The organism is Paraburkholderia steynii, from assembly GCF_900100565.1.
GTDB lineage: Bacteria > Pseudomonadota > Gammaproteobacteria > Burkholderiales > Burkholderiaceae > Paraburkholderia > Paraburkholderia terrae.
Genome location: NZ_FNDI01000026.1, coordinates 1 through 111,808, shown reverse-complemented (window position 1 = coordinate 111,808; position 111,808 = coordinate 1). Strand labels below are relative to the sequence as shown.

At 62.9% G+C, this 111,808-nt stretch carries 112 protein-coding genes, 1 tRNA gene and 1 riboswitch; of the genes, 66 read left to right on the top strand and 47 right to left on the bottom strand.

The genetic code is table 11. The features are described from left to right. The first annotated feature begins 4 nt into the window (after positions 1-4). Positions 5-1,201 (top strand): deoxyguanosinetriphosphate triphosphohydrolase, encoded by a 1,197-nt coding sequence (locus BLT65_RS34935; RefSeq protein WP_244186852.1) that lies wholly within the window; start codon positions 5-7, stop codon positions 1,199-1,201. Positions 1,202-1,426: 225 nt separating this feature from the next. Here the strand turns inward: BLT65_RS34935 and BLT65_RS34930 are convergent, their stop codons facing one another. Together BLT65_RS34930 and BLT65_RS34925 are read right to left on the bottom strand one after the other, a co-directional pair. After that, positions 1,427-1,810 carry an ElaB/YgaM/YqjD family protein gene (locus BLT65_RS34930; protein WP_042314549.1) on the bottom strand — a complete coding sequence of 128 codons (384 nt, stop codon included), beginning with the start codon at positions 1,808-1,810 and terminating at the stop codon, positions 1,427-1,429. Positions 1,811-2,140: 330 nt separating this feature from the next. Continuing rightward, positions 2,141-2,863, bottom strand: a complete 723-nt coding sequence (locus BLT65_RS34925; protein ID WP_042314548.1) for an OmpW/AlkL family protein — start codon at positions 2,861-2,863, stop codon at positions 2,141-2,143. A gap of 187 nt (positions 2,864-3,050) precedes the next feature. Between BLT65_RS34925 and BLT65_RS34920 the strand changes: the two genes are divergently transcribed. The 4 genes from BLT65_RS34920 (at position 3,051) to thpR (ending at position 11,964) form a co-directional block, all read left to right on the top strand. Then, positions 3,051-3,758, top strand: coding sequence for a transposase (locus BLT65_RS34920; RefSeq protein ID WP_007585301.1), 708 nt, complete (start codon positions 3,051-3,053; stop codon positions 3,756-3,758). A 310-nt stretch (positions 3,759-4,068) separates the two neighbouring features. Continuing rightward, positions 4,069-8,772 (top strand): glutamate synthase-related protein, encoded by a 4,704-nt coding sequence (locus BLT65_RS34915; protein WP_042314547.1) that lies wholly within the window; start codon positions 4,069-4,071, stop codon positions 8,770-8,772. Positions 8,773-8,882: 110 nt separating this feature from the next. Beyond that, entirely contained in the window at positions 8,883-10,349 is a 1,467-nt protein-coding gene (locus BLT65_RS34910) for a glutamate synthase subunit beta (protein WP_091786875.1), read from the top strand. A gap of 1,000 nt (positions 10,350-11,349) precedes the next feature. After that, positions 11,350-11,964, top strand: a complete 615-nt coding sequence (thpR, locus tag BLT65_RS34905) for an RNA 2',3'-cyclic phosphodiesterase (protein ID WP_091786872.1) — start codon at positions 11,350-11,352, stop codon at positions 11,962-11,964. Between the two features lie 14 nt (positions 11,965-11,978). On the opposite strand, the gene BLT65_RS34900 is transcribed toward thpR, so the two are convergent. Both BLT65_RS34900 and BLT65_RS34895 read right to left on the bottom strand, forming a co-directional pair. Beyond that, positions 11,979-13,247 carry a D-amino acid dehydrogenase gene (locus BLT65_RS34900; RefSeq protein WP_091786868.1) on the bottom strand — a complete coding sequence of 423 codons (1,269 nt, stop codon included), beginning with the start codon at positions 13,245-13,247 and terminating at the stop codon, positions 11,979-11,981. A gap of 8 nt (positions 13,248-13,255) precedes the next feature. Next, positions 13,256-14,527 carry an MFS transporter gene (locus tag BLT65_RS34895; protein ID WP_091786866.1) on the bottom strand — a complete coding sequence of 424 codons (1,272 nt, stop codon included), beginning with the start codon at positions 14,525-14,527 and terminating at the stop codon, positions 13,256-13,258. Between the two features lie 372 nt (positions 14,528-14,899). Here BLT65_RS34895 and BLT65_RS34890 point away from each other — a divergent pair, with 372 nt between their 5' ends. After that, positions 14,900-15,859 (top strand): tyrosine-protein phosphatase, encoded by a 960-nt coding sequence (locus tag BLT65_RS34890; protein WP_244186850.1) that lies wholly within the window; start codon positions 14,900-14,902, stop codon positions 15,857-15,859. 209 nt (positions 15,860-16,068) lie between these two features. Here BLT65_RS34890 and BLT65_RS34885 read toward each other — a convergent pair whose 3' ends face one another. Both BLT65_RS34885 and BLT65_RS34880 read right to left on the bottom strand, forming a co-directional pair. Next, positions 16,069-17,373 (bottom strand): ATP-binding protein, encoded by a 1,305-nt coding sequence (locus tag BLT65_RS34885; RefSeq protein WP_208545855.1) that lies wholly within the window; start codon positions 17,371-17,373, stop codon positions 16,069-16,071. Positions 17,374-17,389: 16 nt separating this feature from the next. Then, positions 17,390-18,127 carry a response regulator gene (locus BLT65_RS34880; protein ID WP_007739205.1) on the bottom strand — a complete coding sequence of 246 codons (738 nt, stop codon included), beginning with the start codon at positions 18,125-18,127 and terminating at the stop codon, positions 17,390-17,392. Positions 18,128-18,535: 408 nt separating this feature from the next. Between BLT65_RS34880 and BLT65_RS34875 the strand changes: the two genes are divergently transcribed. From BLT65_RS34875 to BLT65_RS34860, 4 genes are read left to right on the top strand one after another with little or no spacing between them, the layout of a single operon-like run. Next, on the top strand, positions 18,536-18,727 hold the full coding sequence (locus tag BLT65_RS34875) for a hypothetical protein (RefSeq protein ID WP_091786862.1): 192 nt from the start codon (positions 18,536-18,538) through the stop codon (positions 18,725-18,727). A 16-nt stretch (positions 18,728-18,743) separates the two neighbouring features. After that, positions 18,744-18,953: a DUF6726 family protein gene (locus BLT65_RS34870; RefSeq protein ID WP_091786916.1), complete on the top strand. Its 210-nt coding sequence runs from the start codon at positions 18,744-18,746 to the stop codon at positions 18,951-18,953. A 30-nt stretch (positions 18,954-18,983) separates the two neighbouring features. Next, a complete protein-coding gene (locus BLT65_RS34865; RefSeq protein WP_042314539.1) occupies positions 18,984-19,709 on the top strand; it encodes a hypothetical protein in 726 nt (241 codons plus the stop codon). Positions 19,710-19,763: 54 nt separating this feature from the next. After that, entirely contained in the window at positions 19,764-20,450 is a 687-nt protein-coding gene (locus BLT65_RS34860; protein WP_007739199.1) for a flagellar basal body L-ring protein FlgH, read from the top strand. A gap of 124 nt (positions 20,451-20,574) precedes the next feature. Here BLT65_RS34860 and BLT65_RS34855 read toward each other — a convergent pair whose 3' ends face one another. From BLT65_RS34855 to BLT65_RS34835, 5 genes are all read right to left on the bottom strand, one after another. Further along, positions 20,575-21,321: a response regulator gene (locus tag BLT65_RS34855; protein WP_009771308.1), complete on the bottom strand. Its 747-nt coding sequence runs from the start codon at positions 21,319-21,321 to the stop codon at positions 20,575-20,577. Positions 21,322-22,239: 918 nt separating this feature from the next. Beyond that, positions 22,240-22,767, bottom strand: coding sequence for a hypothetical protein (locus tag BLT65_RS34850; protein ID WP_229512145.1), 528 nt, complete (start codon positions 22,765-22,767; stop codon positions 22,240-22,242). Positions 22,768-22,877: 110 nt separating this feature from the next. Then, the gene (locus tag BLT65_RS34845) at positions 22,878-23,375 is read right to left on the bottom strand and encodes a hypothetical protein (protein ID WP_091786860.1); all 498 of its coding nucleotides are present in this window, start codon (positions 23,373-23,375) and stop codon (positions 22,878-22,880) included. Positions 23,376-23,571: 196 nt separating this feature from the next. Further along, positions 23,572-24,345 carry an SDR family NAD(P)-dependent oxidoreductase gene (locus BLT65_RS34840; protein WP_091786858.1) on the bottom strand — a complete coding sequence of 258 codons (774 nt, stop codon included), beginning with the start codon at positions 24,343-24,345 and terminating at the stop codon, positions 23,572-23,574. Beyond that, positions 24,342-26,075: an ABC transporter ATP-binding protein/permease gene (locus tag BLT65_RS34835; protein WP_091786855.1), complete on the bottom strand. Its 1,734-nt coding sequence runs from the start codon at positions 26,073-26,075 to the stop codon at positions 24,342-24,344. The genes BLT65_RS34840 and BLT65_RS34835 overlap by 4 nt, the downstream gene beginning before the upstream one ends. A gap of 41 nt (positions 26,076-26,116) precedes the next feature. On the opposite strand from BLT65_RS34835, the gene BLT65_RS46725 reads away from it, so the two are divergent. The 30 genes from BLT65_RS46725 (at position 26,117) to tatC (ending at position 48,902) form a co-directional block, all read left to right on the top strand. Further along, the gene (locus BLT65_RS46725) at positions 26,117-26,344 is read left to right on the top strand and encodes a hypothetical protein (RefSeq protein ID WP_143036611.1); all 228 of its coding nucleotides are present in this window, start codon (positions 26,117-26,119) and stop codon (positions 26,342-26,344) included. 47 nt (positions 26,345-26,391) lie between these two features. Beyond that, a riboswitch (TPP riboswitch) is annotated at positions 26,392-26,502 on the top strand. Between the two features lie 230 nt (positions 26,503-26,732). Next, positions 26,733-27,872, top strand: a complete 1,140-nt coding sequence (locus BLT65_RS34830) for an FAD-dependent oxidoreductase (protein WP_091786853.1) — start codon at positions 26,733-26,735, stop codon at positions 27,870-27,872. 10 nt (positions 27,873-27,882) lie between these two features. Next, a complete protein-coding gene (thiS, locus tag BLT65_RS34825; protein ID WP_091786850.1) occupies positions 27,883-28,080 on the top strand; it encodes a sulfur carrier protein ThiS in 198 nt (65 codons plus the stop codon). A 42-nt stretch (positions 28,081-28,122) separates the two neighbouring features. Next, positions 28,123-28,947, top strand: coding sequence for a thiazole synthase (locus BLT65_RS34820; RefSeq protein ID WP_035988932.1), 825 nt, complete (start codon positions 28,123-28,125; stop codon positions 28,945-28,947). Continuing rightward, positions 28,944-30,065 carry a thiamine phosphate synthase gene (gene thiE / locus BLT65_RS34815; RefSeq protein WP_091786849.1) on the top strand — a complete coding sequence of 374 codons (1,122 nt, stop codon included), beginning with the start codon at positions 28,944-28,946 and terminating at the stop codon, positions 30,063-30,065. Before BLT65_RS34820 ends, thiE begins: the two co-directional genes overlap by 4 nt. 86 nt (positions 30,066-30,151) lie before the next feature. Next, positions 30,152-30,973: an ABC transporter ATP-binding protein gene (locus tag BLT65_RS34810; protein WP_042313870.1), complete on the top strand. Its 822-nt coding sequence runs from the start codon at positions 30,152-30,154 to the stop codon at positions 30,971-30,973. After that, positions 30,970-31,737 carry a lipid asymmetry maintenance ABC transporter permease subunit MlaE gene (gene mlaE, locus BLT65_RS34805; RefSeq protein ID WP_042313867.1) on the top strand — a complete coding sequence of 256 codons (768 nt, stop codon included), beginning with the start codon at positions 30,970-30,972 and terminating at the stop codon, positions 31,735-31,737. The genes BLT65_RS34810 and mlaE overlap by 4 nt, the downstream gene beginning before the upstream one ends. Before the next feature lie 78 nt (positions 31,738-31,815). Then, the gene (gene mlaD, locus BLT65_RS34800) at positions 31,816-32,370 is read left to right on the top strand and encodes an outer membrane lipid asymmetry maintenance protein MlaD (RefSeq protein ID WP_091786914.1); all 555 of its coding nucleotides are present in this window, start codon (positions 31,816-31,818) and stop codon (positions 32,368-32,370) included. Between the two features lie 11 nt (positions 32,371-32,381). Then, the gene (locus BLT65_RS34795; RefSeq protein WP_091786847.1) at positions 32,382-33,314 is read left to right on the top strand and encodes an MlaA family lipoprotein; all 933 of its coding nucleotides are present in this window, start codon (positions 32,382-32,384) and stop codon (positions 33,312-33,314) included. 136 nt (positions 33,315-33,450) lie between these two features. Then, positions 33,451-34,083, top strand: coding sequence for an MlaC/ttg2D family ABC transporter substrate-binding protein (locus BLT65_RS34790; RefSeq protein WP_091786844.1), 633 nt, complete (start codon positions 33,451-33,453; stop codon positions 34,081-34,083). A 38-nt stretch (positions 34,084-34,121) separates the two neighbouring features. Then, positions 34,122-34,385 carry an STAS domain-containing protein gene (locus BLT65_RS34785; RefSeq protein WP_208545854.1) on the top strand — a complete coding sequence of 88 codons (264 nt, stop codon included), beginning with the start codon at positions 34,122-34,124 and terminating at the stop codon, positions 34,383-34,385. 269 nt (positions 34,386-34,654) lie between these two features. After that, positions 34,655-35,581 carry an ABC transporter ATP-binding protein gene (locus tag BLT65_RS34780; RefSeq protein WP_007731850.1) on the top strand — a complete coding sequence of 309 codons (927 nt, stop codon included), beginning with the start codon at positions 34,655-34,657 and terminating at the stop codon, positions 35,579-35,581. Next, the gene (locus BLT65_RS34775; protein WP_042313856.1) at positions 35,578-36,333 is read left to right on the top strand and encodes an ABC transporter permease; all 756 of its coding nucleotides are present in this window, start codon (positions 35,578-35,580) and stop codon (positions 36,331-36,333) included. The genes BLT65_RS34780 and BLT65_RS34775 overlap by 4 nt, the downstream gene beginning before the upstream one ends. A 23-nt stretch (positions 36,334-36,356) precedes the next feature. Further along, on the top strand, positions 36,357-36,596 hold the full coding sequence (locus tag BLT65_RS34770) for a BolA family protein (protein WP_007731848.1): 240 nt from the start codon (positions 36,357-36,359) through the stop codon (positions 36,594-36,596). Between the two features lie 233 nt (positions 36,597-36,829). Then, complete coding sequence (murA, locus tag BLT65_RS34765; protein ID WP_007731847.1) at positions 36,830-38,092, top strand: UDP-N-acetylglucosamine 1-carboxyvinyltransferase; 1,263 nt, start codon at positions 36,830-36,832, stop codon at positions 38,090-38,092. After that, complete coding sequence (gene hisG / locus BLT65_RS34760) at positions 38,089-38,787, top strand: ATP phosphoribosyltransferase (protein ID WP_042313851.1); 699 nt, start codon at positions 38,089-38,091, stop codon at positions 38,785-38,787. The genes murA and hisG overlap by 4 nt, the downstream gene beginning before the upstream one ends. Positions 38,788-38,841: 54 nt before the next feature. Further along, positions 38,842-40,164 carry a histidinol dehydrogenase gene (gene hisD, locus BLT65_RS34755; protein WP_091786835.1) on the top strand — a complete coding sequence of 441 codons (1,323 nt, stop codon included), beginning with the start codon at positions 38,842-38,844 and terminating at the stop codon, positions 40,162-40,164. A 150-nt stretch (positions 40,165-40,314) separates the two neighbouring features. After that, positions 40,315-41,385, top strand: coding sequence for a histidinol-phosphate transaminase (gene hisC / locus BLT65_RS34750; RefSeq protein ID WP_091786832.1), 1,071 nt, complete (start codon positions 40,315-40,317; stop codon positions 41,383-41,385). 53 nt (positions 41,386-41,438) lie between these two features. Beyond that, positions 41,439-42,026, top strand: a complete 588-nt coding sequence (hisB, locus tag BLT65_RS34745; protein WP_007731843.1) for an imidazoleglycerol-phosphate dehydratase HisB — start codon at positions 41,439-41,441, stop codon at positions 42,024-42,026. A gap of 60 nt (positions 42,027-42,086) precedes the next feature. Continuing rightward, the gene (locus BLT65_RS34740; protein ID WP_042313843.1) at positions 42,087-42,707 is read left to right on the top strand and encodes a MarC family protein; all 621 of its coding nucleotides are present in this window, start codon (positions 42,087-42,089) and stop codon (positions 42,705-42,707) included. After that, the gene (gene hisH, locus BLT65_RS34735; RefSeq protein ID WP_091786828.1) at positions 42,704-43,345 is read left to right on the top strand and encodes an imidazole glycerol phosphate synthase subunit HisH; all 642 of its coding nucleotides are present in this window, start codon (positions 42,704-42,706) and stop codon (positions 43,343-43,345) included. The genes BLT65_RS34740 and hisH overlap by 4 nt, the downstream gene beginning before the upstream one ends. Before the next feature lie 198 nt (positions 43,346-43,543). Beyond that, the gene (gene hisA, locus BLT65_RS34730; RefSeq protein WP_007731840.1) at positions 43,544-44,296 is read left to right on the top strand and encodes a 1-(5-phosphoribosyl)-5-[(5-phosphoribosylamino)methylideneamino]imidazole-4-carboxamide isomerase; all 753 of its coding nucleotides are present in this window, start codon (positions 43,544-43,546) and stop codon (positions 44,294-44,296) included. A gap of 144 nt (positions 44,297-44,440) precedes the next feature. Further along, the gene (gene hisF, locus BLT65_RS34725) at positions 44,441-45,214 is read left to right on the top strand and encodes an imidazole glycerol phosphate synthase subunit HisF (RefSeq protein WP_091786824.1); all 774 of its coding nucleotides are present in this window, start codon (positions 44,441-44,443) and stop codon (positions 45,212-45,214) included. Position 45,215: 1 nt separating this feature from the next. Beyond that, entirely contained in the window at positions 45,216-45,623 is a 408-nt protein-coding gene (gene hisI / locus BLT65_RS34720; RefSeq protein ID WP_009771325.1) for a phosphoribosyl-AMP cyclohydrolase, read from the top strand. Further along, entirely contained in the window at positions 45,620-45,994 is a 375-nt protein-coding gene (locus tag BLT65_RS34715) for a phosphoribosyl-ATP diphosphatase (RefSeq protein ID WP_007731837.1), read from the top strand. The genes hisI and BLT65_RS34715 overlap by 4 nt, the downstream gene beginning before the upstream one ends. A 115-nt stretch (positions 45,995-46,109) precedes the next feature. Next, positions 46,110-46,505, top strand: a complete 396-nt coding sequence (locus tag BLT65_RS34710) for a DUF4870 family protein (RefSeq protein ID WP_007731836.1) — start codon at positions 46,110-46,112, stop codon at positions 46,503-46,505. Between the two features lie 43 nt (positions 46,506-46,548). Next, complete coding sequence (locus BLT65_RS34705; protein ID WP_007731835.1) at positions 46,549-46,914, top strand: histidine triad nucleotide-binding protein; 366 nt, start codon at positions 46,549-46,551, stop codon at positions 46,912-46,914. A gap of 325 nt (positions 46,915-47,239) precedes the next feature. Further along, complete coding sequence (gene tatA / locus BLT65_RS34700) at positions 47,240-47,476, top strand: Sec-independent protein translocase subunit TatA (protein WP_007731834.1); 237 nt, start codon at positions 47,240-47,242, stop codon at positions 47,474-47,476. A 55-nt stretch (positions 47,477-47,531) separates the two neighbouring features. Further along, positions 47,532-48,080: a Sec-independent protein translocase protein TatB gene (gene tatB / locus BLT65_RS34695; protein WP_091786821.1), complete on the top strand. Its 549-nt coding sequence runs from the start codon at positions 47,532-47,534 to the stop codon at positions 48,078-48,080. A 42-nt stretch (positions 48,081-48,122) separates the two neighbouring features. Then, the gene (tatC, locus tag BLT65_RS34690; protein WP_035988995.1) at positions 48,123-48,902 is read left to right on the top strand and encodes a twin-arginine translocase subunit TatC; all 780 of its coding nucleotides are present in this window, start codon (positions 48,123-48,125) and stop codon (positions 48,900-48,902) included. A 102-nt stretch (positions 48,903-49,004) separates the two neighbouring features. Here tatC and BLT65_RS34685 read toward each other — a convergent pair whose 3' ends face one another. Continuing rightward, complete coding sequence (locus BLT65_RS34685; RefSeq protein ID WP_042313829.1) at positions 49,005-50,213, bottom strand: Do family serine endopeptidase; 1,209 nt, start codon at positions 50,211-50,213, stop codon at positions 49,005-49,007. A 19-nt stretch (positions 50,214-50,232) separates the two neighbouring features. Here BLT65_RS34685 and BLT65_RS34680 point away from each other — a divergent pair, with 19 nt between their 5' ends. From BLT65_RS34680 to BLT65_RS34645, 8 genes are all read left to right on the top strand, one after another. Further along, positions 50,233-50,979 (top strand): Nif3-like dinuclear metal center hexameric protein, encoded by a 747-nt coding sequence (locus BLT65_RS34680; RefSeq protein ID WP_042313827.1) that lies wholly within the window; start codon positions 50,233-50,235, stop codon positions 50,977-50,979. Positions 50,980-51,198: 219 nt separating this feature from the next. Continuing rightward, entirely contained in the window at positions 51,199-51,816 is a 618-nt protein-coding gene (gene petA / locus BLT65_RS34675) for a ubiquinol-cytochrome c reductase iron-sulfur subunit (protein WP_009771328.1), read from the top strand. Continuing rightward, a complete protein-coding gene (locus tag BLT65_RS34670) occupies positions 51,816-53,198 on the top strand; it encodes a cytochrome b (RefSeq protein ID WP_042313826.1) in 1,383 nt (460 codons plus the stop codon). The genes petA and BLT65_RS34670 overlap by 1 nt, the downstream gene beginning before the upstream one ends. Positions 53,199-53,221: 23 nt before the next feature. Then, complete coding sequence (locus BLT65_RS34665) at positions 53,222-53,977, top strand: cytochrome c1 (protein WP_091786818.1); 756 nt, start codon at positions 53,222-53,224, stop codon at positions 53,975-53,977. Between the two features lie 96 nt (positions 53,978-54,073). Next, the gene (locus BLT65_RS34660; RefSeq protein ID WP_006052302.1) at positions 54,074-54,685 is read left to right on the top strand and encodes a glutathione S-transferase N-terminal domain-containing protein; all 612 of its coding nucleotides are present in this window, start codon (positions 54,074-54,076) and stop codon (positions 54,683-54,685) included. A 69-nt stretch (positions 54,686-54,754) separates the two neighbouring features. After that, positions 54,755-55,237, top strand: coding sequence for a ClpXP protease specificity-enhancing factor (locus tag BLT65_RS34655; protein ID WP_091786815.1), 483 nt, complete (start codon positions 54,755-54,757; stop codon positions 55,235-55,237). Positions 55,238-55,263: 26 nt separating this feature from the next. Then, positions 55,264-55,339: transfer RNA gene (locus BLT65_RS34650), tRNA-Thr, on the top strand. Between the two features lie 150 nt (positions 55,340-55,489). Continuing rightward, the gene (locus tag BLT65_RS34645) at positions 55,490-56,635 is read left to right on the top strand and encodes a methyltransferase (protein WP_091786812.1); all 1,146 of its coding nucleotides are present in this window, start codon (positions 55,490-55,492) and stop codon (positions 56,633-56,635) included. A gap of 9 nt (positions 56,636-56,644) precedes the next feature. Here the strand turns inward: BLT65_RS34645 and BLT65_RS34640 are convergent, their stop codons facing one another. Continuing rightward, positions 56,645-57,913: a TIGR03862 family flavoprotein gene (locus BLT65_RS34640; protein WP_091786808.1), complete on the bottom strand. Its 1,269-nt coding sequence runs from the start codon at positions 57,911-57,913 to the stop codon at positions 56,645-56,647. A 269-nt stretch (positions 57,914-58,182) separates the two neighbouring features. On the opposite strand from BLT65_RS34640, the gene BLT65_RS34635 reads away from it, so the two are divergent. Continuing rightward, positions 58,183-58,395: a DUF1059 domain-containing protein gene (locus tag BLT65_RS34635; RefSeq protein WP_035989024.1), complete on the top strand. Its 213-nt coding sequence runs from the start codon at positions 58,183-58,185 to the stop codon at positions 58,393-58,395. A 22-nt stretch (positions 58,396-58,417) separates the two neighbouring features. Here BLT65_RS34635 and BLT65_RS34630 read toward each other — a convergent pair whose 3' ends face one another. Continuing rightward, the gene (locus tag BLT65_RS34630; RefSeq protein ID WP_091786805.1) at positions 58,418-59,962 is read right to left on the bottom strand and encodes a UxaA family hydrolase; all 1,545 of its coding nucleotides are present in this window, start codon (positions 59,960-59,962) and stop codon (positions 58,418-58,420) included. Here BLT65_RS34630 and BLT65_RS34625 point away from each other — a divergent pair. Further along, positions 59,949-60,128: a hypothetical protein gene (locus tag BLT65_RS34625; protein WP_091786802.1), complete on the top strand. Its 180-nt coding sequence runs from the start codon at positions 59,949-59,951 to the stop codon at positions 60,126-60,128. The genes BLT65_RS34630 and BLT65_RS34625 overlap by 14 nt on opposite strands. A 262-nt stretch (positions 60,129-60,390) precedes the next feature. On the opposite strand, the gene BLT65_RS34620 is transcribed toward BLT65_RS34625, so the two are convergent. Continuing rightward, a complete protein-coding gene (locus tag BLT65_RS34620) occupies positions 60,391-60,711 on the bottom strand; it encodes a type II toxin-antitoxin system HicA family toxin (protein ID WP_007731784.1) in 321 nt (106 codons plus the stop codon). Positions 60,712-61,103: 392 nt separating this feature from the next. On the opposite strand from BLT65_RS34620, the gene BLT65_RS34615 reads away from it, so the two are divergent. Further along, positions 61,104-61,934 carry a class I SAM-dependent methyltransferase gene (locus tag BLT65_RS34615; RefSeq protein ID WP_007731782.1) on the top strand — a complete coding sequence of 277 codons (831 nt, stop codon included), beginning with the start codon at positions 61,104-61,106 and terminating at the stop codon, positions 61,932-61,934. Between the two features lie 21 nt (positions 61,935-61,955). Here BLT65_RS34615 and BLT65_RS34610 read toward each other — a convergent pair whose 3' ends face one another. Both BLT65_RS34610 and BLT65_RS34605 read right to left on the bottom strand, forming a co-directional pair. Further along, the gene (locus BLT65_RS34610) at positions 61,956-62,525 is read right to left on the bottom strand and encodes a DUF1415 domain-containing protein (RefSeq protein ID WP_091786799.1); all 570 of its coding nucleotides are present in this window, start codon (positions 62,523-62,525) and stop codon (positions 61,956-61,958) included. Positions 62,526-62,553: 28 nt separating this feature from the next. Further along, on the bottom strand, positions 62,554-63,186 hold the full coding sequence (locus BLT65_RS34605; protein WP_091786796.1) for a TetR/AcrR family transcriptional regulator: 633 nt from the start codon (positions 63,184-63,186) through the stop codon (positions 62,554-62,556). Positions 63,187-63,355: 169 nt separating this feature from the next. Between BLT65_RS34605 and BLT65_RS34600 the strand changes: the two genes are divergently transcribed. Both BLT65_RS34600 and BLT65_RS34595 read left to right on the top strand, forming a co-directional pair. Next, the gene (locus BLT65_RS34600) at positions 63,356-64,639 is read left to right on the top strand and encodes an MFS transporter (RefSeq protein WP_091786793.1); all 1,284 of its coding nucleotides are present in this window, start codon (positions 63,356-63,358) and stop codon (positions 64,637-64,639) included. Positions 64,640-64,824: 185 nt separating this feature from the next. After that, positions 64,825-65,418, top strand: a complete 594-nt coding sequence (locus tag BLT65_RS34595) for a nitroreductase family protein (protein WP_091786912.1) — start codon at positions 64,825-64,827, stop codon at positions 65,416-65,418. Positions 65,419-65,507: 89 nt separating this feature from the next. On the opposite strand, the gene BLT65_RS34590 is transcribed toward BLT65_RS34595, so the two are convergent. Further along, positions 65,508-66,977: an MFS transporter gene (locus BLT65_RS34590; RefSeq protein WP_091786790.1), complete on the bottom strand. Its 1,470-nt coding sequence runs from the start codon at positions 66,975-66,977 to the stop codon at positions 65,508-65,510. Positions 66,978-67,215: 238 nt separating this feature from the next. Between BLT65_RS34590 and BLT65_RS34585 the strand changes: the two genes are divergently transcribed. Beyond that, a complete protein-coding gene (locus tag BLT65_RS34585) occupies positions 67,216-68,484 on the top strand; it encodes an Hsp70 family protein (protein WP_042313799.1) in 1,269 nt (422 codons plus the stop codon). A 94-nt stretch (positions 68,485-68,578) separates the two neighbouring features. Here BLT65_RS34585 and BLT65_RS34580 read toward each other — a convergent pair whose 3' ends face one another. Next, positions 68,579-68,782: a cold-shock protein gene (locus tag BLT65_RS34580; protein WP_007731769.1), complete on the bottom strand. Its 204-nt coding sequence runs from the start codon at positions 68,780-68,782 to the stop codon at positions 68,579-68,581. A 454-nt stretch (positions 68,783-69,236) separates the two neighbouring features. Here BLT65_RS34580 and BLT65_RS34575 point away from each other — a divergent pair, with 454 nt between their 5' ends. Beyond that, positions 69,237-70,841, top strand: a complete 1,605-nt coding sequence (locus tag BLT65_RS34575) for an APC family permease (RefSeq protein ID WP_091786786.1) — start codon at positions 69,237-69,239, stop codon at positions 70,839-70,841. A 78-nt stretch (positions 70,842-70,919) separates the two neighbouring features. Here the strand turns inward: BLT65_RS34575 and BLT65_RS34570 are convergent, their stop codons facing one another. From BLT65_RS34570 to BLT65_RS34540, 7 genes are all read right to left on the bottom strand, one after another. Beyond that, positions 70,920-71,705: a DODA-type extradiol aromatic ring-opening family dioxygenase gene (locus BLT65_RS34570; RefSeq protein ID WP_042313793.1), complete on the bottom strand. Its 786-nt coding sequence runs from the start codon at positions 71,703-71,705 to the stop codon at positions 70,920-70,922. Positions 71,706-71,841: 136 nt separating this feature from the next. Beyond that, a complete protein-coding gene (locus BLT65_RS34565) occupies positions 71,842-72,441 on the bottom strand; it encodes a UbiX family flavin prenyltransferase (RefSeq protein WP_091786783.1) in 600 nt (199 codons plus the stop codon). Positions 72,442-72,466: 25 nt separating this feature from the next. Further along, positions 72,467-72,778 (bottom strand): Grx4 family monothiol glutaredoxin, encoded by a 312-nt coding sequence (gene grxD, locus BLT65_RS34560; RefSeq protein WP_035989050.1) that lies wholly within the window; start codon positions 72,776-72,778, stop codon positions 72,467-72,469. 124 nt (positions 72,779-72,902) lie between these two features. Next, complete coding sequence (gene prmC, locus BLT65_RS34555; RefSeq protein WP_091786780.1) at positions 72,903-73,751, bottom strand: peptide chain release factor N(5)-glutamine methyltransferase; 849 nt, start codon at positions 73,749-73,751, stop codon at positions 72,903-72,905. A 9-nt stretch (positions 73,752-73,760) separates the two neighbouring features. Continuing rightward, on the bottom strand, positions 73,761-74,843 hold the full coding sequence (gene prfA, locus BLT65_RS34550; RefSeq protein ID WP_091786777.1) for a peptide chain release factor 1: 1,083 nt from the start codon (positions 74,841-74,843) through the stop codon (positions 73,761-73,763). Positions 74,844-74,986: 143 nt separating this feature from the next. Further along, positions 74,987-76,276, bottom strand: coding sequence for a glutamyl-tRNA reductase (gene hemA, locus BLT65_RS34545; RefSeq protein ID WP_091786774.1), 1,290 nt, complete (start codon positions 76,274-76,276; stop codon positions 74,987-74,989). A gap of 53 nt (positions 76,277-76,329) precedes the next feature. After that, entirely contained in the window at positions 76,330-77,076 is a 747-nt protein-coding gene (locus tag BLT65_RS34540; protein WP_091786771.1) for a response regulator transcription factor, read from the bottom strand. A gap of 187 nt (positions 77,077-77,263) precedes the next feature. On the opposite strand from BLT65_RS34540, the gene BLT65_RS34535 reads away from it, so the two are divergent. From BLT65_RS34535 to BLT65_RS34520, 4 genes are all read left to right on the top strand, one after another. Further along, positions 77,264-77,518 (top strand): hypothetical protein, encoded by a 255-nt coding sequence (locus BLT65_RS34535; RefSeq protein ID WP_035989060.1) that lies wholly within the window; start codon positions 77,264-77,266, stop codon positions 77,516-77,518. Positions 77,519-77,537: 19 nt separating this feature from the next. Next, positions 77,538-79,352, top strand: a complete 1,815-nt coding sequence (locus BLT65_RS34530) for an aminopeptidase P family protein (RefSeq protein WP_091786768.1) — start codon at positions 77,538-77,540, stop codon at positions 79,350-79,352. Positions 79,353-79,529: 177 nt separating this feature from the next. After that, entirely contained in the window at positions 79,530-80,081 is a 552-nt protein-coding gene (locus tag BLT65_RS34525) for a cysteine hydrolase family protein (protein ID WP_091786765.1), read from the top strand. Further along, positions 80,078-80,701 carry an HAD family hydrolase gene (locus BLT65_RS34520; RefSeq protein WP_091786762.1) on the top strand — a complete coding sequence of 208 codons (624 nt, stop codon included), beginning with the start codon at positions 80,078-80,080 and terminating at the stop codon, positions 80,699-80,701. The genes BLT65_RS34525 and BLT65_RS34520 overlap by 4 nt, the downstream gene beginning before the upstream one ends. Positions 80,702-80,721: 20 nt before the next feature. Here BLT65_RS34520 and BLT65_RS34515 read toward each other — a convergent pair whose 3' ends face one another. The 7 genes from BLT65_RS34515 to ychF all read right to left on the bottom strand — a co-directional run bounded on the left by BLT65_RS34515 (position 80,722) and on the right by ychF (position 90,311). After that, the gene (locus tag BLT65_RS34515) at positions 80,722-81,861 is read right to left on the bottom strand and encodes a DUF748 domain-containing protein (RefSeq protein ID WP_091786760.1); all 1,140 of its coding nucleotides are present in this window, start codon (positions 81,859-81,861) and stop codon (positions 80,722-80,724) included. A gap of 214 nt (positions 81,862-82,075) precedes the next feature. Next, complete coding sequence (gene ettA / locus BLT65_RS34510) at positions 82,076-83,743, bottom strand: energy-dependent translational throttle protein EttA (RefSeq protein WP_042313766.1); 1,668 nt, start codon at positions 83,741-83,743, stop codon at positions 82,076-82,078. 972 nt (positions 83,744-84,715) lie between these two features. After that, positions 84,716-85,804 carry a sn-glycerol-3-phosphate import ATP-binding protein UgpC gene (locus BLT65_RS34505; protein WP_091786757.1) on the bottom strand — a complete coding sequence of 363 codons (1,089 nt, stop codon included), beginning with the start codon at positions 85,802-85,804 and terminating at the stop codon, positions 84,716-84,718. Between the two features lie 12 nt (positions 85,805-85,816). Continuing rightward, positions 85,817-86,662, bottom strand: a complete 846-nt coding sequence (gene ugpE, locus BLT65_RS34500) for a sn-glycerol-3-phosphate ABC transporter permease UgpE (protein WP_042315876.1) — start codon at positions 86,660-86,662, stop codon at positions 85,817-85,819. Further along, positions 86,659-87,543 carry a sn-glycerol-3-phosphate ABC transporter permease UgpA gene (ugpA, locus tag BLT65_RS34495; RefSeq protein ID WP_091786754.1) on the bottom strand — a complete coding sequence of 295 codons (885 nt, stop codon included), beginning with the start codon at positions 87,541-87,543 and terminating at the stop codon, positions 86,659-86,661. Before ugpA ends, ugpE begins: the two co-directional genes overlap by 4 nt. Positions 87,544-87,617: 74 nt before the next feature. Beyond that, complete coding sequence (gene ugpB / locus BLT65_RS34490; protein ID WP_042315879.1) at positions 87,618-88,943, bottom strand: sn-glycerol-3-phosphate ABC transporter substrate-binding protein UgpB; 1,326 nt, start codon at positions 88,941-88,943, stop codon at positions 87,618-87,620. A 273-nt stretch (positions 88,944-89,216) separates the two neighbouring features. Beyond that, entirely contained in the window at positions 89,217-90,311 is a 1,095-nt protein-coding gene (gene ychF, locus BLT65_RS34485; protein ID WP_042315881.1) for a redox-regulated ATPase YchF, read from the bottom strand. Between the two features lie 421 nt (positions 90,312-90,732). Between ychF and BLT65_RS34480 the strand changes: the two genes are divergently transcribed. From BLT65_RS34480 to BLT65_RS34465, 4 genes are all read left to right on the top strand, one after another. Continuing rightward, the gene (locus BLT65_RS34480) at positions 90,733-91,905 is read left to right on the top strand and encodes a UbiH/UbiF family hydroxylase (protein ID WP_091786751.1); all 1,173 of its coding nucleotides are present in this window, start codon (positions 90,733-90,735) and stop codon (positions 91,903-91,905) included. A gap of 229 nt (positions 91,906-92,134) precedes the next feature. Beyond that, positions 92,135-92,860, top strand: a complete 726-nt coding sequence (locus tag BLT65_RS34475; protein ID WP_007745655.1) for a DsbC family protein — start codon at positions 92,135-92,137, stop codon at positions 92,858-92,860. A gap of 86 nt (positions 92,861-92,946) precedes the next feature. After that, positions 92,947-94,740 carry a M61 family metallopeptidase gene (locus BLT65_RS34470; RefSeq protein WP_091786748.1) on the top strand — a complete coding sequence of 598 codons (1,794 nt, stop codon included), beginning with the start codon at positions 92,947-92,949 and terminating at the stop codon, positions 94,738-94,740. A gap of 154 nt (positions 94,741-94,894) precedes the next feature. Next, complete coding sequence (locus BLT65_RS34465; protein WP_042315888.1) at positions 94,895-95,491, top strand: FMN-dependent NADH-azoreductase; 597 nt, start codon at positions 94,895-94,897, stop codon at positions 95,489-95,491. A 151-nt stretch (positions 95,492-95,642) separates the two neighbouring features. Here the strand turns inward: BLT65_RS34465 and BLT65_RS34460 are convergent, their stop codons facing one another. The 8 genes from BLT65_RS34460 to rpe all read right to left on the bottom strand — a co-directional run bounded on the left by BLT65_RS34460 (position 95,643) and on the right by rpe (position 102,954). After that, the gene (locus tag BLT65_RS34460) at positions 95,643-96,458 is read right to left on the bottom strand and encodes a uracil-DNA glycosylase (protein WP_091786745.1); all 816 of its coding nucleotides are present in this window, start codon (positions 96,456-96,458) and stop codon (positions 95,643-95,645) included. Between the two features lie 77 nt (positions 96,459-96,535). Next, positions 96,536-97,171: a CYTH domain-containing protein gene (locus BLT65_RS34455; protein WP_091786741.1), complete on the bottom strand. Its 636-nt coding sequence runs from the start codon at positions 97,169-97,171 to the stop codon at positions 96,536-96,538. A 30-nt stretch (positions 97,172-97,201) separates the two neighbouring features. Further along, on the bottom strand, positions 97,202-97,987 hold the full coding sequence (gene trpC, locus BLT65_RS34450; protein ID WP_091786738.1) for an indole-3-glycerol phosphate synthase TrpC: 786 nt from the start codon (positions 97,985-97,987) through the stop codon (positions 97,202-97,204). A gap of 11 nt (positions 97,988-97,998) precedes the next feature. Next, positions 97,999-99,027 (bottom strand): anthranilate phosphoribosyltransferase, encoded by a 1,029-nt coding sequence (gene trpD / locus BLT65_RS34445; RefSeq protein ID WP_091786735.1) that lies wholly within the window; start codon positions 99,025-99,027, stop codon positions 97,999-98,001. A gap of 15 nt (positions 99,028-99,042) precedes the next feature. Then, complete coding sequence (locus BLT65_RS34440) at positions 99,043-99,630, bottom strand: aminodeoxychorismate/anthranilate synthase component II (RefSeq protein WP_035989103.1); 588 nt, start codon at positions 99,628-99,630, stop codon at positions 99,043-99,045. 13 nt (positions 99,631-99,643) lie between these two features. Further along, positions 99,644-101,137, bottom strand: a complete 1,494-nt coding sequence (trpE, locus tag BLT65_RS34435) for an anthranilate synthase component I (protein WP_091786732.1) — start codon at positions 101,135-101,137, stop codon at positions 99,644-99,646. A 409-nt stretch (positions 101,138-101,546) separates the two neighbouring features. Further along, complete coding sequence (locus BLT65_RS34430) at positions 101,547-102,269, bottom strand: phosphoglycolate phosphatase (RefSeq protein ID WP_042315899.1); 723 nt, start codon at positions 102,267-102,269, stop codon at positions 101,547-101,549. Position 102,270: 1 nt separating this feature from the next. Beyond that, entirely contained in the window at positions 102,271-102,954 is a 684-nt protein-coding gene (gene rpe, locus BLT65_RS34425) for a ribulose-phosphate 3-epimerase (protein WP_091786729.1), read from the bottom strand. Positions 102,955-103,209: 255 nt separating this feature from the next. Between rpe and apaG the strand changes: the two genes are divergently transcribed. Continuing rightward, positions 103,210-103,584, top strand: a complete 375-nt coding sequence (gene apaG, locus BLT65_RS34420; RefSeq protein ID WP_007580651.1) for a Co2+/Mg2+ efflux protein ApaG — start codon at positions 103,210-103,212, stop codon at positions 103,582-103,584. A 35-nt stretch (positions 103,585-103,619) separates the two neighbouring features. Here apaG and BLT65_RS47400 read toward each other — a convergent pair whose 3' ends face one another. Then, positions 103,620-103,793, bottom strand: coding sequence for a hypothetical protein (locus tag BLT65_RS47400; RefSeq protein ID WP_007580649.1), 174 nt, complete (start codon positions 103,791-103,793; stop codon positions 103,620-103,622). Here BLT65_RS47400 and mltA point away from each other — a divergent pair. Further along, entirely contained in the window at positions 103,714-104,946 is a 1,233-nt protein-coding gene (mltA, locus tag BLT65_RS34415) for a murein transglycosylase A (RefSeq protein WP_091786726.1), read from the top strand. The two genes, BLT65_RS47400 and mltA, sit on opposite strands and share 80 nt — an antisense overlap. 132 nt (positions 104,947-105,078) lie before the next feature. On the opposite strand, the gene paaK is transcribed toward mltA, so the two are convergent. From paaK to paaN, 5 genes are all read right to left on the bottom strand, one after another. Next, the gene (gene paaK / locus BLT65_RS34410; protein WP_091786722.1) at positions 105,079-106,383 is read right to left on the bottom strand and encodes a phenylacetate--CoA ligase PaaK; all 1,305 of its coding nucleotides are present in this window, start codon (positions 106,381-106,383) and stop codon (positions 105,079-105,081) included. Positions 106,384-106,458: 75 nt separating this feature from the next. Then, positions 106,459-106,920: a hydroxyphenylacetyl-CoA thioesterase PaaI gene (paaI, locus tag BLT65_RS34405; RefSeq protein WP_167306597.1), complete on the bottom strand. Its 462-nt coding sequence runs from the start codon at positions 106,918-106,920 to the stop codon at positions 106,459-106,461. A 1-nt stretch (position 106,921) separates the two neighbouring features. Next, entirely contained in the window at positions 106,922-107,713 is a 792-nt protein-coding gene (gene paaG, locus BLT65_RS34400) for a 2-(1,2-epoxy-1,2-dihydrophenyl)acetyl-CoA isomerase PaaG (RefSeq protein ID WP_091786719.1), read from the bottom strand. Positions 107,714-107,756: 43 nt separating this feature from the next. After that, the gene (gene pcaF / locus BLT65_RS34395; RefSeq protein ID WP_091786715.1) at positions 107,757-108,959 is read right to left on the bottom strand and encodes a 3-oxoadipyl-CoA thiolase; all 1,203 of its coding nucleotides are present in this window, start codon (positions 108,957-108,959) and stop codon (positions 107,757-107,759) included. Between the two features lie 140 nt (positions 108,960-109,099). Then, a complete protein-coding gene (paaN, locus tag BLT65_RS34390) occupies positions 109,100-110,791 on the bottom strand; it encodes a phenylacetic acid degradation protein PaaN (RefSeq protein WP_091786711.1) in 1,692 nt (563 codons plus the stop codon). Between the two features lie 136 nt (positions 110,792-110,927). Between paaN and BLT65_RS34385 the strand changes: the two genes are divergently transcribed. After that, positions 110,928-111,704, top strand: coding sequence for an enoyl-CoA hydratase (locus BLT65_RS34385; protein WP_042315913.1), 777 nt, complete (start codon positions 110,928-110,930; stop codon positions 111,702-111,704). Positions 111,705-111,808 lie beyond the last annotated feature (104 nt).

Here is a 111,808-nt window from a genome sequence, read left to right as displayed (position 1 = left end):
CCATCTGAGCGAATCACTCGACGCCGCTTCTGCGACGCCCACTACGGGCGTCGTATCGCTGCCCACCATCGCCGCGCTCGAAGCACACCTCGCGCCGTACGCCGCGCATTCTTCGCAATCGCGCGGCCGGCGCCATCACGAAGCGCCGCCGAGCGCGCGCACCGAATTTCAGCGCGATCGCGACCGCATCGTCCATTCGACCGCTTTCCGAAGGCTCGAGTACAAGACGCAGGTCTTCGTGAATCACGAGGGCGATCTGTTCCGCACACGGCTTACGCACAGTCTCGAAGTCGCGCAGATCGCGCGTTCTGTCGCGCGCAATCTGCGCGTGAACGAAGATCTCGTCGAAGCGATTTCGCTGGCACACGATCTCGGGCACACGCCGTTCGGCCATGCAGGGCAGGACGCGCTCAATGAATGCATGCGCGACTACGGCGGCTTCGAGCACAACCTGCAAAGTCTCGCCGTCGTCGACGATCTCGAAGAGCATTACGGCGCTTTCGACGGCCTGAATCTGTGCTTCGAAACCCGCGAAGGCATCCTCAAGCATTGCTCGCGCGAAAACGCGCGGCGTCTCGGCGAACTGGGCGAGCGCTTTTTGCAAGGGCGGCAACCGTCGATCGAAGCACAGATCGCCAATCTCGCCGACGAAATCGCATACAACAATCACGACGTGGACGACGGCCTGCGCTCGGGATTGCTCACGATCGATCAGCTCGCCGAAGTCGAGCTATGGCACACGCACTACGACGCGGCGCGACGCGATTATCCGCAGATCGAGGGACGCCGGCTGATTCACGAGACCGTGCGGCGAATCATCAACACGCTGATCGTGGATCTGATCGACACGACCACGCGCAATATTGCGCGGCATGCGCCCGCTTCGCTGGACGACGTGCGCCGCGCGCCGCCGCTTGTCGCGCACAGCGAGGCTGTCGCTGCGCAGGCGACGGAACTCAAGCGGTTTCTGTTCAAGAACCTGTACCGCCACTATCGCGTGATGCGCATGGCGAACAAGGCCCAGCGCGTGATCGCCGGGTTGTTCGACGCGTTCATCGACGATCCTCGCCTTCTGCCGCCCGCCTATCAGACGCCGGACGCAGCGAAGCAGCCACGCCTCATCGCGCATTACATCGCGGGCATGACGGACCGGTACGCGTCGAAGGAATACCAGCGGCTGTTTATCGTCGATGGCGATTGATGCGGTGATGCGCGGTACATCCCGCGTCTAAACCGAGTTCACCGAACCGCGCGAACCGCGACGTCAACAGTCTGCGCAACGGCGCAACCGCGCGCGAACTGTCCGACGCTCGCCTCGACACAACAAAGGAAGCGGCGCGCAAACACGCGCCTCGCCCGTCCTACGCAGTGATCCGGGGTCCAGCCGTCGCCGGCTGGCCGCTCGCCCAGCCCGACGCCGAGTGCGTCAGCGTGAACCGCCGCGCGCGATCAAGGCGCCTGCGATCAGCGCAACGCCACCAACAATGGCGAGCGTCCGCCACGGATTTTCGTGGATGTAATCGTCGGCACTGTGCATAGCCGCTTCGGCGCGCTCGCGCATCGCATCGCGTGTGTCGTTCAGACGTGTGCGCGCTTCGTCGAGACGCTTGCGCATCTGCGTGCGCAGCACCGTGGCGTCGGCTTGCGTGCCGTCTCCGAGCGTGTTCTCGAGTTCGGTCATCAATGTGCGCAGTTCGCTTGCAATATCTTCAGCCGCGTGTCGACTGTGGCGCGCAATGCGCCGCGCACGACGGCCAGCCGTGGTCCAGGATTCGCCCAGGGCATCTCGCGTGTTAGGAAGTGCAGTCATGGTCGCTCCGTCGATGAGGGTTTTGAATATCCCCGCAACACAGCGCGGGAAGTTTCCTCTGACGCAACTTCGATGCCCGCCCGGCGACATGATTCGCACAGACGTTCCCACTGGGGCGATGCATGCCGCATGCGGCAGAAATTGCACCGCTGGCGTGCCCGTTTCAGTCAAATTTACAACGGCCGGGTGGCGTGTATGGCAGGAATGATGTCGCGATACGTCGGAGACGAAGGCGTGTACATACAGGTATCGTGAACGCATGGAACAACGCCGACGCGCTTTTGCACATCGGCGTTGTTCAAGCCCGAAAAACTCGTCTACCCTGTTGTGTTAGAACCGGTAACCGAGGTTCACGTACGTGACGATCGGGTTCAGACGAATCTTCGTTTCCGATTGCACGTTGACGGTACCGATCGGCGTCTGCGCCTGGGTGTTCAGCTTGGCGGTCGTCGAGAGCGGCAGATACGAGATCGAGAAGCCCGCGAACCAGTGGTCGGTGAACGCGTACGTGAAGCCGGCATTAAACACAGGCTCCCACGAACTATCCGTCGTGACTGTGGTCGGACCATGAAGTACGTTGGCTTCGAAAGCACCGTTCGTGATGTGCTCGTCGGTAAACGAAACGCGGCTCACGCCCAAGCCCAGATACGGACGAAACTTCGCTTGCGGCTGGTTGAAGTAGTACTTGAACAGCAGCGTCGGGCTCCACTGTTTCGCTGAGCCGAGCTTGCCATATTGCTGGAATGAGCCCGTGCCCTTCAGGTCGAATTGCGGTGGCACGCCGATCACGAATTCCGTGGCGATATGGTCGGTGACGAAATAGCCGCCGGTGAAACCGATGGTGTCGCCGCTGCCGAGTTCGGCGCCCGTGTTGGGCACGGTGATGTTGACGGGCGTACCGTTGACGTTTGTCTCTCTCAACGGGTCACTACTGGACTGAGGCGCGAGATGGAACCACCCTGTTGTAACGAAGAAACTGCCGGCCGATTGCGCGTGCGCTGTGGTTGTTATGCAAGCGAGTGCCGCGACCCCCAAGGCCTGTTTTAATTTCATTTGTGCTCCTCCAAAAAAGGCCCGCCAATTATGACCACAACGTTTCAAACAAACCATACGCGCCGGCTAGAGCGTTCTGCCTAGGCTTTATGCCGTTTTCCGGCAGACCCGCTTGGCGCGTGAGGCCGCGCCGACGCAGTTTTTCGGACCTTCGGGTATGTACCAACGCGACTTTGGATAATCCAGCATGGCACGGCTTGCACGTCTTTATGTCCCCGACCAGCCGCAACACGTGATCCTGCGCGGACTCGACCAGCAGCCCGCATTCGTCGACGACCAGGATTACGAACTGTTCATCGATTGCCTGAAGGCGGCTTCGCGCGATCACCATTTATCCGTTCACGCATACGCGCTGATGCCTGGCGCGGTGCAACTGCTCGTCACGCCCACCGACGAATCGAGCCTGCCCAAGGCGATGCAGGCCGTCGGCCGGCGTTACGTCGCGCACTTCAATCGCCGATATTCGCGGCGCGGCACGTTGTGGGAAGGCCGCTATCGCGCGACGGTGATCGAAGGCGAGAAGTACTTCCTGCTCGCGAGCCGCGTCGTCGAAATGTCGCCGGTGCGCAACCAGCTGGCGAGCGCACCGGAAGACTACCGATGGTCCAGTTATCGGCATCACATCGGCCTGACCTTAGACAGTTTGATCACCGATCATCGTTTGTACTGGTCACTCGGCAATACGCCGTTCGAACGGCAGCGCGCGTACCGCGAATTGTGCGAGCAGCCGCTCGACGAACGCGAAGCCAGCCAGCTTCAGCAGGCCACGTTGAAGGGCTGGGTGCTCGGTAGCGACTCGTACCGGGAATGGGCGGCGCGGGCCGCGAACCGGCGGGTGTCGCCCTTGCCAAGGGGCCGGCCGCGCAAGGTCCGGGAAACGCCGCAAACCCAATAAAGCCTTTGTGCTCAAAGGTTTGCTGGCGAAAGTGGAAAGCGAACGGCATCCCTGCATGCCGTTTTCTTTTGCCCCTTTTTGATATGGCACCAATTTAAAGGTGAAAAAATGCACCACATTGATAATAGGGGCCCGACCATCAAATTTTGTTTGCTATTCCGTTGATTCGTCGCGTATATTCCGATTTCCGGCGTCCCGATGTGCAACTGCAATATCGCGCGTCCGCGGCCGCCCGCGCGGTCGAAGTCCGCACCGCGGGCAAAAACAAAATGGTTCAACGGCCCCACGGCCCCTGACAGACGGTGTCCCCATGAACGACCATCAGCAGCCGCTTTCCACGGTTCCCGCCGCGCAAGGTCTCTACGACCCCGCAAACGAGCACGACGCATGCGGCGTCGGCTTCGTCGCGCATATCAAGGGCAAGAAAAGCCACGAAATCATCCAGCAGGGCCTGAAGATCCTCGAAAACCTCGATCACCGGGGCGCCGTCGGCGCCGATCCGCTGATGGGCGACGGCGCGGGCATCCTGATCCAGATTCCGGACGCGTTCTACCGCGAGGAAATGGCCAAGCAGGGCGTGACGCTGCCGCCCGAGGGCGAATACGGCGTCGGCATGATCTTCCTGCCGAAGGAACACGCGTCGCGTCTCGCTTGCGAACAGGAACTGGAGCGCACGGTGAAGGCGGAAGGCCAGGTCGTGCTCGGCTGGCGCGACGTGCCCGCCGACCACACCATGCCGATCTCGCCGACCGTGAAGGCGAGCGAGCCGCTGATCCGCCAGATCTTCATCGGACGCGGCAAGGACATCATGGTGACAGACGCGCTGGAGCGGAAGCTGTACGTGATCCGCAAGACGGCGAGCCACCGCATCCAGGCGCTCAAGCTGAAGCACGGCAAGGAATACTTCGTGCCGTCGATGTCGGCGCGCACGGTCGTCTACAAGGGTCTGCTGCTGGCGGGCCAGGTCGGCGTGTACTACCGCGACCTGCAGGACGAGCGCGTCGTGTCGGCACTCGCGCTCGTACACCAGCGCTTCTCGACCAACACGTTCCCGGCGTGGGAACTGGCTCACCCGTACCGCATGATCGCCCACAACGGCGAAATCAACACGGTGAAGGGCAACGTCAACTGGCTGAACGCGCGTACGGGCGCGATCGCCTCGCACGTGCTCGGCGACGACCTGCCGAAGCTGTGGCCGCTGATCTATCCGGGCCAATCGGACACGGCATCGTTCGACAACTGTCTCGAACTGCTCGTGATGGCCGGCTACCCGCTCGTCCACGCGGTGATGATGATGATTCCCGAAGCATGGGAACAGCACACGCTGATGGACGACAACCGCCGCGCGTTCTATGAATACCACGCCGCGATGATGGAGCCGTGGGACGGCCCCGCTGCGATCGCGTTCACCGACGGCCGCCAGATCGGCGCGACGCTGGACCGTAACGGTCTGCGTCCGGCGCGCTACATCGTCACGGACGACGACCTCGTCATCATGGCGTCGGAAGCGGGCACGCTGCCCATTCCCGAATCGAAGATCGTCAAGAAGTGGCGTCTGCAGCCGGGCAAGATGTTCCTGATCGACATGGAGCATGGCCGCATCATCGACGACAAGGAACTGAAGGACAACCTCGCGAACGCCAAGCCGTACAAGAGCTGGATCGACGCCGTGCGCATCAAGCTCGACGAAATCGAGCCGAACGCGGAAGACGTCGTCACGGAGCGCCGCGAAGCGGCTGCGCTGCTGGACCGCCAGCAGGCGTTCGGCTACACGCAGGAAGACCTCAAGTTCCTGATGGCGCCGATGGCACAGGCAGGCGAAGAAGCCGTTGGCTCGATGGGCAACGACTCGCCGCTGGCCGTCATGTCCAACAAGAACAAGACGCTGTATCACTACTTCAAGCAGCTGTTCGCGCAGGTCACGAACCCGCCCATCGACCCGATCCGTGAAAACATGGTGATGTCGCTGGTGTCGTTCGTCGGGCCGAAGCCGAACCTGCTCGACACGAACAACATCAACCCGCCGATGCGTCTCGAAGTGTCGCAGCCGGTGCTCGACTTCAAGGACATCGCGAAGATCCGCGCGATCGATCAGTACACGGGCGGCAAGTTCAGCTCGTACGAACTGAACATCTGCTACCCGGTCGCATGGGGCAAGGAAGGCATCGAAGCGCGCCTGGCGTCGCTGTGCGCGGAAGCCGTTGACGCCGTGAAGTCCGGCTACAACATGCTGATCGTGTCGGACCGCAAGACCGACCGCGACAACGTTGCGATTCCGGCGCTGCTGGCCACGTCGGCGATCCACTCGCACCTCGTGCAGCAAGGTCTGCGCACGAGCACGGGCCTCGTCGTCGAAACGGGCTCGGCGCGTGAGACGCACCACTTCGCGCTGCTCGCGGGCTTCGGCGCGGAAGCCGTTCACCCGTACCTCGCGATGGAAACGCTCGCGCAGATGGCAGTGGGCATGAAGGGCGACCTGTCGGCAGAAAAGGCCGTCTACAACTTCACGAAGGCAGTCGGCAAGGGCCTGTACAAGGTCATGTCGAAGATGGGCATTTCGACGTACATGTCGTACACGGGCGCGCAGATTTTCGAGGCAGTCGGTCTCGCTGAAGATCTCGTGAGCAAGTACTTCAAGGGTACGGCGTCGAAGGTCGGCGGCATTGGCCTGTTCGAAGTGGCGGAAGAAGCGATCCGTCTGCACCGCGACGCGTTCGGCGACAACCCGGTTCTCGCCAACATGCTCGACGCGGGCGGCGAGTACGCGTACCGCGTGCGCGGCGAAGACCACATGTGGACGCCGGATGCGATCGCCAAGCTGCAACACTCGGCGCGCAGCAACTCGTATCAGACGTACAAGGAATACGCGCATCTGATCAACGATCAGACCAAGCGTCACATGACGTTCCGCGGCCTGTTCGAATTCAAGGTCGATCCGTCGAAGGCGATTCCGCTCGACGAAGTCGAATCGGCGAAGGACATCGTCAAGCGCTTTGCAACGGGCGCGATGTCGCTCGGCTCGATCTCGACGGAAGCGCACGCTACGCTGGCTGTGGCGATGAACCGTATCGGCGGCAAGTCGAACACGGGTGAAGGCGGCGAAGACGAGAACCGCTATCGCAACGAGCTGCGCGGCATCCCCATCAAGAATGGCGACACGATGAAGTCCATCCTCGGCGATGAAGTCGTAACCGACATCCCGCTGAAGGAAGGCGATTCGCTGCGCTCGAAGATCAAGCAGGTCGCGTCGGGCCGGTTCGGCGTGACGGCGGAGTATCTTGCTTCCGCGGACCAGATCCAGATCAAGATGGCGCAAGGCGCGAAGCCGGGCGAAGGCGGACAGTTGCCGGGTCACAAAGTGTCCGAGTACATCGGCAAGCTGCGTTATTCGGTGCCGGGCGTCGGCCTGATTTCGCCGCCGCCGCACCATGACATCTATTCGATCGAAGACCTGGCGCAGCTGATTCACGATCTGAAGAACGCGAATTCGGCGGCGAGCATCTCGGTGAAGCTGGTGTCGGAAGTGGGCGTCGGTACGGTCGCTGCGGGTGTCGCGAAGGCAAAGGCGGATCACGTCGTGATCGCCGGCCACGATGGCGGCACGGGCGCATCTCCGCTGTCGTCGGTGAAGCACGCCGGCACGCCGTGGGAACTGGGCCTTGCGGAAACGCAGCAGACGCTGGTGCTGAACCAGTTGCGCGGCCGTATCCGCGTGCAGGCCGACGGCCAGATGAAGACGGGCCGCGACGTCGTGATCGGCGCGCTGCTCGGCGCGGACGAATTCGGTTTCGCGACGGCGCCGCTCGTCGTCGAAGGCTGCATCATGATGCGCAAGTGCCACCTGAACACGTGCCCGGTCGGCGTCGCGACGCAAGACCCCGTGCTGCGCGCGAAATTCCAGGGCCAGCCGGAACACGTCGTGAACTTCTTCTTCTTCATCGCTGAAGAAGTGCGCGAAATCATGGCGCAACTGGGCGTGCGCAAGTTCGACGACCTGATCGGCCACAGCGAATTCCTCGATATGAAGAAGGGCATCGAGCACTGGAAGGCAAAGGGTCTCGACTTCTCGCGCGTGTTCTATCAGCCGAGCGTCCCCGCGAGCGTCGCGCGCATGCACGTCGATTCGCAGGATCACGGCCTTGACCGCGCGCTCGATCACGTGCTGATCGAGAAGGCGAAGGCGGCCATCGAGAAGGGCGAGCACGTGTCGTTCATCCAGCCGGTGCGCAACGTGAACCGTACGGTCGGCGCGATGCTGTCCGGCACGATCGCGAAGAAGTACGGCCACGACGGTCTGCCCGACGACGCGATCCACATCCAGTTGAAGGGTACGGCGGGCCAGAGCTTCGGCGCGTTCCTCGCGAAGGGCATCACGCTGGATCTGGTCGGCGACGGCAACGACTACGTCGGCAAGGGTCTGTCGGGCGGCCGCATCATCATCCGCCCCACGAACGATTTCCGCGGCAAGTCCGAAGAAAACATCATCTGCGGCAACACGGTGATGTACGGCGCGATCGAAGGCGAGTCGTTCTTCCGCGGCGTCGCGGGCGAGCGCTTCTGCGTGCGTAACTCGGGCGCGACGGCGGTTGTCGAAGGCACGGGCGACCACGGTTGCGAATACATGACGGGCGGCACGGTCGTCGTGCTCGGCGAGACGGGCCGTAACTTTGCAGCGGGCATGTCGGGCGGTCTCGCCTACGTGTACGACGCGGACGGTTCGTTCGCGGCGAAGTGCAACAAGTCGATGGTCGCGCTCGAGCCGGTGCTGCAACAGGCCGAACAGGAACGCACGGTCGACAAGGCGCTGTGGCACATCGGCCAGACCGACGAAGCGCTGCTCAAGGGGCTCATCGAACGTCACTTCCAGTTCACGGGTTCGCCGCGTGCAAAGGCGCTGCTCGAAAACTGGGATGCGTCGCGCCGTCAGTTCGTGAAGGTATTCCCGACCGAATACAAGCGCGCGCTGGGCGAAATGGGCGCGAAGAAGGCTGCCAAGGAAGTGCTCGCGGCCTGATCGTTTCCCGACCCAACCAGACGACATAACGAAGCGCACCTGCCGCTTGCGAAAGCGCAAAGCGGCGGGCGCCGATCCCCTCACCGATTTAGATAGACATAGAGAACCACATGGGCAAGGCAACCGGTTTTCTCGAGTTCGAGCGCCGCCACGAGGCGTACGAAGCACCCCTCACGCGTGTGAAGCACTACAAGGAATTCGTCGCGGCATTGACCGACGACGAAGCCAAGATTCAGGGCGCGCGTTGCATGGACTGCGGCATCCCGTTCTGCAACAACGGCTGCCCGGTGAACAACATCATCCCGGACTTCAACGACCTGGTGTTCCGTCAGGACTGGAAGAACGCGATCGAAGTTTTGCATTCGACGAACAACTTCCCCGAGTTCACGGGCCGCATTTGCCCGGCGCCGTGCGAAGCGGCGTGTACGCTCGGCATCAACGACGACCCGGTCGGCATCAAGTCGATCGAGCACGCGATCATCGACAAGGCGTGGACGGAAGGCTGGGTCGCGCCGCAGCCGCCGAAACACAAGACGGGCAAGAAGATTGCCGTCGTCGGTTCGGGCCCGGCGGGTATGGCGGCTGCGCAGCAACTCGCGCGCGTCGGTCATGACGTGACGGTGTTCGAGAAGAACGACCGCGTTGGCGGCTTGCTGCGTTACGGCATCCCCGACTTCAAGCTGGAGAAGTGGCTGATCGACCGCCGCATGCGCCAGATGGAAGCGGAAGGCGTGACGTTCCGTGCGAATGTGTTCGTCGGCAAGGACCCGCTTCCGGCGCACATCGGCAACACCGCGAAGGAAACCATCACGCCTGAAGAACTGAAGGATCAGTTCGATGCCGTGATTCTGACGGGCGGCTCCGAGACGCCGCGTGATTTGCCTGTGCCGGGACGCGAGCTTGCGGGCATTCATTACGCGATGGAGTTTTTGCCGCAGCAGAACAAGGTCAATGCGGGCGACAAGGTTGCGGATCAGTTGCTCGCGAAGGGCAAGCATGTTGTCGTGATCGGCGGTGGCGATACGGGTTCGGATTGCGTGGGCACGTCGAACCGTCATGGCGCGAAGGGTGTTACGCAGTTCGAGTTGCTGCCGCAGCCGCCGGAAGAGGAAAACAAGCCGCTCGTGTGGCCGTACTGGCCAGTCAAGCTGCGCACGTCGTCGTCGCATGAGGAAGGTTGCGAGCGCGATTGGGCGGTTGCTACGAAGCGCTTCGAAGGCAAGAACGGCAAGGTCGAGAAGCTGATCGCGGCGCGTGTCGAATGGAAGGACGGCAAGATGGTCGAAGTGCCCGATTCCGAATTCGAAATGAAGGCCGATCTCGTGTTGCTGGCGATGGGCTTTACGCAGCCGGTTTCGCCTGTGCTTGAGGCCTTCGGCGTTGATAAGGATGCGCGTGGGAATGTGCGTGCTTCCACCGAAGGTGATAAGGCTTATTACACGTCGGTCGAGAAGGTGTTCACCGCGGGTGATATGCGGCGTGGACAGTCTCTCGTGGTGTGGGCTATTCGCGAAGGGCGGCAGTGTGCGCGGTCAGTTGATGCTTATCTGATGGGGCATTCTGACTTGCCGAGGTAGTTTTTTGTTTGTCTGCGACGCTGGTTGTTTGCGTATGCGAGGGCGTTTTTGGTTTGACGCCTTCGCGGCGCGGGCGGTTTGGTGTTTGCGGTTTGCTGCGCGGGCATCCGCGTGATGACTTGCCCGTTCATGCGTCGCTGCTCGGTATGGTTGACCTTGCGCTGGCATCCGCGATTTGTTAGCTCGCTTCAAGCGTCGCCCCTGTGCGGGGCGGCACCTACTTTTCTTTGCCGCCGCAAAGAAAAGTAGGCAAAAGAAAGCGGCTAACACCGCCAATTCTTCTTCCTGCCTGAGGGCCCCCCACGGCCCCGTCCTTCATGCGGCAACGCACCTGTTCGCGTGCGTTGCCAACGCTCTCTCTGTACGCCTCACCTGCTTCACGCACCCGCGTCGCAGCACGCCGTGCCAGATAGTCCACCGCCGCCCAGGTGGCAAACTGTGTGTAGGCTTTCGCGCCATACGCGTACCACTCCGGACTGGGAAGCATGGCTGGTGTTTCTGGTAAGAGCACTAACCTGTGCGGTGCGACAACCTACACACAGTTTGCCACCTGGGCGGCAGAAACGATTCGCTGCCGCCAGTCGTTGTGCGGGTGTGTGAAGCGGGTGAGGCGTCCGTTCAAAGCGTTGGCAGCTAACATCAAATCAGGGTGTTGCCGTGTGAAGCGTAGGACCCTGTGGGGGCCCTCAGGCAAACACAAGAGCTGGCGGTGTTAGCCGCTTTCTTTTGCCTACTTTTCTTTGCGGCGGCAAAGAAAAGTAGGTGCCGCCCCGCACAGGGGCGACGCTTGAAGCACGAAGGCAAATCGCGGATGCCAACGCAAGGGCAAACATACCGAGCGGCGACACATGAACGGGTAAGTCATCACGCGGATGCCCACGAAAGCGCAAACCAAATCGCAGATGCCACCGAAAGCGAAACCCAACCCGAACCACCCATCGCAGACACGATCGAACAGGCATAAAGTGTCGATGAGCGGGAACGCGCCAGGAGAGCTACGATGCAACGCACCGATCCGCAGCCAGACCAAAAAGAAAGCGCCGGGTCCGCCTCAGACCCGAATAGCGAACTGACCGATCAGCATGACTACCAGCGTTGCTTCATAGCGCTAGTCCCGGACACGGCGACCCGCGACGCGCTATCGTCCATCGACATCCCCACGACTGCGCGCCGCGTCCCCTACGAACAATTGCACCTGACGGTAACGTTCATCGGCGTACTGCCACAAGAAAAAGCCGCGCCGCTGATCGAATCACTAACGCACGAGACAGTGCCGCTCAAGCTCACGCCAATAACAAAAATCGAACATTGGCCACGCGCCTCACACCCGCGGCTCACAGTGGCCACACTCGCCATGTCCGATGAATTCATCGCGCTGGACTGGCGCGTGCGCTCGTCGATGATCGCGCTAGGCCTGCCCGTCGATGCCCGCACATTCCGGCCGCATGTAACGCTCGCGCGTTACCGCCAGGACGCGGCGGCAGTCGGCCCTGCAACCGACTTGCAACACGAACTGATCGCCCGCTTCGACTCGTTGACGCTCTATTCGAGCACGCTGGCTCGCACCGGCGCGCGATATCGATCACTGGCAAGCGTGCCCGTCGTCTACGCGTGACGCGCAAGACAAGATCACGACCCGCGATACCGCTCCAACGTCAACCCATCCAGATCGATTTCCGGCTCGCGCTGCGTAATCAGATCCGCGACCACCCGCCCCGACCCCAGCGACATCGCCCAGCCCGTCGAGCCATGTCCAAGATTGATCCACAACCCGTCAATGCCGGACGGCCCAAGCAACGGCGCGCCATCGGGCGTCATCGGACGGCGTCCAACCCAGAACTGCGCAGAAGAGGGCGCCGTCGCATGCGGGAACCAGTCGTCGAGCACTTTCATCAGCGTTTGCAGCGCCTGCTCGCGCAAGGTCGTCTGCCGGTTGCCGAGTTCGGCCGTACCCGCGACGCGCAGATTCGGCCCGAACCGCGTGATCGCCGTCTTCAACGATTCGTCCATCAACGCGGCGCGCGGCGACTTTTCATCGTCGACGATCTGCAGCGTCGCCGAGTAGCCCTTCACGGGATACAGCGGCACTTTCACGCCAAGCGGCGCAAGCAGATCCGCGCTATCGACGCCCGCCGCCACGACGATGGCATTCGCCACCAGCGTCTCGCTGCCCGCCGCGCTCTCGACATGCACGCCATGCACCGCGCGGCCACGCACGTCGAGCGCCGTCACGCGCGTATCGAAGCGAAAGCGCACGCCGTTCGCCTCGCAGATCGCGCGCAATTCGCGCGTGAAGCGCGCGCAGTCACCCGCTTCGTCGTCGGGGAGATAGAGACCGCTCAACGGCGCCTGACGCGCCCAGCGCAGTCCCGGTTCGATCTCGGCGCATTCGGCCGCGCTCACTTCGCGATGCTTGACGCCCGCGTCGCGCAGCACGGCAAGCGCGGGCTGCGCGAGTTCGACGTCGAACGCCGTGCGAAAGAGTTGCAGATAGCCCTGGCTACGTCCGTATTCGAACGGATGATGCCCGCGAAACTCGCGCAGGCATTCGCGGCTGTAATACGCGATGCGCTGCATCCGCTGCTTGTTGACGCGAAAGCGCGCGAGATCGCATTCGCGCAGCCAGCGCGCGATCCAGCGCCATTGCGCGAGATCGAAGGTCGGCCGGAAGATCAGTGGCGACGCGGGCTTGAACAGATACTTCAGGATCTTGAACGGCATGCCGGGCGCGGCCCACGGCGTCACGTAGCCGGGCGCGATCACGCCCGCGTTGCCGAAGCTCGTCGCTAGCGCGACGTCAGATTCGCGCTCGATCACGGTGACGTCGCAGCCGCGCTCGCGCAGGTAGAAAGCGGTGGCGACACCGATGATGCCGCCGCCGAGAACGATCGTTTGCATGGGTGGTATTACACGTGTTCCGCCGATTCCGCGCTTTCGGCCGCAAGCGACTTGCCCTTCGTTTCGGGCAGCGCCAGCGCCGCCACGACGACGAGCAGATAGCCCGAGCCCGCGACGATGCCGATCGCCTTCACGAGCGTCATCGTCTGCGACAGCGTGCCGACCAGAATCGGAAAGAACGAGCCGACACCGCGCCCGAGGTTATAGCAGAAACCCTGTCCCGAGCCGCGAATCGCATTCGGATACAACTCAGATAGATACGCACCAACGCCCGCGAATATTCCCTGCACGACGATGCCGAGCGGAAAACCGAGCAGCAGCATCGCGCCATCGGTGATGGGCAGCATCGTGTAGATCATGCCCAGCAGAAACGAGCCGATCGCGAACAGGATGAACGACGCGCGCCGTCCGATCCGGTCCGAAAGAATCGCGCCGACGATATACCCGATGAACGAACCCACGATCAGCACGACCAGATAGCCGCTCGTGTTGAACACTGACAGATGGCGCACGGTCTTCAGGTAAGTGGGCAGCCAGGTCGTGATTGCGTAGTAGCCGCCCAGCATTCCGCTGCACAGCGCGCTGCCGAGGATCGTCGTTTTCAGGTGTGCGGCGGAGAAAATCTGCAGGAAGTGGGAGGTGTCGAAGCCACTGTCGCGCGCGCGGCGCGTCGCGATGTAGATGTCGGGATCGCTGACGTTGCGGCGGATATAGATGATCCATAGCGCAGGCAATATGCCGATCCAGAAGCACGCGCGCCACGCATATTCTTCGGGCAGCAATGCGAAGAACGCCCAGTACAGAATCGCCGCCGCGCCCCAGCCGAACGACCAGCTGCTCTGCACGGTGCCGACGGCTTTCGCGCGATGCTGCGGCGAGCGGATGGTCTCCGCCATCATGATCGTCACCACCGACCATTCGCCGCCGAAGCCGATGCCTTGCAGCGTGCGCGTCGTCAGCAGTTGCCAGAAGTTGTGCGTGAAGCCGGACAGGCAGGTGAACAGCGCGAAGGTCGCGATCGTCCATTGCAGCACGCGGATGCGGCCGTAGCGGTCGGCGAGTACGCCCGCCATCCAGCCGCCTATCGCCGACGAGATCAGCGAACTCGTCGCGATCATCCCCGCTTCGCTTTTCGACATGCCCCACGTCGCGATCAGCGTCGGAATCAGGAACGAGTAGATCATGAAGTCGAACGCATCGACGGCATAGCCGCCGAAGCCCGCGTAGAGCGTGCGCTTTTCGCGCGTCGACAACTCGGTAAACCACTGAAATGACGCCATCCCCTCTCCTGTGATCCCGTGTACGTGGGTTGCTGTTGTGATTCTGATGTTCGTCCGGCGTGCCGCAGGTGGCTTGTATTCTACGGTCCGCCTCGATTGCGGCCAATGCGCGGCAAAAAAAGCGCGCCCGGATTTCAGCCCGCGTCTCACATGGCAGGAACGGTGGGCGAGGCGCCCACATTGCGATTCCTTACTGATTGCTACTGTGTAACCCTCGAGCTGTTTTCGTCCATTACACTGCACGTCGACGCCGTAAGTGATCGACCCATGCGGTTAATTACACTGTCGATCGGTTCGTCAAACCTGCACGTGACCCGCGTGCGTCTTTCGCATTTGCGCGCGGCACTCGCGCCGCACCTTGTAGACACAACGATGACTTCCTCTGCGAAAGCGGACATTTCGCTCGCCGCTGCGCACGATCTCTACGCCTTGCCGACTGTGCTGGCGCCATCGCACGCGCGAGTGCCGCTCGCGTCGCGCCGCCGCTTCCTGAAGAGCACGGCGGGTGCGCTGCTGCTCTCCGGCATGAGTAGCACGCTGCTGACGGCGTGCGGCGGCAACAACGCGGGCTCGGATCAGGCGCCGACGCCGCGTCTCGCGTCGCTTGAAAACTTTCGTGATGTGGGTGGGACGGCGGCCGGTTATCCGACCGTCGATGGCCGCGTCGTGCGGCGCAATGCGTTCTTCCGCTCGAATGCGCTGACGCAAAACGCCGCCGATGCAGCCGTGCTCGATGCGCTCGGCATCGCGGCCGTCTACGATCTGCGCACGCCCGGTGAGATCGAGCGCGTATCCGACGCGCTGCCCGCCAACGCTGCATACGTGAAGATCAACGTCACAGGACGCGAGGACGTCATCACACCGATGCTGGATAGCGAGGGGAGCGCGGTGTCGTCGATGGAACGCGCACAGCGGCTCTACGTGACGGATGCCGTGCAGCGCGCGGCATTCGGCTCGCTGCTTTCGCAACTCGCCAGCACGGCGGGCCCACAGCTGATCCATTCGAGCGCGGGCAAGGATCGCGCGGGTTGGGCCGCGGCGCTCTTGCTAAGCATCGCCAACGTGCCGTTCGACATCATCATGCAGGACTATCTGCTGTCGAACACGTATATGGCGAATTCGATTTCGGCGCGCGTCGAGGCACGTCGCCAGCAGAGCGGCGATCTGGCCGCGAATGCGGAAAAGCCGCTTGCGAGCGTGCAGAGCAGCTATTTGCAGGCGTCCTTCGATCAGGTGCAATCCAGCTACGGCACGATGTCGGGCTATCTCACGCGCGGGCTTGGCCTCGCGACATCGACGGTCGATACGTTGCGTGACCGCCTTCTTCTCTGACTTTTCCGTCGCGCAAAGAAAAAACGGCCCGTCCCAGGTGGCAGCGGGACGGACCGAACAGGGAGGCGCCGAGGACGCCGGATTGCACTATAGGTCCGCAACGCGGTGAAATGGCGCAACCGTAAGGCAAGGTAAGCGCAAATGGCGGGTCCGTAACGTGAGTAACGTGTCCAACGTGCGTTAGCCGCTATTCACGGGCTGGAATCGCCTCACGCTTCCGGCACGACGACAGGCAGCGCGACGCGCACATGGAGTCCGCCTTCCGGGTGATTCTCCACCGTACACTTGCCGCCGCGATGATGCGCAAGACGCACGACGATCGCGAGGCCGAGCCCGCAATGCCCTTCGCCGCCGCGCGCCGCATCGAGCCGCACGAACGGCTTCATCGCGGCCGCGATGCGGTCTTCGGGAATGCCCGGTCCATGATCGCGGACGTCGATGAACCATTGCAGCTCGTCGCGCGACGTCGCGATTTCGACGGGCGGCGCACCATGTTCGAACGCGTTGTCGACGAGATTGGTGACGAGCCGGTCGAGCAGCGTGCGCGGCAGCGTGAAGCGCGAACCGGCCTGCAGATCGAGCCTGAAAAGCGGTGCTTCGCCGTTGTCGCCATCGTCGGCTTCATCGCCTTCACTGCCGTCCGTGGAAGAAAACTGCTCGCGCAGGAAACCGTCCACTTCCGTCATCGGTCCCGATTCCGCCGACTGTCCCGCGAACTCCAGGAACTGTTGCACGATATTCGTCAGCGAATCGACGTCGCGGATCAGGCCCGCGCGTTCGTTCTCGTCGGCGAGCACGCTTGCGCGCAGCTTCAGACGCGTGAGCGGCGCTTTCAGATCGTGCGCGACGCCAGCGAGCATCACGGCCTGATCGTCGCCCGCTTCGTTCAGGCGCCGCATCATGTCGTTGAACGAGCCGATCAGATCGCGCAGTTCTCGCGGACCCTGTTCGGAGACGGGCTCGGGCCGGCTGCCCGCGCCGAACGCGCGCGCCGCATGCGCGACGCGCGTGAGCGGCCGCTGCATCTGCCAGACGGCGAGCAGCGACAGCAGCAGCGCGGCGAGCAGCATCGACACGGATTCGATTACGAAGCGCGGGCGTGGTGGAACATCGACGGGTATCACGACCCACATCGACTTGCGCGGAAAGCGCACCCATAGACGCGGCATATGCGTGTCGTCGACGGCGATCTCGGTGCCGGGAGGCAGGCTCGCGCGCAAATGGCGCGTGAGTTCGACGAACGGCCTGCGCGTCGGCGGCTCGAGATGGACGGTGGCCGGCATGTTCCATGTCGGCACCAGATGCACGCGCAGCGCCGGCGCGACGTCGGCGCCGTTGACGGGTTCGCCGTTCGCGGCCTGCAGCGCGAGCAGAATGCCGCGCGCGTAGCCGTCCACCTCGTGATGCGGCGGCTGCATCACGACCAGCACGAACCAGCCAGCCTGAATTGCAAACAGCACCGCCGACGACAGCAACGCCATCCTGCCGAACAGCGTATTCAGCGGATTCCTGATACGGGTCACGCGAGCATCACGCGGGATCGGCGGCGAAGGGCGCGCCATTGGGGTCCGCGTCCGGGACGAACACGTAGCCCTTGCCGCGTACCGTCTGCACGTAGCACGGATTCGACGGATCGTTTTCGATCACGCGGCGCAGACGCCAGATAGGCACATCCAGACTGCGGTCGCGGAACGGCAGGTCGTCGCGATGCACGAGATCGTGAATCAGCACGCGCGACAGCACCTTGTACGGATTGTTGACGAAGATCTTCAACAGCGCGAATTCGCTGTCGCGCAGCGTGACGCGTGTTTCGTCGCGCGACAGGGTACGCGTTGCGAAGTCGAGTTCGAACGGACCGAAGCGATAACGCTTGCGCGCTTCCGGCGCGCTCGTCGTCGCCGGGCCTCGCCGGCGCAGCACCGTCTGGATACGCGCGAGCAACTCGCGTGGATCGAATGGCTTCGTCAGATAGTCGTCGGCGCCCAGCGACAGCCCGATGATGCGATCGGCCACCGTGCCGCGCGCCGTCACGAAGATCACGGGAATGTCGTCGCCGGCGGCGCGCAATGCGGTGAGCGCGCGCAGGCCGTCGGTGTTCGGCATCATGATGTCGAGCACGACGACGGAAGGCCGCTCCCGTTCGAGACGGCGTTGCAGATGCGTGCCGTCATGCAGCACGGATGCATCGTAGCCATTCGATTGCAGGAAGCGACAAAGCAGATCGCGCACGACGGGATCGTCGTCGACGATGAGGACCTGTGGATTCATACCGAAATTCTAGTCCGGCAAGGCTGCGCGGCGGTTGAAGCTTTCCTTACCAACACTTACTCAAACTCTCATGCAGCGTGCGCGCGGCGCGCGGCTTAGCGAGCCTTCCTTGCCGGGCGGGGCAGCGCGGTCCGCCGCGCGCGTTGCAGTCCGCAATATTTCTGTCACGCGCGCCTTCCGGATGTTGAGCGAAAACCGCTGCATTGTGCGGGTTTGGAAAGATTTCGCGTGCATTCGCAAGCGGTCGTAAGTACCTCAGAAATACGTGCGTTGCTTGAGCCATCGTGACAACGAGGCAGACGGGATCATTCGCTACGCCACACGCCGCCGTGTGCGCCGGACTCAGCGATGCTTTCGCGAACGGGCGCACGGCGATCCCGAAGACTCTCGCACTTCACGAGGTTTGCCATGACTGTTCAGAACAACCACTTCACCACGCAACTGCAAAGCATCGCCCGACCCTCCGCTGCCGAAAAGCCGTCCGCGCGCGGCACGTCCACGACGGCCACCGCGACGGCGACGGGCGACAAGGCGGGCGCCACGCAAACGCCCGCGTCGCCCGTCGGCATGGTCGGCAATCACGTCAACACGACGGCCTGACGTGCCGGAGTTCGTCGTGCCGAAATCACGCATTTACACGCGCGTAAGACGCGCTGCTGGGCGCCTCGCGATGTGGTCGGCCGTGGGCGCGGCGGTGCTGCCGCTCGACGGTTGCGCCGTCGCGGCGCTGCCGTGCCGGCTGACCTCGGCGACGCTGAAGATTCTGCCCGTCGTCGGCCATGTGGCTGCGACGCCGTTCGACGCCTGTGCCGCAGCCATCGACTGAGCTGCTGCCATCAGTTACGCGAGGCGAGCCATGCAACTCACTTCGATCGGGCGCGTGCTGACCGCATGCGCCGTGGCCGTGTCCTGTGCGCTGATGCCGTTCGTGGCGAGCGCGCAGAACATGTTGCCGCCGCAACAGGCGGCCGCGCTGCGCATGTCGGCGATCGGCGCGAAAAAGCGCACCGTCGACAAGCCGTTCGCGTTTCGCGGCATTCCGCTCGGCATCACGCTCGACGAATTTCGGGCCGTCTCGCGGGTGCGAGCGACGCCGCTCGGCAGCGTGCCTGTCTGCGAGACGGACAACGTCGCGGGCTCGCTCGGCATGCGGTTGAAGACCTCGCAAAGCCTGACGATCGCGTGCCAATGGGCGCATCGCGCGGCGGACGGGTGGGAAGTATCGCGTGCCGTCGTGGATGGCACGCCTGCTGACGAGCATGTGCTGCGCTTCGTGCGCGTCGATGGGCAGAGTGGCTTCCGTCTGTACGAGATTTCGTTCGTGATCGACGAGATCACGGCCGACGATCTGCGCGACGCGTTCGAGGACCGCTACGGCGCGCCGCGCACGGCGACACAGGTCAGCTCGCCGACGGCGGGCCAGCTGCCTGTCTACATCTGGGAAAACGACGTGAGTTCGATCACGTTGTGCCTGTTGCCCGCGACGCACAACGCGACGCTCATCTACCTGTTGAAGGACCCCGACGCGTATATGAAGTCGGTCGTGCGGCAATGGCAGGCGAGCAGTCCCGATGCAGGTTGACGGGAGATTTCGATTGGCTTCATTGCTTAATCACACGCAGACGCACGACACACCATGAACGCCATGCACATGCCACGCGCCGCCGCCGTGCTGACGAGCGCCGCCGTCTTCTACGCGCTCGCCGGTTGCGGTGCCACGAAAGATTCGATCGTCGACACGCCGATGCTGCCGCCGCTGTCGACCGCGCCGCTCAACGTGAACACGCAGGGCGCGATCTTTCAGGCGGGCACGGGGATTCTGCTTTACGAGACGCCGCGTGCGCAGCATATCGGCGACGTGCTGACGATCCGTCTGTCCGAGTCGTACACCGGCTCGAACAGCACGAATGCGCAGGCGAGCCGCGCGAGCGACATCACGGCCGAAGCCGCCGACAAATCGACGGGTACGGCGGCGCGTCTGGCGCGCCTGTTCAACATCGGCTCGGCGAGCACGACGTTCAAGGGGCAGGGATCGATTGCCGACACGAGCGGCATGACGGGCACGCTCGCCGTCACGGTGATCGGCACGATGCCGACGGGCAACCTGGTGGTGTCGGGCGAGAAGCTGATTTCGATGGGCGGCAACCGTGACCGGCTGCGTCTGTCGGGCATCGTGAACCCGAAGGATATCGAGTCGGGGAACTACGTCGCGTCGAGCAAGGTGGCGAACGCGCGCATCGAGCAGGCGGGGCAAGGCATGCTTGCTGATTCGACGACGCTTGGCTGGCTGCAGCGCATGTTCATGAGCGTGTTGACGTTCTGATGCCTGGCGCGGGCGATGCGGCTTGCGCGTTGGTTGTCGCGTTCATTCGCGCGTTCTTTCCTGCGTTGCTGCGCAGCCTGTCGGCGCTTGCCGATGCGTTCGTGAAGCGCGGCGTTGCAGCGTGTCAGAGATTCGCGACGGGCGCGTCGTAACGCTCCGCTGCGCCGATCTCGCCATCCGGCACGAACACATAGCCTTTGCCCCACACGGTCTGCACGTAGCGCGGCTCGGACGGATCGACTTCGATCAGCCGGCGCAAGCGCCAGATCGACACATCGAGGCTGCGATTGCGGTGCGTATCGGTGCCGCCGTGCAGTTTTTCGAGCAGTTGCGCGCGCGTGAGCACGGTCATCGCGTGCGAGACGAACACTTTGAGCATCGCGAATTCGCTGGACCGCAGGGCAATGCGTTCGCCGTCGCGGCGCAGTTCGCGCGCGGGGAAATTCACTTCGAAGCGACCGAAGCGATATGGCGCGCGATTTTCGGGCGCGCTTGGCGCTGCGCTTTCACGCCGGCGCAGCACGCTGCGGATGCGCGCGACGAGTTCGCTCGGATCGAATGGTTTGCCGAGATAGTCGTCCGCACCCAGTTCGAGACCGATCACGCGATCGATCACATCCGCGCGCGCGGTCAGCAGGATCACGGGGATGTTGTCCCCTGCGAGACGTAGCGCGCGTAATGCGCTGATACCGTCCAGCTCGGGCATCATGATGTCGAGCACGACGAGCGCGGGACGTTCGTGCTGCAGCGCCTGTTGCAGCGCCATGCCATTCTCGAGCACGGACACCGTGAAGCCACGGCCTTGCAGATAGTCGCGAACGATGTCTCGGACGACGGGGTCGTCGTCGACGACCATAATGGATGAGTTCATCCTGGCGATAGTAGTTGGGGTGCGCTTCGCGCGGAAGCTGGGGGTGCTTTCGAAATCTTTCATGCGTAAGAGGTTTTGGTTTTTTTGTCTGCGACGCTGGGTGGGGTTTTGCCGTTGTGCGGGTGTCCGGGTTTTGCTTTTTGTGTGCTGGCGGGGGCCGGTCGGTGTGTCTGCCTTTGCGCTGGCATCCGCGATTTGTTAGCGTGCTTCAAGCGTCGCCCCTGTGCGGGGCGGCACCTACTTTTCTTTGCCGCCGCAAAGAAAAGTAGGCAAAAGAAAGCGGCTCACACCGCCAGTTCTAGTTCTTGCCTGAGGGCCCCCAACGGGTCTTATGCTTCGTACGGCAGTGTCCTTGCTCGCGTGCGTTGCCAACGCGTTCAATGAGTGCCTCACCCGCTTCGCATTCCCATGCACGGGCTAGTGGCAGCGAATGGTTTGCGCCGCCCAGGTGGCAAACTGTGTGTAGGTTGTCGCGTCGTATAGCCTGGCGCTCTTACAGGGTGGGACGCGTGCGCTATCGGTTCGAAGTGAAGCGTGCGGAGCACCTAGGACCGACACACAGTTTGCCACCTGGGCGGCGGTGGCATAACCGGCATGGCGTGCCGTAGTGCGGGAGCGTGAAGCGGGTGAGGCGCACCGCAAGAGCGTTGGCAACCAACGTGAACAGGAAGGTTGCCGTGTGAAGCGAGGGACCAGTTGAGGGCCCTCAGGCAGGGAGAAATGTTGGCGGTGTTAGCCGCTTTCTTTTGCCTACTTTTCTTTGCGGCGGCAAAGAAAAGTAGGTGCCGCCCCGCACAGGGGCAACGCTTGAAGCGAGCTAACGCATCGCGGATGCCAGCGCAAAGGCAGACACACCGACCGGCACCGCGCGAAGCGCAAAGGCAAACAACACCCGCCCGGCAACGCCCCTGCGGAGCACTACTTCCCGATGGCAGAAGTCTGAATAGTCTCAACCTGCAAATCAGCGATCTGATTCACGACCATCTTATCGATCAACCCATCCAGCTTCACCGAAGCACTCGAATACCGATCGACCCCAAGCCCACCCGTCTGATACCGCGCGGTAACAAGAATCCGCCCATGCTGAATCAGCGTGAGATCGATCATGGAAAGATACTGCATCGGTTCGTCACTAAACGAGCGGCGCCCATAATCGACCGAAGCGTTATACACGAGCCGCGCCTCGCACCCAGCCGGCGACGTCCCCGGGTTATACACGTCAGATCGAATCCCGCGCTTATCGAGCGCAAGCTGCAACGCAGGCACGAAGTCGCCAACCGAAACCAGCTGGTTCACCTCGATGCAAACAGTGCTGATCTTCGCGCGCCGTCCGTTGATAAAGGTCGGCGACGAATAGTTCGAAGCGATCGCATAGCCCGCCTGAATCACGGACCCTGTCGCATCGGCGGCCGTAATCAGCGTCCACGCGCAACCGCCCAGCGACATCAAACAACACGCCGCGAGCAAGAACCGCAAAACATGCGCGAATGAAGAGGCGATCACGATGCGCTCGCGAACAGGCTGATTGAGATGACGTCAGGTCGTGTCAAGAACACTCAGCGCGCAATGCGCAGACGCAGTTCGTTCTGACCTTGCACGCTCGCCGTGACGCTCACGCGGCGGTCGGCCGTCTTCACGATGAAGTGCTGGCGCGTCGGCGTGTTGATGTCATGCACGACGTTCGGGAAGCACGCGGCGATATCCGCACCGATTTCTTCGAGCGGATCGTTGACGAAGCCGTCGGCTTCCCAGTGCGCGCGCCAGCGGCAGTCGTACGAATGCGCGTTGGCACGGCAATCATCGATCGGATCGACGCCCGGCAGCGTCGCAGCAGGCTCGTCGCGCAGCTTCTTGAAGTCGGCGGACGACACGATGTGCGACAGCGCGGGGCAGACGTCGGCGGGTTCGGCCTGCTTCACGGGCGCGGTCTGCGCGGCATTCGCTGCCGTCGCGAACAGCAGCACGGCCGTGGCCGTCAGCGCGGCGTCGCGGCCGGACTGCGTGATACGAAGAGACAAACGGGAAAGCGAGGGGAGGCGGCGGTCGAATGACATGGCAGGTATTTCCAGTGACGTTGAGTTTGCGTCGCGGGCTGCGCCAGGGGAGCGTTTGGCCCACGATGCAATCGTCGCTGGAAATGCCCGCGCGCAAAGCACGGAACAGCGCATGCGCTTCGGAAGTGCTTTCGAACTGTTCGAGAGTCTTTCAGGATGTTGCGCTGACTGTGAGCGCGTAAGGCTCGCGCGACGCTCAGCCGAGCGTCAGCCCGCCGTCGACGTGAATCACCTGACCGGTGATGTGACGTGCAGAGTCGGAAAGCAGAAAGGCGATCAGCGCGGCAATGTCGTCGGGTTCGGCGACCTGCCCGAGCGGTGTCGCCTCCGCCGCACGCGTCCACGCGGGCGCATTCTCCGCACTCGGCCCGCGATCCTTGCGCGTATAACCCGGCGCGACGCAATTCACCGTGACGCCGTGCGGCGCCAGTTCGGCTGCCGCCGTTTTTGCCAGCGACTCCAGCGCGGCCTTCGCGGCGGCGGTACCCGCAAACGCTGAATCCGCGCGATAGCGATGCGCGACGAACGAACTCACGGCCACGACGCGTCCGCGTTTCGATGTTTCGAGCGCAGACGCCGCCCGTTTGACGAGCGCGCCGAACGCAGCGGGCATCGCGGCGAACGACTCCGCGAGCGCATCGAAATCGAGCGTGCCGATGGTTTGACGCTGCGCGTGTCCCGCGTTGGCGACGATCTGGTCGAGCGCGCCAAAACGCGCGAGCGTCTGATGGACGGCATGTTCGGATGCGCCGCGTTCGGCGAGATCGGCAAGCACCGTTGCGCATGTCGCGCCGCTCGCCGCGCAGGTCGCCGCGACCTGATCGAGCCGCGCACGCGATGCGTCGTCCGCGCCGCGCGCGTGCAGCATCAGCGCGACACGCGGCGCCGCGATGCGCCGGGCGAGCGCGGCACCGATGCCGGAGCCCGCGCCCGTCACCAGCACGACGCGCTCGAACGGCGCGTCGCTCACGCGGCCTCGCGCTCGACCGCGCGCTCGATGAACAGCGTGTGCTCGTGGAACGCTTCGAGCGTCTTGCGATGCGCGACGCTGACGATCGCCGCGTTCGGCAGACGCTCGATCAGCGCGTTGTAGATGATGCTTTCGTTCTCGGGATCGAGCGCGCTCGTCGCTTCGTCGAGGAACAGGAAGTCGGGTTGTTGCAGCAACGCGCGTGCTGCGGCAAGACGCTGCTGCTCGCCCGGCGACAGCGAGCGTTCCCAATGCGTCGATTCGCCCAGGCGGTCCGCGAGTTCCGGCAAGCGGCACACGGTGAGCACTTCGCGGCACGCTTCATCCGAATAGGCGGAAGCCTCCGACGGATAGCAGAGTGCCGCCTTCAGCGTGCCGATGGGCAGATAGCTGCGCTGCGGGATGAACAGCAGCTTGGCATCCGTGGGCTTTTCGATCGTGCCTTCGCCGAACGGCCACAGGCCCGCTAGCGTGCGCATCAACGTGCTCTTGCCCGCGCCCGAAGGCCCGCGCACCAGCCAGCGCGTTTTCGGCGCGATGGTGAACGAGCCGACGTTCGCCATCGGCTCGCCGTTGGGACGCTGCAGACGAAGATTCGTCACTTCGATCGAATCATCATCCGTGACATGAACGTTGATGCCGCCGTGCGCGGTGCCTTCGACGACTGACTCATGCAGATGCTGCGAACGCATCACGCGATTGAATTCCCGCAGACGGTTGACGGTGGCGCGCCACTCGGCGAGCGAATCGTAATTGTTGATGAACCAGGAGAACGAATCGCTGACCGTGCCGAACGCGCCCGTCACCTGCTGGTACATGCCGAACGAGATGCTCTTCGAAAAGTACTTCGGCGCAGCCGCGATGTACGGAAAGACGATGGCCAGCTGCGAGTAACTGATGACGACGATGTTGAAGCGTCGCGTAAAGCGCATGATGAGGCGCCAGTTTTCGCGGATGTGTGAGAACACGCCCTTGAGCTGCTGCTCTTCCGAACGCTCGCCCTGATACAGCGCGATCTGATCGGCGTTCTCGCGGATGCGGATCAGCGAGAAACGGAAGTCGGCTTCCACACGCTGCTGCTGGTAGTTGATGGACACCAGCGGATGGTTGACCTTGTGCGTGACCCACGAGCCGGCAGCCGCGTAGATCAGCGCCGCCCACACCATGTAACCCGGAATCGAAAACTCCGTGCCGAACATGTGGAACGCGAACGCGCCCGACAGATTCCACAGGATCACGATGAACGAGAACAGTGTGACCGTGGTCGACAGCAGGCCGAGCGACAGATTCAGCGAGGCGCTGGCCAACCCTTGCAGGTCGGCGGAAACCCGCTGGTCGGGGTTGTCGGCGAGATTGTCGCGTTCGATCCGGTAGTACGCGCGGTCGCCCAGCCAGTCGTTCAGATAGCGGTTGGTGAGCCACTGCCGCCAGCGGAATTCGAGCATTTGCCGGAAGTACGTCCGGTACGAGCCGAGCAGGATCAGTGCGAGCGCAATGACCGTGAACTGCAGCAGCGAATATTTGAAGACGGGATAGTTGTATTGCTGGATCGCGTCGAAGAACGTGCGCTGCCAGGTGTTGAACCAGACGTTGGCCGCGACCATCGTCATATTCATCGCGATGACGAGCGCGAGCAGGCCCCGCGCTTTCCATCGATCCTCGGACACCCAGTAGGGCTTGATGAGGCCCCACGCGGTGATGTCCGACGGATTTTTCGAGTTGTCGATCATAAGCATCCTTTCATACGGTCGGCCGGGCGGCGGCGAGATGCATGCGCAGCGGCATGGTGCTGCTGTCGCATCCCGTCGAGTGGGTGGCCCGGCTGCGATTGTTCCGGCACCGACTTAATCTGAACTTAAGCGGACGTTTCACCGTGCCTCGGCGCGGCCTCGCCAACCCGACAAAGGCCTTGCAGTGGCGCGGCGTTCCGTCCGCATTGACGCGTGCCATTGTGCCAGAGCAACAGGGAACCTCGCCAAAATCAGCCGCGGCCGATTGAGGTCTGCCCGGGTTTGCGGCGCGCGCAGCTTTTATGGTCTAATGGTCCGGACGAAACAGGGGTGCTTCGTGCGCTGGCAGTCGCTGCAGCGAGGCTGAGAGAGACCCTTCGCACCCGATCCGGGTAATACCGGCGCGGGAAGTTTTCGGGAAGTATTTCCTGGAAGTTCTCCTTCCGCCGGGGCGGCGTTCCCGTTTTTTGTGAGCGCCCATGCCCGGCAGGCCTTGCCCGCCGGTTTCGTCCTTGGGTACGTGCGCACTTTGCCGTACGGAAAGGATTTGATGACCGCTCATTCTTCACCTATTCGCTTTATTGCTGCGGGTTTCGCCCGTCGTTTCGCCGTGGGCGCTCGGTTTGCGACGCGCGAGGCTTGCTTCGGAGCCACACGATGAGGACTTCTGCTCAACCGGATTTCGCCGTGATCGGCGGCGGGCTGTGCGGGCGTCTCGTCGCGTGGCAACTCGCGGGCGAGGGGCATCGCGTTGCACTTTATGAGCGCGGCGACGCGGCCGGCTCGCAGGCGGCCGCGTGGGTCGCCGCCGCGATGCTCGCGCCGCTCGCCGAGGCCGCCAGCGCCGAACTGCTGATTACGCGGCTGGGCGCGGCGTCGCTGGAAACGTGGCCGACCTTGCTCGCGCAATTGCCCGAGCCGGTGTTTTTCCAGCGCAACGGCTCGCTGATCGTCTGGCATCACAGCGATCGCGCCGAGGCGCCGCTCTTCGAGCGTCGGCTGCGCGCCAACGCGCCCGCCGAACTGCTCGATGGCGGACTCGTCGCGCTAGCGGGCGCGCAGGTCGGCGCGGCCGAGCCCGCGCTCGCCGGCCGCTTCACGCAAGGCTGGCTGCTGCCGCACGAAGGCCAGCTCGATAACCGCCAGGTGCTGTCGGCGCTGGCCGCAGGGCTGGCACAACGCGGCGTCGAGACGCACTGGAACACGTCCGTCAGCGACAGCGCGTTGCCGCCCGCGAAGGTCACGATCGATTGCCGCGGGTTGGGCGCGAAGCCCGTGATGCCGACCCTGCGCGGCATTCGCGGCGAAGTCGCGCGCGTCCACGCGCCCGGCATCGATCTGACGCGTCCGGTGCGGCTGCTGCATCCGCGCTATCCGCTCTATATCGCGCCGAAGCAGGACGATCTGTACGTGATCGGCGCGACGGAAGTGGAGGGCGAAGACATGTCGCCCGTCAGCGTGCGCTCGGCGCTCGAATTACTGAGCGCGGCGTTTTCGGTGCATCCCGGTTTCGGCGAGGCGCGCATTCTGGAACTGAACTCGCAATGCCGGCCTACTTTGCCCGACCATCGCCCCGTGCTGTTGTGGGACGGCGCGAGCACGCTGCGCGTGAACGGGCTGTACCGGCACGGCTACATGATCGTGCCCGAAGTCGCGGGCGAAGCGGTGCGCCTCGCGTCGGCGCTGCTCGATGGCCGCGTCGCCGATTCCGACGGTTTCACCGACTGGCAGCGCAACGCGCGCTGGAGCGAGCTGTTCCGGCTGGACCGCGAGGCCGCTGTCACTCTCAATGTTTGAACTCATAGACATGGACATCCAGATCAACCAGAAGCCGCTGTCGCTGCCCGAAGGCGCGACTGTCGCCGACGCGCTCAGCGTGTACGGCGCGCGGCCGCCGTTCGCCGTCGCGCTGAACGGCAATTTCGTCGCGCGTGGGCAGCATGCGGCGCGTGCGTTGCAGGCGGGCGACAAGCTCGACGTCGTGCATCCCGTCGCGGGCGGCTGAGGCCAGGCCACGCGACGCAAGCCACTGACAAGGAATCACACAATGAACTCACACGCGAACGCACCCGCCGACGCGCTCACGCTTTACGGCGAAACCTTCCAGAGCCGCGTGCTGCTGGGCACGTCGCGCTATCCGTCGCTGCAGTCGCTGTCGGATTCGATCGCGGCGTCGAAGCCGGGCATGGTGACGGTCGCGCTGCGCCGGCAGATGAGCGAGGGCGGCGCGGAAGCCGGCTTCTTCGATCTCCTCAAGCGCCACGGCGTGCCGCTGCTACCGAACACGGCCGGCTGCCAGACGGTGAGCGAGGCGGTCACGACGGCGCACATGGCGCGCGAAGTCTTCGACACCGACTGGATCAAGCTCGAACTGATCGGCGACGACTACACGCTGCAGCCTGACCCGGTTGGCCTGATCGAAGCGGCTGCGCAACTGGTGAAGGACGGCTTCAAGGTGCTGCCTTATTGCACGGAAGATCTCGTAATCGGCCGGCGTCTGCTCGATGCGGGCTGCGAAGCGCTGATGCCGTGGGGCGCGCCCATCGGCACGGGCAAGGGCGTCGTGAATCCGTATGGCTTGCGCGTGCTGCGCGAGCGTTTGCCCGACGTGCCGCTGATCGTCGACGCGGGCCTCGGCGTGCCGTCGCATGCGTGCCAGGTGATGGAGTGGGGCTTCGACGGCGTGCTGCTGAACACGGCCGTCTCGCAGGCTACGCATCCGGAGACGATGGCGCGCGCCTTTGCGATGGGCGTGGAAGCGGGCCGCGAGGCTTATCTGGCTGGCCCGATGGCCGAACGTGAAACTGCCCATGCGAGCACGCCCGTCGTCGGCATGCCGTTCTGGCATCAGGATGGGAGCGCTGCGGCATGACGGAGACTCTGAAACTCGCGGGCCGCGACCTGTTCTGGCCACCCGCCGACGAACTCACGGAAGCGGCCGAACGCATCCGCGCGCGCCTCGGCGACTGGCCGCCTACGCACGTTAACTGGCGCATCTGCCTGACAGCGCCCGACGACGCGAATGGCGGCGACCTGATCGTCTTCACCGACCTGAAGCAAAGCAGCGAACAGCACGTCGAGCAGATCGCGCGCTGGCAGACACAGGGCGCGGGCGTGATCGAGGCGGCGGCGGGCCGCGCGGTGCTGCATCTGGGCGGCGTGCGTTATCAGCTGGAAGGCCATCTCGCGGAAGACTGGATTGCCGCGCTCGCCGCGTTTCTCGATTGCGGTTTCGATCCGCACGATGCGCTGGTGCTCGCGCTCGCGTGGCGCGACGGCGACGAAACGAAATCCGACGATGCGTGGCCGTGTGACATCTCGCGTTTCCCGCGCGTCGCCGGTTTGCCGGACGCGCCTGCGCAAGCTTTTGCCGCATGCCCGGACGCACTCGGCATTTACGCGGTGCTGCCGACGGCGGAATGGGTCGAGCGCGTGGCCGGCTTCGGTGTGAAGACGTTGCAACTGCGTCGCAAGACGGCGGAGCCGGAAGAACTGAAGCGGGAAATCGCGCGTTCGGTTGCGGCGGGCCGCGAGCACGACGCGTGCGTTTTCATCAACGATCACTGGCAGGCGGCCATCGACGCGGGCGCGTACGGCGTCCACCTCGGCCAGGAAGACGTGCATACGGCGGATCTGCACGCTTTGTCGAAGGCAGGCGTGCGCCTCGGCCTGTCGACCCACGGTTACTACGAAATGCTGACCGCGCTGCACTTCCGTCCGAGCTACATCGCGCTTGGCGCCGTGTTTCCGACCACGACGAAAGTGATGCCGACCGCGCCGCAAGGTCTGGCAAGGCTCGCGCGCTACGTGAAATTGCTGGAAGGCGTCGTGCCGCTCGTCGCAATCGGCGGGATTAGCGGGGATGTGCTTCCGCAAGTGCTTGCTACCGGCGTGAAAAGCGCCGCCGTCGTGCGCGCGATCACGGAAGCCACCGATCCCGCGTCAGCCGCGGTGGCGTTACAAAAGGCGTTTTTGCAACAAAAAGTTTAGAAAAGTTAAATCGTTAGCGTCGTCAAGGCAGGGTTTGCACGAAGGCCCTATAATTCGGCCTTCCGTGTAAAAGGACTGTCAGCTACGTGCCTTCCTCTTCCGAGACCCTCCTTGAACTGCGCGACGTCGACTTCGGCTACGGCGAGCGGCTCGTCCTGTCGAACCTGAATCTGCGCTTCAAACGCGGCCAGGTGGTGGCGGTCATGGGCGGCTCGGGGTGCGGCAAAACGACCGTGCTGCGGCTGATCGGCGGCCTGGTGCGCGCGCAGCGCGGCCAGGTGCTGTTCCACGGGCAGGACATCGGCGCGCAGACGCGTGAAGGCCTGTACGAGCTGCGTCGCAAGATGGGCATGCTGTTCCAGTTCGGCGCGCTTTTCACCGACATGTCGGTGTTCGAAAACGTCGCCTTCGCCCTGCGCGAGCACACCGATCTCCCAGAAGAACTGATCCGCGACCTCGTGTTGATGAAGCTCAACGCGGTCGGGCTGCGCGGCGCACGTGATCTGGCGCCGTCGGAGATTTCGGGCGGCATGGCCCGCCGCGTGGCGCTCGCCCGCGCCATCGCGCTCGATCCCGAACTGATGATGTACGACGAGCCGTTCGCCGGTCTCGACCCCATTTCGCTCGGCATCACGGCCAACCTGATTCGCGCGCTCAACACGGCGCTCGGCGCGACCTCGATCCTCGTCACGCACGATGTGCCCGAGTCGTTCGCGATCGCCGATTACGTCTACTTCCTCGCGAACGGCGGTGTCCTCGCCGAAGGCACGCCCGCCGAGCTGCGTGCATCGACGGACCCGACCGTGCGCCAGTTCATCGACGGCACACCCGACGGTCCGTTCAAATTTCACTATCCGAGCAGCACGCCGCTCGCGGCGGATTTCGGCATTGGCGGAGGCCGCGCATGATCAGCTTCATCGGCCGTTCCGTCATCTGCGGGCTTGGACAGACGGGTTATGCGACGCGCATGTTCGTGCGCCTCGTGCTCGAATTCTTCCCGCTGCTGCGCCGTCCGCGTCTTGTCACGAAGCAGATCCACTTCGTCGGTAACTATTCGCTGGTGATCATCGCGGTGTCGGGGCTGTTCGTCGGCTTCGTGCTCGGCTTGCAGGGTTACTACACGCTCAACCGCTACGGTTCCGAACAGGCGCTCGGTCTGCTGGTCGCGCTGTCGCTGGTGCGCGAACTCGGGCCTGTCGTGACGGCGCTGCTGTTCGCCGGGCGTGCGGGCACGTCGCTCACGGCCGAAATCGGCCTGATGAAGGCGGGCGAGCAACTGACGGCAATGGAAATGATGGCCGTTGATCCTTTAAAAGTGGTCGTCGCGCCGCGCATGTGGGCGGGCATCATTTCTATGCCGATTCTCGCGGCGATTTTCAGCGCGGTGGGCGTGCTCGGCGGCTACGTGGTGGGCGTGCTGATGATCGGCGTCGACGCCGGCGCGTTCTGGTCGCAGATGCAGGGCGGTGTCGATGCGTATCGCGACGTCGGCAACGGCGTGATCAAGAGCATCGTGTTCGGCTTCGCGGTGACGTTCATCGCGCTCTATCAAGGGTACGAAGCGAAGCCCACGCCGGAAGGCGTGTCGCGCGCGACGACCAAGACAGTCGTCTACGCGTCGCTGGCCGTGCTCGGTCTCGATTTCCTGCTGACCGCGCTGATGTTCAGCTAGGCGGTGGCGAGCCCACCTTCGCGCGGTGCGCCGCGCAGCGCTTGCGCCGCAGCGGCATAGATTCTCTTTGGGATGACGATGAAAAAAACTGCTCTCGATTTCTGGGTAGGTCTGTTCGTGGTGCTCGGCTTCATCGCGTTGCTGTTCCTCGCGCTGAAGGCGGGCAACATGAGCTCGCTGTCGTTTCAGGCAACGTACCCGGTCAAGCTGAAGTTCGACAATATCGGCGGCCTCAAGGTGCGCGCGCCCGTGAAGAGCGCGGGCGTGACGGTGGGCCGCGTCGAATCGATCGGCTTCGACAGCAATTCGTATCAGGCGCTCGTGACGCTCGATATCGACAAGCAGTATCAGTTTCCGAAAGACACGTCCGCGAAGATTCTAACGTCGGGCCTGTTGGGTGAGCAGTACATCGGTCTTGAGCCGGGTGGCGACAGCGAAATGCTGAAAGCCGGCGACACGATCACGATGACCCAATCGGCTATCGTCCTGGAGAATCTGATCGGGCAGTTCCTGTATAGCAAGGCAGCGGATTCGGGCGCTGCCAAACCCGGTGCATCTGCTGCGGCGCCCGCGCCGGCAGACCCGGCTCCTGCGGCTTCGGCCGCAGCCGCTTCGGGCGCATCGGGCCAATAAGGAGAATAACAATGAACACGACACGCTTACGTGTCGCGGGGATCACGCTGGCGGTGGCAGCGCTGGCGGGTTGCGCAACCGTTCAGAACCCGACGAAGGAAGATCCGATCGAGGGCTTCAACCGTACGGTCTTCACGTTCAACGACACGCTCGACAAGTACGCGTTGAAGCCGGTCGCGAAGGGCTACGTGTTTGTCACGCCGCAACCGGTGCGTGACAGCGTCACGAACTTCTTCTCGAACATCGGCGACGTGTACATCGCGGCGAACAACCTGCTGCAGCTGAAGATCGCCGATGGCGTATCGGACATCATGCGGATCGTGATCAACACGATCTTCGGTGTCGGCGGCCTGTTTGACGTCGCCACGCTTGCGAAGCTGCCGAAGCACGACAACGACCTCGGCCTGACGCTCGGTCACTATGGCGTGCCGCCTGGTCCGTATCTGGTGCTGCCGCTGTTCGGGCCGAGCACGGTGCGCGACGGCGTGGGCATGGTGGGCAACTACTTCATCAATCCGCTCACGTACGTGCAGCCGGATAGCGTGAGCTGGGCGCTCTACGGTCTGAACGTGGTCAACACGCGCGCGAACCTGCTGAACGCAAGCGACGTGCTCGAAGGCGCGGCGCTCGACAAATACTCGTTCGTGCGTAACGCGTATCTGCAGCGCCGCCGCTATCTGCTGACGGGCGGCAATGCGTCGACGGGGCTGCCGGACTACGGCAGCGAAGCACCGCTGCCGAAATACGAAGACGTGGATGGCGGCGCGGCAACTGCGCCCGCAACCACGCCGGCTTCGGCGCCGGAGGCGGCTTCGGGTGCGTCTTCGAACGAGCCAGCGGGTGCGCCGCAGCCGGCGTCGGGCACCGATGCGCCGCCGACCGTCCCCGGTGGCCAGATCGTGCCGCCGGCGCACTTCGGCTATCCGTCGCTGAAGCTGCACTGAGGCATAACAAATGCGAGCGGCGTATCCGTCTGTCGTAACACTCGGATACGTTTCTCGCAGTTTGGGCGTGGATGACGGCTGAACTCGCGTGATATCGTCGCCTCCAACCTAAGCTAAATTTTTTGCAGGACTGGAAATGAAAAAATTCTTCTTCTTTATCCCGTTTATTGCAGCTCTCTTTGCGTTCAGTGGCGCGGCGTCCGCGCAAGCCGTCGATAGCAGCAATCCCGACGCGATGGTCAAGACTGTCACGCAGCAGGTGATCGACGCCGTGCGCGCCGACAAGACGATCCAGAGCGGCAACATCAATGCTGTCACGAAGCTCGTGAACGAGAAGATTCTTCCGTACACGGACTTCCGCCGCACGACGCAACTCGCAATGGGCCGCAACTGGCGCACGGCGACGCCGGAGCAGCAGAATGCCGTGGTCGAGCAGTTCAAGACGCTGCTGATCCGTACGTATTCGGGCGCCCTCGCTCAGGTGAAGGACCAGGAAATCCAGTACAAGCCGTTCCGCGCGAGCCCGGAAGACACCGACGTGGTGGTCCGCTCGGTCGTGATGAACAACGGCTCGCCCGTCGAACTCGACTACCGTCTGTACAAGACGCCGCAAGGCTGGCGCGTGTATGACCTGAACGTGCTCGGCGCATGGCTGATCCAGGCGTACCAGCAGCAGTTCAACGAGCAGATCCAGAAGAGCGGTGTCGACGGTCTGATCCAGTTCCTGACGGCACGCAACCAGCAACTCGCGAACGGCAAACAGTCGTGAACAACTTTGTCAGCGCGCCGGTAAGCACGGCCGTCAACATGTTCGAAACCGGCAGCACTTTGACCCACGCGAGCGCGAAGGCCGCGCTTGCGGCGGGTCTCGCGCGCATTAGCAGCGGCGCGACGGCGGTCGACTGCGCGGCGCTCACGCAATTTGATTCGTCGGCGCTGGCCGTGCTGCTCGCATGGCAACGCGCGGCGAGCGCGCGCGGCACGCCGCTCGTCGTCGTCAACCTCCCTGCGGGGCTGTCCAGTCTCGCGCAAGCATACGGTGTCGATACCCTGATCACCGTACGACATTGACGCTCTCGCGTCAGTGAGCCTTGCGCCGCGTTTCACCCTTTGCGCTGGCTCACGTTCTCCCAAGGCAAGTCGGCCGGTTCGACTTTTGCCCTATAATCAAACGTTTTTTGGCGCGTGGCCGTTTCATCCCGCATCGCGGAAACGGCCGTAGAGGTTGCAACAGCAGCGCAAGCGGTCTTTTGCACCCGGCCCCAATTTCGTTTCCCCCATGCTTTCGCGCCCTTGCCGGGCGATCTATCAGGCGCTGTCCACTTTGACGGCGCACAGTCATGTCAGCGATTGAAATTCGTAACGTCAGGAAGCGCTACAAAGATCTGCAAGCGCTCAAAGGCGTCAGCTTCACCGTCGAACAAGGCGAATTCTTCGGGCTGCTCGGTCCGAACGGCGCCGGCAAGACGACGCTCATCAGCATCCTCGCCGGCCTCGCCCGCGCCGATGAAGGCAGCATCACGGTCCACGGCCACCATGTCGTCGACGACTTCCGTCTCGCGCGCCGCGCGCTCGGCGTCGTGCCGCAGGAACTCGTGTTCGATCCGTTCTTCACCGTGCGCGAGACGCTGCGCATCCAGTCGGGCTACTTCGGCCTGCGCAAGAACGATGACTGGATCGACGAAGTGATGGCCAATCTCGATCTCACCGAAAAAGCCGACGCGAACATGCGTGCGCTGTCGGGCGGGATGAAGCGTCGCGTGCTGGTTGCGCAGGCGCTCGTCCACCGGCCGCCCGTGATCGTGCTCGACGAGCCGACGGCGGGCGTCGACGTCGAACTGCGCCAGACGCTGTGGAAATTCATCTCGCGCCTGAACCGCGAAGGGCACACGATCGTGCTGACCACGCACTATCTGGAAGAAGCCGAATCGCTGTGCGACCGCATCGCGATGCTACGGCGCGGTGAAGTCGTCGCATTGGAGCGCACCAGCACGCTGCTCGAACGTTTCGCGGGCACGCAACTGTTCATCCGTTTCGCGCAGGGCGTGCTGCCTGCCGAATTGCGGGTGCTCGAAGTCGATCCCACCAATGTCAACGGACGTCAGCATCTGCTGCGCCTGTCGAGCTACGACGACGTGGAGCGCATCCTTGCGCAATGCCGCACGGCCGGTTGCACGTTCGATGAAATCGAGGTCCGCAAGGCCGACCTCGAAGACGTGTTCATGCAGGTGATGAACGGTCCGGAAGTGGTCGAGGGGTTGGCATGAACGGCTTCCGTACTCTGTTCTACAAGGAATTGCTGCGCTTCTGGAAGGTCGCGTTCCAGACGGTACTCGCGCCGGTTATCACCGCATTGCTGTATCTGACGATCTTCGGCCACGCGCTGCGCGATCACGTGCAGGTCTATCCGGGCGTGCTGTACACGAGCTTTCTCGTGCCGGGCCTCGTGATGATGAGCGTGCTGCAGAACGCGTTCGCGAACAGTTCGTCGTCGCTGATTCAGTCGAAGATCACGGGCAATCTCGTGTTCGTGCTGCTGCCGCCGCTGTCGCACTGGGAGATGTACGGCGCGTATGTGCTCGCGGCTGTCGTGCGCGGATTGAGCGTCGGGCTGGGCGTGTTCGTCGTCACGGTCTGGTTCATCCCGATGAGCTTTAGCGCGCCGCTTTATATCATTGCGTTCGCGGTGCTCGGTTCGGCGATTCTCGGCACGCTCGGTTTGATCGCGGGCATCTGGGCGGAGAAATTCGACCAGCTCGCCGCGTTCCAGAATTTTCTGATCATGCCGCTCACGTTCCTGTCGGGCGTGTTCTACTCGACGCATACGCTGCCACCCGTGTGGCGCGAAATCTCGCGTCTGAATCCATTTTTCTACATGATCGACGGCTTTCGTTATGGCTTCTTCGGAATGTCGGATATCAATCCGATGTGGAGCCTTCTGATTGTCAGCGGTTTCTTCGTCGTGCTGGCCGTGCTGGCGATGCGCATGCTCGCGTCCGGCTTCAAGCTGCGTCACTGACTGGACCATTAACAGGAGCACTCATGCTACCCACTCCCGAACAGGTCAAGAATTACATCGCGGCGGGCCTCCCTTGCGAGCATCTCGAAGTGGAAGGCGACGGCCAGCATTTCTTCGCGACCATCGTGTCGCCGAATTTCGAAGGCAAGCGTCTGATTCAACGGCATCAACTCGTGTATGCGGCGCTCGGGGACCGCATGCGCGAAGAGATCCACGCGCTCAGCATGAAAACGCTGACGCCCACCGAATGGCAAAGCGCCTGACTCGCGTATAGACATTGCGCGGAAAAACCTGCTGTCTGTCGGAGGACGGCGCTCGATAACCTGGCTGCAAGAGCGGAAAAACAAGCTGCACAATAAGCTTTAGACGTAGCTGCAAATTAGCTGGAACATTAGTGCGACTTACACAAGAGAATCGCGACGCCGCAAACGGCGCCGCAGCAACCGCCCACAACAAGACGCCCGCAGGCGGACGGGCAGATCAGGAACAAACAGGCATGGACAAACTCGTGATTGAAGGCGGGCAAAAGCTCGCTGGTGAGATCGTTGTTTCGGGTGCGAAGAACGCGGCGCTGCCGATCCTTTGCGCAGGCTTGTTGAGCGCGGAGCCCGTTCATCTCGACAACGTGCCCGATCTGCAGGACGTGCGCACGACGCTCAAGCTGCTCGGCCAGATGGGCGTTCGCACGGAAAGCAGCGACGGCCGCGTGATGCTCGACGCGTCGAAGGTCGACAATCTGGTCGCGCCGTACGAACTCGTGAAGACGATGCGCGCGTCGATTCTGGTGCTCGGCCCGCTCGTCGCGCGCTTCGGCGAGGCGAAGGTGTCGCTGCCGGGCGGCTGCGCGATCGGCGCACGTCCCGTCGATCAGCACATCAAGGGCCTGCAGGCGATGGGCGCCGAGATCAACATCGAGCACGGCTTCATCGAAGCGCGCGCGAAGCGTCTGAAGGGCGCGCGCATCATCACCGACATGATCACCGTCACCGGCACGGAAAACCTGCTGATGGCGGCCGTGCTCGCGGAAGGCGAGACGGTCATCGAAAACGCCGCGCGCGAGCCGGAAGTCGGCGATCTGGCGAATCTGCTGGTCGCGATGGGCGCGAAGATCGACGGCATCGGTACTGACCGTCTCGTGATTCAAGGCGTCGACAAGCTGCACGGCGCCAAGCACACGGTCGTGCCGGATCGGATCGAAGCGGGCACGTTCCTGTGCGCGGTCGCGGCAGCGGGCGGCGACGTCACGTTGCGCCATGTGCGTCCGCAGATTCTCGAAGCCGTAACGGACAAGCTGCGCGAAGCAGGCGTGACGATCGAAGAGGGCGACGACTGGATGCGCGTGCGCATGAACCAGCGTCCGAAGGCCGTGTCGTTCCGCACGTCCGAATATCCGGCGTTCCCGACCGACATGCAGGCGCAGTTCATGGCGCTCAACACGCTGGCGGAAGGCACGTCGCAAGTGGTCGAAACGATCTTCGAAAACCGCTTCATGCACGTGCAGGAACTGAACCGTCTCGGCGCGAACATCACGATCGACGGCAAGACGGCGCTCGTCAACGGCGTCGAAAAGCTGTCGGGCGCCAAGGTGATGGCAACCGACCTGCGCGCGTCGGCGAGTCTCGTGATCGCGGGCCTGTGCGCGGATGGCGAAACGCTGATCGACCGCATCTATCACCTGGATCGCGGCTACGACCGGATGGAATCGAAACTCACGGCAGTCGGCGCGAAGGTGCGTCGCATCAAGGGTAATCAGGCATGAGCGAACTGCCGCAAACGTCGACGTCGCCGGCGGTGGGCAAGCCGCTGACGCTCGCACTGTCGAAGGGCCGCATCTTCGATGAAACGCTGCCGCTGCTCGCGGCAGCGGGCATCGAAGTGACGGAAGACCCGGAAACGTCGCGCAAGCTGATTCTGCCGACCACCGATCCGAACCTGCGCGTCATCATCGTGCGCGCCACCGACGTGCCGACGTACGTCGAGTACGGCGCCGCCGATTTCGGCGTCGCGGGCAAGGACGTGCTGATCGAGCACGGCGGCGGCGGTTTGTATCAGCCGATCGATCTGGATATCGCGCGCTGCCGGATGTCGGTGGCGGTCGCGGCCGGCTTCGACTACGCGAACGCGGTGCGCCAGGGCGCGCGCCTGCGCGTCGCCACGAAGTATGTGGAAGTGGCGCGCGAGCACTTCGCTGCCAAGGGCGTACACGTCGACCTGATCAAGCTGTATGGATCGATGGAACTCGCGCCGCTGGTGGGCCTGGCCGACGCGATCGTCGACCTGGTCAGCTCGGGCGGCACGCTGCGCGCCAACAATCTTGTCGAGGTCGAAGAGATCATGCAGATCTCGTCGCGCCTCGTTGTGAACCAGGCGGCGCTGAAGCTCAAGCGCGCCGCGCTGGCGCCCATTCTCAACGCGTTCGAGCGCGCGTCGCAACGCAACGGCGCAACGGCCTGACGCAACGGTCACAGCGTGGTGTTACACGCGCGCCTTACCGAAACGGATACCAGCATGTCTATCAAGATTCGCAAACTCGATTCCAGCACTGAGAATTTCCAGAAGTCGCTGCATGCGGTGCTCGCGTTCGAAGCGAGCGAAGACGAAGCGATCGAACGCTCGGTCGCGCAGATTCTGGCCGACGTGAAGGCGCGTGGCGATGCCGCCGTGCTGGACTATACGAACCGTTTCGACCGTCTGAACGCGAAGGATGTCGGCGCGCTCGAACTGCCGATGTCGGAACTGGAAGCGGCGCTCGAAGGCCTGGAGCCGAAGCGTCGCGCGGCGCTCGAAGCGGCAGCGGCGCGTGTGCGCGGCTATCACGAGAAGCAGAAGATCGAATGCGGCAGCCATAGCTGGCAGTACACGGAAGCCGATGGGACGGTGCTTGGCCAGAAGGTGACGCCGCTCGACCGCGCGGGTATCTACGTGCCGGGCGGCAAGGCGGCGTATCCGTCATCGGTGCTGATGAACGCGATTCCGGCGCGCGTGGCCGGCGTGCGCGAAATCGTCATGGTCGTGCCGACGCCGGACGGCGTGAAGAATCCGCTCGTGCTGGCGGCGGCGCTGCTGGGCGGTGTGGATCGCGTGTTCACGATTGGCGGCGCGCAGGCGGTCGGTGCGCTCGCGTACGGCACGCAGACCATTCCCGCCGTCGATAAAATTTGCGGCCCCGGCAATGCGTATGTCGCATCGGCGAAGCGCCGCGTGTTCGGCACGGTCGGCATCGACATGATCGCCGGTCCGTCCGAAATTCTTGTGCTGTGCGACGGCACGACCGACCCGCGCTGGGTCGCGATGGACCTGTTCTCGCAGGCCGAACACGACGAACTCGCGCAATCCATTCTGCTGTGCCCGGACGAAGGTTTCATCGCGCGCGTCGAAGACGCCATCAACGAGCTTCTGCCGACGATGCCCCGCCGCGACGTGATTCAGGCGTCGCTCGAAGGACGCGGCGCGCTGATCAAGGTGCGCGACATGGAGCAGGCGTGCGCGATCGCCAACGACATCGCGCCGGAACACCTCGAAATTTCCGCGCTGGAGCCGCAGCAGTGGGCTCAACAGATTCGCCATGCGGGCGCAATCTTCCTCGGCCGCTACACCAGCGAAAGCCTCGGCGACTACTGCGCGGGGCCAAATCACGTGCTGCCTACGTCTCGTACCGCACGTTTCTCGTCGCCGCTCGGCGTCTATGATTTCTTCAAGCGCTCCAGCCTGATCGAAGTGAGCGCGGACGGTGCGCAGACGCTCGGTGAAATCGCCGCTGAGCTTGCGTATGGCGAAGGCCTGCAGGCGCATGCACGCAGCGCCGAGTACCGGATGAAGAACACAGGCTGACCTTGCGGCGAGCCGCCTTTTCACGCGGGCAACACGCGCGCTGAATTTGAGACGGCTCCGTTTTCACGAAGACAGAGAACTCAACCCGGGGCGGCTGCGAGCCGCCCCTATTGCGCTGTCGCCTGCCAGAAGGCGGGCGCGCCCCACGCCATGACGACACCTCAAGACATCATCCGCCGCGACGTGCTCGCGATGACGAGCTACCCCGTTGCCGACGCGACGGGCCTCGTGAAGCTCGATGCAATGGAGAATCCGTTCCCGCTGCCGGAAGCGCTGGCCGCGAAACTCGGCGAGCATCTGGCGGCCGTCGCGCTGAACCGCTATCCGGCGCCGCGTCCGCAGGCGCTGATCGAGAAGCTCAAGCGCGTGATGAACGTGCCGGCGAACTGCGAGGTGCTGCTCGGCAACGGCTCGGACGAACTGATCAGCATCATCTCCGTGGCGTGCGCGACACCGGGCGCAAAGGTGCTGGCGCCCGTGCCGGGCTTCGTGATGTACGCGATGTCGGCGAAGCTCGCTGGCATGGAGTTCGTCGGCGTGCCGCTGAACGCCGACTTCACGCTCGACGTGGATTCGGTGCTCGCCGCTATCGCTGAACACCGGCCTGCCGTGATCTACCTCGCGTATCCGAATAACCCGACGGGCACGCTGTACGATGCCGCCGATATGGAGCGCATCGTCGCCGCGGCGAGTGGAAGCCTGGTCGTGATCGACGAAGCGTATCAACCGTTCGCTCAAGAAAGCTGGATGCCGCGCGCTGGAGACTTCGACAATGTCGTCGTGATGCGTACTGTGTCGAAGCTGGGCCTCGCGGGCATCCGCCTTGGCTACATGGCGGGCCGCACGGAATGGATCAACGAATTCGACAAGGTGCGCCCGCCGTACAACGTCAACGTGCTGACGCAGGCGACGGCCGATTTTCTGCTAGATCATATCGACGTGCTCGATGCGCAGGCCGCGCAACTGCGCGACGAACGCACGAACCTGGCTCAAGCCGTCGCCGCGCTGCCGGGCGCCGAAGTGTTCCCGAGCGCGGGCAATTTCCTGCTGGTGCGCGTGCCCGATGCATCGGCGACGTTCGAAACCCTTCTTACTTCGCGGGTTTTGATCAAAAACGTGAGTAAAATGCATCCATTGCTCGCGAATTGCGTGCGTTTGACGGTCGGTTCGCCGGAAGAAAACGCTCAAATGCTCGCCGCGCTGAAACTCGTGCTGAACTGAAGTCAGCACGTTCACAACCCCACTTTTTTCAAAGTCAGATTCGAGGAATTGCCATGCGCCTTGCGGAAGTCGTTCGCAACACCAGCGAAACGCAGATCCGTGTGAAGATCAATCTGGACGGCACCGGTCAGCAGAAGCTGGCCACGGGCGTGCCGTTCCTCGATCACATGCTCGACCAGATTGCCCGCCACGGGCTGATCGATCTGGACATCGAGTCGCATGGCGATACGCATATCGACGACCACCATACCGTCGAAGACGTCGGCATCACGCTGGGCCAGGCTGTTGCGAAGGCCGTCGGCGACAAGAAGGGCATTCGCCGCTACGGTCATTCCTACGTGCCGCTCGACGAAGCGCTGTCGCGCGTCGTGATCGATTTTTCCGGCCGGCCGGGCCTCGAATTCCACGTGCCGTTCACGCGTGCGCGCATCGGCACGTTCGACGTCGATCTCTCCATCGAATTTTTCCGCGGCTTCGTCAATCATGCCGGCGTTACGCTGCATATCGACAACCTGCGCGGCCTGAACGCGCATCATCAGATGGAAACGGTGTTCAAGGCGTTCGGTCGTGCATTGCGCATGGCCGTCGAACTGGACGAGCGCGCGGCGGGGCAGATTCCGTCGACCAAGGGCAGCCTCTGAGCGACCAATAGCCACCAAGCCACCCATAGGACCGGTTGCGCGGCGCGCGGCCGGCTTGAGATGGACACCATCAAGTCGTTTATTTCGCTGCTGGCGTTGATCAACCCGGTCGGCGCGATCCCGTTCTTTCTGAGCCTGACGTCGCAGCAATCGTCCGCCGAACAGCGCCGCACGATCCGTGTCGCATCGATTTCGGTGTTCTGCGTGATTACGGTGAGCACGTTGATCGGGCAGCAGATCATCCGCTTCTTCGGCATTTCGATCGGCGCGCTCGAAGTGGGCGGCGGCATCATCATGCTGCTGATGTCGATCAGCATGCTCAACGCGCAGGTCGGCAATGCGCGCTCGACGCCGGAAGAGCGTCACGAGGCGGAGATGAAGGACAACGTCGCCGTCGTGCCGCTGGCGATTCCGCTGCTGACGGGGCCGGGCTCTATCAGTACTGTCCTAGTCTATTCGGCCAGCTATCCTCATTGGTACGAGCGGATTACTCTGATTGGCATCGGCGCTGTGATTGCGGCGCTGTGCTTCGGATCGCTGAGTCTCGCTGAACCGATTGCCCGCTGGGTCGGTCGGACGGGAATCAACATCGGCACGCGGTTGATGGGTTTGATGTTGTCGGCGCTGGCGGTGGAGTTCATCGTCAACGGATTGAAGGCGTTGCTGCCTAACTTGAAATGAAAACTTCGATTGCGATTGTGGATTACGGAATGGGCAACCTGCGCTCGGTCGCCCAGGCGTTGAAGAAAGCCGCGCCGGAAGCGGACGTGGCGATCGTCGACAAGCCCGAAGCGATCCGCGCGGCGGACCGCGTGGTGCTGCCGGGCCAGGGCGCGATGCCCGACTGCATGCGCTCGCTCGGCGAATCCGGCTTGCAGGAAGCCGTCGTCGAAGCGTCGCGCCGCAAGCCGCTGATGGGCGTGTGCGTCGGCGAGCAGATGCTGTTCGACTGGAGCGCGGAAGGCGATACGAAGGGCCTGGGCCTGTTGCCTGGGAAGGTGGTGCGCTTCGATCTGGAAGGCCAGCTGCAGGACGACGGTTCGCGCTTCAAGGTGCCGCAGATGGGCTGGAACCGTGTCCGTCAGGCGCAGCCGCACCCGTTGTGGGACGGCGTCGCCGACAACGCGTTCTTCTATTTCGTGCATAGCTATTACGTCGTGCCGGAAAACGCCGCGCATACGTCGGGCGAAACGGTGTACGGCGTGCCCTTTACCTCGGCAGTGGCGCGGGATAACATTTTTGCGACCCAATTCCACCCGGAAAAGAGCGCCGACGCGGGCTTGCGCGTGTATCGCAACTTCGTGTACTGGAATCCCTGATCCCTGCCGTCAGCATCTTTAACCGTCCATGTTCTCCCTCCGTTCTCGCTGCTTCGCTCCGATACACACGCATCGGGCGACTGTTGGCAAGGTCGCCGAAAGACATGTACTAAACTAGCGGAACGGCCTGGCGCGGGCGGCAGCCTGATTTCCCGCCAGCCGATCTTCAACTTTTCTCCCTGACAACACCCGATTGCTATGCTGCTGATCCCCGCCATCGACCTGAAAGACGGTCAGTGTGTACGCCTCAAACAGGGCGATATGGACCAGGCGACGATTTTTCACGAGGAACCGGCGGTGATGGCCCGACATTGGGTCGACCGCGGCGCGCGGCGCCTGCACCTCGTCGACCTGAACGGCGCGTTCGCCGGCAAGCCGAAGAACGAAGACGCGATTCGCGCGATCATCGAAGAAGTCGGCGGCGAGATTCCCGTGCAACTGGGCGGCGGCATCCGCGACCTGAACACGATCGAGCGCTATCTGGACGACGGCCTCGAGTACGTGATCATCGGCACGGCGGCGGTGAAGAACCCCGGCTTCCTGCTCGAAGCGTGTACGGCGTTCGGCGGGCATATCATCGTCGGGCTCGATGCGAAAGACGGCAAGGTCGCCACCGACGGCTGGAGCAAGCTGACGGGCCACGAAGTGGTGGACCTCGCGCGCAAGTTCGAGGACTACGGCTGCGAGTCGATCATCTACACGGACATCGGTCGCGACGGCATGCTTCAGGGCATCAATATCGAGGCGACGGTGCGCCTCGCGCGCGCGGTGAAGATTCCCGTGATCGCGAGCGGCGGCCTGTCGAACATGGGCGATATCGACGCGCTGTGCGAAGTGGAAGCCGAAGGCATCGAAGGCGTGATCTGTGGCCGTGCGATCTATTCGGGCGACCTGGACTTTGCCGCGGCGCAGACGCACGCGGACCGCTTGCGCGAATCGGACGACGCCTGAGCGTCGGGTTTTCTGCGCATCGCGCGCGCCTGAAGCATCGTTCTGGCGCGCAGAGCGTCCGGCATGCCGGCCTTGCGCTGCTCTCCTGCGTTCACACACGGGCGAGCGGCCTCACCAGCGGTATTGGCACGAACTAGCAAGATCATGGCTTTAGCTAAACGCATCATTCCCTGTCTGGACGTCACGGCTGGCCGCGTGGTCAAGGGCGTCAACTTCGTCGAGTTGCGTGACGCAGGAGACCCCGTCGAAATCGCGCGCCGCTACGACGAGCAGGGCGCGGACGAACTCACGTTCCTCGATATCACCGCCACGTCCGACCAGCGCGACCTGATCCTCCCCATCATCGAAGCGGTGGCTTCGCAGGTGTTCATTCCGCTGACCGTCGGCGGCGGCGTGCGGGCCGTCGAAGACGTGCGGCGTCTGCTGAACGCCGGCGCGGACAAGGTGAGCATGAATTCGTCGGCAGTGGCGAATCCGCAGCTCGTACGCGATTCGACCGATAAATACGGCTCGCAGTGCATTGTTGTCGCGATCGACGCGAAGCGCGTCTCCGCCGATGGCGAAACGCCGCGCTGGGAAGTCTTCACGCATGGCGGCCGCAAGAATACGGGCTTGGACGCCGTCCAATGGGCGCGCAAGATGGCCGAACTGGGCGCGGGCGAAATCCTGCTGACCAGCATGGACCGCGACGGCACGAAAAGCGGCTTCGACATTGCGCTGACGCGCGCCGTGTCGGACGCAGTGTCCATTCCCGTGATCGCGTCGGGCGGCGTCGGTTCGTTGCAGCATCTGGCCGACGGCATCAAGGAAGGCCGCGCGGACGCCGTGCTGGCCGCGAGCATCTTCCACTATGGCGAGCACACGGTCGGCGAGTGCAAGCGCTTCATGGCCGATCAGGGCATTTCGGTGAGGTTGTAACGTGAATCCGTCTGAAGTCGGCTGGCTCGACAAGGTGAAGTGGGACGCGAACGGCCTCGTACCCGTGATCGCGCAGGAAGCATCGACCAACGACGTGCTGATGTTCGCTTGGATGAACCGCGAAGCGCTGTCGAAGACGATCGAAACGGGCCGCGCCGTCTATTTTTCCCGCTCGCGCCAGCGCCTGTGGTTCAAGGGAGAAGAATCGGGCCACGTGCAGCATGTGCATGAAGTGCGGCTCGATTGCGACGAAGACGTCGTGCTGCTGAAGGTCGAGCAGGTGTCGGGCATTGCCTGCCACACGGGCCGGCATTCGTGCTTTTTCCAGAAATTCGAAGGCTCGGTCGATGCCGGCAACTGGGTTGCCGTCGATCCCGTGCTGAAAGACCCCGAACACATCTACAAATGACGCAAAACACGCAATCGACGAACGACACGCTTCGGCGTCTCGCTGCCGTCATCGACAGCCGCAAGGGCGGCGATCCCGACGCTTCGTACGTGTCGCGCCTGTTCCACAAAGGCGACGACGCGGTGCTGAAGAAGATCGGTGAGGAAGCCACGGAAGTCGTGCTGGCCGCGAAGGACGTGCGCCTCGGCGCGGAGCGCAAGGCGCTCGTCGGCGAAGTGGCCGATCTATGGTTTCATTGCCTCGTGATGCTGTCGCACTTCGACCTGAATCCCGCCGACGTGCTCGCCGAACTCGAGCGTCGCGAAGGTTTGTCGGGCATCGAGGAAAAGGCATTGCGCAAGAGCCGCGATCGCGAGCAGAACGGCGACTGAGCGCGAGCAGGACATAGCCGCGCGCGCAAGCATGCGCGCGGCGAAACATAGCGACGAGACACGTAGCACCGGCACAGCAACAGTATCCATTCGCACCCTCCAGGAGGACGCAAGCATGGAACAGTCGCACGGCGGTTATCCGCCACCGTCGTATCAGAGCGCAGTCGAAATCGACCGGCAGCGCAGCCTGCGCACGCTGACGCACATCATCTACGCGCTCTACGCCGTGTACTGGCTGACGGGCGGCATCTCGGTGCTGATCGCGATCATCATCAACTACATCAAGCGGCCAGAGACCATCGGCACGCCATACGAAGCGCACTTCGAGTGGCAGATCCGCACGTTCTGGATGGGGCTGATCGGGCATCTGATCGGCGTTGCGCTGTTCATCGTGCTGATCGGCGTGCCTATCCTGTGGGCTGTCGCGATATGGACGTTGTACCGTATCATCAAAGGCTGGCTGTATCTGTACGACAACAAGCCGCTGACGAATCCGCGCGGCTGGTTCTGAGCAGCGCATCTGGCGCGCGCCGCGTTCGCCGTCCACCAAGACCATGAGCCACGATCCGAACTGCCTTTTCTGCAAGATCGCCGCAGGCGAAATCCCGTCGACGAAGGTCCACGAAGACGACGAGTTCGTCGCGTTCCGCGACATCCGTCCGGCGGCCGAAACGCATGTGCTCGTGATACCGCGCAAGCACATCGAGACGCTGTCGAACTGTACCGAGAGCGATTCGGCCCTGCTTGGTAAAATGTTGATACTGGTTGCACGTCTCGCCGATCAACTGGGCGTTGCGTACAAGGGCGGGCAGACGGGTTTCCGCACGGTCATCAATACTGGGCCTGGCGGCGGACAGGAGGTTTATCACCTGCACGCGCATCTGCTGGCGGGACCGCGCCCGTGGCTGAGAATGGGTTGAAGGCGGGTCGAGCGCGATCGGCGTGCAGTGAGACGGGCGTGTAGGCGCACGTTCGGTACGAAGCCGATCGACAAAGGTTCGCCGCGTCCGCTTTTTGACTACGCACAATGGCGGGCCCGGCATTGCGACGTCGTGACTTTATGTAGGGATGTAACGACAGCGACTCGCAGACATGTTCATAATGGGACCGAGGGCGCTGACGCAATAAAGCGGCGTCGGCGGTAGTTTTGCAGACGAGGCGTGTTCGTGAAGCGTGCTTCGATTCAGGCCGCAAGGCGCATAGTTGCCGTCGCCAGGCACGACGGTGGGGGTTAAGGAGATTCTTATGGGTTCGTTGAGTATTTGGCATTGGCTGATCGTTCTGCTGATCGTCGCACTGGTGTTCGGCACGAAGAAGCTGCGCAATATCGGCACTGATCTGGGCGGCGCGGTGAAGGGCTTCAAGGAAGGCATGAAGGACGGCGAAACGCCTGAAGGCCAGCAGCGCGACCAGCTCTCGCGCACGAACACCGTCGATGTCGACGCAAAGGAAAAGGCGCCGCATTCCGGCGATTCCCGCTAATCCGGCGCCAGCCGAGCTTGCGCTGACACGCGCGCACTGACGGGAAGCCCTATCCATGCTGGACCTCGGTTTAACCAAGATGGCGTTGATCGGCGTGGTCGCGCTGGTCGTGCTCGGCCCTGAGCGCCTGCCGCGCGTCGCTCGCACGGCGGGCGCGCTGTTCGGCCGCGCGCAGCGCTATGTCAACGACGTGAAGGCCGAAGTCACGCGTGAGATCGAGCTCGACGAATTGCGTCGCATGAAGACCGAGTTCGAATCCGCGGCGCATAACGTCGAAAGCACGATTCACGACAACATGCGCAAGCACGAAACGGAACTGAACGAAGCGTGGACGCAGGGCACGTCGGTGTCGCCGAGCATTGCGGGCGGCGCGACGGACAGCCTGATGAGCGCGACCGACGGTTCCGCCGCGACAACGGACGGCACGTCCTGGCGCAGTACCGACGCTGCCGCGTCCAAGCGTAAGAACTGGCGCGTGAAGCAGACGGCCACGCCGAACTGGTACAAGCGCGCGACGTTGCGGCGTACGCGCGTACAGTCGGGCGCCGCGCGCGTCGCACGGCATACGCCTGTCAGCATGCGTCGGCCGACACGTTTTTTCTGATCGTCCGATGTCCCGCGCATCAATCTCCTACCGAGGGCCGGCGTGAGCGACCCCCAAAATCAGAACGAAGGCACTGAAGAGACCTTCATCTCGCATCTCGTCGAACTGCGCGACCGCATCATCCGCGCGGGCATTTCGGTGATTGTCGTGTTCGTCGGGCTCGTCTACTGGGCGCCCGACATCTTCCGGCTGCTCGCGCGTCCGCTGATGAACAATCTGCCGAAGGACGGCAAGATGATCGTCACCGACGTCACCGGCTCGTTCTTCGTGCCGATGAAAGTGACGATGCTCGTCGCCTTCGTGATCGCGCTGCCGATCGTGCTGTACCAGATCTGGGCGTTCGTCGCGCCCGGGCTCTATCAGCACGAGAAGAAGCTGGTCGGTCCGCTCGTCGGCAGCAGCTATACGCTGTTTCTGTGCGGGATGGCGTTCGCGTATTTCGTCGTGTTTCCGACCATCTTCCGCGTGATGGCGCATTACAACGCGCCGCTCGGCGCGGAGATGACCACGGATATCGACAATTACCTGAGTTTCGTGCTGACGATGTTCCTCGCCTTCGGCGTAACGTTCGAAGTGCCGATCGTCGTCGTGTTGCTCGTACGTATGAACGTGCTGACCATCAAGAAGCTCAAGGAGATCCGTCCGTACGTGATCGTCGGCGCGTTCGTGATCTCTGCCGTGGTGACGCCGCCCGACGTGTTCTCGCAGCTGATTCTCGCGATCCCGCTGATCGTGCTCTACGAAGCGGGGATCATCGCGGCCCGGCTCTTCGTCAGCAAGCCGGTCGCCACGGCTGAAAACGAGGGCGGGGCGGCAAGCTGAGCGAACGCCGAGACGCGTCAAGAAAGCAAAAAGGGCAGTGCTCCGTTGGAGACTGCCCTTTTTGTTTGACTTCGCTAACCGACCGGCCGACCGATTGACGGCTCAACCGCCATCGTCGTCATCGCTTTCGTCTGAAGGCTGTTTCGGCGGCGGCGGGCGCTTGCCGATCATCACGTTCAGATCCATTTCCTTGTTCTTGCGTACCAGATGCACCTTTGCGTCAGTGCCGGGCTTGATCTGCGCGATCACGTTCAGAAGGCGCGTGGTGTCGGTGATGTCCTGGCCATTGACCGACACCAGAATGTCGCCGGGTTTGATGCCGGCCTTGTCGGCGGGGCCGCCCTTGAGCACGCCTGCGACGATCGCGCCCGACTTCTGATCCAGCCCGAACGATTCAGCGATCTCCGGCGTCACGTCCTGCGGTTCGACGCCGATCCAGCCGCGCGTTACGGTGCCCGTCGTGATGATGCTTTCGAGCACGCTGCGCGCCGTCGAAACGGGAATCGCGAAACCGATGCCGAGCGAGCCGCCCGAGCGCGAGTAGATCGCCGTGTTGATGCCAAGCAGGTTACCGTTCACGTCGACGAGCGCGCCGCCCGAGTTGCCGGGATTGATCGGCGCGTCGGTCTGAATGAAGTTTTCGAACGTATTGATGCCGAGGTGATTGCGGCCAAGCGCGCTGACGATACCCATCGTAACCGTCTGCCCGACGCCGAACGGATTGCCGATCGCGAGCACCACATCGCCGACGCGCGTCTGGTCCATGCGGCCGAGCGTGATAGTGGGGAGGTTGGTCATGTTGACCTTCAGCACGGCGAGATCGGTCTCGGGATCGACGCCGATCACCTTGGCGTTCGTGGTGCGTCCGTCGGCGAGCGCGATTTCGATCTGATCGGCGCCGTCCACGACGTGCTGGTTCGTTAGAATGTAACCTTCCGAACTCACGATAACGCCTGAGCCGAGATTGGCCGCGGGTTGCTCTTGCTGCTTTTTGTTCTTGTCGCCGAAGAAATAGCGGAACAGCGGATCTTTCGCGCGCGGGTCGGGCGGAAGCGAGCCGTCCTTGCTGGAAAACACGTTGACCACGGCAGGCATCGCCTTTTGCGCCGCGTCCGCGTAGGAATTCTGGGCATTGCCACCGCTACCGATTCCGGGTGCCACCTCTCGGAGCGCGACGATCGGCTCGGCCAGTTGCTTGCCGAACTGCCCTTGACGCTGCAGCCACTGCGGTTTGAGGGTCGCAATGATGAACATCAGCGCCAGCAGCACGGTCACCGCCTGGGCGAAGAACAGCCAAAAGCGTCTGAGCATCTGAAAATTAGAGGGTGATATGGATCGGATCGAACTCGAATTGTACTTGAACAATCTCCTTGAAACTTCGCGGTTCAAGGACTATTGCCCCAATGGTCTGCAGGTCGAAGGGCGGCGCAAGGTCGAGAAAATCGCGACGGGCGTGACGGCGTCGCTGGCCTTTCTGGAAGCCGCGCTGGAGTGGGGCGCAGACGCCGTGCTGGTCCACCACGGCTACTTCTGGCGCAACGAGGCGCCGCAGATCACCGGCCGCAAATATCAGCGGCTCAAGGCGCTGCTCGCGAACGACCTGAATCTGTTCGCTTTTCATCTGCCACTCGACGATCATCCTGTGTACGGCAACAACGCGCAGCTCGGCGCGAAGTTCGGTCTAATCGCCGACGGCCGTTTCGGCGAAAACGACATCGGCTGGATGAGCACGCTGCCCATGCCGATCACGCTCGCGCACTTCACCGCGGAGGTTGAGCAGACCCTCGGCCGCACGCCGCTCGTATTCGGCGATCCCGACAAGAATTTGCGCCGCGTTGCGTGGTGTACGGGCGCGGCGCAGGGTTATTTCGACGCGGCGATCGACGCCGGCGCGGACGTCTATCTGACGGGGGAAATCTCGGAGCCGACCGTGCATACGGCGGCGGAAAGCGGTGTAGCGTTCATCTCGGCCGGTCATCACGCAACCGAGCGCTACGGTGTGCAGGCGCTGGGCGCGCATCTGTCCGAGCAATTCGAGCTGGAACACCTTTTTATCGATATTCATAATCCAGTTTGAATACCGGCCGGATTAGGCGAAGAAAAGGATTGAAAAACGGAGGAAATGCTTAATAAAAGCCGTAAAAATGTTTGCGATCCGTGCGGGGAAACCCTGATTTATCAATGACTTCGCACGGTTTTTGGCAATCGGCCCTTGTAAATGCCGACTCCATTCGAGCAAACTAGCGGCGGTAGACCCGACGTGAAGGAAAAATCCAACTCAGAAGTGGGGCGTGTGATGCGAGACAAGGAAGATGAACGCGTCGATGGCGGCCGCCGTAGCTGGCTGATTGCGACGACCGTAGCAGGTGGCATCGGAGGAGTCGCCACCGTCGTACCCTTTGTTAGTTCATTTGCACCATCCGAAAAAGCCAAGGCGGCGGGAGCCCCCGTCGAGGTCGATATCTCCAACCTCAAGCCAGGCGACATGATGACGGTCGCATGGCGTGGCAAGCCGGTCTGGATCATCAATCGTACTGACAAGCAGTTGGCCGACGTCCAGAAGGCCGACAAGGAAGTTGCCGATCCCGAAAGCAAGAACCCGTTTTCGATGCCCGAGCCGGACTACACCAAGAACGAGTTCCGCTCGCGCGCCGACCACAAGAATCTTTTCGTTGCTGTCGCGGTATGCACCCATCTGGGCTGCACGCCGACTCCGCGCTTCCAGGAGGGCGCGCAGCCCAATCTTCCCGATGACTGGCCGGGTGGCTTTCTCTGCCCCTGCCATGGCTCGACCTATGACATGGCGGGCCGCGTCTTCAAGAACAAACCTGCGCCGCAAAACCTCGACATCCCGCCTTACATGATCACCGGCAACACGCTCGTGATCGGCAAGGACGAGAAAGGAGAAGCGTAATGGCGACGACCGAAAAAGAAGTAGAAACGACGGGACTTACGGGCTGGATCGATCGCCGCTTTCCGATGACGGCGACCTGGAAAGCTCACGTCTCCGAGTACTACGCGCCGAAGAACTTCAACTTCTGGTACTTCTTCGGCTCGCTGGCGCTGCTGGTGCTGGTCAATCAGATCGTCACCGGCATCTTCCTGACGATGAACTACAAGCCCGATTCGCTGCTCGCGTTCGCATCGGTCGAATACATCATGCGCGAGGTGCCGTGGGGCTGGCTGATCCGCTACATGCACTCCACGGGCGCGTCGATGTTCTTCGTCGTCGTGTATCTGCATATGTTCCGCGGGCTGCTGTACGGCTCGTATCGCAAGCCGCGTGAACTGGTGTGGATCTTCGGCTGCGCGATTTTCCTGTGCCTGATGGCCGAGGCGTTCTTCGGCTATCTGCTGCCGTGGGGCCAGATGTCGTACTGGGGCGCGCAGGTGATCGTGAACCTGTTCTCGGCGATTCCGTTCATCGGTCCGGACCTGTCGCTTTGGATTCGCGGCGACTACGTCGTGTCCGACGTCACGCTGAACCGCTTCTTCGCGTTTCACGTGATCGCGATTCCGCTGGTGCTGCTGGGGCTGGTGGTCGCGCACATCGTCGCGCTGCATGAAGTGGGGTCGAATAACCCGGACGGCATCGAGATCAAGGCGAAGAAGGACGCGAACGGCATTCCGCTCGATGGCATTCCGTTCCACCCGTACTACTCGGTACACGACTTCATGGGCGTGTGCGTCTTCCTGATGGTGTTCGCGGCGATCATCTTCTTCGCGCCGGAAATGGGCGGCTACTTCCTCGAGTCGAACAACTTCGTCCCGGCAAACCCGCTGCAAACGCCACCGGAAATCGCGCCGGTCTGGTACTTCACCGCGTTCTACGCGATGCTGCGTGCCACCACCGACCCGTTCAAGATCGTGCTGATGATCGTGATCGGTCTGCTCGGGCTGTTCGCGCTAATCCGCGCGCGCGGCAAGTGGAAGCTCGGCCTACCCGTGCTCGCCATTCTGGTGATCCTCGCGATGGCGTTCACGGAGTCCAAGTTCTGGGGCGTCGTGGTGATGGGCAGCGCGGTCGTGTCGCTGTTCTTCCTGCCGTGGCTCGACCGGTCGCCGGTGAAATCGATCCGCTACCGGCCGTTTTTCCACAAGGTGTTTTACGGGATCTTCGTGCTGGCCTTCCTGACGTTGGCGTTCCTCGGAACCAGGCCACCGTCGACAGCCTCGACGCTGATCGCACAGATCTGCGCGCTGATCTATTTCGCGTTTTTCCTCGGCATGCCGTTCTGGACGCCGCTTGGCAAGTTCAAGCAGCCACCCGAACGAGTGCGGTTCAAACCCCACTAACCGCGAGCCAGGAGAAAACGAAAATGAGAAAACTGCTTTCGACGCTCGCGCTGCTCGGTGCAACCGTGCTGGCGCTATCCGCGACGTCCGTTCGCGCGGAAGGCGAATTGCCGCTCGACCGTGCGCCCGACAACGCGGACAATATTGCTTCGTTGCAGCACGGCGCCCAATTGTTTGTAAACTACTGCCTGAATTGCCATAGTGCGAACCTGATGCGGTACAGCCGATTGCAGGATATCGGCATTTCGCAGAAGGAAATTGAAAAAAACCTGCTGTTCACGACAGATAAAGTCGGTAACACGATGACGGTTGCGATGCGCCCCGACGACGCGAAAGCGTGGTTCGGCGCGACGCCGCCGGATCTGTCGGTGGAAGCGCGGGCAAGAAACCGCGACTGGCTGTATACGTATTTGCGCAGTTTCTACCGCGATGACACACGGCCGACCGGCTGGAACAATAGGGTGTACGAGAACGTGAGCATGCCTCACGTGCTATGGGAGCTTCAGGGGCAGAGAACGGCGAAGTTCGAAGACGAAATCGACGAACACACGAAGGAAAAGGTCAAGAAATTCGTGGGATACCAGCAGGTCACGCCGGGGACGATGTCGCCGGTAGATTATGATTCTGCTGTGGCCGACCTCGTGTCGTACCTGTCATGGATGTCCGAACCGACGCAGAAGACCCGTCGCCAGCTTGGCGTGTGGGTGCTGCTGTTTCTGGGCGTTCTGAGCTTTTTAGCCTGGCGACTGAACGCCGCGTACTGGAAAGATATCAAATAGTCACGCCGTAACTGGTGTGGGGCCGGCGCAAGGGGAGACCTGAAAAACGGTTTTACCCGCTCGCTGGCCCTTTAAGTTTTTTGAGGAAACGCAAACATGATGGTTCTGTATTCCGGCACTACTTGCCCGTTCTCCCAGCGCTGCCGGCTGGTGTTGTTCGAAAAGGGCATGGACTTCGAAATCCGCGACGTCGACCTGTTCAACAAACCGGAAGACATCGCCGTGATGAATCCGTATGGTCAGGTGCCGATCCTCGTCGAACGGGATCTGATCCTGTACGAATCGAACATCATCAACGAGTACATCGACGAGCGCTTCCCGCATCCGCAACTGATGCCCGCCGATCCCGTCCAGCGCGCTCGCGCGCGTCTGTTCCTGCTCAATTTCGAGAAGGAGCTGTTCGTCCACGTCGGCACGCTCGAGAACGAGAAGGGCAAGGCCGCTGAGAAGAACCACGAAAAGGCGCGCCTGGCTATTCGCGATCGCCTGACGCAGCTCGCACCGATCTTCCTGAAGAACAAGTACATGCTCGGCGAAGAGTTCTCGATGCTCGACGTCGCGATCGCGCCGCTGTTGTGGCGTCTGGATCACTACGGCATCGAACTGTCGAAGAACGCTGCGCCGCTGATGAAGTACGCCGAGCGTATTTTCAGCCGTCCGGCCTATATCGAAGCGCTGACGCCGTCGGAAAAGGTGATGCGCCGCTGAGTTTGAGATTGGCTTCGGGTGTGGCGCGCGGCGTCTGGTTCGCGCGCCTGCCCGGCAAAAGGACAGTTGATGCAAGAGATTTCCACGAAGCCGTACCTGCTGCGCGCGCTGTACGAATGGTGTACCGATAACGGCTATACGCCGCATATCGCGGTGCGTGTCGACAACCAGACGCGCGTGCCGCGCCAGTTCGTGCGCGACAACGAGATCGTGTTGAACATCAGCTTCGAGGCAACGAGCCAGTTGCAGATGGGCAATGAGTGGATCGAGTTCAACGCGCGGTTCTCGGGCAAGTCGCACAAGATCGAGGTGCCCGTTGCAAACGTGCTCGCCATTTACGCACGCGAAAATGGGCAGGGAATGGCGTTCCCGGTCGAGTCGGCGGGCGGCGAGGCGACGGATTCCGAGGACGAAGAGGCCGTGATCGCCGAAGCGCGTGAAGCGGCGCCACAGGCTGCTGCGGAAAAAGTCAGCGAAACCGATGACGAGCCGCGACCCGACGACGATGGAACAAAAGGCGGCGGAAGAGGTCACCTCAAAGTCGTGAAATGAAGTAGAATCGCGGTCTCAAGTCTCACGCCGGCTTAGCTCATCAGGTAGAGCGCTTGACTTGTAATCATGAGGTGGCGGGTTCGAGTCCTGCAGCCGGCACCAGTATCAAAAAAACGGGTTACACGGGCCTACCGTGTAACCCGTTTTTCTTTGGTCCACTCCACTGTTTCCCGTTCAGTCGTCCTCAAAAGTCTCATCCCTCCGAAACGGACACGATGTCGACGAGGCCCAACGGTTCAATACAATACGGACATGACCAATTTCCCCACGCTTACCTGGCCCGAAGCCGAAGGCCCGCAATCCGCGCGCTGGCGCTCGGAAGCCGCTGTTCCGCCCGCGAAGCGCGTCGTCATCGCTGACGACCGCACGACAGCCGACGCCGCCTATCGCCTCGCCTGCGAAGGCACCGCGTTGTTGTGGCGCGGCGACTTTCAGAACGCCCGCCAGTTGCTGCAGGCGATGACCCGCCGCCTGGAACGCAAGCCGCGCAAGCAGGTTGCTGAAACCCCACTGGACGCCTTCAACCTGCACCGGCAAGCGCAGTCGCAACGCGCGCGCACGCTCGGCATGCTGCTGATTCCGCTCGAAGGCGACTACACGATTCCATTGCGCCGCGCGCCGAACGTGCAGCAGACATGCGAAGAAGTCTACGGCCCGCCTTCGCAGGAACCGTCCGTGGTCTCGTTGCGCGAACTGCTCGGCATGATCGGCGCGCATGAGTGGCGCAAGAAGGGCGTTGAGATTCCCGCTTTGCAGGAGCGCATCCATCCGTACTACGGCGTGTTCTCTCCCGTGCGCGGCGAGTATGTCGATCTGGTTGCGCGAACGCCGCTTCCGTCGGTGGAAAAGGCATTCGATATCGGTGTTGGCACGGGCGTGCTGTCGGCGGTGCTCGCGAAGCGGGGCGTCAAGCGGATCGTCGCAACCGATCAGGACCCGCGCGCGCTCGCGTGCGCCAAAGAGAACCTGACGCGGCTCGGCTATGACAAACCGGTCGATGTGATCGCGGCCGATCTGTTCCCCGAAGGCCGCGCGCCGCTTGTCGTCTGCAATCCGCCGTGGGTGCCGGCGCGTCCTGCGTCGCCGATCGAAAGCGCCGTGTACGACTACGAAAGCCGCATGCTGCTCGGCTTTCTGAACGGACTCGGCGCTCATCTTTCACCGGGCGGCGAGGGCTGGCTGATTCTGTCGGACTTCGCGGAACATCTGGGCATGCGCACGCGCGACTGGTTGCTGGCCGCCATCGACAATGCCGGTCTGGTCGTCGTCGGGCGCGAGGACATCAAGCCGCGTCATCCGAAAGCGACGGACGCCGATGATCCGTTGCACGCCGCGCGCAAGGCCGAAGTCACGTCGCTGTGGCGGCTCAAGGCCAAGAGAATCGCAACGAAGCCGTGACCGGGTGAGTTAGCGCTGAAGGATATAAGCCAGTGCGCCGCGTCCAGCCACGAGGCCGCTGGCGAAGCACGCAGTCAACAGATAGCCGCCCGTCGGCGCTTCCCAGTCGAGCATCTCGCCCGCGCAGAACACGCCGGGCAGTTGTCGGATCATCAACGCGTCATCGAGCGCTTCGAACGGAATCCCGCCCGCGCTGCTGATCGCTTCGTCGATGGGCCGCGCGCGCGTCAGCCGCAGCGGCAATGACTTGATGGCTTGCGCGAGCTTCGCGGCATCGGTGAAGTCTTCCTTCGAAAGACATTCGTGCAGCAAGCCGAGCTTCACGCCCGTAATGCCGATACGGCTATGCAAGTGACTCGACATCGATCGCGAGCCGCGCGGCCGCGTCACTTCGTCGATCACACGTTGCGCGCTCAGGCCCGGTGCGAGATCGAGCGTTATCGTCGCTTCGCCATTGGCGAGCAGGCGGTCGCGAATCACCGAAGACAACGCATACACAAGGCTTCCTTCGATCCCCGTCGACGTCACGACGAACTCACCTTGTCGATGCTGGACCGTGCCGTCCACGCTTTTGACGGCGATCGAAACCGGCTTCACCGGCTGTCCCGCATAGCGTTCGCGAAAGTACTCGGTCCAGTCCGCGTCGAAGCCGCAGTTCGCGGGCAAGAGGGGCGCGACGGGAATCTCGCGTTGTTGCATCAACGGAACCCACGCGGCATCGGACCCGAGGCGCGCCCAACTACCGCCGCCCAAAGCGAACACGACGGCATCGGCGCTGACTTCGCGTTCGCCCTCCGGCGTCGCGAAGCGCAGGCCATGCGTATCGGACGAAGCGGGCTCAGCCCAGCCGATCCATTTATGGCGCATGTGAAACTGCACTCCCGTTTCCCGCAACCGATGCAGCCAAGCGCGCAGCATCGGCGCGGCTTTCATGTCGGTCGGAAACACGCGGCCCGAGCTGCCGACGAAGGTCGCAACGCCCAGTTCGTCGAGCCATGCACGCAGCGCGTGCGGGCCGAATGCGTCGAGCAACGGCGCGATGTCGGCGCGGCGCTTGCCATAGCGGCCGAGAAACGGCTCGATCGGCTCGGAGTGCGTGATGTTCATGCCGCCTTTGCCCGCCATCAGAAACTTGCGTCCGACGGATGGCATCGCGTCGTACACGTCGACGCGCGCACCGCCACTCGCCAGCGCTTCGGCGGCCATCAGCCCCGCAGGGCCGCCGCCGATAACGGCAATGCGGGCGTGATGCGTGGGGTGATCGGACGAATTCGGCATCGATGGAAAGTGACGTGGATGGCGGTGAAACGCGCTCGGCGCGAAGGCCGGTATTGTCCCACCCACCTGGAAGCGGGGCAAACCCGGAGCAGGCAAGCACACACTGCAACCTATACTTTTCTCACACACATTCTTTTCCGGCGCACGCCGCGCCGCCCAGCCGCGCACAACTCACGCATTTCCCGCTGCCCGAAGCCTCGCCGATATGCACGCCGAGGCGACGCCAACGCACGCGTTGCGCGCGACGACTTTGATCTGAGGAGTCTGTCATGGGCCGCAAATACATCGATTGCCGCGAATGCCCGAGCGACATCAACTGCACGGTCGCCCTGTGCGCCGATTCGGAAAACGAACTGCTCGAAGCCGCCGTCGCGCACGCGATGCAGGCGCACAAGCACAGCGATTCCCCTGAACTGCGCGCGCAATTGAAGTCGATGTTCCACGATGGCACGCCGCCGCTCGGCGCGCCCGCCGCCGCATAACTTCAGCCCGGCCGATCCGCGCTCAGGTCACCACGCCGACTTGCCAGGGCACGAACTCGTTCTGTCCATAGCCGTGCAGTTCGCTTTTCGAGCGCGTGCCTGACGCGCAGTCGAGCATCATCTGGAAGATGTCCGCGCCGAGTTGATCGATGGATGCCGTGCCGTCGATCACGCCGCCGCAGTTGATGTCGATGTCTTCTTCCTGGCGTTCCCACAGCGCGGTGTTGGTCGCTAGCTTCAACGAGGGTGACGGCGCGCAGCCATAGGCGGAGCCGCGCCCCGTCGTGAAGCAGATCAGGTTCGCGCCCGATGCGACCTGGCCTGTCGCCGACATCGGGTCGTAGCCGGGCGAATCCATGAACACGAAACCCTTCGCGCGAATCGGCTGCGCGTACTCGTACACGTCGACGAGATTCGTCGTGCCGCCTTTCGCAACCGCGCCGAGCGACTTCTCGAGGATGGTCGTCAAGCCGCCGACCTTGTTGCCCGCCGACGGATTGTTGTCGAGTGCCGCGCCGTTGCGCGCGCAATAGTCCTGCCACCACGCGATGCGCGCAAGCAGCTTCTCGCCGACTTCGCGGCTTACTGCGCGGCGCGTGAGCAGATGCTCGGCGCCATAGACTTCGGGCGTCTCCGACAGTATCGCCGTGCCGCCATGCTGCACGAGACGGTCGACGGCCGCGCCCAACGCCGGATTCGCCGATATCCCCGAATAGCCGTCCGAGCCGCCGCACTGCAAGCCGACCATCAGATGCGACGCGCTCACCTTCTCGCGCACCGCACTGTTCGCGTCGGCGAGCATGTCGCGCACCATCGCGATGCCGCGCTCGATGGTTTTGCGCGTGCCGCCGCTGTCCTGAATCGTGAAGCTGCGCAGTTGCGCGGTGTTGTCGGCGAGACCGCCCGATTCGAGCACGCCGCCAATCTGGTTCGTCTCGCAACCCAGCCCGACGAACAGCACCGACGCGAAGTTCGCGTGCGCCGCGTAACCCACTAGCGTGCGCTGCAGGATCGCCATGCCTTCGCCGCGCAGATCGACGCCGCAGCCAAGTCCATGTGTCAGCGCGATCACGCCGTCGACGTTCGGAAAAGCCGCGAGTTCTTCCGGATGCACGTCGCGCCGGAAATGATCGGCGATGGCGCGCGCGACGGTCGCCGAGCAGTTCACGCTCGTCAGAATGCCGATGTAGTTGCGCGTTGCGACGCGGCCGTCCGCGCGACGGATGCCCATGAAATGCGCCGGCTCGCGGGCTGCGGCAGTCGGATGCGTGTCGACGCCGAATTCGTGCTCGCGCGCGAATTCGGCCATGCCGAGGTTGTGCGTGTGTACGTGCTGTCCGCGGGCAATCGACTCGCGCGCGACGCCGATGATCTGGTTGTAGCGCTTGACGGGCTCGCCCTTCGCGATCGTGCGCGTCGCGATCTTGTGGCCAGGCGGAATCAGACCCGTCACGACCAGGTCCTCGGTTTCGATGCGCGTGCCCGACACGAGCTGGCGCGTCGCAATGATCACGTCGTCGTTCGGATGAAGGCGGATGGCGGCGTGCGCGGCGATGACTGTCGACATGATTCGGTGCCTTATTGAAAAATCAGACGTGCGAGCGTTGCGCGCCTTCCGGCACTTACGGGCGCTTGGGATCGGCGGGCAATGGCTCGATGCGGCCGACGATCACAAGATAGCTGAATGCGCCGAGAAACCAGAAGCCGCCCGCGACGACCAGCGGAATGCATGAGTCGGGACGAAGAGGCGGCTTGCGTCTTATGCGCTTATTGAATTCGGCCGGACCTGTTGGGCATGATAGGAGTCATCCCGTGCAGGCGCATGCTGCGACGCAGCGGCATCAGCATGTGAGACGCGAGGGGGAACGGGAAGCTACGCGTGGACCGAGGCGCAAAACCTGGCCAAAGGCTGTCGCAAGCGGCTACGAGCCGCAGCAGACAAAGGGAAAACTCGGAAAACGGCTGCGCGAGCGGGCCGCGCAGCCGTCGGCGGACTCAGCCCGGATAGGCTTCGTCGACTTTGAGTCCGGCCAGTTTGAAGATCACGCGCAGCGTCTGAGGCTTGATGTCGCGGCGCGACGCGAGCGTCGTCATCACGAAGTCCAGCACTTTCGCGTATTTGAGCAGGGTCAGGCACGTCTCCATATCGACGCTGCCGTCGCGCATGACTTCCGCGAGCCGCAGCATCTCGACTGAGATGTCGCGCGCCATTTCGAGTTCCAGTTGCTGCTTTTCTGTCCACTCGGGCGTGGCCAGCAGCTTCGCCATGAGCTCCTGAAACTTCTGCTCGGCGTTTCCGTTGGGTGTCGTATCCATTTACCGCCTCATCAGATCCGAGCGCGCTTCGTAGCAGTCCCGGCGCACTTCAGGTTACGTAACGTTCGAACCCCTGTTCTGGCTCGACCTCCCCCACGCGTACCGGCGGTTCTTCGACGTTGCAGTAACCGGTAGCTTGTCTTTCTTTATGCATCCTGCAAGCCGTCATGCACTATCTGGCTTGCATCAGATGACTGCCTTGCGACCTGCTTTTCAGCAGGTTCGAACCCGGGCGATTCTCATGCACGAACGATTCCAGGCCGGGTGCGATGTCGCCGTCCGCGCGCAAGAACCGGGACCGTCCCGCGCGCTTTGGGTAAACTGACAGACACTTTTCCCTTTTTCCGTCACCTGACGCACGTTCGCGATGCAATCGGTGGCACGCTCATTCGATGTCCAGCAAATCCTACGAAGTCCGTCCTAACCAGTCCGTCGAGCTGCTGAAGGAACTCCATATCCTGACGCGCGACGGCAAGATGAACCAGGACAGCCGCCGCAAGCTCAAGCAGGTCTACCACCTGTTTCAGTTCATTGAACCGTTGCTCCAGGACGTGAAAGAGACGAAAGGCGAACTGTCCCTTGTTGATCACGGAGCGGGCAAGTCCTACCTCGGCTTTATTCTCTACGACCTGTTCGTCAAGGAACTGCGGGATAACTCGCATATCTACGGCATTGAGACGCGCGAGGAGCTCGTCTCGAAGTCGGAGGAGCTTGCGGCGCGTCTCGGCTTCAAGGGTATGTCGTTTCTCAATCTTTCCGTAGCCGAATCGATTACATCGGACAAACTGCCGCCGAACGTGGACATCGTCACCGCTTTGCACGCGTGCGATACGGCCACCGACGACGCCATCCGCTTCGCGCTCGAAAAACATGCGAAATACATCGTCGTCGTGCCGTGCTGTCAGGCGGAAGTGGCCGGCGTGCTCCGCAGGAACAAGGGCAAGTCGCTGGCGAACGCGTTGACGGAAATCTGGCGGCATCCGCTACATACGCGCGAATTCGGCAGCCAGATCACCAACGTGCTGCGCTGCCTGCAACTGGAAGCGCACGGCTATCAGGTCAACGTGACGGAACTGGTCGGTTGGGAGCATTCGATGAAGAACGAGCTCATCGTCGCGACCTACAAGGATTTGCCGCGCCGGCGGCCCGCCGAGCGGCTCAATGAAGTGATGGACACGCTCGGCATTCCGGAACTGCGCGAGCGGTTCTACGTCGAGGCTTGAGCCCCGTCGAGCGTTAGCCGGTCAGTCTTTGGCCGGCTCGCTCATCCATTTGTGCCAGCCTTCCGGGCCGAGACGGCGCAACGTTTCCATGTTGCGCTCGTAGATGTCGGCGGCGTCCGGAAAGGCGTCGACGGCGCGGTCGATGCTCGCTTCCCGCAGCAAATGCAGAATCGGGTAGGGCGCGCGGTTCGTGTAGTTCTCGATATCGTCCGGCTCGTGGCCTTCGAATTGATACTGAGGGTGAAAGCTGGCGATCTGCAGCGTGCCTTCGAGGCGCAGTTGCTTGAGCATCCGGTCCGCGAAAAACAGGCAGTCGTTGTATTCGAGGAAATCGCTGAGCGCGTGCGGAATGATGAGCAGCGTCGTGTCGATCGCGGCGGGATCGGCATCCGCCAACGTGCGCAGCTCGGCTTCCAGATCGGTCAATACGCCTTCCATGTCGGTCGCTTCGCTGATCGCATAGCGAATCTGCTCCTTCACATGCACTGCCTTCGCGAACGGGCACAGGTTCAGCCCGATTACGGCTCGCGTCAGCCAGTGGCGCGTGGCTTCGAGGATGGCATCGTGCGAAAAAGGGGACGTTGAAGACATGGCGGTGCCGGCAGGAAACGCAAAACCGCTATTTTACCGACGCCTCTCCACACGCCTGCGCGACAAGTTGTTCTGCCACTCGCGCTGCGACCGAAATCGGTCCGCAGCCCGGTCCGTAGGTCTGGCTCGACGCGTAGATCCCTTCGATCAGCAACGCGAGCGCGTTCGCAAGCTCGCCCGGATCGCGCGCGCCGGCTTCCGTGCAGAGCGCGTTGAGCCGCTCCATCAGCTTTGTCTTGTTGTTCAGCACGCAGAGCCGCGCCGGATGCGCCGGGTCCGGAAATTCCGCCGATACATTGACGAACGGGCAACCACGATAGTCTTCTTTCGACGCCCGCCCCGCCAGATCCTCGAAGTACTGGACGATCTGTTTCCGAGGCTCACCCGGATGTTTGGCCAGACTTTCGTCGAAACGTCTGAAGAACTGCTCGTCCGACTGTTCCAGGTACGCCACCACCAGATCGTCTTTCGAAGAGAACTGGCGGTACAGGCTCATCTTGTTGACGCCCGCCCGCTCGACGACGGCGTCGACACCCACCGCGCGCACGCCTTCCTTGTAGAACAGATCGGCGGCGGCGCGCAAAAGATGCTGCTGCGCTTCTGAGCCGGCCGTTTGCGAACGACGGCTCGGCGCGCGTTTGGGAGTGTCGGAATTAGCCATGATGGTCGTGTGGTCCTTGAGTCGACGCCTTGACATGTTACCGATCGGTAACTAAGATCGCAACACCGATTGTGACAGGTCAGTCACAACACCTTTACGAAAGCGGTAAAAATCAGAATGCGGCTGGCATCGCAGCACCGTGAGCCGTGACGGAAACCTTGGAGAACCGATGAACTGGGCAGCAAGAATAATTGGTGGGCGTTTCCACTACGGCTGGCTGGCCGTGGCCGTGGTGTTTCTGGTGCTGCTCGCGGCGGCCGGCACACGCGCAACCCCGAGCGTGATGATGGTGCCGCTCGAACATGACTTTGGCTGGAGTCGCGCGACGATCTCGCTGGCCATTTCCGTGAACATCGCGCTGTACGGACTGATGGGGCCGTTCGCGGCGGCGGCGATGCAGCGTTTCGGCGTGCGTCCGACCATTCTGACGGCACTCGGCATGATGGCCGCGGGCGTCGGCCTGTCGTCGCTGATGACCCACCCGTGGCAGATGATTCTCGTGTGGGGCGTGATGGTCGGCGGCGCGACGGGCGTGGCGGCGCTGACGCTGTCGGCGACGGTCGTGAACCGGTGGTTCAGCACGCATCGCGGTCTCGTGATGGGCATTCTCACGGCCAGTTCGGCGACAGGCCAACTGGTGTTTCTGCCGCTGCTCGCGGCGATCGCGCAGCATCATGGCTGGCGGCCCGTCGTGTGGACGGTCGCGATCGCGGCGGCCCTCGTGCTGCCGCTGGTGGCGTTCCTGCTGCCGGAGCGTCCCGCCGACATGGCGCTGCGTCCGTTCGGCGAACCCGCCGACTCGCCCGTCAAATCGGACATGAGCAAGCAGAATCCGCTCGCGATCGCGTTCGGCACGCTGGCGATGGCGAGCAAGACGCGCGACTTCTGGCTGCTGTTCTTCAGCTTCTTCATTTGCGGCGCGAGTACCAACGGCTACGTCGGCACGCATTTGATCGCGATGTGCGGCGACTACGGGATGACGGAAGTGCAGGGCGCGTCGCTGCTCGCGGCAATGGGTATTTTCGATCTGTTCGGCACGACGCTGTCGGGCTGGCTGTCCGACCGGTTCAACGCGCGTGTGCTGCTGTTCTGGTACTACGGGCTGCGTGGCCTGTCGCTGATGTATTTGCCGCACGCGTTCGGCATCGACTTTTTCGGTTTGCCGCTGTTCGCGGTGTTCTACGGTCTCGACTGGATCGCGACCGTGCCGCCGACAGTGCGTCTCGCTACCGATGTCTACGGCAAGGACTCGGCGCCCGTCGTGTTCGGCTGGGTGGTCGCGGGCCATCAGTTGGGTGCGGCCTTCGCGGCGCTCGGCGCGGGCATGCTGCGCGCGAGTCTCGGCACGTACACGGTGGCGTCGATGATTTCGGGCGGGCTGTGCATCGTCGCGTCGATCATCGTGCTGCGGATCAACCGTGGCGAGCGGAGCGTCGCGGCGCAGGCTGCTTGATGCTGTAGTCCGCTTCACGGCACGAAAGAGCGCGTCGGGGTCCAAGGGCTTCGACGCGCTTTTTTCATGCGCTCTGGCCTTGTAAATCTGCGCGACCAGCAGGGCGGGAATCGGGGCGCTCGGGTTATGCTAGTGGGCCCTCGGGCTGCTGCCCGCCGATCATGTATTTCGACCGAGAAATGCGCATGACCACCAAACCCGCACGCACCGACGTTCCCATTCATGAACTGATCGCCGGCCGCTGGAGCCCGCGCGCGTATTCGAGCGAGCCCGTGAGCCGCGAGCAACTGCGCACGGTACTCGAGGCGGCGCGCTGGGCGCCTTCGTCGTACAACCTGCAGCCATGGCGCTTCGTGGTGTTTGACCGCACGACGGACGAAGTCTCCTTCAAGAAAGCGTTCGACACGCTCGTGCCGTTCAATCAGGGCTGGAATTCGAAGGCGCCGGTCCTGATCTGCGTGACGGCGCACACGCTGACGGCGAAGGGCGAAATCAATCGTTGCGCACCGTACGACGCGGGCGCGGCGGCGCTGTCGCTGGTGTTGCAGGCGCACGCGCTCGGCCTTGCCGCGCATCAGATGAGCGGCTTCGACGTCAATGCGTTCCGCAAGGCGTTCGCGGTGCCCAATGACATCGAAGTGATCGCGATGATCTCGCTCGGCCACTATGGCGAAGTCGACAAACTCGACCCCGTGCTGCGCGAGCGCGAAAAGGCGGTGCGCACGCGTGTGCCGCTCGGTGATATTGCTTTTGCGGGCGGGTGGAACAAGGCGTTCTGAGCTTGTTTCAGTGCGTCATTGGTTTATTACGGAACGCGGCCGATGGCCGCGTTTTTTTATGCGCGGCTGTCGCTTGCGCTTATTGGCGGTCAATCGTCGTCGATTGCGGATAGCGGTGCGGCGACGCTTTCGAGTGGCCGCCGTTCCGCGTCCACGCCCCAGATCGCCGCGATCACCGCTGCGGCCAGCATCAGCGCCGAGCCGACCAGATAACCCGAAAACACTTCGCTGCGCTGCTGCGTGTCGATCAGCTTGCCGAAAAACACCGGTCCCGCGATACCGCCGAGCGCCGTGCCGAACGCGTAGAACACCGCAATCGCGAGCGCGCGAATTTCAAGTGGAAACGATTCGCTGACGGTCAGATACGCCGAACTCGCCGCCGCCGACGCGAAGAAGAAAATCACCATCCACGCGATGGTCTGCGTCGTCACGGTGAGCAACTGCTGTTCGAACAGGTAGCCGCTCACGGTCAGCAGCAGCGCCGAAATCGCGTAGGTCGCGGTGATCATCTTGCGGCGCCCGATCACGTCGAACAGCCTGCCGATCAGCAGCGGCCCCGCGAAATTGCCGAGCGCGAAGGGCAGGATGTACCAGCCGACATGGTCACCGGGCACATGATAGAAATCGGTCAACACGAGCGCGTAGGTGAAGAAAATCGCGTTGTAGAAGAACGCCTGCGCCGTCATCAGCGACAGTCCGACCAACGCCCGGCGCCGATGCACCATGAACAGCGTGTGGAAGACCTCGCGCAGCGTCGTGTGCTCACGGGCGCGCAGGCGCAGGCGTTTGAGCGCATCGTCGGCGAGCGTGTGATTTTCCGCGCGAAAGCGCGCCTCGATCCCTTCTACGATCTCGCGCGCTTCCTTTTCTTCACCGTGCGTAAGCAGCCAGCGCGGACTTTCGGGTATCCATGCGCGCATCGGCAGGATTGCCAGTGCGAGCGCCGCGCCGATGAAGAAGCACGCGCGCCAGCCCCAGTCGCCGGGCAGCAGATGCGGGTCGAGCATGACCAGCGAACCGACCGCGCCAAGCGCCGCGCCGATCCAGAACGTGCCGTTGATCGCGAGATCGGTGTGTCCGCGCACGCGCGCGGGTGTGAATTCCTGGATCGTCGAATTGATCGCCGTGTACTCGCCGCCGATGCCCGCGCCCGTCAGGAAGCGAAACACCAGAAAACTCATGAGATTCCACGAGAAGGCGGTCGCCGCGGTCGCCGCGAGATACAGCGCGAGCGTGATGAAGAACAGCTTGCGTCGGCCGAGCCGGTCGGTCAGCCAGCCGAAGCCGAGCGCGCCCAGCACGGCACCGGCGATATACGCGCTGCCGGCCAGCCCCACGTCCGCGTTCGAGAAGCGCAGCACCTCGCTCGACTTCAACGCGCTCGCGACGGAACCCGCGAGCGTCACCTCCAGCCCGTCGAGCAGCCACGTCACGCCGAGCGCCACGACGATCAGCGAATGGAAGCGGCCCCACGGCAAGCGGTCAAGCCGCGAAGGCAGATCGGTTTCGACGATGCCGGCCGGGTCGGCGCGAACCGTGGCGGCGGAAGGTTCCTGCATCGAGTCTCCTGAATCTCCTGAATGAGCGAGCCAATGTTTATGAGGATTCTGTAAGCGGGCCGTCGAACAGCGTATCCTGTCGGATTCATTCGAGCCCGGTGCGACCTATCGATGAAGCAATCTGCATTCCCCATCGCCGCAGCGTGGACTGCGCGCGCCCGGTTGATGGTGTCACAGCTTTCATGTTACAAAGCCCGTCCTTTTTCTGTGCGCGCCTGCGTGAGCGGCGAATCCTGCCATGACCTATTGCGCGATTGACTTCGGCACGTCGAATTCGGCGGTTGCCGTTCCTGTCGGCGGTTCTCCAGCCGGGCAGGCGACGCTGAAGCTGGCGCCTGTCGAAGGCGCCTACACGACGCTGCCTACGGCCGTCTTCTTCAACACCGACGAAAACCGGCGCGAGTACGGCCGCGCGGCGCTCGAAGCGTATGTCGACGGCTTCGACGGCCGGCTGATGCGCTCGATGAAGAGCATTCTCGGCTCGGCGCTGGCCGACAACAATACGGATCTCGGCGACGGCTCCGCGATCAAATACACCGACGTGATCGCGATCTTCGTCACGCATCTGAAGCGCTGTGCGGAACAGACGGCGGGTACGCCGATCAGCCGCGCGGTGCTCGGGCGCCCGGTGTTTTTCGTCGACGACGATCCGCGCGCCGATCAGCTCGCGCAGCAGCAGCTCGAAGCGGCGGCGCGCTCGGTGGGACTCGACGAGATTCACTTCCAGTACGAACCGATCGCGGCCGCCTTCGATTACGAAGCGCATCTGACGCAGGAAGGGCTGGTGCTGGTGGCGGATATCGGCGGCGGCACGTCGGACTTCTCGCTGGTGCGCGTCGGGCCGGAGCGGATGAAGCGTATCGAGCGCAAGGACGATGTGCTCGCGCATCACGGCGTGCATGTCGCCGGAACGGACTTCGACCGGCGCGTCGAACTGGCGACGATCCTGCGCGAACTCGGCTATCAATCGCTCGATCCCGAAGGGCGCGAGATGCCGAACCGTATTTACTTCGACCTCGCCACCTGGCATCTGATCAACACGATCTATACGCCGAAGCGCGTGTCCGAGCTCGGGTTGATGCGGCATCTCTATTCGAACACGCGACATCACGACCGGCTGATGCGCGTCGTCGAGCAGCGTTTCGGCCATGCGCTCGCGGCGCATGCGGAAGAAGCGAAGATTGGCGTGGCGGCGGGCGGCGAGACGCTGATCGACCTGGAAATCGTCGAGGAGGATTTGCGCCTCGCATTCGACGAAGCGCAACTGATTGCGGCGGGCAAGGACGAGACGCTGCGCATCGTCCAGGCTGCGCGCGATACCGTGCAGCGTGCGGGCGTCGCGCCGCGCGATGTCGACGCGCTGTACTTCACGGGTGGATCAACGGGATTGGCGTTTTTGTCGGGCGCGCTCGCTGCGGCGTTTCCCGATGCGCGTCCCGTATTCGGCGATCGCCTCGCCAGCGTTGCAACTGGCTTAGGCATTCACGCGCAGCGCGTATTCCGGTAAAGATTTTAGATTTCGCGCCGAAATCCCGATTAACCCAGAAAAGAAAAAACCCCGCCTAGGCGGGGTTTTTCTGCGTTCCGGAAGGAAGCTAAGCTTAGACCGGCTTGATGTTAGCGGCCTGCTTGCCCTTCGGGCCCGTCTTGACGTCGTAGGTAACCTTTTGGTTTTCCTGCAGCGTCTTGAAGCCTTCTACGCGGATTTCCGAGAAATGCGCGAACAGATCTTCGCCGCCGGCGTCCGGCGTGATAAAACCAAAGCCCTTTGCGTCATTGAACCACTTGACGGTACCGGTTTCCATATTACTGTTTCCTAAAAATGGTGAATAAGGCCGAAGCCCAGAGGTGCATGAAAATCAAGGAAGGGTAATAGGACCAACCGGAGTACCGTTGATGGGCGAACTACGAAAGAACCAATTCACTCGCCGCTTGAAATCCTGCCCGTCCTTTATACGGATATTTCGAGAGAAGGTCAACCGTAATCTTTAAATCCTCATATAGAACGGGGCTATTAGGCACAAAAATGCTTACAAAGCTTGCTATTTCCCCGGTTTTTTTGTAGGGCTCAAACGTATTTTGACTGCAATCGCGCGGTGCAACCGTTAAACTACGCCCCGCGCACGATCGGTTGCACCTGCGTGGAAGAAACCCGCAATCGCGCTCGCGACCGCCCGCCGTATGCCCTAGTCTTTCCTATGACTTCTAGCCGTGTCTAACGGCCGCGGCAGCGGCGTGCTTTCAGATATAGGAGAAGACGTGAAAAGTTCTATTCAACGGCACATCGGCCCATTCGCGCTGATGCTGACGGGACTCGGCTCGATTATCGGGTCCGGCTGGCTGTTCGGCGCCTGGAAGGCGGCCAAGATCGCGGGCCCTGCGGCGCTGTGCGCGTGGGTGATCGGCGCAGTGGTGATTCTCGCAATCGCGCTGACCTACGCGGAACTCGGCGCGATGTTCCCCGAGTCCGGCGGCATGGTTCGTTATGCTCGCTACTCGCACGGCGCGCTGGTGGGCTTTATCAGCGCGTGGGCCAACTGGATCGCAATCGTGTCGGTGATTCCAATCGAGGCGGAAGCGTCGATCCAGTACATGAGCACCTGGCCGTACGAATGGGCGCACAACCTTTTTATCAACAGTGAGCTGACGACACCCGGCCTTCTGCTGTCGGCCGTGCTGGTGGTCATCTACTTCCTGCTGAACTACTGGGGCGTGAAGGTGTTCGCGCGCGCGAACACGGCCATCACGATCTTCAAGTTCATCATCCCGGGCCTCACGATTCTCGGTCTGATGATGAGCGGCTTCCACAAGGAAAACCTCGGCGAAAGCCTTGGCGGCACGGGCGCGTTCGCGCCGTATGGCTGGTCGGCGGTGCTGACGGCGGTGGCGACGAGCGGCATCGTGTTCGCGTTCAACGGCTTCCAGAGTCCGATCAACCTGGCGGGCGAAGCGCGTAATCCGGCGAAGAGCGTGCCGTTCGCAGTGATCGGCTCGATCCTGCTGGCGCTGGTGATCTATGTGCTGCTGCAGATTGCGTACATCGGCTCGGTGAATCCGGCTGACGTGGTGAAGGGCTGGAACCAGTTCAACTTCAAGTCGCCGTTCGCGGAACTGGCAATCGCGCTGAACCTGAACTGGCTGGCAATCCTGCTGTATGTCGACGCGTTCGTGAGCCCGAGCGGCACGGGCACGACCTATATGGCGACCACGACGCGCATGATCTACGCGATGGAGCGTAACAACACGATGCCGAAGATGTTCGGCACGGTGCATCCGCTGTACGGAGTACCGCGTCCGGCGATGTGGTTCAACCTGTTTGTATCGTTCATCTTCCTGTTCTTCTTCCGTGGCTGGAGTTCGCTGGCGGCCGTCATTTCGGTGGCGACGGTGATCTCGTATCTGACGGGTCCGATCAGCCTGATGGCGCTGCGCCGCGCGGCGACCGACCTCGAGCGTCCGCTGCACATCAAGGGTATGAGCGTGATCGCGCCGTTCGCATTCGTGTGCGCGTCGCTGATCCTGTACTGGGCGAAGTGGCCGCTGACGGGCGAGATCATCCTGCTGATGGTCGTGGCGCTTCCCGTGTTCTTCTACTTCCAGGCGAAGTCGGGCTTCGGAGGCTTCAACCAGGATCTGAGGGCGGCATGGTGGCTGGTCGCGTATCTGCCCATCATGGCGATCCTGTCGCTGATCGGCAGCAAGCAGTTTGGCGGTCTGGGTGTGCTGCCGTATGGCTGGGACATGCTGGTGGTGATTGTGTTCTCGCTGATCTTCTATTACTGGGGCGTGCATACGGGCTATCGCACCGAGTATCTGAACGAGCGCGAATCGCACGACGAGATTCTCGAAGGCATCGGCGCCTGATCGACTGCCTGACTAATAAAAAAGCCCGCCAGATTCTGGCGGGCTTTTTTGTATGCGCGACGCGCGACGGAGAAACGCTTACGCGTTGCCGAACACGTAGTTCGTCATTGCCAGCGAGCGCTGGAACGTCCCGAGCGACTGGATGCCGAGCTTGTAATCGTCCGGCGCGGCGCCAAGCGCGGCGAACACTGGCAGCAGATGTTCGTCGGTTGGATGCATGAACGCGGCGTGCGGTGCCTGACGACGGTAATCGAGCAACGCATCGATATCGCGGTCGGCGAGGCGCGCCTCGAACCAGTCGGTGAATTCGGTGACACGCGGATCGGCGTCTTCCGGGCGTGCCGAGAAATCCGCTTCACGCAGATTGTGCGTGATCTGCCCCGAACCGACGATCATCACGCCTTCGTCCTGCAGTGGGCGCAGCGCGCGCCCGACGCGGAAGTGATGCGCGGGATCGAGCCTCGGCTGGATCGACAGCTGCGCGATTGGCACGTCGGCGTGGGGGAACATCAGCAGCATCGGCACCCATGCGCCGTGGTCGAGACCGTGCGGTTGTGTAGCCGTCGGAATGCCCTGTTCGCCGAGCAGCGCGGCGGCGCGGCGCGCGATATCGGGCGCGCCCGGCGCCGGGTACTGAATCTCGTACAACTGACGCGGGAAGCCGTAGAAGTCGTGAATCGTCTCAGGCGCGTCCGACGTGCTGGCCGCAGGTTGCTGCGTCATCCAATGGGCCGACAGCATCAGGATCGCTTTCGGGCGCGGCACTTCAGCAGATAGGGATGCGAATTCCGCGCGTGGCATCGACGGGTCGATCGGCAGCGTTGGCGCACCGTGCGACAGGAAGAGGGAAGGCAAGCGGGTCATGGCAGTGCGGGCCCGATGAAGGCCGGATAAGTTTCGTTGAAGCGAATATAAGCCCGCACTGTCATTTGATAAACGGCGAAACGGGGATTTGATTGTCTCGCGGCAGTTGTGAATCGAGCGGCGCCAGCCGCGCGCTTCACTGCGACGGACTGTTCAACCCTTGCCAGGCGGGCGCGAGCGCCGGACCCAGCGCGAACAGGTCGAGCACGCGGGCGACAGTATCGTCGACCATCTGATCGATCGTCTCGGGCCGATTGTAGAAGGCAGGCAGCGGCGGAAAAATCACGCCGCCCATTTCGGTAACGGCCGTCATGTTGCGCAGATGCGCGAGGTTGAACGGCGTTTCGCGCACCATCAGCACGAGCCGTCGACGTTCCTTCAACGTGACATCGGCGGCGCGCGTGATCAGATTGTCGGAAAGGCCGTGCGCGACACTCGCGAGCGTTTTCATCGAACACGGCGCGATGATCATGCCATCGGTCGCGAACGAGCCGGACGCGATGCTCGCGCCGACGTCGCGCACGGAATGAACGACATCCGCGAGCGAATGCACGTCTTCACGCGACAATTGGAGTTCGTGCTGGATATTGAGCCATCCGGCGCTGGAAATCAGCAGATGGCTTTCGACGCCGCCCAGTTTGCGCAGTGTCTGGAGCAGCCGGACGCCGTAGATGGCGCCCGTCGCTCCCGTGATAGCGACGATGAGACGGCGAGGCGCCGCGGCGCGTGTTTCCATGACGTGCGGCGCCGTCTCTCGTGGCTTAGGCGGCAGCGAAGAGTTGCTGCAGTTCGCCCGACTGATACATCTCCATCATGATGTCCGAGCCGCCGACGAATTCACCGTTGACGTACAGCTGCGGGATGGTCGGCCAGTTCGAGAATTCCTTGATGCCCTGGCGCACTTCGTCGTCTTCGAGGACGTTGACCGTCTTGAACTGATCGACGCCGCACGCCTTCAGAATCTGCACCGCGCGACCCGAGAAGCCGCACATCGGGAATTGCGCGTTGCCTTTCATGAAGAGCACGACGGGGTTTTCGTCGACGATTTGCTTGATGCGTTGTTGCGTGTCCATGACTGACCTTGCGGTTCCGGTGTGTATAAGAGATAGAGTGAAATGATAGCGGATTTCTCTGATAGCGACCGGCGGCTGGATCTGCGCGACTAAGCGCCGTGGCAGCGAGCCGCGCCGCCGCGTATCAGCCCGGCCAGCGACCGCCGCTGATGCGTTCGATATCCGCCAGATCGCATTCCGAACGCACGTCGGCAAAACCTTGCGCCGTAAGGATCGCGCGAACGGCTTCGGCCTGATCGTAGCCGTGTTCCATCCACAGCACGCCGTTCGGCACGAGCCGCGCCGGCGCGCCGGCGACGATCGCGCGGATCGCCGATAGGCCGTCGGCTTCGTCGGTGAGTGCGCCGCGCGGCTCGAAACGCAAATCACCTTGCGACAGATGCGGGTCGCCACTCGCGATATACGGCGGGTTGCTGACGATCACGTCGAACGTGAGCGAGGCGTCGAGCGCGGCGTACCAGTCGCTTTGCACGAATTGCAGGTCGCCGCCGGGACGCTTCGGTTCGAGGAGCTTGATGGCGTTGTGACGGGCAACCTCCAGCGCGTCGGCCGAGCGGTCGACGGCCCAAACTCGCGCGTCCGGCCGGGACCACGCGATCGAAACAGCAATCGCCCCCGTGCCCGTACCGAGATCGAGCACGCGCGAGCGCGCGGCACGGCCTTCGAGTGCCTGTACGGCCGTTTCGACGAGCAATTCGGTTTCGGGCCGTGGAATCAGCACGTCACGCGTGACGTGGAAGTCGAGCCCGAAGAATTCACGCGATCCGATCAGTTGCGCGATCGGCTCGCCCGCCACGCGCCGTGCTTCCAGATCGCGGAACGCCGCCACCTTGGCGGCATCGAGCGCTTCGTCGGCGCGCGTGATCAGCTCCGTGCGGCGCCACTCCAGCGCGTGCCCGAGCAGAATGCGCGCTTCGAGCGCGGGCAGCGGCGACGCGCGCAGCAACGTGGCGACGGTATCGACGGTATTCATGCGCGCCGCTCAGTCCGCGTCGCCAAGCGACGCGAGCAGTTCCGCCTGATGCTCGGACACGAGCGCCGCAATCAGCTCGTCGAGATCGCCTTCCATCAGCGCTTCGAGGCGATACAGCGTCAGGTTGATCCGGTGATCGGTGAGACGGCCTTGCGGGAAGTTGTACGTGCGAATGCGCTCCGAGCGGTCGCCCGAGCCGATCAGGCTCTTGCGCGTCGCGGCTTCTTTCGCGTGCTGCTCGTGGTACTGCTTGTCCTTGATACGCGCGGCGAGCACTTTCAGCGCACGATCCTTGTTCTTGTGCTGCGAACGGTCGTCCTGACACTCGACCACGATGCCCGTCGGCAAGTGCGTCACGCGTACCGCGGAGTCGGTCTTGTTGATGTGCTGGCCGCCCGCGCCGGACGCGCGGAACGTATCGATGCGCAGATCGGCGGGATTGATCTCGACTTCGCCGATTTCATCCGCTTCCGGCATCACCGCGACCGTGCAGGCCGACGTATGGATGCGGCCCTGCGTTTCCGTCGCCGGCACGCGCTGCACGCGATGCCCGCCCGACTCGAACTTGAGCTTCGAATACGCGGCGTCGCCCGCAATCCGCACGATCACTTCCTTGTAGCCGCCCAGATCCGATTCGCTCGCCGACATCATCTCGACCTGCCAGCGGTTGCGTTCCGCGTAGCGCAGATACATGCGCAGCAGGTCGCCCGCGAACAGCGCCGATTCGTCGCCGCCCGTGCCCGCGCGGATTTCGAGGAAGATGTTGCGCTCGTCGTTCGGGTCTTTCGGCAGCAGCATTGTCTGCAACTCGCCTTCGAGCTTTTCCATCTGATCGCGCGCCGAGCGGATTTCCTCTTCCGCAAAGTCCTTCATCGATGCATCCGACAGCAGTTCCTGCGCGGTGGCGGCGTCGTTCATCGACTGGCGCCAGAGAGCATAATGCTCGACGACAGGCTGCAATTCCGCGTGTTCGCGTGTCAGCTTACGGTACTGGTCGATGTTCGACGTGATGTCTGCGCGGCTCAACAGGTCGTTCAGTTCGGCCAGCCGGGTGGTGAGCTGGTCGAGCTTGGCTTGCATGCTCGTTTTCATTGGGGCGGTCGGAGCGGGCTCCGGAAAGAACGGCTGATTCGGGAAATCGGGACGATAACCCGGGACGAAAGCCCCGGACAATGGGATGAAGCACCACGCGGGCCTGGTCGGCAACCCGCGCGATGCCGCGGCGTGTAGCGCCGCTAACGCTCGGAAGAAGAGTGAGCGTGCTTGTAGAAGCCGCTCATCAGTTCGATGAGCGAATCGCGTTCCTCGCTGCTGGCGCGGTTTAGCGCGTGCGTCGGACCGTGGATCAGCTTGTTGGTGAGCGCCTGCGACAGCGCTTCGAGCACGGCAGCGGGATCGTCGCCGCGCGCGAGCAACTTTTGCGCTTTTTCGACTTCGGCGCGGCGCAGCGCGTCGGCCTGCGTATGCATGTGACGGATGACGGGCACGATGCTGCGCGCGTCGAGCCACTGCATGAAATTCTGCACCCGCGTTTCGATGATCGTTTCAGCCTGTGCGACGGCGGCCTGGCGCGACGCATTGCCTTCGCGGACGATCGCGCCGAGGTCATCGACGGTGTACAGGAATACGTCTTCGAGCTTGCCGACTTCCGGTTCGATGTCGCGTGGCACCGCGAGGTCGACCATGAAAATGGGGCGGTGACGGCGAGCCTTCACCGCGCGCTCAACGGCGCCAAGACCAATGATGGGCAGCGTCGAGGCCGTACACGACACGATGATGTCGAACTCGTGCATGCGCGTGGGCAATTCCGACAGCGGGATCGCGCGGCCATTGAAGCGGCCGGCGAGACGCTGGCCGCGCTCGGCCGTGCGGTTCGCGACGACCAGCTCGCGCGGCTGTTGCGCGGCAAAGTGAGTCGCGCACAGTTCGATCATCTCGCCCGCGCCGATGAACAGCACGCGCTGATTCGACACCTTGTCGAAAATGCGCTGTGCGAGGCGCACCGCGGCGGCGGCCATCGAAACCGATTGCGCCCCGATTTCAGTCGTGGTGCGCACCTCTTTCGCAACGGCGAAGGTGCGCTGGAACAACTGGTTCAGATACGTGCCGAGCGCGCCGGCTTCCGACGCCGTGCGCACCGCATCCTTCATCTGGCCGACGATCTGCGTCTCGCCCAGCACCATCGAATCCAGCCCCGACGCGACGCGAAACGCGTGGCGCACGGCTTCCGACTGCGGCAGCGCGTACACGTGCGGCGCGAGTTCGTCGATGGTGATGTTGTGGTACTTCGACAGCCAGTGGATGGCGGCCTCGCGGGCGGCCTGGTCGTCGGTGGCGCAGTAGAGCTCGGTGCGGTTGCAGGTGGACAGAATGGCCGCTTCCGGCGCCGTGCGGGCCGTGCGGCCGAGAAAGATGTCCTTGAATGTCGAGAGCGCAGGCTTGATCTGTTCGACCGGAAACGCCACGCGTTCGCGCAAGGCGACGGGCGCGGTGTGATGGTTGATTCCGATCGTTAGCAGTTGCACGGGGACGCTACGGCTTTTTGGGCACGGTATTGGGGCTATGGTTAGGCCCAATATTATAGCGTTTCCGCGATTCTTTCAGTCGGCGCGGGTTTATCCGCGCTATCCGTGTTTTCGACGGGAATCTGGTCCAGACGGTAGCCGTAACCGTACAGCGGCGTAAGGGTGTAGCCGAATTCCGGCCGCAGTTCCAGCTTGGTGCGGATGCGCGACGCGTGCGTGTCGAGCGTGCGCGACTTTACGTCGCGGCGGCGCGACCAGACGGTTTCCAGGATGTGCGCGCGAGACACCGGCCGCGACATATTGGTAAACAGCAGCAGCGCGAACTGGAGTTCTTTCGGCGTCAGCGTAACGATCCGTCCCCGAAAACCGACGATGGAACGGCCGGCGTCGAACGCATATTCGCCGAACATTTCGCGCACGCGGTTGCGCGGTCGGCGAATGCCGGCGCGGCGCATCAGCGCCTCGATGCGGGCCAGCATTTCGGGGCCGCGCACGGGCTTCGACAGACAGTCGTCGGCGCCCGATTGCAGCATTGCGACCAGTTCGCTTTCGCGCGGCGTCGTCATCATGGCGATGACGGGCAGGCCCGGCAGAACCTGGCGTACCCGCATGATCACGTCTTCCGCGGCGGCGTCGCCGCAATAGGCGTCGGTGACGAGGAGATCGAAAAACTCGCTTGCGGCGCCTGTCAAAAAAGGCGCGCTGGAGGGGAAGTGATGACAGGCATGGCCCCCGGCAAGCAGTAGCCGGCCGACGATTTCCGCATGCCGGAGGTCAGGCTCAATAAGGGCAATTCGCATGGACAATGGGATGGGCGCAGCGATCTGGCACGGGAGGCTTTCAGCTTGCTTAACCTAACCCCGGCCCCTAAACTCAACCGCTACGCAGAAAGCCGCGTGGACCTTCTAGTGAAAGAGAAAAAATGCTAGCCATCGATAAAACAGCCGCCTATCAGAACAGTCTTAATTTGATGGGCGGTGGACGCTAATGGGCTGGCCCGGACTGATCATTCTTGGCGCCGTCGTTGGCGCGGCCAGCTGGTGGCTCCATCCGCTGCGGCGCGCGAGCCATGTCGCGCTATGGATGGCGATGCTGATCGGCGTGGCGGGTGCTGTCATTGCGCATATGGCCGGCAACGTCACTCAGCTCTTCCACGACGGCGACACGCTCGAGTGGCCCGTCTGCACCGCTATCGCGCTTGTTGCCGTTGCCGTGACGGTCGGCTTGTTCTCCCGTCGATGAATTCTTGCAGGTGAAACCGATGAACGTACGACTCCCCGAAACCGCCTCGATCCCCGAGCGCATTGCGCAACTGCGCAGCGCCATGAAGCAGGCTGGCCTCGCCGCCTGCCTCGTGCCATCGGCGGACCCGCATCTTTCCGAGTATCTGCCTGGCCGCTGGCAAGGCCGTGAATGGCTGTCGGGCTTCACCGGCTCGGTCGGCACGCTGGTCGTGACGGCGGATTTCGCCGGGCTGTGGGTGGACAGCCGCTATTGGGTGCAGGCCGAGGCGCAACTGGCGGGCACGGGAATCCAGCTGATGAAGATGTTCGGCGGCCAGCAAAGCGCGCCGCACATCGACTGGCTCGCGCAGAACGTGCCGACGGGCGCGACGGTTGGCGTCGACGGCGCGGTGCTCGGCGTGGCGGCGGCGCGCGCGCTGACCGACGCGCTGAAGGCTCGCGGCGTCGAGCTGCGCACCGACCTCGATCTGCTCGATACCGTCTGGCCGCAGCGTCCGTCGCTGCCGACGGGCGCCGTCTACGAACACGTCGCGCCGCACGCGAGCGTCTCGCGCGCGCAAAAGCTGGACCAGATTCGCCGCGCAATGCAGGAGAAGGGCGCGCAGTGGCACTTCATCTCCACGCTCGACGATCTCGCCTGGCTGCTGAACCTGCGCGGCGCGGACGTGAACTACAACCCGGTGTTCGTCGCGCACGCGCTGATCGGGCTGGAGCGTGCGTCGCTGTTCGTGGTCGACGGCAAGGTGCCGGCAGAACTGGCCGAGTCGCTCGCGCGCGACGGCATTCGCGTCGAGGCGTACGCGAAAGCGGCCGACGCGCTCGCCGCGCTGCCGAACGGCCAGACGCTGCTGATCGATCCGCGCCGCATTACGTATGGCCTGTTGCAATCGGTGCCTGCTTCGGTGGCGATCGTCGAGGCTGTGAATCCGTCCACTTTCTTCAAGTCGCGCAAGACGGAAGCCGAAGCCGAGCACGTGCGCGCGACGATGGAGCAGGACGGCGCGGCGCTCGCCGAATTTTTCGCGTGGTTCGAAGGCGCGTTGGGCCGCGAAAAGATCACCGAGCTGACCATCGACGAAAAGCTCACGGCAGCGCGCGCGCGCCGGCCGGGCTTCGTCACGCTGAGCTTCGCGACGATCGCCGGCTTCAACGCGAACGGCGCGATGCCGCACTATCGCGCGACGCCCGCGTCGCATTCGACGATCGAAGGCAACGGCCTGCTGCTGATCGATTCGGGCGGCCAGTATCTGAGCGGCACGACTGACATCACGCGCGTCGTGCCCATCGGTACGATCAACGACGAACATCGCCGCGACTTCACGACCGTGCTGAAGGGCATGATGGCGCTGTCGCGCGCAAAGTTTCCGCGCGGCATCCGTTCGCCGATGCTCGATTCGATCGCGCGCGCGCCGATCTGGGAAGCGGGCGCGGACTACGGACACGGCACGGGCCACGGCGTCGGCTACTTCCTGAACGTCCACGAAGGCCCGCAGGTGATTTCGCACTACGCGCCCGCCGAGGCGTGGACGGCGATGGAAGAGGGGATGATCACGTCGATCGAGCCGGGTATTTACCGTCCGGGCAAATGGGGCATCCGCATCGAGAATCTGGTGTTGAACCGCGCGGCAGGGAAGACCGAGTTCGGCGATTTCCTCGAATTCGAAACATTGACGCTGTGTCCGATCGACACGCGTTGCGTCGCGTTGAACCTGTTGAACGACGACGAGCGCGCGTGGCTCAACGCGTATCACGAGATGGTGCGCACCCGCGTGTCGCCGCACGTGTCGGGCGACGCGAGGGCGTGGCTCGAGACGCGCACGCAGCCGGTCTGACGCGCTGCGCCGCGTTCCGCTGCGCGATCGATCGAAAGCAATTCGAGTCGATCGTGCAGCGGGTTTTCACACAGGATCCCATTCGCAGCTATGCTGACGAGTCGCTTCTAAACGGTGACTCGGCCTTTTAACGTCGCCGTTTCGCTCAATCCATCACCAACGAATAGCGAGGCTCGCATGTCCGGTGTTGCCGTCATCGTCATCGACGTACAGCAGATGTTCTTCAGCGGGCCTTCGCCCGCGTATCGCGGCGAAGCAGTAATCGACGGCATTAACCGGCTCACGGCTGCGGCGCGCAAGGCGAAAGCGCCCGTCTTCTTCGTGCAGCACGAGAGCGACGCGCACGGGCCGCTTGCGCGCGGCAGCGACGCGTGGCAATTGCCCGCAGCGCTCGTGCGCGAGCAAGCGGACGCGTCGATCTACAAGACAGTCGGCGATTCGTTCCAAGAGACGGAGCTTGCGGACAAGCTCCGTCAACAGGACATCGATAGCGTGGTGATCTGCGGTTACGCGTCCGAGTTCTGCGTCAACGCAACGGCGCGCCGTGCCGAACTGCTCGGCCTGCGCACGACAATCGTCGCCGATCTGCACACCACGCAAGACAAGCCGCACCTCGCCGCGGACAAGATCGTCGAGCACCAGAACTTCGTCTGGACGAACTCGTCGATGACAGGCAAGCGCGTCAAGGTGCGTCCGCTCGCTGACATTCTGCAAACGGAGTTCGCATGACCATCAAGGCAGTCGTATTCGATTTCGGTGGCGTGCTGATCGACTGGAGCCCGCAGTATCTGTATCGCGAGCTGATTCCCGATGAAGCCGAGCGCGCATGGTTCCTGTCGAACGTCTGTACGATGGACTGGGTAATCCGACAGGACGGCGGCCAGCCGATCGCGGAAGGCACGGCCGAACTGGTCGCGAAGTTTCCCGAGCACGAAGCGCTGATTCGCGCGTTTTACGAGCGCTGGCATCAAATGGTGGCGGGCCAACTCGACGACGGCGTCGCGACTGTGGAGAAGCTCGAAGCCGCGAATGTGCCGCTCTTCGGCCTGACGAACTGGTCGGACGAGACGTTCCCTTATGCGTGGGAGCACTACCCCGTGCTGCGGAGGTTCAAGGATATCGTCGTGTCGGGGCGCGTGAAGATGGTCAAGCCCGACCCGGCGATTTTCGCGGAGATGCTAAGCCGTATCCGCGCGCATCTGCCGGACATCGAGGCGCACGAACTGGTTTTCATCGACGACAACCTGAAGAACGCAGCCGCCGCGACGGAACTGGGCTGGCACGGCGTGCATCACACGAACGCCGCGCAAACGGAAGCGAAACTCAGGGAACTGGGTCTTCCCGTGTAAGACCGCGCTGAAGCGCGGCCTCACTGCCCCAGCAAATTCTTCAGCGCGTTCCCAAGCCCTTTTACCGTTTCACCCGCGCCCTTCGCGACGCCCTCGGCGCTGACGCCGAGCGCCTTCGCGAAGTTCGCGCGCAGTTCCGTCATCACGCTTTCATTGAGCTTGAACTTCGGGTCGCGCAGATTACCGTCGATCACGAAGTGCAGCGTGATGTCGTCGCCGTGTTGTTTGAGCGCGGCGACGGCGGCGCGCGCCGGGATCTGCATGAACGTGTCGAGCGGGTCGTCCGTCGCGGCCAGTTGCAGATGATGCAGCGTCACCGTGCCCGGCGCGTGAATGTGATAGCTCGTCACCGTCGCCTGCAGGTTGAGGTCGAGCGTGCCGCCCGTCACCTGCGTTTTCGCGCCGGCCTTTTTCAACAGATAGGGATCGAGTGTCACGACATCGACGCCGCGCAGCGTCGTGGTCGTCTGAGAGTCCTTGCTGGCGATCTTCATCCAGCCGTCGAACGTCACCGTGCCCGTGTGCGCCGGCCCTTTGATCGAGCCTTTGACGGACAGACTGGTCGGTTCGGTGAGATCGGGCAGATGGATGTGGTCGACGCTCGCGCTCGCGTCACTGACTGTCACCTTGTAAGGCGGTTTGCGGATCATCTCGTCATAGAAGACGAACTGGCCGTCCGCGAATGCGATGTGGTCGATGAGTTTCTCGGCGGGTAGCGGCGGCCGGTTCGGCGCCGCGCCGCTCGCTTCGCTTGCCGGCTTGCCGGGACGGCTCACCGTTTGACGCAGCTTCGGCAAGATTTCCAGCCTGCCGCTCGCGGTGCGCACGACCACGAGACTGAAGCCGCGTACCACGACGCTTTGCAGATGCACGCGATGCGCGAGCAGATCGCGGATGTCGGGTGTCATCGTGATTTCGTCGGCGGTGAAGGCGTCGGGTGTCGGCCAGTCGCTGGGTGCCGTCAGCCGGACGTGGCGCAGCGTAATCGCCGAAAACCCCACGTCAATACTTTCAGCCGTGCCGAGCGGCGCTAGCGCCTCGGCGACGCGCTCTTTCACTTCGTGTTGCACGAAATACAACCCGCCGAGCGCAATCACGACGAGCAGTACGATCGCGCCTGCGACAGCCAACGTCACGCGCTTGCCCATCGACATCGCCATGCCACCTCCTCGTCCGTGCGCTGGCCGTGGTTCGGGTTAAATAAGGGTGGATCTTGCCGCGCTTCGGCGAGCGGCGCAGGCAGCGGGTGCCCGCGTCTGAAACTGCCTGGATCGAATGCGACTTGCGAGTGACGGGAGCAACTCTTATGCCGTCCGCATCGAACCGTACAAAACGGCCCGGCTGCGGACGGCGATACAGCGCAATAGCGGAGGCTTAACGGGTGATCGGCTTGTAGCGCAGACGCTTCGGACGCGCCGCTTCTTCGCCGAGACGCGCGCGCTTGTCCGCTTCGTACTCCTGGTAGTTACCGTTGAAGAACGTGACTTGCGAATCGCCTTCGAACGCGAGGATGTGCGTCGCGATGCGGTCGAGGAACCAGCGATCGTGCGAGATCACCATGACCGAGCCGGCGAATTCGAGCAGTGCGTCTTCGAGCGCGCGCAGCGTTTCGACGTCGAGGTCGTTCGACGGTTCGTCCAGCAGCAGCACGTTGCCGCCCGCGATCAGCGTCTTGGCCAGATGCAGCCGGCCGCGCTCGCCGCCCGACAGATTGCCGACGATCTTCTGCTGGTCGCCGCCCTTGAAGTTGAAGCGGCCGATATACGCGCGCGACGGCGTTTCATACTTGCCGACCGTCAGCACGTCCGCGCCGCCGGAGATCGCTTCGAACACCGTCTTCGAGCCGTCGAGCGCGTCGCGGCTCTGATCGACGTAGGCGAGCTTGACGGTCGGGCCTTGCACGATTTCGCCCGAATCCGGCTGCTCTTTGCCCGTCAGCATGCGGAAGAGGGTCGACTTGCCGGCGCCGTTCGGGCCGATGATGCCGACGATCGCGCCCGCCGGAATCTTCAGGCTCAGATCGTCGATGAGCAGGCGGTCGCCATACGACTTGCTGACGTTCTTGAACTCGATCACTTCATTGCCGAGGCGGTCGCCGACGGGGATGAAGATTTCCTGCGTTTCATTGCGCTTCTGGTATTCCTGGCTGTTCAGTTCCTCGAAGCGGGCAATACGCGCCTTCGACTTTGCCTGACGGCCCTTCGGGTTCTGGCGCACCCATTCCAGTTCTTTCTTGATCGCCTTTTGACGCGCCGATTCGGACGCTTCTTCCTGCTTCAGGCGGTCTTCCTTCTGGTCGAGCCAGCTGCTGTAGTTGCCTTTCCACGGAATGCCGTGGCCACGGTCGAGTTCGAGAATCCACTCGGCGGCGTTGTCGAGGAAGTAGCGATCGTGGGTGACGGCGACCACGGTGCCGGGGAAGCGCGTGAGGAACTGTTCGAGCCATTCGACGGATTCAGCGTCGAGGTGGTTGGTCGGTTCGTCGAGCAGCAGCATGTCGGGCTTTTGGAGCAGCAGCTTGCACAGCGCGACGCGGCGCTTTTCACCGCCCGACAGGTTCTCGATCTTCGCGTCCCACGGCGGCAGGCGCAGCGCGTCGGCGGCGACTTCGAGCTGTTGCTCGGGGCTCCCGCCGTCCGATGTCGCGAGGATCGCTTCGTACTTCGCCTGCTCGGCGGCGAGCGCGTCGAAGTCGGCGTCCGGTTCGGCGTAGGCGGCGTAGATTTCATCGAGCTTCTTTTGCGCCTGGAACACGTCGCCGAGACCGTCTTCGACGGCTTCGCGCACCGTCTGTTGCGGATCGAGCTGCGGCTCCTGCGGCAGATAGCCGATATTCAGGTTCGGCATCGGCGTGGCTTCGCCTTCGATGTCCTTGTCGACGCCGGCCATGATCCTGATCAGCGTGGACTTGCCCGAGCCGTTCAGGCCGAGCAGGCCGATCTTGGCGCCGGGGAAGAATGACAGCGAGATGTCTTTCAGGATTTGACGCTTGGGCGGCACGATCTTGCCGACCCGGTTCATGGTGAAGACGTATTGGGCCATTTGCTTACGCTTGAGTTGGGTTCGCGGTCCGCGCGACGGCGAACGGCGTTGGGTGAATGGGTTTGGGTTTTGGTGTTGCTGGTATTTGCCGGGCGCAGCGGATCTTGGTTGGCGCGCGCCGCGGGCGGAAACAGTATTGTACTTCGTGTGTCTGCGACGCTTTTTGTTTGGGGTTTGGCACTGCGTGGGGCGCTGTTGTGTGGGTTTTTTCTCTGCTGAGCGTTGGGGTGGTTGCGGTTCGCACTTGGTTTCGCTGGCATCCCCGATGCGTTAGCTCGCTTCACGCGTCTCCCCTGTGCGGGGCGGCACCTACTTTTCTTTGCCGCCGCAAAGAAAAGTAGGCAAAAGAAAGCGGCTCACACCGCCAGTGCTAGTTATTGCCTGAGGGCCCCCCAAAGGGTCTTACGCTTCACACGGCAATCACGTGACCCACGTTCGTTGCCAACGCTTTGAATGAGCGCCTCACCCGCTTCACGCACCCGCGTCGGAGTACGCCGTGCTAGATATTCCACGGCCGCCCAGGTGGCAAACTGTGTGTAGGCCGTAGTGCTGCACGCGCCTCACTTCGGACCGATAGCGCACACGTCCCACCCTGTAAGAGCGCCGAGCTCTACGCCGCGACAACCTACACACAGTTTGCCACCTGGGCGGCACAGACCGTTCGCTGCTGCTGGCCCGTGCAAAAGCATTCGAAGCGGGTGGGGCGCTCATTCAAAGCGTTGGCAACGAACGTGGGTCACGTGATTGCCGTGTGAAGCGTAAGACCCTTTGGGGGCCCTCAGGCAATAACTAGCACTGGCGGTGTGAGCCGCTTTCTTTTGCCTACTTTTCTTTGCGGCGGCAAAGAAAAGTAGGTGCCGCCCCGCACAGGGGCGACGCGTGAAGCGAGCTAACGCATCGCGGATGCCAGCAAAAACGAAAGCAAAAACAAAGGCGAAAGCAAAAGCAAAACCGAAAGCAAAACCGCACAGCTCAATTGAGGCGGCGCCCGCTTTCCTCATCGAAGAAATGAACATGCTGCGCGGGCAACGCGACCTGAAGCCGTTCGCCGGCTAGCGGCCGATGCCCATGCGGCAAACGCACAGTCACATCGTGCTTGCCCCAGCGCCCATGCGCGAGATTATCCGCGCCAAGCAACTCGCAAGAATCAACGGCAAGCGTGGCCGAAGGCACAACGGCGTCCGATGGCGTCATATGCTCCGGCCGAATTCCAAGCACACACGCCCGACCCGCCGCGACTTCGCGGCCAACGCACGGCACACCCGCCAAAGGCAACTTCGGCCCCTCTCCCGCAACTTCAAAAAAAGCGCCATCCTCCGTGATCCAGCCGTTCAGCAAATTCATCCCCGGCGAGCCGATAAACCCAGCAACAAACGTCGTCGCAGGCCGCTCGTAGACCTCGGTGGGAGCGCCGATCTGCTCCGCATGCCCACGGTTCATCACGATTACACGCTGCGCGAGCGTCATCGCTTCGATCTGGTCGTGCGTCACGTAAAGGCTCGTCGTCTTGAGCCGCCCATGCAGACGCTGGATTTCGAGCCGCATCTGTACGCGCAAACGGGCATCCAGATTCGACAGCGGCTCGTCGAACAGAAACACAGCCGGCTCGCGCACGATCGCGCGGCCCATCGCGACGCGCTGTCGCTGGCCGCCCGACAGCTCGCGCGGCTTTCTCGACAGCAGCGGTTCGAGTTCGAGAATCTTCGCGGCCGTCAGCACCCGCGACTCGATCTTCGATTTCGTTAGCCCAGCGATCTTCAGCGCGTAACCCATGTTCTCCGCAACCGTCATATGCGGATAAAGCGCGTAGTTCTGGAACACCATCGCGATGTTCCGATCCTTCGGCTCCAGGTTGTTGACGACCTTGCCGTCGATCGCAATCTCACCCTCGGTGATGGCCTCCAGCCCCGCGACCATTCGCAGCAAGGTCGACTTGCCGCAACCCGACGGCCCAACCATCACGACGAACTCGCCGTCCTCGACGTCCGCGTTGATGCCGTGCAGAACGTTCTGCTTGCCGTCGTACGATTTCTTTACGCCTTTGAGCGCCAGTGCAGACATGACTCTTTATCCTTATTTTTCCGCATCCACGAGACCGCGCACGAACCAGCGCTGCATCGCCAGCACGACGACAAGCGGCGGCAGCATCGCGAGCAGCGTCGCGGCCATCACGAGATGCCATTCGGTCGCGGTGTCGCCGGAAGCGATCATGCTCTTGATGCCGACCACGGCCGTCGTCAGCGATTGCTGACTGGTGATCAGGATCGGCCACAAGTATTGATTCCAGCCGTAAATGAACGTGATCACGAAGAGCGCCGCGAGGTTCGTCTTCGACAGCGGCAGCACCACGTCCCAGAAGAAGCGCAACGGCCCCGCGCCGTCGATGCGCGCCGCTTCCATCAGCTCGTCGGGCAGCGTGAGGAAGAACTGGCGGAACAGGAACGTTGCGGTCGCGGACGCGATCAGCGGCAGCGTCAGGCCAGCATACGTGTTGCTCAGATGCATCGACGACACGACCTGCACAGTCGGAAAGATCCGCACTTCGACGGGCAGCATCAGCGTGATGAAGATCAGCCAGAACGCGACGTTGCGGCCCGGAAAGCGGAAGAACACAATCGCGAACGCCGAGATGATCGACACGGCGATCTTGCCGATCGCGATCACGAGCGCCATCACGAGGCTGTTGACGAGCATCGTGCCGAACGGGCTGGCCGCGTTGCCCGTGCCGTGCGTCCAGATATTCGCGATGTTCTCGAACAGATGCGTGCTCGGCACGAGCGACAGCGGCACGTTGAACACTTCATGCTCGCTCATCGTCGCCGCGCAGAACGCGACGTAGACGGGGAACACGACCAGCACCACGCCGATCAGCAACACGACGTGGCAAAAGATATCGAAGCCGCGGCGATTCTCGATCATGAGTATTGAACCCTCCGCTCGATGAAACGGAACTGCACGACGGTCAGCCCGACCACGATCAGCATCAGCACCACCGACTGCGCGCCCGAACTGCCTATGTCGAGACCCTGGAAGCCTTCGGCGAAGATCTTGTAGATCAGCGTGCGCGTCGATTGCGCGGGACCGCCGCCCGTCGCGGCATCGATGATCGGGAAGGTGTCGAAGAACGCGTAGACGAGATTGACGACGAGCAGAAAGAACGTCGTCGGCGACAGCAGCGGCAGCGCGACGCCGAAGAAGCGACGCACAGGCCCCGCGCCGTCGATCGCGGCCGCTTCGATCAGCGAGCGCGGAATGGCCTGCAGTCCCGCGTAGAAGAACAGGAAGTTGTAGCTGACCTGCTTCCACACGGAGGCGAGCACGACGAGAAACATCGCCTGCCCCGGGTTGAGCGCGTGATTCCAGACGATGCCCACCTTGCCGAGTGCGAAGGTCACGAGGCCGATGCTCGGGTTGAACAGGAACGACCACAGCACGGCGGCAATCGCGGGCGCGACCGCGTACGGCCAGATCAACAACGTCTGATAGGCCCTCGCGCCGCGTGTCACGCGGTCGGCGCAGGCGGCGAACAGCAGCGAGATTATGAGACCCGACACGGTGACGAGCGCGCAAAAAATCAACGTCGTTTCGAACGATGCGAGATACAGCGGATCGCCAAATAGCTGCTTGAAGTTGCTCAAGCCGACAAATTCGCTCGAGGTGCCGAACGCGTCCTGTGTCTGCGTCGATTGCCAGAGGGCTTCGCCCGCGGGCAGCAGAAAGAACAGCAGCGTGATCGCGAGTTGCGGCGCGACGAGCAAATACGGCAGGAGGCTGGTGCCGAAGCGGGAACGCTTGTCCATCGACGTCCTTAGCAACAGTGAACGGATGAGGCGCGCTTTACGCTAACGCGTTGAAAGCGCGCCTGTCTTGCGGATCAGCTACCCGCTTTCTCGAAGCGGCGCAGCAGTTCGTCGCCGCGCGACACCGACGAATCGAGCGCATCCTTCGGCGTCTTCTTGTCGGACCAGACCTGTTCGAGTTCTTCGTCGATGATCGTGCGGATCTGCGGCATGTTGCCCAGACGCAGGCCCTTCGTGTACGGCAGAGGCGGCTTGTTCAGCATCTGCTTGATCGCCGTGTCGCTGCCGGGATTCTTCTCGTAGAAGCCCTGTTGCTGGGTCAACTGATAAGCAGCCGTGGTGACGGGCAGATAACCCGTGTCCTGATGCCACTTCGCGGCGACGGGCGGCGAGCTGAGATAGGCGAGGAACTTCGCGACGCCCTTATATTCGGCAGGGTCCTTGCCCGACAGCACCCACAGGCTCGCGCCGCCGATGATCGCGTTCTGCGGCGCGCCCTTTACGCTCGCGTCGTACGGCATCATGCCCGTGCCGAAGTCGAACTTCGCGTACTTGCGGATCGTTGCCAGCGAGCCGGACGAGTTCGTGATGATCCCGCAGTCGCCGCTGTAGAACTTCGACACCGGTTCGTCCTTGCGGCCGACATAGGTGAATGCGCCTTCCTTCTGCATCTTCTGCAGGAACGTGATGTGCGCGATCTGCAGCGGCTTGTTGAATTCGAGCTTGGCGTCGGCGCCGTCGAAGCCGTTGTTCTCCGTCGCGAACGGCGCGCCGTGCCAGGCGCTGTAGTTCTCGAGCTGAATCCAGCTTTGCCAGCCCGACGAATAGCCGCACGACATGCCCGCTGCTTTCAGTTTCAGCGCGTCCTGCTCCAGTTCGGCCCACGTTTTGGGCGGCGTGTTCGGATCGAGGCCGGCCTTCTTGAAGGCTTCCTTGTTGTAGTAGAGGACGGGCGTCGAACTGTTAAACGGCATCGAGATCAGGTGGCCTGTCTTCGAGTCGCTGTAATAGCTGGCGATGGTCGGCACGAAGGCTTTTTCGTCGAGCGTCATGCCCGCCTGTTTGAACACGTCGGAGACGGGAATGACGGCTTTCTTCGCCTGCATCATCGTCGCGGTGCCGACCTCGTAGACCTGCAGGATCGCGGGCGCGTTGCCGCTGCGATACGCCGCGATGCCTGCTGCGAGCGTCTGGTCGTAGGTGCCCTTGAAGACGGGGACGATCTTGTAGTCGCTCTGCGAGGCATTGAAGTCGTTGGCGATCGTGTTCAGACGTTCGCCGAGGGCGGCTTCCATCGCGTGCCAGAACTGGATTTCAGTGGCGGCGTAGGCGGTTTGCCAGGTACCGAATGACAGAACGGCTGCGACGGACAGCGAACGGATGAGCGGCTTGCAATGCATCGAGAGTCTCCTTCTTTTACGGAAAGCGCGGATTGCGGTCGCGCGATTCTAGTTGTGGTCGATGACAGGAAAGCGTCGGTGAATTTTCTATATGTAAGGCTCAGTGCCGAACGGGCAATTTAACATCGGAAGAATAATCGGAGAAAGGGCGATTACCCGCAGCATCGATGGGTGCGCGTGCAACGAGGGCGAAAAAAAAGCCGCGTCGATGCGCGGCTTTGGTCAATTTGCGCCCCCGCGCGAAGCGGCGGGGAGGCATTTGACAATTGCTCGTCAGACGTTGAACAAAAAGTTCATCACGTCGCCATCATGCACGATGTACTCCTTCCCTTCCGCGCGCATCTTGCCCGCTTCCTTCGCGCCTTGTTCACCCTTGTACGCGATGTAATCGTCAAAGCCGATCGTCTGCGCGCGAATGAAGCCGCGTTCGAAGTCCGTGTGAATCGCGCCCGCTGCCTGCGGCGCGGTATCGCCGACATGAATCGTCCACGCGCGCACTTCCTTCACGCCCGCCGTGAAATACGTCTGCAGGCCGAGCAGCTTGAAACCCGCGCGAATCACGCGGTTCAGACCCGGCTCGTGCATGCCCATGTCGGCGAGGAACACTTCCTTGTCTTCATCGGCGAGATCGGCGATTTCCGCCTCGATCGCCGCGCACACGGCGACCACGGGCGCATTTTCCGTTTCCGCGTACTTGCGCACCGCGTCCAGGTGCGGATTGTTCTCGAAGCCGTCTTCCTTGACGTTCGCGACGTACATGGCCGGCTTGGCCGTAATCAGGCAGAACGGCCTGATCAGCAGAAGCTCTTCTTCCGTCAGATTCAGCCCGCGAACCGGCTTGGCCTGATCCAGTTGCGCGCGAACCTTTTCCAGCACCGCAGCGAGCTTCACCGCTTCCTTGTCGTTGCCGGACTTCGCGGCTTTCGCATAGCGTGTGAGCGCCTTTTCAACCGTCGCCAGGTCAGCAAGCGCGAGTTCCGTGTTGATCACTTCGATATCCGAGACAGGATCGACCTTGCCCGCGACGTGAATCACGTTCTCGTCTTCGAAGCAGCGCACGACGTGCGTGATCGCATCCGTTTCGCGGATATTCGCGAGGAACTGGTTGCCGAGGCCTTCGCCCTTGCTCGCGCCCGCCACCAGACCCGCGATGTCGACGAACTCGACCACGGCGGGCACGATGCGCTCCGGCTTGACGATGCCGGCGAGCGCCGTCAGGCGCGCGTCCGGCACTTCGACCACGCCGACGTTCGGCTCGATCGTGCAGAACGGATAGTTTTCGGCGGCGATGCCCGCCTTGGTCAGCGCATTGAACAGGGTGGACTTGCCGACGTTAGGCAGGCCGACGATGCCGCATTTGAGGCTCATGAAGGTTCTCTACAAAATCAGGTGGTGACAGGCTTCGGCGAACGGAGCGCGGGCTACATGTGGCGCGGCGCGATGCTGGCCGCGGCCCGCAAGTCCGCTGGCGCCAGGTGCGTGCCAGAAGCACGCGCCGAAAACACGCGGCACAGGCGGACTGTCGTAAGACACCCGCCGCGCTGCAAACGCGCGCCAAAGGTGCCGGATAACCGAAAACCGCAATTGTAACCCTGTCCGGCGGCGCGCTCGCGGCAGCGGAGAAGCGTCGGCGCGCGCCGTTCGCTACGCGAGCGCGTGCATATGCAGTCCACAATAGACGAGACTTGTGCCCGACCTGCATCAATCTCCGCTCAAACAACGCCGAAACCGCGCCAAAAGCCTGTCCCGCCGATCCGTCCCCGGCACCCCTCACGGCTATAATGCCCGGATGAATGCTCACCATCAGTCCTTCGACGTCGCCGTGATCGGCGGCGGGCTCGTCGGCAAGACGGCGGCGCTTGCGCTCACGCAAAGCGGCCTGCGCGTCGCATTGCTCGCGCAGCATTGTCAGCCGCTACCCGCCAACGCCGTATTCGACTCGCGCGTCTACGCGCTGTCCGCGAGTTCGCAGGCGCTGCTCGAACGCTTGCGCGTGTGGCAGGCGCTCGATGCTTCGCGGCTCGCGCCCGTCTACGACATGCGCGTCTACGGCGACGCCCATGCCGAACTGCATTTCTCGGCGTTCCAGGCATCCGTGCCCCAACTCGCATGGATCGCCGAATCGTCGCTGATCGAACAGGCGCTCGATGCCGCGCTGCGCTTCCAGCCCAACCTCACGTGGCTCGACACGCGTGCGCAGGGGCTCGATGTCAAGACGGGCGGCGCGACGATCGGTCTCGCCAATGGCAACGTGCTCGAAGCGGATCTCGTGGTCGGCGCGGACGGCGCGCATTCGTGGGTGCGCGCGCAGATCGGCTCGAAGGTGAACCGGCGCGACTACCGGCAGACGGGCGTCGTCGCGAACTTCAAGGCCGGGCGGCCGCACAGCGAGACAGCGTATCAGTGGTTCCGCGACGGCGAGATCATCGCGCTGCTGCCGCTGCCGGATGGGCACGTGTCGCTGGTCTGGTCGGCGATGACCGATCATGCGAACACGCTCGTCAAACTCGATCCGGCGCAACTCGCGGCGGAAGTCGAACGCGCGACGATGGGCGCGCTCGGCACACTCGAATGCGTGACGCCCGCGCAAGGCTTTCCGCTTGCGCTGCAAACCGTCGACCGGCTGGTCGCGCCGCGCGTCGCGCTGGTCGGCGATGCCGCGCACCTGATCCATCCGCTCGCAGGGCAGGGCATGAATCTGGGCTTGCGCGACGTGGCGTCGCTGGTGGACGTGATCGTGAAGAAAGAGGCGTTCCGCGATATCGGCGACACGGTGTTGTTGCGCCGGTACGAACGCTCGCGCAGCGAAGACATCCGCGCGCTGACCATCGCCACCGACGGCCTGCAGAAGCTGTTCGGGCTGCCGGGCAATATTGCGCGCGCGGTTCGCAACACGGGCATGGCATTCGTCGGCGCGCAGCCGCTGGTCAAGCGCTGGCTGGTCTCGGCGGCGCTGGGCTGAACAATCAATGCGCCAGCCGCGCGGCAGATGGAACGGCACGGCGGCGCGCGCGATCTGACAGGATTGAACGCAAGGCATACCATCTGCGCAGCACTGCCTGATGCACCCCACACGCATCGATGCAACAGGGAACATTCCGGCACACACCCGGAAACCCGCGCGGAACTTGAACACAGGCGCAGACGAGCGGCAAACGGGCCGCGCGCCGAACCGAATCAGGAGCAGCAGCATGAAGAAACGTATCCGCATCGCCGCGCTGGCGCTGGCCGTCGCGACCATCGGCCTCGGCTGTTCGGCGCAGGCCGACCAGACCACCGACAAGCTCAAGTCGACGCTGCAATCGCGTCTGAGCGAAGCGACGATCAAAAGCGTGTCCAAGTCGCCGATCGACGGGCTTTATGAGGTGAACCTCGGCTCGCAGATCGTCTATAGCGACGCGACGGGCGACCATCTGATTCTCGGCGACATGATTGACGCGAAGACGCGCCAGAATCTGACGGAAGCGCGCCTGTCCGAAACCAACCGCATCGATTTCGCGAGCCTGCCGTTCGCGAACGCGGTGAAAGTGGTGAAGGGCAACGGCAGCCGCAAGATCGCCGTGTTCTCCGATCCGAACTGCCCGTACTGCAAGCAGCTCGAAACGACACTGAAGTCGATGGATAACATCACTGTTTACACGTTCCTGTACCCGGTCCTGTCGCCGGATTCGACGGTGAAGTCGAAGTCGATCTGGTGTTCCTCCGACCGCGCGAAGGCATGGGAAGCCTGGATGCAGGATCACCGCGCGCCGACCGCGCCCGGCACCTGCGACACGGCCGCGATCGACAAGAACCTCGTGCTCGGACAGTCGATGAACGTGAGCGGCACGCCGACCGTGTTTCTCGCGGACGGACGTCGCCTGCCGGGCGCCGTGCCGGCGGACCAGCTGGACAAGGCGTTGTCGTCGGTGCGCTGAACTGCGCGCATCGTCTGAATCTGTTTGAAAGGAGGCGCGCGGCGCCTCCTGTCGTTTTCTTCACCAGTTTCCACACACGAGCGCCGATGAAGCCGATCCGCTACACCATCGTTCCGAAGCAACCCGCCGCCCATCTCTTCGAAGTGACCGTGACCGTCGCCGAGCCCGATCCGTCGGGCCAGCGCTTCATGCTGCCCGTGTGGATTCCCGGCAGCTACATGGTCCGCGAGTTCGCGCGCAACATCGTCACGCTGCGCGCGTTCAACGACGCGGGCCGCAAGGTGCGGCTCGAAAAGACCGACAAGCACTCGTGGCAGGCGGCGCCCGTCAAGGGCGCGCTGACGCTGCGCTACGAGGTCTACGCATGGGACCTGTCGGTGCGCGCCGCGCATCTCGACGACACGACGGGCTTCTTCAATGGCACAAGCGTGTTTCTGTCGCCGCTCGGGTTCGAGGATGCGCCGTGCGTCGTCGATATTCAGAAGCCGGCCGGTCCGCAGTTCCGCAACTGGCGCGTCGCAACGGCACTGACGGAAGGGCGCGGCACGAAGCGCTACGGCTTCGGCGAGTACAGCGCGCAGAACTACGACGAGCTGATCGACCATCCCGTTACGCTCGGTGAATTCGAACTCGCGACGTTCAAGGCGCACGGCGTGCCGCACGACATCGTGATCGCCGGACGCGTGATCGGTTTGGACATGGCGCGGCTGTCGGCGGATCTGAAGCGCGTGTGCGAAGCGCAGATCGCGCTCTTCGAGCCGCGCTCGAAAAAGGCGCCGATGGACCGCTACGTCTTCATGACGCAAGCCGTCACCGATGGCTACGGCGGTCTGGAGCATCGCGCATCGACGGCGCTGATCTGCAATCGCGCGGATTTGCCCGTCGAAGGCCGGGACGAGACGACGGACGGCTATCGCACGTATCTCGGCCTGTGCAGCCACGAATACTTCCACACGTGGAACGTGAAGCGCATCAAGCCCGCCGTGTTCGCGCCGTACGATCTGACGCAGGAAAATTACACGTCGCTGCTGTGGCTGTTCGAGGGCTTCACGTCTTACTACGACGACCTGGTGCTCGTGCGCAGCGGCCTGATCAAGGATACCGACTACTTCACGTTGCTCGGCAAGACGATCGGCGGCGTGCTGCGCGGCAGCGGGCGCCTGAAGCAGACGGTCGCCGAAAGCTCGTTCGACGCGTGGGTCAAGTACTACCGTCAGGACGAAAACGCGGCGAACGCGATCGTCAGCTATTACACAAAGGGCTCGCTGGTCGCGCTCGCGTTCGATCTGACGATTCGCGCGCAAACGCAGAACCGCAAATCGCTCGACGACGTGATGCGCCTGCTGTGGCAGCGCTACGGACGCGACTTCTTCAAGGGCAAGAGTCAGGGCATCGAGGAAACCGACGTCGAGGCGCTGTTTGCCGAGGCTACGGGTGCGGACCTGTCAGAGCTTTTCGCGGAAGGCGTGCGCGGCACGAGCGATCTGCCGCTCGACACGCTGTTGGCGCCGTTCGGCGTGACACTCGAAGCGGACGTCGATCCGAAGGGCAAGCCGTCGCTCGGCGCGCGCCTGCGCGGCGGCGCGGACTGCACGGTGGCGGCCATTCATGACGGAAGCGCGGCGCAGAAGGCCGGCCTGTCGGCGGGCGACGTGCTGATTGCCGTCGACGGCTTGCGCGTGACGGGCTCGAATCTCGACGCGCTGCTGTCGCGCTACCAGCCCGGCGCGAAGGTCGAGGTGCATGCGTTCCGGCGCGACGAGCTGCGCGTCGCGCAGGTCAAGCTGGACGGACCGGAAGTCTCGCGCTACAAACTCACCGCGAACGACAAACGCGCGGCGGCTGTAACGGCGCGCAAACGCTGGCTGGGCGGCAAGTAAGCGGTCGCCGAACCGTCTGCGCGGCAAGATCCCGGCGGCGGATTGTTCTATCGTTGCAACAATCCGTCGCCGCCGCGCTACTTTTTCCCGGGCGGGTAAAAAAACACAATGGCTCCACTCGCGCAACACAGCGCGCCCCTCACTGGAGTCACAGATGACCACGATCCTGCAAATCAACTCGTCGGCTCGCTCGCAAGGCGCTCAATCGACGCTGCTGGCAAACGAACTGACGGCGAAGCTGCAACAATCGAATCCGGGCGCGCAAGTCGTCGTCCGCAATCTGCACGAAGACGCACTGCCGCACCTCGACGACGCGATCCTCGGCGCGTTCTTCACGCCCGCCGAACAACGCACGGCTGAGCAGCAAGCCATCGCAGCCCGCAGCGAAGCGCTGATCGCCGAACTGCAAGCCGCCGACATCGTCGTGATCGGCGCGCCGCTGTACAACTTCGGTATCTCGTCGCAACTGAAGACGTACTTCGACTTCATCGCACGCGCTGGCATCACGTTCAAGTACGGCGCGAACGGTCCGGAAGGTCTCGTGACGGGCAAGAAGGTGTTCGTGGTATCGGCACGCGGCGGCAAGTACGTCGGCACGCCGGGCGACACGCAGACGCCTTACATGACGACGTTCCTCGGCTTCCTCGGCATGACCGACGTGAACTTCATCTACGCGGAAGGCCTGAACATGGGCCCGGACGCAGCGACCGCGGCACTCGCCGGCGCGCGCGAAGCGATCGCTGCTGCCTGAGCTGTCTGAAACGGTTATGCGGTGAGCCATCCGGCTTGCCGCTTGCTCTTCCGATACGGTGATCGCCCGTATCGCGACGGCAAAAGAAAACGCCACGGAACACAATTCCGTGGCGTTTTCTTTTTTGGGTTTTCGGCGGATGCGGTGCGCTTCAGGCGAACACTTCTCCCGTTTCCGGCAAACGCCAGTCGATCGTCTGACGGCCATGCGCTTCGAGAAATTCGTTGGCGAGCGCGAAATGCCGGCAGCCGAGAAACCCGCGATGCGCCGAAAGCGGCGAGGGGTGCGGCGCTTCCAGCACGCAATGCGACTTGCCACCGAGCAGCGCGCGTTTGGCCTGCGCGTGCGCGCCCCACAGCATGAAGACGAGCCCATCGTGACGCATCGCGAGTTCGTGGATGAGCGTGTCGGTGCATTTTTCCCATCCGCGCTTCGCGTGACTTGCAGCGCGATCGCGTTCGACGGTCAGCACCGTGTTGAGCAACAGCACGCCTTGTCGCGCCCACGCATCGAGACAGCCGTGCTGCGGCGCCTCATGGCCGAGGCTCGCGGCGATTTCCTTGAAGATGTTGCGCAACGACGGCGGCGGCCGCACCGAAGGCGGCACTGAAAACGCGAGGCCGTGCGCCTGCGGCGTGCCACGGTCTTCGCCGTGATACGGGTCCTGGCCGAGAATCACGACCTTGACGTCGTCGGGACTCGTGAGTCGCAGCGCGCGGAATACGTCGGCGGGATAGACGGTCTTGCCGGACGCGCGTTCGCCATCGACGAACTGGCACAGCGGCGCGTACGTGTCGCTATCGATAAACGGTTTGAGGTGCGCGCGCCAAGCGGGCGGCAGGGCTTCGAATTGCGCTTCGAGCGTTTGAATCTCTGTGGCGGGCGAGGGTGCGGTGGCGCGGGTGTCGTCGTCGGTGAAGAGCGACGGCTGCGTCGGCGGGGTGCGGGAGCGTTTTGCGGAATTCATGGCGGGCTAGTGTGGCAGCAAACGCGGGCGCGCTCAAGGTTCCGCGCGCTTGCTTGCTTATTTGCTGCTTTCGCCGCTTATTGCGAGCCGCCCTCGCGCAGACGATAACCGCGCTGCGCCTTGCTCACGTCATCGGGACGCAAGCCATGCACGGCCTGCGCGATTTCCGCCGACAACGCGTTCAGCGCCCCCGCGTCACCGTGCTTCAGTTCCAGTTCGATCTCGCAGATTGGCGCGCGGCGCGTTTCGCCGTGTACGACCGCGACAACCTCGCCCTGGTCGATGGCCGCCTCGACATCGGCACCTTCGATGCGCACGTGCCAGCTGGTCCGCGAGAAATTGGTGCTGAACAGCGGAATCAGGTCATCACGCGCGCTGCGCAACGCTTCCTTCGACGGTTCGTCGTCACAGGCTGCGAGCAGCGCGTCGATCTCGAGCGCGTTGCCCTTGATGGGCATTTCCCACTCGTGCCGGCTGTGCAAGCCGCCACTCGACGTGCCGACCGTCTTGTACGTCTGCAGCCAGCCGTCCGGCGTGCGGCGCACGCGCACCGCGCTTTTCGCGCGCGCGAGCGTCAGCGACGGTGTGTCGTAATAGCTGTTTTCGAGCGTGATCGTGCGGCCCTTGCCACCGGCGCGTTGAATCAACCATTGCGTCGCAGCGCCGACCTGACCGGTCGGCAGCGACAGCTTGATCTCGTGTTCCATGCCCATCGCGCGGCTCGCTCTGTAACGTGGTGAGAATCAGAAGAACATCCGCGCAAGCTCCGCGCCCGGTTCTTCGGCGCGCATGAACGCTTCGCCGACGAGGAACGAGTTCACGTCCATCGCGCGCATCCGCTCGACGTCGCCGCGTGACATGATGCCCGACTCGGTCACGACGATGCGGTCGTCCGGCATCATGTCCAGCAGGCCGAGCGTGGTGTCGATCGACGTTTCGAACGTGCGCAGATTGCGGTTGTTCACGCCCATCAGCGGCGTCTTCAGCGTCAGCGCGCTGACCAGTTCGTCCTTGTCGTGAACCTCGACCAGCACCGCGAGGCCGAGCGAATGCGCGTACGCTTCGAGGTCCTGCATCTGCGAGAGTTCGAGTGCCGCGACGATCAGCAGGATCGCGTCGGCGCCCATCGCGCGCGCTTCGAGGATCTGATACGGATCGACGATGAAATCCTTGCGCAGAACGGGCAGATCGCACGCCGCGCGCGCTTCTTCCAGATACTTCGCGCTGCCCTGGAAGAACTGCACGTCGGTCAGCACGGACAGACACGCCGCGCCGTGCTTCGCGTACGAACGCGCGATGTCCGCCGGTACGAAGTTGTCGCGCAGCACGCCTTTCGACGGGCTCGCCTTCTTGACCTCGGCGATCACGGCCGCGAGACCCGCCTCATGCTTTGCGCGAATCGCGCCGACGAAATCGCGCAGATCGCGCGACGATGCCTGCAGGCGCAACTCTTCGAGCGGCGCGCTTTGCTGCGCGGCGCGCACTTCTTCGCGCTTGACGTCGATGATGCGGTCGAGAATATCGCTCATGTGAATCCCGTTTATTTCTTGAACTGTTGCGTGAAGCGGACCAGGTCGTCGACCTTCGCGCGCGCCTTGCCGCTCGCGATCGCTTCGCGGGCCAGTTGCAGGCCGTCTGCGATCGACTCCACGACGTTCGCCGCGTACAGCGCGGTGCCCGCGTTCAGCGTGACGATTTCGCGCGCGACGCCCGGCTTGTTGTCGAGCGCTTCGAGCAGCAACACTTTCGATTCCGTCGCGTCCGCGACTTTCAGCGTGCGGTTCGACACCATCTGCATGCCGAAGTCCTCGGGGTGAATCTCGTACTCGGTCACCTTGCCGTCGCGCAATTCGCCGACCAGCGTCGCGCCGCCGAGCGACACTTCATCCATGCCGTCCATACCATACACGACGAGCACGTGGTTTGCGCCCAGACGCTCCATTACGCGAACCTGAATGCCGACGAGATCCGGGTGAAACACGCCCTGCAACTGGTTCGGCGCGCCGGCGGGGTTCGTCAGCGGACCGAGAATGTTGAAGATGGTGCGCACGCCGAGTTCTCGGCGTACGGGCGCGATGTTCTTCATCGCCGGGTGATGGTTCGGCGCGAACATGAAGCCCATGCCCGTTTCGGCGATCGATGCGGCCACCTGTTCCGGCTGCAGATCGATATTGACGCCGAGCGCTTCGAGCACGTCCGCGCTGCCCGATTTGCTCGACACGCCGCGATTGCCGTGCTTCGCGACCTTCGCGCCAGCCGCCGCCGTCACGAACATCGTCGCCGTCGAGATGTTGAACGTGTGCGATCCGTCGCCGCCCGTGCCCACGATATCGACGAAGTTCGAGTTGTCCTGCACTTCAACGTGACGGGCGAACTCACGCATCACCGTGGCGGCCGCGGTGATCTCGCCGATGGTCTCTTTTTTGACGCGCAGCCCCGTGATGATCGCGGCCGCCATCACGGGCGACATGTCGCCGCGCATGATGAGACGCATCAGGTGCAGCATCTCGTCGTGGAAAATCTCGCGATGCTCGATCGTGCGTTGCAGCGCTTCCTGGGCCGAAATCATTTTGACGTCTCCTTGTTAAGCGCTGCGCGCCACGGCCTTCGACTGCTTCACGAAGTTTTCGAGCAACGCGTGGCCGTGTTCCGACAGGATCGATTCCGGGTGGAACTGCACGCCTTCGACAGGCAGCGTCTTGTGACGCACGCCCATGATTTCGCCGTCGTCGGTCCATGCGGATACTTCGAGGCAATCCGGCAGCGATTCGCGCTCGATCGCGAGCGAGTGATAACGCGTGACGGTGAAGTGCTTCGGCAGGTCGGCGAATACGCCTTTGCAGTCGGTTTCGATCTGGCTCACCTTGCCGTGCATGATGGTCTGCGCGCGCACCACACGGCCGCCGAACGCTTCGCCGATCGCCTGATGGCCAAGGCACACGCCGAGAATCGGGTACTTGCCAGAAAATTCGCGCAGCACGTCGAGCGTGATGCCCGCGTGTTGTGGATTGCTCGGTCCCGGTGAAAGGCAAATGCGCTCGGGGTTGAGCTTCGCGATTTCGTCGAGGGTGATTTCGTCGTTGCGATAGGTCCGCACGTCTTCGCCGAGTTCGCCGAAGTACTGGACCAGGTTATAGGTGAACGAGTCGTAGTTGTCGATCATCAGCAGCATGGTCTGTCTCCCGTCAGAAATCGCTATCGAGGCCGTCTTGCACCTGCTCGGCGGCGCGCATCACAGCGCGTGCCTTGTTCTCGGTCTCTTGCCATTCGGATTCGGGCACCGAGTCGGCGACCACGCCCGCTGCCGCCTGCACATACAGATTGCCGTTGCAGATCACGCCCGTGCGGATCGTGATCGCGAGGTCCATCTCGCCCGTGAACGACAGGTAGCCGACTGCGCCGCCGTAGAGGCCGCGCTTCACGGGTTCGAGTTCGTCGATCAGTTCCATCGCGCGAACCTTCGGCGCGCCCGACAGCGTGCCCGCCGGGAACGTCGCGCGCAGCACGTCGAAATTGGTCATGCCGGGCTTCAGGGTGCCCTCGACAGAGCTGACGATGTGCTGCACGTGCGAGTACTTTTCGATCACCATCTTGTCGGTCACCGACACCGAACCGATCTCCGCGATACGGCCCACGTCGTTGCGCGCGAGGTCGATCAGCATCACGTGCTCGGCGACTTCCTTCGGATCGTTCAGCAGTTCGGTGGCGAGTTCGGCGTCACGCTCGGGCGTGTTGCCGCGCGGACGTGTGCCTGCCAGAGGACGGATCGTGACGATGCGGTCTTCGTTGCGCTTTTCCTGACGTACCAGAATTTCCGGCGACGCGCCGACCACATGGAATTCGCCGAAGTTGTAGTAGTACATGTACGGCGACGGATTCAGCGAACGCAGCGCGCGGTAAAGCGACAGCGGATTGTCGCGATACGGTTTCGTCAGACGCTGGCCGACCTGCACCTGCATCAGTTCGCCTGCCGCGATGTATTCCTTCGCCTTGCGCACGGCGGCGAGGTAATCGTCCTTCTTGAACTCGCGGAAAATTTCGGTACGCACACTCGCCGACGTGACAGGCGGCTGCACCGTCGTGCGCAGCCGCTGCTTCAGTTCGCGCAGACGCTGCTTGGCGCGTGTGTACGCTTCGGGCGTCGTCGGATCGGCGTAGATCACGAGGTACAGCTTGCCCGCGAGGTTGTCGATGACGGCGACTTCTTCCGTCAGCAGCAGTTGAATGTCGGGCAGGTTCAGGTCGTCGGGCGGGGCCGTGTGCGCGAGCTTCTTTTCGATGTAGCGCACGGCGTCGTAGCCGAAGTAGCCGGCAAGACCGCCCGCGAAACGCGGCAGGCCCGGACGCAGCGCGACCTTGAAGCGGCTCTGGAACTGCTGGATGAATTCGAGCGGGTCACTCTCGTGCGTCTCGACGACCTTGCCGTCTTTCACGACTTCCGTCACGCCGTTACGCGTGCGGATCAGCGTGCGCGCCGGCAGGCCGATGAACGAGTAGCGGCCAAAGCGTTCGCCGCCCACCACCGATTCGAGCAGAAACGAGTTCGCGCCGTTGCGCTCGGTTTGCGCGAGCTTCAGGTACAGCGAGAGCGGCGTTTCGAGGTCGGCCAGCGCTTCGGCGATCAGCGGGATGCGATTGAAGCCCTCGTTCGCGAGGGACTGAAATTCGAGTTCGGTCATGTTCCGATCCTGTTCGTGCGTCCGTGCGCTGCTAGCGTCGGACAAAGCGGGGGCTGCGTTACCGGTCGAATGTGCTCGTCACAGGTTGGGAGACCGGCGCGCGCTTTCCCGAACGCATGCACGGCTTCACAGCACGACGATAGTACGCAAGGTACACGACGGCTAGCTGAAACTCATTGCAGCGGTTGCGTGCCGGTCAAACCGGCGTTTCGGAAAAGCGCGTGAGCGCAGCGAAGTAAAAAACGGGTGCCAAAGACGAGCTTCAGCGTACCTCGGGCGAGGTATCAGCGCGACCAGCGACGCCAGGGCCAGGCTCCCCGGTCGATCGTGCTCAGACTCCGTTTTTTATTCAGAAACATGAGAGAAGACTTTGGTTAAGTCAGTGATTGGGTGCTGCTTGGGTTGACGCTTATTGTACTGCATTGTGTGCTGCGATCGCCTTGGCGGCGCCCAACAGCGACACAACTATACCATCGGATTTTATGGTTTGAACAGATTCGCCATGATTGTAGCCATACGGGACGGTCAGCGTCGCCATGCCGGCGGCGCGGCCCGCGAACGCATCGTTCTGCGAATCGCCGATCGCGACGGCTTCTTCGGGCGACACGCCGAGGGCTTTGCAGGCGGTGAGCATGGGCAACGGATCGGGCTTTTTCGCCGCGACGCTGTCGCCGCCCAGCACGATACCGAAGTAGCGCAGCAACCCGTGATGCTCGAGCAACTGGGTCGCGAAACGATGCGGCTTGTTGGTCACGCACGCGAGCACGAGACCCGCGTCGCGCAACGCGATCAAGCCCGCCTCGACGTCGGGATAGAGCCGCGTGTGCAGACCGTTGATCTTCGCGTACTCCTCCTGGTAGATCGCGAGCGCCTCGTCGAAGCGCGACTGCGCCAACTCGGCTTCGAAGCGCGGCGCGAGCACGCTGCGAATCAGATGCTCGGAGCCCTTGCCGACGTAGTCCATCACCTCTTCGCGCGAGGTTTCTTCCGCGTCGAACTGGGCGAGCATGCCGTTCAGGGACGCGGTGAAGTCGTCGGCGGTATCGACCATCGTGCCGTCGAGATCGACGATCGCCGCGCGAATCTTCCCGGCCGTGAAGGCGGGAGCGGGGTAACGAGGCGTCGTGTCCATATCAGCGCTCAACCGATGCCAGCGCGCCGCGCATCTTGTCGATGATCGTCTTGTAGTCCGGGTGGCCGAAGATCGCCGAGCCGGCCACGAAGGTATCCGCGCCCGCCGCCGCAATTTCCGCGATGTTGTCGACCTTCACGCCACCGTCGACTTCAAGATGAATCTCGCGGCCGGTCTTTTCCTTGTACGCGTCGATTTTTGCGCGTGCTTCGCGCAGCTTGTTCAGCGCTTCGGGAATGAACGACTGCCCGCCGAAGCCCGGATTCACTGACATGATCAGCACGAGATCCACCTTGTCCATCACGTGATCGAGATAATTCAGCGACGTTGCGGGATTGAACACGAGGCCCGCCTTGCAGCCGTGGTCGCGGATCAGCGACAGCGTGCGGTCGATGTGATCCGAGCCTTCCGGGTGAAAGCTGATCACATTCGCGCCGGCCTTCGCGAAGTCCGGCACGATGCGGTCGACGGGGCGTACCATCAGATGCACGTCGATGGGCACCTGCACGTGCGGGCGGATCGCCTCGCACACGAGCGGGCCAATCGTCAGGTTCGGCACGTAGTGGTTGTCCATCACGTCGAAGTGAATCCAGTCGGCGCCCGCGGCGACGACGTTGCGGACTTCTTCGCCGAGCCGCGCGAAGTCGGCGGACAGAATGCTGGGAGCGATACGGAATTGAGTCATGGCGTGGGATGGGGCGGGAGACGGAAAACCGCTATTTTAGCGCCGGCCGACGCGCCGCGGCCTTTGGCGCGGCATGGCTTTCATCATGTTCTGGAGTCTTGTCCGGCTGGCCGGTGCGGTTGCGGGCCCGCGCTGCATCAAGCAGAATGCCAAACCATGTCAACGCCTGTGCCGGCGCGCCGCTAGTCGCGCCGAGCCGCCTGCACACAGCCTTGCGCGGATCGATTGCGCGCTTGGCTCACCATCGGAATCAGCATGAGCCAGTACGAATTCAGCGTGTCCTCCCAGGTCCGGTACATCGCCGAGGAGTCGGACCCGGAGCATCGGAAATACGCTTTCGCCTACACGCTCACCATCCGCAATACAGGCCAGGTCGCCGCGCAACTGATCGCGCGACACTGGGTCATTACGGATAGCGAAAACCGTGTTCAGGAAGTGAAAGGCCTCGGTGTGGTCGGGCATCAGCCGTTGCTGAAGCCGGGCGAGCAGTTCGAGTACACCAGCTACGCGGTGATCGCGACACCCGTGGGAACGATGCGCGGCGAGTATTTTTGCGTGGCGGAGGACGGTGAGCGCTGGGACGCGCCCGTGCCGGAATTCGTTCTGCGGATGCCGCGCACGCTGCATTGAGCGCGCGTTGAACATGAGACGCCGCGCGCTGTCAGTCAGCGACGCGGCTGCTGCTGCGGCGGGACCTGTTTTGCGTCCTGCTTCTGGCGTGCGGCATTCTTTTTCTTGCCGGACGCTGTCCACACCACGATGAAAATCAGCAGGGAAAGCGCCAGGAGCGACTCCAGCGCGAAGATGAGCATCGGATATTCGTCGAGCAGATCAGACATGGCAGTTTCCATCGAGAACAATCATTGTATGCGTTTTGCCCGCCGGGCCGCGGCCTGGGCGGGGGCGCTGTCGCTTGCCGTATTGCTTGCGTCGTGCGGGGGCGGCGGCGCGGTGCGGCCATCCGTTTCACCGCCGACAGGCGCCGCGATCATACCCGGCCAGATCGCCGCCCAGCGGCTGACGCCTGTCGCGTGGCGACAGGTGCCGGGCTGGCAGGACGATTCACTGATCGGCGCGGCTGCGGCGCTGCGCCAGAACTGCGTGCGCCTCGCCAGTCAGCCGACATGGCGGCGCGCCTGCGCGGCCGCGCTGATGCTTGACGACCTGGACGTGGCGAGCGCGCGCACTTTCTTCGAAACCTACTTCACGCCGTTCCAGTTCTCGAACACCGACGGCACGCTCGACGGACTCGTGACAGGCTACTACGAGCCGCTGCTGCGTGGTTCACGCGTGCGTCAAGGCGTGTATCAGACGGCCTTGTACCGTTGGCCTTCGGCGTACCGCCCAGGTTCAGCGATGCCGGCGCGTGCGCAGCTCGAGCGCTCGGGCGCGCTGAACGGCAATGAACTCGTGTGGGTCGACGATCCCATCGAGGCTTTCTTCCTGCAGGTGCAAGGCTCGGGACGCATCGTGATGGAAGACGGCAGCGTGATGCGCGTCGGCTTTGGCGGGACGAACAATCAGCCGTACAAGTCGATCGGCCGATGGTTGCTCGATCGCGGTGAACTGACGCCGTCGCAGGCGACCATGCAAGGCATCAAGGCGTGGGCGCGCGCAAACCCGACGCGTGTCGATGGCCTGCTCGACACGAATCCGCGCTTCGTGTTTTTCCGCGAGATGCCGTCGAGCGAGCCTGCGCCCGGCGGCGGCGCCGATGGTCCGATCGGCGCGCTTGGCGTGCCGCTCACGCCGGAGCGTTCGATTGCCGTCGATCCGGCGGCGATCCCGCTCGGCACGCCCGTCTTCCTCCAGACGACGCGCCCGATGACCAATGCACCGATGAATCGTCTGGTGTTTGCTCAGGACACGGGTTCGGCGATCAAGGGCGGCGTGCGTGCCGACTACTTCTGGGGACTCGGCGACGAAGCGGGCGATCTGGCCGGCAAGATGAAGCAGGGCGGACGGATGTGGCTGCTGCTGCCTAATTCGTGATATCGAGTCACGATCCTGAGGTCAGGGGATAGCCCGATCTGAAGCCTGAAGCAGCCCGACGGTTTGTGTCACTTCCGTCGGGCTGTTTGCTTTTGTAAGCCCGTACTCTTCGATTTCCTTGCGTGTCGAGCGTTACGCGCCTGCCTTGCGCTTGTCGATCACACGACGCGCTTTACCCACCGAGCGCTCGATGCCGTTCACGCCGAGCAGCACCACGTTCGCCGTAACGCCGATCAGTGCCTTGATGTCATAGGCCAGCGCTTTACGTGCGGTGTCCAGCGCGGCCGTGTCCGGCGCGGTCTCCGGGCAAGGCTCGATGTTCAGCGTCATCACGTCGAGCGGGCCTTCTCTCGTCAGCACGATCTGATAATGCGGCGCGAGCGCGTGCTGTTTCAGCAGCAGTTCTTCGATCTGCGTCGGGAACACGTTGACGCCGCGAATGATCATCATGTCGTCCGAGCGACCGGTGATTTTTTCCATCCGACGCATCGTGCGCGCGGTGCCGGGCAGCAGACGCGTGAGATCCCGCGTGCGGTAACGGATGATCGGCAACGCCTCTTTGGTCAGCGACGTGAATACGAGTTCGCCGAGTTCGCCGTCCGGCAATACTTCGCCCGTTTCGGGATCGATGATCTCGGGGTAGAAGTGATCTTCCCAGATCGTCGGGCCGTCTTTGGTTTCCACGCATTCGGACGCCACGCCCGGACCCATCACCTCGGACAAGCCGTAGATGTCGACGGCGTCGATGCCCATTCGTTCTTCGATCGCGCGGCGCATGTCGTTGGTCCAGGGCTCCGCGCCAAAGATGCCGATGCGCAGCGAGCACGTCTTGGGATCGACGCCCTGACGCTCCAGTTCGTCGGCGATCGACAGCATGTAGCTAGGCGTCACCATGATGATGTCGGGACGGAAGTCCTGAATCAGCTGAACCTGCTTTTCGGTCTGACCGCCGCCGAACGGAATGACCGTGAGGCCCGCGCGTTCCGCGCCGTAGTGCGCGCCGAGACCGCCCGTGAAGAGGCCATAGCCGTAGCTCACGTGGACCTTGTCGCCGCGTCGCGCGCCTGCCGCACGGATCGAACGTGCGACGAGGTTCGCCCAGGTATCGATATCGCGCGCGGTATAGCCGACCACGGTCGGCTTGCCCGTCGTTCCCGATGACGCATGAATGCGCGAAATCTGATCTTGCGGTACGGCGAACAGGCCAAACGGATAGTTGTCGCGCAGATCCTTTTTCGTAGTGAAGGGGAAGCGCGACAGGTCGGACAGCGTCTTCAGCTCCGACGGATGCACACCCGCTTCGTCGAACTTGCGTCGATAAACAGGGGAATTCTCATAGGCGTGAGTGAGCGACCATTTCAGCCGTTCGAGCTGAAGCGCTGCGAGTTCGTCGCGGCTCGCCTTTTCGATGGGATCGAGCGGGAGCGGGGTTGTCATTGAATGTCTCCTTACTTTCAGAATAGTATGCCGCGCGAAAGGCGACGCAATTACGTAAGAGGGTGATGTTCCCTGTCAGTCGTCGACCGGGATCACGGTGCCTTTGATTTGCGCGGACTTGCCGCGAAACATCGCAACGGTTTCATTCGCGCGGTTCGTAACGCGAATGTCGTAGATGCCGTTGCGACCGCTCAATGTCTGCTCGACAGCTTCTGCCGTGAGGATGTCGCCGCCATGCACGGGGCGCAGAAACTCGATCGAGCAGCCCGCCGCGACGGTATTGATGTTGTACGAGTTGCACGCGAACGCGAATGCCGAATCGGCCAGCGTGAACATCAGACCGCCGTGACAGATCTGATGGCCATTCAGGAAGTCCGGCCGTACGCTCATCCGAAGGCGTGCGTAGCCAGCGCGCACTTCGAGAATTTCGATGCCGAGCGCCTTGCTGCAGGCGTCGTTCGCATACATGGCTTCGGCAGTCGCGCGGGCGAGTTCGTCGGGCGTCATCGCGTTGCTCAGGTTGGGTTGCGTGGACATGTCAGCGGCCCTCGAAGCGCGGCGCGCGTTTTTCGATGAACGCACGGACCCCTTCCGCGTAGTCATGCGATGCGCCGAGTTCGCGCTGCATGTCGCGTTCGAGATCGAGCTGCTGATCGAGCGTTTGCGTGGCGCTCGACCGCATCGCCTGCTTGATGGCTGCGATCGCGCGCGTGGGTTGCTGCGCGAGTTGCGCGGCGAGCTGGGTTGCCGTGCTCTGCAATTCGGCATCGTCCACGGCCTTCCAGATAAGGCCCCAGCTTTCCGCCTTGTCGGCGCTGAGCTTGTCGCCCGTGATCGCGAGTCCCATCGCGCGAGCCATGCCCACGCGTTGCGGCAGGAACCACGTGCCGCCGGAATCCGGCACGAGCCCAATCTTCACGAAGGCCTGGATGAAGCTCGCCGAACGTGCGGCCAGCACGAGGTCGCAGGCGAGCGCGAGATTCGCGCCTGCGCCTGCCGCCGTTCCATTGACGGCGGCGATGACGGGCAGCGGAAGGGCTTGCAAACGCCGGATAAGCGGATTGAAGTGTTGATCGATCAGGTCGCCGAGATCGGTCATCGCACCTGGCGTGAAATCCAGGTCGGCCAGATCCTGGCCGGCGCAGAAGCCGCGGCCGGCACCCGTGAGTACGAGCGCGCGTGCGCCGGCGGCTTCTACTTCGTCGAGCGCTGCGCTTAGTTCCTGATGCATGGCGCGCGTAAAGCTGTTCAGCTTGTCGGGGCGGTTTAGCGTCACGGTCGCGACGCGCGTGGCGGCGTCGATGTCTACGCCGATCGCTTCATAGGTCATTGCTTGTCTCCTCGTCTCCGTACGATGTGGGCAGTCGACGCGCTCAGACGCGCTCGATGGCAAGCGCGATGCCTTGCCCGACGCCGATACACATCGTGCACAGCGCATAACGTCCGTTGGTGCGCTCGAGTTGGTACAGCGCCGTGGTAATCAGGCGTGCGCCGGATGCACCGAGCGGATGTCCCAGCGCGATCGCGCCGCCGTTGGGATTGACGCGCGGATCGTCGTCGCGCAAACCGAGCTGACGCAGAACGGCGAGACCTTGAGACGCAAACGCTTCGTTGAGCTCGATCACGTCGAACTGGTCGAGCGTCATATTGAGTTGCTTCAGCAGCTTTTGCGTGGCGGGCGCCGGCCCAATGCCCATGATGCGCGGCTCGACGCCTGCCGTTGCCATGCCGATCACGCGGGCACGGCGCCGCAAGCCGTATTGTTCGGCCGCTGCTTCACTGGCGATAAGAAGTGCGCACGCACCGTCGTTGACGCCGGATGCGTTACCCGCCGTCACCGAGCCATCCGGTCGCACGACGCCCTTCAGTTTGCCGAGTGCTTCGAGCGACGTCTCTCGCGGATGCTCGTCGAGCGCCACGCGGATCGGCTCGCCCTTCTTCTGCGGAATTTCGACGGGCACGATTTCGTGCGCGAGTGTGCCGTCGCGTTGTGCGCGGGCCGCCTTCTCCTGACTGCGCATTGCAAACGCGTCCTGGTCGGCGCGGCTGATATTGAAGTCGACGGCGACGTTTTCAGCTGTCTCGGGCATCGAGTCGACGCCGTAGTCGCGCTTCATCTGTGCGTTGACGAAACGCCAGCCGATGGTCGTGTCGTGAATCTCCGATTGCCGAGAGAACGCCGAGCTTGCCTTGCCCATCACGAACGGAGCTCGCGTCATGCTTTCGACGCCGCCCGCAATCATCAGGTTTGCCTCGCCAGCCTTGATCGCGCGGGCTGCCGTGCCAACTGCATCCATGCCCGATCCGCACAGCCGGTTGAGCGTGGCGCCGGGTGCGTCCGTTGGCAAGCCGGCGAGCAGCGCCGACATGCGTGCCACGTTCCGGTTATCTTCCCCCGCCTGATTGGCACAGCCGTAGATCACGTCGTCGAGCGCGCGCCAATTTACACCCGGATTCCGTTCGATCAGTGCCTTGATCGGGACGGCGCCCAGGTCGTCGGCACGGACGTCTTTCAACGCGCCGCCGTAGCGGCCGAAGGGAGTGCGAATCGCGTCACAGATGAATGCGTCGGTCATGTCGGGGTTCCTGCAAGAGAGCGGACCGGCATGCGCGCCGGCCCTTGAACTGCATGTTAGTTCGACGTTCGACGCGGTTTCAGTCAGCCTGAAGTTATAGGCCTAAACGTCGGTCAAACGTCCTATATCGTTCGGCCGACTTACGCGGCAACGGCCTTCGGTTCAACATGAACCCGGCTTTGAACAACGCGGAAGCGATTCGCGACGAAAGCAGCGTCGGCGAGCGCGGCATTTGCAGCGGGGTTGGCGCCCGTGCCGTGGAAGTCCGAGAACGCTGCCGACTGATTGATGAAAACGCCGCCCGTCAGATTGATAGAGAGCGCGACGCCGCCAAGAATCGAGGCTTCCGTGGCCGCCTCGATCACCGTGTCGTCCGTGCTATAGACGGAGAGAGTGAGCGCGCCATGTTCGGCGGCGATGCGGCCGGCAAGTTCGAGCGACTGCGCGGTCGAGTCCGTGGCAATCACGAAGGAGATCGGGCCGAACCATTCTTTCGTGAACTTCGCTTCGTCCGTCGCGGCATCGAGTTGCAGCACCAGTGGAGTACGTACGCGGGCGCCCGCGAACGTCGGATGCTCGAGCGACTGGCTGTCCGCGAGAACGTGTCCCAGCTTGCGGGCTTCGTCGATACGTTGCTCGATGGCTTCGTTCTGGATCGCACCAAGCAGTTCTACAGCGCGAGCCGGGTCCGAGCCGAGCTTCTGGACAGCACCGGCAATTGCGTCGGCAACGGCCTGGAAGGGGATCGTGCCTTCGGCCGTGCGAATGCCGTCGCGCGGCACATAGATGTTTTGCGGCGCGGTACACATCTGGCCCGAGTACAGTGCCAGCGAGAAAGCGATGTTGCGCGCGACGGCTTTGAGGTCGTCGACGGAGTCGATCACGATCTGGTTCACGCCGGCCTTTTCGGTGAACACTTGTGCCTGGTGTGCGTTGCGTTCCAGCCAAGTGCCGTTTTGCGTGCTGCCCGTGAAGTCGATCAGCTTGATTTCCGGGCGCTGCGCGAGGTTCTGAACGAGTTCGCCGTCGTTCGGTTCGGTCGCAAGCAAGGTCACGACGTTCGGATCGAAACCGGCTTCACGCAGCACGTCGCGGGCAACGCGCACGGTGATCGCAAGCGGCAGGATCGCGCCCGGATGCGGCTTGACGATGACCGTGTTGCCGGTTGCCAGGTCTGCGAACAGGCCGGGGTAACCATTCCACGTCGGAAACGTGCAGCACCCGAGGACGAGACCTGTGCCGCGTGGCACGATGTTGAAGCGCTTCTGCATCGCGAGCGGCGGATTCTTACCCTGCGGCTTTTCCCAATGAGCGTCGGCGGGAATTCGGCGCAACTGGTCCCACGCATAGGTGACGGCTTCGAGCGCGCGATCCTGCGCATGCGGACCGCCCGCCTGAAAGGCCATCATGAATGCCTGACCAGTGGTGTGCATCACGCTGTAGCCGATCTCGAAACTCAGCCGATTGATCCGCGTAAGAATCTCGAGGCTCACGCCGATCCAGGCTTTAGGGCCGGCTTCGCGCCATTTCCGTTGGGCTTTGGCTGCAGCTGCAATCAGCGCGTCCGGATCTGATTTGGGGTAGCGGATTCCGAGCGGGAAACCGAAAGGCGATTGTTCTGCTGCGGTGATCTCGCCCGTGCTCGGCTGGTCGAGTTCGAACTTTTTGTTCAGGTGAGCCTTGAACGCCGATTCGCCGTCCGCGTTCGCGGTTTCCCCGTACACTTTGGGACTTGGCATTTCAGAGAATGGGCTCCAGTAGCCGCGGGTTTCAATGGCGGCAAGGGCTTTCTGCAGCGTGTCTTCGTGCTTCGTAAAGAGTGGGTGGGTCATGGCGGGCAAGATGCTGACTGAACGTTAGAAGAAACCTTGTCGATTTATTGACCGACCGGTTGGTTGGTGAATGTTAGCATTATTGGGATGCAGCGCGAGCCTCTTGCGCCTGCTGGTAAACACTTAGGAGGAGTGCATGGGTTTCGAGAACATTCTGGTTGAGACACGTGGCCGCGTCGGTCTCATTACATTGAACCGTCCGAAAGCGCTTAACGCGCTGAATGACGCGCTAATGGATGAACTGGGCGAAGCGCTGCGCGCGTTCGATTCGGATGAGGGCATCGGCGCCATTGTTATTACCGGAAGCGAGAAAGCGTTTGCGGCGGGCGCGGACATCGGAATGATGTCGACATACTCTTATATGGATGTATATAAGGGTGACTACATCACGCGGAACTGGGAAGCTGTCCGATCAGTTCGCAAACCGATCATTGCGGCCGTTGCCGGCTTCGCGCTCGGCGGTGGCTGCGAGCTCGCAATGATGTGCGACATAATTCTTGCCGCTGACACGGCGAAATTCGGTCAGCCGGAAATCAAGCTAGGCGTCATGCCTGGAGCCGGCGGTACGCAACGGTTGCCGCGCGCGGTGTCGAAGGCCAAGGCGATGGATATGTGCCTGACCGCGCGATTCATGGATGCCGCCGAGGCGGAGCGCTCCGGACTGGTGTCGCGTGTGATCCCGGCGGCGAATCTGATCGACGAGGCAATCGCTGCGGCTGCGACCATCGCTGAGTTTCCGATGCCGGCAGTGATGATGGTGAAGGAGTCGGTCAACCGCGCTTACGAGACGACATTGGCTGAGGGCGTGCATTTCGAGCGTCGATTGTTTCATTCGCTGTTCGCAACGGAAGACCAGAAAGAAGGGATGGCCGCTTTCGTCGAGAAGCGAAAACCGGTCTTTAAACACCGCTGATCGTATTGCTCAAAAAACCGCTTGCAACCGCGCAGGCAAGTGTCTAGAATTCCGGTCTTTCGCGCTGCGGCCAACGTGGCGCGAAGGAAACGAGGAAGGCGGGA

Bases quoted from the DNA above. Each gene is read 5' to 3' on its own strand.
- BLT65_RS34920 (WP_007585301.1), top strand. From the start codon at position 3,051: ATGGCACGGCTTGCACGTCTTTATGTCCCCGACCAGCCGCAACACGTG.
- paaN (WP_091786711.1), bottom strand. From the start codon at position 110,791: ATGACCCACCCACTCTTTACGAAGCACGAAGACACGCTGCAGAAAGCC.
- mltA (WP_091786726.1), top strand. From the start codon at position 103,714: ATGAAAATCAGCAGGGAAAGCGCCAGGAGCGACTCCAGCGCGAAGATG.
- BLT65_RS34685 (WP_042313829.1), bottom strand. From the start codon at position 50,213: ATGCTCAGACGCTTTTGGCTGTTCTTCGCCCAGGCGGTGACCGTGCTG.
- BLT65_RS34570 (WP_042313793.1), bottom strand. From the start codon at position 71,705: ATGACCCGCTTGCCTTCCCTCTTCCTGTCGCACGGTGCGCCAACGCTG.
- BLT65_RS34455 (WP_091786741.1), bottom strand. From the start codon at position 97,171: ATGGGCATGGAACACGAGATCAAGCTGTCGCTGCCGACCGGTCAGGTC.
- hisB (WP_007731843.1), top strand. From the start codon at position 41,439: ATGCGCCTTGCGGAAGTCGTTCGCAACACCAGCGAAACGCAGATCCGT.
- BLT65_RS34770 (WP_007731848.1), top strand. From the start codon at position 36,357: ATGCTACCCACTCCCGAACAGGTCAAGAATTACATCGCGGCGGGCCTC.
- hisF (WP_091786824.1), top strand. From the start codon at position 44,441: ATGGCTTTAGCTAAACGCATCATTCCCTGTCTGGACGTCACGGCTGGC.
- hisG (WP_042313851.1), top strand. From the start codon at position 38,089: ATGAGCGAACTGCCGCAAACGTCGACGTCGCCGGCGGTGGGCAAGCCG.
- prfA (WP_091786777.1), bottom strand. From the start codon at position 74,843: ATGAAAACGAGCATGCAAGCCAAGCTCGACCAGCTCACCACCCGGCTG.
- ugpA (WP_091786754.1), bottom strand. From the start codon at position 87,543: ATGGACAAGCGTTCCCGCTTCGGCACCAGCCTCCTGCCGTATTTGCTC.
- BLT65_RS34480 (WP_091786751.1), top strand. From the start codon at position 90,733: ATGAATGCTCACCATCAGTCCTTCGACGTCGCCGTGATCGGCGGCGGG.
- BLT65_RS34775 (WP_042313856.1), top strand. From the start codon at position 35,578: ATGAACGGCTTCCGTACTCTGTTCTACAAGGAATTGCTGCGCTTCTGG.
- ugpE (WP_042315876.1), bottom strand. From the start codon at position 86,662: ATGATCGAGAATCGCCGCGGCTTCGATATCTTTTGCCACGTCGTGTTG.
- BLT65_RS34880 (WP_007739205.1), bottom strand. From the start codon at position 18,127: ATGAATCCACAGGTCCTCATCGTCGACGACGATCCCGTCGTGCGCGAT.
- BLT65_RS34860 (WP_007739199.1), top strand. From the start codon at position 19,764: ATGAACGCCATGCACATGCCACGCGCCGCCGCCGTGCTGACGAGCGCC.
- tatA (WP_007731834.1), top strand. From the start codon at position 47,240: ATGGGTTCGTTGAGTATTTGGCATTGGCTGATCGTTCTGCTGATCGTC.
- ugpB (WP_042315879.1), bottom strand. From the start codon at position 88,943: ATGCATTGCAAGCCGCTCATCCGTTCGCTGTCCGTCGCAGCCGTTCTG.
- BLT65_RS34740 (WP_042313843.1), top strand. From the start codon at position 42,087: ATGGACACCATCAAGTCGTTTATTTCGCTGCTGGCGTTGATCAACCCG.
- BLT65_RS34830 (WP_091786853.1), top strand. From the start codon at position 26,733: ATGAGGACTTCTGCTCAACCGGATTTCGCCGTGATCGGCGGCGGGCTG.
- BLT65_RS34615 (WP_007731782.1), top strand. From the start codon at position 61,104: ATGTCCAGCAAATCCTACGAAGTCCGTCCTAACCAGTCCGTCGAGCTG.
- BLT65_RS34910 (WP_091786875.1), top strand. From the start codon at position 8,883: ATGGGCAAGGCAACCGGTTTTCTCGAGTTCGAGCGCCGCCACGAGGCG.
- hisD (WP_091786835.1), top strand. From the start codon at position 38,842: ATGTCTATCAAGATTCGCAAACTCGATTCCAGCACTGAGAATTTCCAG.
- BLT65_RS46725 (WP_143036611.1), top strand. From the start codon at position 26,117: ATGCGCAGCGGCATGGTGCTGCTGTCGCATCCCGTCGAGTGGGTGGCC.
- hisA (WP_007731840.1), top strand. From the start codon at position 43,544: ATGCTGCTGATCCCCGCCATCGACCTGAAAGACGGTCAGTGTGTACGC.
- BLT65_RS34465 (WP_042315888.1), top strand. From the start codon at position 94,895: ATGACCACGATCCTGCAAATCAACTCGTCGGCTCGCTCGCAAGGCGCT.
- BLT65_RS34605 (WP_091786796.1), bottom strand. From the start codon at position 63,186: ATGGCTAATTCCGACACTCCCAAACGCGCGCCGAGCCGTCGTTCGCAA.
- BLT65_RS34600 (WP_091786793.1), top strand. From the start codon at position 63,356: ATGAACTGGGCAGCAAGAATAATTGGTGGGCGTTTCCACTACGGCTGG.
- hisH (WP_091786828.1), top strand. From the start codon at position 42,704: ATGAAAACTTCGATTGCGATTGTGGATTACGGAATGGGCAACCTGCGC.
- BLT65_RS34530 (WP_091786768.1), top strand. From the start codon at position 77,538: ATGAACGTACGACTCCCCGAAACCGCCTCGATCCCCGAGCGCATTGCG.
- thiE (WP_091786849.1), top strand. From the start codon at position 28,944: ATGACGGAGACTCTGAAACTCGCGGGCCGCGACCTGTTCTGGCCACCC.
- BLT65_RS34670 (WP_042313826.1), top strand. From the start codon at position 51,816: ATGGCGACGACCGAAAAAGAAGTAGAAACGACGGGACTTACGGGCTGG.
- BLT65_RS34470 (WP_091786748.1), top strand. From the start codon at position 92,947: ATGAAGCCGATCCGCTACACCATCGTTCCGAAGCAACCCGCCGCCCAT.
- BLT65_RS34610 (WP_091786799.1), bottom strand. From the start codon at position 62,525: ATGTCTTCAACGTCCCCTTTTTCGCACGATGCCATCCTCGAAGCCACG.
- trpE (WP_091786732.1), bottom strand. From the start codon at position 101,137: ATGACCGAACTCGAATTTCAGTCCCTCGCGAACGAGGGCTTCAATCGC.
- thpR (WP_091786872.1), top strand. From the start codon at position 11,350: ATGCAACGCACCGATCCGCAGCCAGACCAAAAAGAAAGCGCCGGGTCC.
- BLT65_RS34540 (WP_091786771.1), bottom strand. From the start codon at position 77,076: ATGCGAATTGCCCTTATTGAGCCTGACCTCCGGCATGCGGAAATCGTC.
- BLT65_RS34850 (WP_229512145.1), bottom strand. From the start codon at position 22,767: ATGTCGCTGGGCGGTTGCGCGTGGACGCTGATTACGGCCGCCGATGCG.
- ettA (WP_042313766.1), bottom strand. From the start codon at position 83,743: ATGGCCCAATACGTCTTCACCATGAACCGGGTCGGCAAGATCGTGCCG.
- apaG (WP_007580651.1), top strand. From the start codon at position 103,210: ATGAGCCAGTACGAATTCAGCGTGTCCTCCCAGGTCCGGTACATCGCC.
- BLT65_RS34630 (WP_091786805.1), bottom strand. From the start codon at position 59,962: ATGTCGACAGTCATCGCCGCGCACGCCGCCATCCGCCTTCATCCGAAC.
- BLT65_RS34595 (WP_091786912.1), top strand. From the start codon at position 64,825: ATGACCACCAAACCCGCACGCACCGACGTTCCCATTCATGAACTGATC.
- tatB (WP_091786821.1), top strand. From the start codon at position 47,532: ATGCTGGACCTCGGTTTAACCAAGATGGCGTTGATCGGCGTGGTCGCG.
- BLT65_RS34385 (WP_042315913.1), top strand. From the start codon at position 110,928: ATGGGTTTCGAGAACATTCTGGTTGAGACACGTGGCCGCGTCGGTCTC.
- BLT65_RS34680 (WP_042313827.1), top strand. From the start codon at position 50,233: ATGGATCGGATCGAACTCGAATTGTACTTGAACAATCTCCTTGAAACT.
- mlaE (WP_042313867.1), top strand. From the start codon at position 30,970: ATGATCAGCTTCATCGGCCGTTCCGTCATCTGCGGGCTTGGACAGACG.
- BLT65_RS34460 (WP_091786745.1), bottom strand. From the start codon at position 96,458: ATGAATTCCGCAAAACGCTCCCGCACCCCGCCGACGCAGCCGTCGCTC.
- thiS (WP_091786850.1), top strand. From the start codon at position 27,883: ATGGACATCCAGATCAACCAGAAGCCGCTGTCGCTGCCCGAAGGCGCG.
- ychF (WP_042315881.1), bottom strand. From the start codon at position 90,311: ATGAGCCTCAAATGCGGCATCGTCGGCCTGCCTAACGTCGGCAAGTCC.
- murA (WP_007731847.1), top strand. From the start codon at position 36,830: ATGGACAAACTCGTGATTGAAGGCGGGCAAAAGCTCGCTGGTGAGATC.
- pcaF (WP_091786715.1), bottom strand. From the start codon at position 108,959: ATGACCGACGCATTCATCTGTGACGCGATTCGCACTCCCTTCGGCCGC.
- paaG (WP_091786719.1), bottom strand. From the start codon at position 107,713: ATGACCTATGAAGCGATCGGCGTAGACATCGACGCCGCCACGCGCGTC.
- BLT65_RS34625 (WP_091786802.1), top strand. From the start codon at position 59,949: ATGACTGTCGACATGATTCGGTGCCTTATTGAAAAATCAGACGTGCGA.
- BLT65_RS34565 (WP_091786783.1), bottom strand. From the start codon at position 72,441: ATGGAAACACGCGCCGCGGCGCCTCGCCGTCTCATCGTCGCTATCACG.
- paaK (WP_091786722.1), bottom strand. From the start codon at position 106,383: ATGACAACCCCGCTCCCGCTCGATCCCATCGAAAAGGCGAGCCGCGAC.
- BLT65_RS34515 (WP_091786760.1), bottom strand. From the start codon at position 81,861: ATGGCGATGTCGATGGGCAAGCGCGTGACGTTGGCTGTCGCAGGCGCG.
- BLT65_RS34635 (WP_035989024.1), top strand. From the start codon at position 58,183: ATGGGCCGCAAATACATCGATTGCCGCGAATGCCCGAGCGACATCAAC.
- BLT65_RS34590 (WP_091786790.1), bottom strand. From the start codon at position 66,977: ATGCAGGAACCTTCCGCCGCCACGGTTCGCGCCGACCCGGCCGGCATC.
- BLT65_RS47400 (WP_007580649.1), bottom strand. From the start codon at position 103,793: ATGTCTGATCTGCTCGACGAATATCCGATGCTCATCTTCGCGCTGGAG.
- petA (WP_009771328.1), top strand. From the start codon at position 51,199: ATGCGAGACAAGGAAGATGAACGCGTCGATGGCGGCCGCCGTAGCTGG.
- BLT65_RS34710 (WP_007731836.1), top strand. From the start codon at position 46,110: ATGGAACAGTCGCACGGCGGTTATCCGCCACCGTCGTATCAGAGCGCA.
- BLT65_RS34655 (WP_091786815.1), top strand. From the start codon at position 54,755: ATGCAAGAGATTTCCACGAAGCCGTACCTGCTGCGCGCGCTGTACGAA.
- BLT65_RS34930 (WP_042314549.1), bottom strand. From the start codon at position 1,810: ATGACTGCACTTCCTAACACGCGAGATGCCCTGGGCGAATCCTGGACC.
- BLT65_RS34855 (WP_009771308.1), bottom strand. From the start codon at position 21,321: ATGAACTCATCCATTATGGTCGTCGACGACGACCCCGTCGTCCGAGAC.
- BLT65_RS34865 (WP_042314539.1), top strand. From the start codon at position 18,984: ATGCAACTCACTTCGATCGGGCGCGTGCTGACCGCATGCGCCGTGGCC.
- trpC (WP_091786738.1), bottom strand. From the start codon at position 97,987: ATGAGCGATATTCTCGACCGCATCATCGACGTCAAGCGCGAAGAAGTG.
- BLT65_RS34835 (WP_091786855.1), bottom strand. From the start codon at position 26,075: ATGATCGACAACTCGAAAAATCCGTCGGACATCACCGCGTGGGGCCTC.
- mlaD (WP_091786914.1), top strand. From the start codon at position 31,816: ATGAAAAAAACTGCTCTCGATTTCTGGGTAGGTCTGTTCGTGGTGCTC.
- BLT65_RS34795 (WP_091786847.1), top strand. From the start codon at position 32,382: ATGAACACGACACGCTTACGTGTCGCGGGGATCACGCTGGCGGTGGCA.
- BLT65_RS34900 (WP_091786868.1), bottom strand. From the start codon at position 13,247: ATGCAAACGATCGTTCTCGGCGGCGGCATCATCGGTGTCGCCACCGCT.
- BLT65_RS34430 (WP_042315899.1), bottom strand. From the start codon at position 102,269: ATGGACACGACGCCTCGTTACCCCGCTCCCGCCTTCACGGCCGGGAAG.
- BLT65_RS34620 (WP_007731784.1), bottom strand. From the start codon at position 60,711: ATGGATACGACACCCAACGGAAACGCCGAGCAGAAGTTTCAGGAGCTC.
- BLT65_RS34580 (WP_007731769.1), bottom strand. From the start codon at position 68,782: ATGGAAACCGGTACCGTCAAGTGGTTCAATGACGCAAAGGGCTTTGGT.
- BLT65_RS34645 (WP_091786812.1), top strand. From the start codon at position 55,490: ATGACCAATTTCCCCACGCTTACCTGGCCCGAAGCCGAAGGCCCGCAA.
- BLT65_RS34520 (WP_091786762.1), top strand. From the start codon at position 80,078: ATGACCATCAAGGCAGTCGTATTCGATTTCGGTGGCGTGCTGATCGAC.
- BLT65_RS34780 (WP_007731850.1), top strand. From the start codon at position 34,655: ATGTCAGCGATTGAAATTCGTAACGTCAGGAAGCGCTACAAAGATCTG.
- BLT65_RS34585 (WP_042313799.1), top strand. From the start codon at position 67,216: ATGACCTATTGCGCGATTGACTTCGGCACGTCGAATTCGGCGGTTGCC.
- BLT65_RS34820 (WP_035988932.1), top strand. From the start codon at position 28,123: ATGAACTCACACGCGAACGCACCCGCCGACGCGCTCACGCTTTACGGC.
- BLT65_RS34915 (WP_042314547.1), top strand. From the start codon at position 4,069: ATGAACGACCATCAGCAGCCGCTTTCCACGGTTCCCGCCGCGCAAGGT.
- BLT65_RS34845 (WP_091786860.1), bottom strand. From the start codon at position 23,375: ATGTCATTCGACCGCCGCCTCCCCTCGCTTTCCCGTTTGTCTCTTCGT.
- BLT65_RS34875 (WP_091786862.1), top strand. From the start codon at position 18,536: ATGACTGTTCAGAACAACCACTTCACCACGCAACTGCAAAGCATCGCC.
- BLT65_RS34505 (WP_091786757.1), bottom strand. From the start codon at position 85,804: ATGTCTGCACTGGCGCTCAAAGGCGTAAAGAAATCGTACGACGGCAAG.
- BLT65_RS34890 (WP_244186850.1), top strand. From the start codon at position 14,900: ATGACTTCCTCTGCGAAAGCGGACATTTCGCTCGCCGCTGCGCACGAT.
- BLT65_RS34535 (WP_035989060.1), top strand. From the start codon at position 77,264: ATGGGCTGGCCCGGACTGATCATTCTTGGCGCCGTCGTTGGCGCGGCC.
- hisC (WP_091786832.1), top strand. From the start codon at position 40,315: ATGACGACACCTCAAGACATCATCCGCCGCGACGTGCTCGCGATGACG.
- BLT65_RS34705 (WP_007731835.1), top strand. From the start codon at position 46,549: ATGAGCCACGATCCGAACTGCCTTTTCTGCAAGATCGCCGCAGGCGAA.
- paaI (WP_167306597.1), bottom strand. From the start codon at position 106,920: ATGTCCACGCAACCCAACCTGAGCAACGCGATGACGCCCGACGAACTC.
- grxD (WP_035989050.1), bottom strand. From the start codon at position 72,778: ATGGACACGCAACAACGCATCAAGCAAATCGTCGACGAAAACCCCGTC.
- BLT65_RS34715 (WP_007731837.1), top strand. From the start codon at position 45,620: ATGACGCAAAACACGCAATCGACGAACGACACGCTTCGGCGTCTCGCT.
- BLT65_RS34640 (WP_091786808.1), bottom strand. From the start codon at position 57,913: ATGCCGAATTCGTCCGATCACCCCACGCATCACGCCCGCATTGCCGTT.
- BLT65_RS34475 (WP_007745655.1), top strand. From the start codon at position 92,135: ATGAAGAAACGTATCCGCATCGCCGCGCTGGCGCTGGCCGTCGCGACC.
- BLT65_RS34925 (WP_042314548.1), bottom strand. From the start codon at position 2,863: ATGAAATTAAAACAGGCCTTGGGGGTCGCGGCACTCGCTTGCATAACA.
- trpD (WP_091786735.1), bottom strand. From the start codon at position 99,027: ATGATTTCGGCCCAGGAAGCGCTGCAACGCACGATCGAGCATCGCGAG.
- BLT65_RS34660 (WP_006052302.1), top strand. From the start codon at position 54,074: ATGATGGTTCTGTATTCCGGCACTACTTGCCCGTTCTCCCAGCGCTGC.
- BLT65_RS34440 (WP_035989103.1), bottom strand. From the start codon at position 99,630: ATGCTGCTGATGATCGACAACTACGACTCGTTCACCTATAACCTGGTC.
- BLT65_RS34895 (WP_091786866.1), bottom strand. From the start codon at position 14,527: ATGGCGTCATTTCAGTGGTTTACCGAGTTGTCGACGCGCGAAAAGCGC.
- rpe (WP_091786729.1), bottom strand. From the start codon at position 102,954: ATGACTCAATTCCGTATCGCTCCCAGCATTCTGTCCGCCGACTTCGCG.
- BLT65_RS34785 (WP_208545854.1), top strand. From the start codon at position 34,122: ATGTTCGAAACCGGCAGCACTTTGACCCACGCGAGCGCGAAGGCCGCG.
- BLT65_RS34665 (WP_091786818.1), top strand. From the start codon at position 53,222: ATGAGAAAACTGCTTTCGACGCTCGCGCTGCTCGGTGCAACCGTGCTG.
- prmC (WP_091786780.1), bottom strand. From the start codon at position 73,751: ATGAATACCGTCGATACCGTCGCCACGTTGCTGCGCGCGTCGCCGCTG.
- BLT65_RS34525 (WP_091786765.1), top strand. From the start codon at position 79,530: ATGTCCGGTGTTGCCGTCATCGTCATCGACGTACAGCAGATGTTCTTC.
- BLT65_RS34790 (WP_091786844.1), top strand. From the start codon at position 33,451: ATGAAAAAATTCTTCTTCTTTATCCCGTTTATTGCAGCTCTCTTTGCG.